This is a genomic window from Archangium sp., from assembly GCF_036277355.1.
Classification (GTDB): Bacteria; Myxococcota; Myxococcia; order Myxococcales; family Myxococcaceae; genus Archangium.
Map to the genome: position 1 here is coordinate 1 of NZ_DASUNC010000024.1, position 115343 is coordinate 115343.

A 115343-nucleotide genomic window follows, 5' to 3' on the forward strand; every position below is an offset into this window, starting at 1 on the left:
GCCAATACCCCGTCAAGAACCCCTCGCCCTCCGGGAGAGGGACGGGGTGAGGGTATCTGGCATCCCGGGTTGAACCTGTGGAGTCCCCTGGCTCACGGACTCGACTCCGTGGGCCCCGGCCGGGACGCTCAACCTGCTAAGAGCTCGTTTCAAAAATGGACCAGCGAGGGCAGGTGACATGACCTGCAGAGGGGACGTCGAACTCAAAAGTGGATTTCCCCGAGGGCGAAGAACCAGGGTCAGGTGACCTGACCCATAGAATCCATTTTTAAAACGCGCTCTAAGTTGAGGTCCTACGAGGTAGGCCCCGCGTGTCCACACATTCGCCATCCCCCAGCCCCGAGTCCCCTGTCCCCCCGCACGGCGCGGGCGCCCTGCATCCACTCGAGACGCCGCCGCTACCGCCCGGCACCCGCATTGGCGGAGACGTGGTGGAGGGGGTGCTGGGCCGCGGCGGCTTCGCCATCGTCTACCGCGTACGCAGCCCCGAGGGACGATTGTTCGCCCTCAAGGTGCTGCCGCTGGAGGTGAGCCCGGAGCGCGCCGAGCGGGCCTGGCGCGAGCTGTCGCTGGGCATGCTCCTGCGCCACCCCAACCTCGGGCGCCAGGTGGGCGCCGGCCAGTGGCCCGAGGACAAGCCGCGCTACGTGTGGCTGAGGATGGAGTTGATTGAAGGCACCACCCTGGACGCGTGGGGACTGGCCCCCGGGCGCACCGTGGGTGAGGGGGTGGACCGGGTGCTGGAGGTGGTGCGCGGCCTGGCGGTGATGCACGAGGCGCGGGTGGTGCACCGAGACGTGAAGGAGGCCAACATCCTGGTGCACCAGCGCACGGGCCGTGCGGTGCTGGTGGACTTCGGCGCGGGCTACCACGAGGGAGACCCCACGCTGACGAAGGGGATGTTTCCCCCGGGCACGCTGCCCTACCGCGCGCCGGAGGCGTGGGCCTATGGACGTGCACACGCGGGCGAGCCGGGCGCGCACTACCGGGCTGGGCCGGGAGACGACCTGTACGCGGTGGGCGTGGTGCTCTACCGGCTGCTCACGGGCCGCTTCCCCTTCCGGCCCGCCGAGCACGGGGGCGAGGACGTGGAGGCGGTGCTGCACCAGACGCCCCTGCCTCCGCACCTCGTCAACCCGAACGTGCCGCGGGCGGTGGAAGAGGTGTGCTTGCGGCTGCTGGCCAAGACGCCCGAGGCGCGCTACCCGGGCGCGGTGGCACTGCACGCGGCGCTGGAGGAGTTGAGGGCCCGCACGGACGTGGACTGGAAGCAGGTGCTGCACCCGGAGCGGCGGCGGCCGGTGAAGCCCTGGGTGCGCTGGGGCCGGCTGTTGGCGGCGGTGGGCGTGGGGTTGGCCGTGGTGCTGGGGGCGTGGTGGCTCGGCTCCAGCCAGGAAGTGGCGCCGGGGAGGCCAGCGCCGGAACCTGTGCGGGCCGTGGCCGCGCCTCTGCCCGAGGCGCCTCCTCCCCCGGCCGCCGCCCCGCCGCAGGCGCCCCGAAAGGACAGTGCTCCCGTGAAGCAGCCGCCGCAGACAACCCCCGGCTCCCAGCTCGAAGCCGCCCCCAAGCGCCGGGGCGCCGCCTTGCGCAACGCGTGTCTGGGCCTCACCGGCGCCGCCTTGCAGGCCTGCATGGGGGCCGCGCAGCAGGTGCCCTCCGAGCGCCCCGCGCCGCCTCCCCAGGCCTGCCCCGCCGGGTCCCTGGAGACCATGAAAGGCACGCTCGGCTTCCGCCTGGGAGAAACGCATGACGTGCAGTGGAGCGACGTACGCGGCAGGTCCGTGCGCGTGGACGAAGACACTCCTGTCTACTTGTTCGCCGACTGGGATGCGGGAGCCGATCGCCATGGCTACGGAGGACGCTTCGCGCTGCCGGACAACACCCGGGTCTCCGGGCGGCTCTACGTCAAGGAGGGGCGGGTGTACGGCCGCTTCACCGAGGCGCGCACGCCGCTGGGAGTAACCTACCCGGTGTGCCTGGAGTTGCTGGACACGGACGACAAGGTCGGCCTCGCGCTGTGGCCCGGCAGCCCGCCGGGCAAGATGATGGTGGACCCCGTTGCGGTGGTGCGGGTGGTGGACCGCTTCAAGTAGGGGCATCCGGGAAGCGGGACGGCCGTGGGCCGGACACGACCGGGCAGGAGGTATGGTAGAGCCCCACTCCTGCGGTCCTGTCCACGTCCTCGGGAGACCCCCGTCCATGCCCGTGCTGTCCTCCGCTGCTCTGTTACGACTCGTGTTGCTCGCTGCTCCCCTGGACGCATCCGCACTGCCGATTCCACATGGCTGTGTGACGGGGACGAGCCATCTGGAGCTGACGGAAGACACGCACGGTGAGGCGCACGCGGTGTGCATCCACCCGGGGCTCTCCACCAGCTTCCTCTTCGACGCGAAACTGGGGCGCGTGGAACTCGCCGGGCGGGAGCGTTTCCGAGTGATGGAGGGGGAAACGGGGCTGACGCTCGTGCCCACGCGGGCGCTCACGCAGGCAGAGCGCGTGCCCATGGCGGTCTTCTTCCAGGACGGCATGACTCCGGCCAGCGCCCGCTTCGTGCTGGTGGTGCACCCTTCCGAGGCTACGCGGCAGGTGGAGGTGACACGCCCGCCCGCCTCCCGCGGCGAGGGCGAGCAGCAAGCACGGGCGGAAGCGCGACAGTGCCAGGAGGACAAGGCGCGACTGGAGGCGCGGTGCAGTGGGCAAGTGGGGCTGCTGGGCCTGATTGCTCAGAAACTGCTGGGTGAGGGTGGCATCACCGATAAGAACATCACCTGGAGCGTCACCTCGCGTCCGGGCAACACGCTCACCAGCAGCAGGGCACGCAGCTACCGCTCCGCCACCACGCGCGAGGAAGGCGGGCGCGAGGTGGTGCGGCTGTCCGTGGAGCTGAACTTGAAGAACACCGGGAGCATGCCCTGGATGCTGGCGGGTGCGGTGCTGGTGGGGCCCGGGGGCGTGGAGTGGAAGGTGCTCGGCGTGTGGCAGCAAGAGCCCATTGCCCCGGGGAAGTCAGGCCGCGTCGGGATGGAGGTGGAGATGACGGAGGAGGCGGCGCGCGGCGCCTTCACCCTGAAGCTGTGGGGCCAGGAGGCGAGCGGCGGGGGCGAGTTCTTCGACGGTATGACGTTCCCGTAGCTCCGCCGGTGCGCGCTCCAACTCAGGCCCGCGGGTAGAAGGCGAACGCGCCGTAGCCGACGACCTCGCTCTTGTCGCCGGCGGTGTCCCCCGAGCTGCGCAGATCCAGCAACTCGGCGCTCAGGCCCCGGCGCTTCGCCACGAGCAGCAGTCCGTTGATGGCCGCCGCGCCGCAGGCGCGATCGTCCTCGAGCGGCCCCTCGAGCTGGAGGATGTGATCGGCCGTCTCGCGATCCACCCGCCGGGCGAGCTCGTAGGGCAGGTAGTGCGACAGGTCGGAGCTGATGATGGGCAGCACGTCCGGCGTCCAGAGCGTGTCGAGCACCTCGGCCACCTCCTCGGGAGGCGCGGAGCCCACCACGAGCGGCAGCACGTCGAAGTCTCCCAGCACGCGCTGGAGGAAGGGGAGCTGCACCTCGAGCGAGTGCTCCTTGCGATGGGCGAGGTCGGAGGCGGAGACGTGCCGCGTGGCCTCGGCCCGCGTGAGCAGGGCGTCATCGACGGGCACGTCCCCGAGCGGCGTGCGGAGGGCCTCGGCGTCCGGGTGCGCCAGCCCGTTCAGCAGGACGAAGTGGCAGGGCCCGAGCAGCAGCACGTGCTTCACCCGGCCCTTCAGCGCGCGCAGGCAGGCATAGGCGCTCGCGGCCACCGGGCCCGAGTAGATGTAGCCAGCGTGGGGGACGATGAGCGCCACGGGGGCCGGAGGCGGACAGGCGGACGCCTGCTCCAGCCACTGGTCCACCTGACTGGCGAGGAGGGTGGCGGCGGCGGGATAGAACGAGCCCGCCACCGCGGGAGCGCGAACACGAGCGGCCATGACCCCTTACGGGTAGGGCCGCCCGGCGCTCAGCGCCAGGGGCGCGAGATGACGCAGGCGTTGATGCCGCCCACGCCCATGGAGAGCTTGCCAGCGCAGCCCTGGGGCGCGGCCACCGCCTTGTCGAAGACGTAGCGGGGGTGCACGCGGCCGATCTCCTTGTTGAGCTCCTCCTCGGACAGCGGCGTGGGGAACACCTGGCCCCGCGCGTAGCCGAGGTACTGGGCCGTCAGCTCCCAGCCGCCACCGGCGCTCATGCCGTGGCCGAAGGTGCCCTTGCGCGCCGTCACCAGCACCGTCTCGGGCAGCACCGCGCGCAGCGTCTCCATCTCCAGGTAGTCACCCGGGGTGGCGGTGGCGTGCAGGTCCCAGCTCCCAATCTCGGACGGATCCACGCCCGCCTTGCGCAGCGCCTCGTGGATGGCCACGGTGGGGCCCTCCTTCGAGGGCGTGATGATGTGGTCCGCGTCCGCCGTCACGCCCACGGTGAGGGGCTCCATGCCCAGCGGCTTGAAGCCCTTGGCCGTGAAGTGCTCCAGGTCCCCGAGGATCCACACCACCGAGCCACCGGCCACGTGCGTGCCGCGCAGCTGCGTCAGCGGCTTGGACACCGCGCCGTCCGCGCTCACCACGCGCGCGTTGTAGAAGCCACCCACCGTGAGCGGGTGCGGCGGAGGATCCGTCATCCCCATCACCACGGCCTTCGCATCGCCGCAGTTGATGGCGTCCAGCGCCAGCTTCAGCCCGTAGCCGAACGACGAGCACGCCGCCACCGGCGCGAACGTCATGCCGGTGAGCTTCCCCATCATGGAAATCTGCGACGCGGGCGTGTTGTGGATGTTCCAGAGAATCTCGGACGGCACCGCGTTCCACGGCGGCTCGGGGGCGCCCCACTTCTTCTGCAGGCGCTGGTTGCGCGTCCGCTTCTCCTTGATGACGGCCAGCTTGGCGGCCTCCACGTTGCCGCCCTGCACGCCCAGGCCCTCAATCTCCTTCTGCTCGGCGAGGTACTCGCGCAGCTCGGGGGACTGGCCGGCCCAGAAGTGCCACCACTTCTCCTCGGCCTCGTCCCGGTCCGCCTCGTCCACCGTGGAGGGCTCGGGCGGCAGGCCCGGCAGGGGCTCGCGCGTCTCCAGCCAGCGGCGCAGGACGCTGTTGCGCTCGGGCGAGGCCCAGAAACGGTCCCACCGCCGCTGGGCGCGGTGCAGGTTCAGGGTGATGTCGTGGATGGTCGGCAGATCTCCCAGACCGGTGCCCACGTAGACGTGGGAGCGGGCCCCCAACGCCTGCAGCTCCTGCTCCAGGCCGGGATTCTGGCCCAGCGCCTGGATGAAGGCGCCAATGGCCATCTTCGTCGGCATGCCCATCTTCTTCTCGAGCTGGGCATAGCGCGTGGCGGGGAAGCGGGAGTCGATCCACGGCTTGTACTCCGCGAAGTCGAAGTCCGGGTTGCCGACGAGGAAGTTGTCCGGACCGAAGCCGTTGAAGGGAGACAGCCAGCTCTCCGACGACGCGAGGTTCTTCTCGAAGGCCTCGATGTTCCTGGACTTGGGGGCAACCACTCCCCAGCCGAAGATTCCGACTCTGCGCACGTTTTGACCTCTGATTCCTGGTTCGCCGCCAACCTTCGAGCCACCGCCTACAGCGGCTCGATTCTCAGGTTGTCGAAGAAGAGCTGGGCCTCCCAGCTGGAGAACCCGAAACGGTCGTGACCCTTGCCCTCGAGCGGCAGCGGGTCATCGAACTCCATGAAGGGCTTCCCGTCGATGGACCAGCGTAGCAGCGAGCCCCTGCGCTCGATACGCCAGTGATAGGTGCGGCCGATCTCCACCGGATAGGGCCGGGCCTCCACCCGCATGTGCGTGTCCTGGCGGAACACGCCCGTCTCCACCAGCCCCGAGCCCTGGCCCCCATTGCGCTCGGCCACCTGCCGGGCCTGCTGCTGGAGCGAGCTCAGGGGCGCGCCGTGCTCGTCCAGCCGCGCGATGATGGACAGCGAGTTGTTCCACCCGCCGTGAATGAGGATGTATCCGGAGGCATGGTCCGAGCCGTCGCCGAAGATCTCCACCTTGATGTCGCCCTCGGGGGACTGGGAGCGCACGTCGAACTCGACGGCCACGTCCCGGGGCAGCTTCGCCTGGAGCCAGAGCGGGTTGTTCTTCACGCCCGGTGACAGCAGCTGCCCGTTCACCACGCGCCAGTGGCCGCCGGTGGAGAAGAAGTCGCGCTGCACCACGGACGGGTCCGAGAAGTCCTGGCTGTAGGGGACGGTGGCGGTGGTGGCGGGCTCGCCGCGGAAGAGGGCGTAGTGGATGAGCGGGAACTGGATGGCGAGGATGACGGCGGCGAGCACCGCCCACCCCTTGCCGGACAGGCCCTCGGGCTTCTTCCAGGCGATGGTGGCCTCGGTGTCCGCGGCCGGAGGGCCCTCCGCCTCGGGGGCCTTGGGCTCCCGGTTCTCGAGGTTCTTCGCCTTGCGTGTGGCCTGGCCCATGGGTGTCGCTCGTCCCGGGGGGGTGGAGGGGGCGCGGACTGTATGCGCGGCCCCGGTGGAGGTAAAGGCCGGTTCCGCCCCGGTTACTTGCCGCCCCGGGGGGCGCTCCAGCGCTTCTCGGTGGCCTTGAGCTCGGCCTGCCGCATCTTCAACCGCTGACGCTCGGCGTGCTGGCGCTCCTCCTCCTCGGGCGAGGGGCGCACGGCGATCTGATAGACGCTGCCGGCGATGGCGAAGAGGCCCGCGGCGATGATGAGGCCCCAGGGCTGGCTGGCCATGGCGCTGACGAGCCCGCCGAACTGGTGCAGGGCCGCCATGGCGCCGAGCACGAGCAGCCAGCCGCCGAGCAGCGAGGCGATGATGGCGGCCACCTGGCGGTGCAGCACCGCGGCCACGAGGCCCCCGAGGATGAGGCCGGGCGCGAAGCCGATGAGGAAGTCACCGGGACCGGCGATCTGCCCGCCCAGCAGGCCAATGGGGATGCCCACGCCGAGGTAGATGATGGCGGGCGGGAAGAGGAAGCCCAGCACGGAGAGGACCGCGGCGGTGGCGGTGGGCATGCGCGGGTCCGCGGCCATGTGGAACCTGGCGAGCAGCACGCCCGTCCAGGTGAGGCCGATGAGGGCGCCCAGGGGCCCGGCGACGACGCGGAACACGCGGCCGCCGCCGAAGAGCAGCATCGCGAGGCCCACCACACAGCACACGATGCCGGCCCACATGGGCAGCAACCGGTAGATGGCCACCCAGCCGGCGGGGTTGAACGTCTGGTAGGCCTTGAGGGCTTCGAGGTACGAGTCCACGACGGTGTCCTAGTAGCGCGTGGCGGCGAGCACCACGAGCAGCACGAGGAGGACGGCGGCCAGGATGGCGAAGCCGTAGAGGGCGGGGGCCGTGGAGGAGCGGCGCAACAGCTCCTCGGCCTGCGCCTTGTCCTCCGGGGTGGGGTTGTCCGCCAGGATGCGCTCGGCTTCCCGCCGGGCGGCGACCACGTCCCCCGAGTCCTTGAGCTTCCACGCCGCCTGCATCCGGGGGGAGGCAGGATCCTTCAGCGTCTGTCCGCCTTTCGCCATGGGGAACCTCTATAGCGGGGAATGCAAGGGCGCGTCGACGGTATATAGAAACCCCTATGCCCGTGCGCCCCCTCAGCCGTCGAACCCTCCTGCTCGGGAGCGCGGCGCTCGTCCCGCTGCTGTCCGGACGTGCGCTCGCCTTCGGAGAGAAGAGCCGCTTCATCCCCGCCGTGGCCCGCCATGGTGGCCGGTGGGATACGAGATTGTCGGGGCTCCGACGAATCACCTGGGAGCTGCAGCGGCGCACCTCGGTGGAGGTGTTGCCGGACGCCCGGCCCTTCGCCCTCTCCAGCCCGGAGCTCTTCGACTACCCCTTCCTGTACCTGGGAGGGGACGGGGCGTTTCCGCCCTTCAGCGACGCGGAGGTGGAGAACCTGCGGCGCTACCTGACGTTTGGCGGCTTCCTCCTGGCGGACGCCAATGACGGCAGCGACGGGGAGGGCTTCGACGCCAGCTTCCGCCGCGAGATGGCGCGGGTGCTGCCGCAGAGCCCGCTCACCCCGGTGCCCTCCACCCACGTGGTCTTCAAGAGCTTCTTCCTGCTGGACTCGGCGCCGGGCCGGTTGCTCAACAAGCCACAGTTGCTGGCGGCCAACCTCGGCAAGCGGGCGGCGGTGATGTACTCGCAGAACGACCTGGCCGGGGCGTGGAACCGCAGCGAGGCGGGAGACTACGAATTCGACGTCTCCCCGGGCGGCGAGCCCCAACGCGAGCTGGCGGTGCGGTTGGGGGTGAACCTCTGCATGTACGCCCTCTGCCTGGACTACAAGGACGACGCCGTCCACCTGCCGCTCATCCTCAACAAGCGCCGCTGACACGAGGCCCCCGACTCATTCATGGACACCACGCCTTTCAATGCCTGGAAGCTCGTCAGCCTCTCGCCGCTGCCCGTGTGGGCACTGGTGCTGATGGGCGTGGGGCTGGCGCTCGGAGTGGGGCTGGCGGCGTGGGGCGTGCGGCGCGAGCCGGCGCGGCTGCGGCGTTGGTCCCTGTGGGCGCTGCGCGCGGGCGCGGGCCTGGCGGCGCTCTTCTTCCTGCTGGAGCCCGGCATCCGCAACCTGCAGGTGGCGCGGATGAAGAACCGGCTGGCGGTGCTGGTGGACCGCTCGGCGTCGATGAACTTCCCGGTGGAGCCGGGAGGGGTGACGCGCTCGGCGCAGGCGGCGGCCTTCCTGGAGAAGGCGGCGCCGGGGCTGGCGGGGCTGCAGGACCGGTACACGGTGGAGGTGTACGGTTTCGATCCGGAGCTGTCGCCCACGTCGGCCGAGGCGCTGGCGAAGGAGCCGGCGCGAGCGGGGACGTCGGACCTGTTGTCGGCGCTGCGCTCGGTGGGAGCGGGGGCGCAGGGGACGAAGAAGCTGGGCGGCGTGCTGCTGGTGAGCGACGGCGCGGACAACGTGGAACTGGCGGGTGGAGCGGTGGGCCGGGCGCGAGCGGCGCTGGCGGACCTGAACGTGCCGGTGTCCACCTTCCTGGTGGGGCGCGAGGCGCTGAAGGACCTGGCGGTGGAGCGGGTGAAGGTGGACGACTTCGCCTTCGTGCGCAACTCCATCACGGTGGAGGTGGAGGTGCACGGCCGGGGTTTCTCGGGGCAGGACGTGCCGGTGGTGCTGAAGCAGGAAGGCAAGGTGGTGGCGAGCAAGTCGGTGCGCTTCGAGTCCTCGGATGACGTGAAGCCGGTGGGCTTCACGTTCACGCCGGATCAGACGGGGCGCTTCGTGTACACGGTGAGCATGCCGGTGTTCCCGGACGAGGCGGTGGGGGACAACAACACGCGCTCGTTCGTGCTGAAGGTGATTCGGGACCGGGTGCGCGTGCTGCTGGTGGTGGGGAGGCCGTCGTGGGACGAGCGCTTCCTGCGCGGGCTGTTGCGGCAGGACGCGAACGTGGACCTGGTGTCCTTCTACATCTTGCGGACGATGTCGGACGACCCGGGCGTGGTGAGCCAGGAGCGCGAGCTGTCGCTGATTCCCTTCCCGATGGAGGAGATCTTCGACACGAAGCTGGACACGTTCGACGTCGTCATCTTCCAGAACTTTGGCTACACGGACACGTCGCTGTCGATCGCCCAGTACGAGCGCAACCTGGAGCGCTACGTGCACAACGGTGGTGCGCTGGTGATGATTGGCGGAGACAGCGTGCTGGGCGAGGGCCGCGCGAACATGCCCACGCTGTACGAGACGCTGCCGGTGGAGGGAGCGGGCCCGGCGAACGTGGAGCCCTTCAAGGCGAGGCTGACGCCGGAGGGAATGCGACACCCGGTGACGGCGATGGCGTCGGGAGGGGCGAGCACGGAGGCGGTGTGGGCGGAGCTGCCGGCGATTCCGGGAGCGAACCAGACGCGGGCGAAGCAAGGGGCGACGGTGCTGATGGACCATCCGTTCATGACGGTGGACGGGAAGAACGCGCCGCTGGTGTCTGTGTGGGATTACGGGCGGGGCCGGTCGATGGTGGTGGCGACGGATGCGAGCTGGTACTGGGCGTTCACGGCGCACAAGGGAGGAGCGCCGAGCCGGGCGTATGACCGGTTCTGGAGCAATGCGTTGCGGTGGCTGGTGAGGGATCCGGACCTGACGACGCTGAACGTGACGGCGGATCCGCCCTCGGTGGAGCCGGGCAAGGCGGTGGGGGTGGTGGTGTCCTCGAGGACGGCGGACTACCAGCCGGCGCAGGACGCGCAGGTACGGGTGGAACTGGTGTCGGTGGACACGCAGAAGCCGGTGGCGGTGCAGACGGGGCAGACGGGTCCGGATGGGGTGGTGCGGCTGGAGTTCGCGCCGCCGGCCCCGGGGCCGTACAAGCTGGTGGCCACGGCGAAGAAGGGCGAGACGGACCTGGGGAAGGGCGAGGACGCGGTGGCGGTGCGAGCGGTGGGCCCGGAGCTGTCGGACGCGTCGGTGCGGCCGGAGTTGATGGAGCAGATCGCGAAGTACACGGGAGGCAAGGCGTTCCGGCTGCCGATGGATGGGTTGCCGGACGACGTGCCGCTGTTGGATCCGCCGGTGGTGGAAGTGGGCCGGGCGAAGGATCGTCCGCTGTGGGATCGCTGGTACTACCTGGTGGCGCTGGTGGGGCTGCTGGGCACCGAGTGGTTCCTGCGCCGCCGCTTCGGGTACGTGTGAACCCACCATATTCATGACGACTGGCCCAATGCCTGCACGAGAGCAGGAGCCAGGGGCTCCTGTGCGCGACTTCGGGCATGGAACAGACGCCGGCCCTCCCGGGGCCGCGGGTAGCAAGCAGAAGTGGTTGGAAAGGGTGCGGCGAACGACTCGACGGATGAGCGGCAATCGCTGTCGAGGTCAGGTGATGTGGGCCGTACTCAGCGAGCCAAGCTGGTTCCTCGGCTTGCGCCAGAGACTGGCCGACTCCTGGCCCATGAGCAGCACCACAGGCGCACCTCGTTGTGGGCGAAGGCATCGATTGAAACCGAGCGCCGCACGGGCGGATGGCCCTGGTAGTTGGACTTGGGCCGTAGCGCGCCGGCTTCTCCTCGGGCGAGCCCGCGTCCATGCGCACCGCCGCCACCTCGCATACTTCCTTCTCCACCCGCTCGAGCAACCCCGAGATGAACTCTAGCGCCCCGCTGGCGCTGTGCACGTTGCCCTCGCGCAGGCTCACGTCCAGCAAGTCCCCCGTCTCCGCCCTTGCCTCCAGCTTCACGGAACCGTCAGGTTCCGCTGGCCACGTCGAACACCTCCGCGGAGCTCAGGCGCGCTCCTACCGAGTCGGTGCCGCCCGTCACCAGCACCCGACCGTCGAGCAAGCGGGTGGCGCTGGCCTCGCGATAGGCATGGGGGGCCGCGCCGGCGCCGCGCCAGATACCGGTCTCGGGGTCATGGACCTCCGCGGAGGCGTTGTACCCACCGGCAACGAGGACATGGCCGGTGTCCAGGGCCGTGGTGCCGTCCCCCTGCCGGTCCAGGCGGGCGAGGTGGTGTTGCTCCACAACCAACTCTGGCACCGCTCGGGCCCGAGCCGCGAGGGGTACCGACGGCGCGGTTTGTCGCTCTGCTACATGCGCGACGCCACGCGCTGTCTGCGCAAGAAACGCGCCCCCCGGGAGTTCTTCCGCGTCTTCGAGGGGCGCGGCGTGGCATTCGATGAGGACCGGGTCTAGTGGAGTGTCCGACTAGTTTTTCAACATAGTGAGGACAGGTGCCGGTCCACCCACGAGTGCATCTTGGCGCGAGTCCAGGACCAGGAGAAGGGGTGGGCGTAGAGGCGGTTGTACTCGGGCCAGCAGGCGTCGAGGTGCTCAATGAGCTCGTCACGGCTGGCCCAGTCCCCTCGTTGCAGGTAGCGCTCGGTGAAGGCGCGAAGCAGCAACTCCGCCTGATTGAGCCAGGAGGCATGGGCTGGAGTGAAAAGCACCCGGACGTGCGGGTAGTGGGTGCGAAGGAAGTCGTGCGTCTGCCTGGCGGTGTGACTGGAGCCGTTGTCCCAGATGAGGTGAATGCGCCTGGCGTGGCGATGGTCCCCAAGCAACTGCGGCAGTACGGCTCGCAATCAGTCCCCGTTGTTTCTCTCCAGGTCCCAGCTGCGCATACGGCAGGAGTGCACTACCAGTTTGGCCAGGAGGTTCACCGTCCCGTGCCGCTTGTACTCGAACTCCCGGAGCTCGATGCGGCCGGGCTGCATGGACCGCACGGGCTGGTCGCCGTGCAGCACCTGGATGTTGGGCTTCTCGTCCACGCACAACACCACTTCGCCCTTCTGGGCCAACTGCTGCGCCTGCTCGTAGCACCACAGCACCTGGGGCCGCCTTGTGACGAAAGGTGTCGTCCAGGGTGGGTGTCTTCCAGTAACGCGTGTGGTGCGGTCGCAAGTCAGCGTCGTGCAGGATGAGCGCCACCGTGGAGTGGGAGATGGTGGGCGCAATGCCCCGCTGACGTGCCGCCAGGGCCAGGCTCCGGGTGGACCAGTGCGTCATCTCCAAGCCGACGCCCGCCGGCTCACAACATGCCAACTGCTCCACTTCCACTCGCTGTAGGGGGGGAATGCTCCCGCGGATGGCCGGAGCGGGGTGCATCCAGCACCACATCGACACCGTACGCTTCGTAGCGACGGCACAAGTTCCAAATGGTGGTGCGCTCCAGTTCCAGTCTGTCGGCCAGCTCCGACACGACGGTGTCCGGGTCGGTCATGGCCAGCAGCACGCGCGCTCGGCGCGCGACACGCTGCTCGGTACGTCCGTCCTCCACCAGCGTCTTGAGGTAGGCCACTTCCCCAGGCGAGAGGTGGAGCAGATGCGGCGGTCGTCTCCTCATCCACCCAACTTATCCGGTCTCTTCCTCCACCCAACCTACCCTGTGGTCTCGACTATGTTGAAAAACTAGTCGGACACTCCACTAGCGCCCAGGGCTCACGGAGCGGGTTGGGTGACGGTCGCTTGCTGGAGCGCCACCTGGGTCTGCGCCAACGCCCGGCCGTTCATCGTCGCACCCGTCTGGAGCGTGATGTCCGTCTTGGACAAGACGATCCCCTCGAAGTGGGAGTTTGCTCCGAAGGTCGTCTTGCCGGCGACCTGCCAGAAGATGTTCCGGGCCTGCGCGCCGCCGCTCAGGGTGACCTTCTTCCCCGCGTCCATCGTGAGGTCTCCCGTCGTCTGGAAGATCCAGACATCGTTCGCGCCGCCCGAGATGACGACATCCACTGGGATTGTCACCGTGCTCGTCCACTTGTAGAGCCCCGGGGCGAGGGTCATCCCACCGATGTTGCCGGTGCCGAGCTCGAGGAAGTCAGGCGTGGGCCGTCCGGCGGCGTCGCTGTACGCGCTCTCCATGTTGCTGATGGCCGTGGTGAGGTTGGAAGGAGTCGGCACGGCATAGTTGGCGGCGTAGGCCTTGCCGACCAACTGAGACGAGGTGGAGAAGACATTCGTCGCATCGGCGACCAGCGAGAAGCCCGTGATGAAGGTCGCAGCCGCGGGGCTGACCGCGATATTTCCCGTCACGGCGGAGGGCGGAACGGTCGAGATGGCGGTCTTGGCGAGCACCACATAATTACCGGCCATCCCAAGGCCCACGGGCGCCGGCCCCCTCGACTCGGTCGTGCCAGTCGTGAAACTCCAGGAGAACGCACGGGCCAGAGGGTTGCCTTCCAGATCCAGGACGCCGGTGGAGAGCTCGGCGGTGAAGGCCATGTTGCCGGCCAGGTTGCTCGTGGGGGTGAAGATCGCCGTCGTGCCCGTGGTCCCGTAGGCCACGGTGCCCGGGACCAGCGTGGTGCCCTGCTTCACGGTGAAGGTAGACGTCTTGAGGGTGAGGGGGTCCATCGCCTTGCTGAACGTCGCGGTGATCTTCGCGTTGATGGCGACACCAGTTCCATTGTTGGAAGGGTTGGTCGCGCTGATCTCGGGCGGGGCCGTGTCAGCGGTGGCTCCCGTGGTGAAGCTCCAGGTGTGATCTTTCGCCAGGGCCTGGCCCGCGGGAGTCCTGGCCTTGGCCGTGATGACCCCCGTGAAGACCGTGTTGCCCGCCAGGCTGCTGGTGGGGGTGAAGATCGCCGTCGTCCCGTCTGCCCCCGCGGCCACGGTGCCAGAGACCGGCGTGGAGCCCTGCTTCACCACGAAGGTCGACGTGGTGAGCGAGAGCGGATCCATCGCCCTGCTGAAGACCACGGAGACCTTCGCATTGAGGGGCACGCCGCTGGCTCCATCCATGGGGTTCGACGAGCTCACCGTGGGCACGTCGCCGGTGTCGTCCGTCCCCCCGCAGGCGGCCAGGGGGGAGGTGACGAAAATGGCGGAGAAGGTGAGGGCCAAGGCAATACGCAAAGCGCTGTTACGCTGAGTGACCAAGAAGGTACTCCGGGGAAGATGCTGGATTGTGCGAGAGATTGATTCGAGGAACCGAAGAGCATCCACGCCCAGGAATGAGCGATATGTCTTTGGTACACGCCGCCAACGTTATCACTCGTCAGGCGGTTGCGTCTTGTAACATAGGCCTCTCTGGGACAATGTCAAACGGCCCCGGTGCGAATGGCCTTGAGCTGGCATGCCAGAAATTGGCGTCGGCCGCGGCGAGGCAGCCGCCCAGGCACAGCAGGATGGGATTGTCCAGGGCCACAGGGTGCGCTTTGTGCAGGATATGCCCATGCCCGTGGTGGACGTGACGGCAGGAGCTCGAGGAAGACGAGGCGAGGAAAGGCAACCCTCGCCCAGAATGCTCGGGTCTTCGGTACGTCGAGTGGGCAGGGCCGAGGACCAGAGGCCGTGCGCATGGGGAGGACTGGGGTTCAAGGGCGTGCGGAGCCGGGCGATGGCCATGGGACTCGAGTCCCCGCCAGAGCTCGAGGCATGAATGAGACAGGGGCACGAGCTGGGGGGCCAGAAAGCCGCGGCTGTGCATGACAGAGCGCCTGGCTCCGCTGCCCTGCTGGCCGAGGATGCCGTCCTCGTGCCGCTTGACTGTCTTCGCCAGCTTCGCGAAGGGGGCGAGCCTGGAGTGGCTGGCCCATTGACACCACTTGTCCAGGTGCTCCGAGGCCCGCTTGGGCTGCACGTAGTCCATGCCCCGTGCCAGGCTCTCGTTCTTCCCCTCCGCATGACGCTTCTAGCGCATCATCGATGTCCAGATACCTTCGAAGAACACACTGGAGTTCACCCTCTCCTGGGGCTCGGATGTCTTCACGAGCGAGTACGAGCGCATCAACGACGCGGTGGGCTTCTGGAGTGGGCGGATCTTCCAGGGTCCATGGACCCAGGACGACGGTATGTATCTCGCCGGCCACGCACGTCTGTCTCGATTCTCCGAGGTCTGTGAATCGCTGGAGGACTGACTCTCTCCTGGTCTGCTCAGCCCCGCCGCTTCGTTCCACTCCTGGCAGCGGGGGAGACCGGGTCCTTCGGCAGGTGGCGCAGCCCCATCCAGCCGAGCGCGGCCACGTGGCGCGCCACGTGGTCGATGGAGAACGAGCGGCCCTCCGCCGCCCACCACTGCCCCACCTGCGTGACCATCCCCACGAGCGCGTTGGCGTAGATGGGCGCCACCTTCGGCGTGTAGCCCGCGCGCTCGAACTCGCTCTGGAAGATGTCCCCCACGCGCTGCGCCAGGTCGTCGATGACGCGCGTCAGCCCTCGCCGGGCCTCGTCGTTCGGTGAGTCGCGCGTGAGCACGGCGAAGCCCGCCGGCTCCTCCTTCGCGTACGTCAGGAAGGCCATCACCGCCGCCTCGAAGCGCTCGCGCGGGGTGCCCTTCGCGATGCGCTCCGATACGCGCGCCACCAGGTTGTCCATCTCCCGGTCCACGATGGCCGCGTACAGGCCCTCCTTCGCTCCGAAGTGCTCGTAGACGATGGGCTTGGACACCCCCGCCTTCTGAGCAATCTCCTCGATGGACGTCGCCGCGTAGCCGTGCGAGGCGAAGACCTCCCTCCCTACCTCCATCAACTGCACCCGGCGCTCCGCGCCCGACAGGCGTTGTTTCCTGGCCATGTTGACCTCGAACCTACGCTCGGGTAGGTTACTGAATCGTAAGTTACTCGGCGGTAACCCGCCGTGAGAGAGAGAGAGTCCTCGTGTACCTCGCCGCTTGCATCGCTGTCTTCGCCATCGCGTATTTGCTGAACATCCTCACGATTACAGTGGGTTACCACCGGGGGTTGGCGCACAAGGCGGTGCGTCTGCACCCCGTCCTGCGCCAGTGGGTCATCCACGGGGGCAACTGGTTGACGGGCCTCGACCCGAAGGCGTGGGTGGTCATGCACCGCCTGCACCACGAGCACTCCGACACGCCCCTGGATCCCCACTCGCCCGTCAACGTGGGCATCCTCGGCATCGCCCTGGAGCAGCTGCGCAGCTACGAGCGCGTCATCGTGGGGTTGCTGAAGAATGATCCGGCCTACACCCGGTACACGAAGGACCTCGACTTCCCGCTCAACGTGCTCAACCGCACGAACCGCTGGTACCTCCCCTATGTGGTGCACGCCGGGGTGGGGCTCGGGCTGGCGCTCGGGGTGGGCTGGCTGCTGGGGGCGTCCTACTTCCTCGGGATGATGAGTCACCCCGTGCAGGGCGGCCTCGTGAACTCGCTCGGCCACGCGATGGGGCCGCGCAACTTCGAGACGTCCGACAACTCGCGCAACAACCACTTCGCCGCGTGGCTCATCTTCGGCGAGGGCTTCCAGAACAACCACCATGCCTACCCGGGCTCGGCATCCTTCTCATACCGCCGCCACGAGGTGGACCTGGGCTATGGTGCGTGCGTGATGCTCGAGAAGCTGGGCCTGGCCCGTATCAACCGTGCTTATCTCATCCCACGCGCGCGGAGCGAGGCGGCGGCCCAGCCCGTGCCGGTGATGGTGGATCAACTCGAGGCCGAGGCCCAGTCATGAGTGTCGCGGAGGCCGTGAGCGAGAAGCCCCGGATGCGGGGCGTGCTGCACCAGTTCGCGGCCGCCGTGGCGCTGGGGGCGGGGCTCGTGCTCATCTCCATGGCGCCTGGCGCACGGGCCGCCACGGCGGCGGCGGTGTTCGCCCTCAGCCTCGTCACCCTGTTCACGGTGAGCGCGACGTACCACCGGGTGACCTGGTCCGTGCCGGCGCGGGCGTGGATGCGGCGAATGGACCACGCGTCCATCTTCATCCTCATCGCGGGCACCTATACGCCCGTGGCCCTCATTGGCCTGCCGGAGGCCTCGGGCAACAGCCTGCTGCGTGCCATCTGGGCCGGTGCGCTGCTGGGCGTGCTGCAGTCGCTGTTCTGGGTGGATGCGCCGAAAGTCATCACGGCGGCGCTCGCCGTCGGGGTGGGCTGGACGCTGGTGCCCTACATGGGCGAGGCGTACCGCTCGCTCGGCGTGACGCAGCTCGCGCTCATCCTCGCGGGCGGAGTGGCCTACACGGCGGGAGCGCTCGCGTACGCCTCGAAGCGACCGAACCCCCGGCCCGGGGTGTTCGGCTACCACGAGGTGTTCCACGCACTGACCATCGTCGGCGCGGTGCTCCACTTCATCGCGGTGCTCCTGCTGGTCCGCTCCGCTCCCGCCTGAGGGCCCGCCTACTTCTTCTTCAGCAGGGCGTCGTCGATCTCGCGGGCGCGGATGGCGGCGGGGCGGCTGTTGATGCGCGCGGCGTAGCGCTCGAAGACCGGGCGCTTGTCGATGCTGCCGAACTGCATGCCCCAGCCAATCTGCGCGCCGACATAGAGGTCCGCGGCGGTGAAGCGGTCACCGGTGAGGTAATCGCTCTTCGACAGCGCGCCCTCGAGCGTGTTGAGGACCGAGTCGAGGCTGCCGTAGCCCACCGTTCCGGTCCGCTCGGGCGGAACCTGGAAGCCCAGGGCCTTGTTGGAGACCGCCGACTCGATGGGGCCCGCGCCGAAGAACAGCCAGCGGTAGTAGGGGCCGCGCTCGCGGCTGCCCGGCGCGGGGGCCAGGCCCGCCTGCGGGAAGATGTCCGCGAGATAAGCGCAGATGGCCGCCGCCTCGGTGACCACGGTGTCGCCGTGGCGGATCGCCGGGACCTTGCCCATCGGGTTGATGGCCAGATAGGCGGGCGCCTTCATCGTCGTGCCGAACTCGAGCAGCTTGGTCCGGTACGGCTGGCCGATCTCCTCGAGCATCCAGCGGACGATCCGGCCACGCGACATCGGGTGGGTGTAGAAAACGAGCTCGTCGGACATGAGTCTCTCCCTTGGGGTTGGGGGCGCGACCCTATCCCGATTCGTGACGTCGAGTGGATCGTCAAGGCTTGGGCTTGGGGGTCCGGCGGATGGGACTGCGACTCCAACTGGCAGTCTGTTCTAATCCTGCATCATCAACGCCTGCAGTTCCGGCGGCTCCTCGCCCAGCCACTTCGGGTTGACCGCGGTGCCGTCGTAGATGGACGAGGTCTTGAAGGGCTCGTACTGGCCCCGGGCGGCGGCCTCGCGCGTCCGGGCCAGCAGGGCTTGCAGCTCCGCGTCCGAGAAGGGCTTGAAGGTACGTGCCGCCTCGAAGGCCTGGTCGAGGATGGCCATGCTGTCCACGCCCGTGATGACCACCGAGGTGGGCAGGTGCAGCGCGTAGTGCAGGCACTCGATGGCCGACACCGTCTTCGATTGGAGGATGGAGCCATTGGCGAGCGTCTTCATCGCGAGCACGCCGATGCCGTCCTTCACGAGCTCGGGCAGGACGAGCTTCGAGAAGCTGCGGAAGTGCGCGTCCATCAGGTTCAACGGCATCTGCACCGCGTCGAACGTGAAGCCGTTCTCCCGGGCCACCTCCAGCATGTACAGGTGGATGCCGCGATCGATGGCCTCGCGCACGATGCGGATGCCCAGCTTCTCGTCCACCTTGGGCAGTCCGATGTGCCAGCCCCCGATGCCAATGGCCGACACCTTCTCCCCGGTGCGGCCCAGGGTCCGATACGGCATCTCTCCGCGCCTCTCCACGTCGGCCATACATGTCCCCCACGGGTCCAATGGGACACGCTGGGGACGCGGGGCGTGTTTGGGAAGCGGGTTCGCCCGGCAGGCTGGCCACCTGCCGGGCGTGACTCACAGTTGCGGAACCCCCGTCGCGTAGGCCTTGCGGATGTCCTGCGCGCACAGGAGCGACAGCCCGCTTTCGCCTCCGGGGCCATTGGCGCGGGCGCGGGCCAGGATCATGTACTGGCTCTTCCCGGCATCCACCCACGGGTAGAACCCGAACGCTCCCGGCGAGGAGTGGCCCGTCACACTCCAGACGCCGTTCACGGACTCGCGCTCCAGCCAGTGCCCGAGCCCGTAATACGCCTGGCCCAGCGTCCACGGCGTGTAGGCCACACCGGGGCCACCGGTGTACGCGGGCACGGCGTCGGCGTTCAGCCGCACGGACATCGCATACTGGTTGTTGAGCAGGTTCTGAAGGAAGACGCGGTACTGCGCCGCGCTGCCCCAGAATCCACCGGCCACGGCGACGGAGCCCGCGGCCCGCGGCAGGCTGGTGCCCAGCTGGGCATTGAGCCAGTCGGGGACGCTGGCGATGCCCGTGCCCAGCCTCGCCCCGATGTCATCCAGGGCGAGCTTCTGCATGTGCCCCCCGTCGTAGAAGAACTGGCCGTCCCGGAGGGCGCGGTACGAGACGTTCTTGTAGCTCGGGCCGTAGCACGCGGAGACGCTCGTCCCCGTGTCTCCACAGGCGATGTCGCCGCTCTCGAGATAGCCGCTGGTGAAGTTGAGCCGTTTCTTCTCGTCCGCGCTGAGGTTCGCGTAGCCCTTGGATTGCAGATAGGCGCTCGCGTAGAGCCACTTGCTCGCGGAGGCGAGCGGCATCACCGTCGTCTCCGTCACGGTGCTGCCCCGGGAGAGGCCGAAGAGCTTCGCCGTCCCGTTGCCCAGCTCCCAGTAGAAGTCCCCGAGCGTCGTGCAGTCCGGGGAGCCGTTGGCCGTGTCCACCGCGGCCTGCTCGTACACCGTCAGGGCCGCACGCGAGGTGCCGGTGTCCGCGCCGGCGAGGGCGTCGAGGCCGTCACTCCCAGGGCCACAGCCGATGAGACCCGGCGTCAGCCACCCGCTCGCCAGGATGAGGCCCGTCTTCCACGTCCGCTTCATGCGTGATTCCTCCTTGGTGGAGCCTCCAACCCGGGAGGAAGCGCCTGGTTGCGGGCGGCATGAAAAAAAGGTTAGGCCGGGAGCCTCGCGGCGCCTGCCGCCGCAGGAGGGAAGTCATGGAATACCGCAAGCTGGGCCACAGCGGCCTGAAGGTGTCCAACCTGTGCCTGGGAACGATGACGTTCGGCGAGCCGACGGAGGGCTCGATGATGCACGGCATCTCGGCGGACGAGAAGACGTCCTTCGCCATCATGGACCGGGCGCTCGAGGCAGGCATCAACTTCTGGGACACGGCCAACGTCTACGGCAACGAAGGGCTCTCCGAGCGCGTGCTGGGCAACTGGTTCAACCGCACCCGGCGGCGCGACGAGGTGGTGGTGGCCACCAAGTTCCGCTTCCGCATGGGCAAGGGGCCCAATGACACGGGGGCCTCGCGCTATCAGATTCGCGCGGCCGTGGAGGGCAGCCTGCGCCGGTTGCAGACCGACCGCATCGACCTGTACCAGGTGCACATGCAGGACATCGACACGCCCGAGGAGGAGACGCTCCGGGCGCTGGAGGACCTGGTGCGCCAGGGCAAGGTGCTCTACATCGGTGCCAGCAATTACGCCGCATACCGGCTGGTGGACAGCCTGTGGACCAGCAAGACGCAACACCTCTCGCGCTTCGTGGCGCTGCAGGCCCAGTACAGCCTGGTGGTGCGCGAGCTGGAGCGCGAGCACGTCTCCGTGTGTGAGCAGTTCGGCCTGGGCATCCTCCCGTGGTCGCCCCTGGCCGGCGGCTTCCTGTCGGGCAAGTACCGCAAGGGCCAGCCCCCGCCGGACTCCTCGCGTCTGTCGAAGTGGAAGGACCGGCTGGCCGGCTTCGACACGCCGCGCAACTGGCGCATCCTCGAGGCGGTGGACGCGGTGGCCGCCGAGCTGTACGCCTCGCCCTCGCAGGTGGCCCTGGCGTGGCTGCTGCGCAAGCGCGCCGTCACCTCCGTCATCTTCGGCGCGCGCACCGTGGAGCAGCTCGAGGACAACCTGAAGGCCTCCGAGCTGAAGCTGGACGATGCCCAGTTCAAGCGGCTGGAGGAGGCCAGCTCCCTGGAGCTGGGCTACCCGTACGACTTCCTGCAGCGCGTCCAGGGCCGCTGGTAATCACCTCGACGACGACATTCTCTCTCGGTGAGAATGTTCAGAACCCAACAAATGAGGCCGGGGAGGCTTTTCCCCCGGCCAAGGATGCCTGGACGGAGTCTTGCTCGTCTGACATGGATTTCGCGACTAGCGGTTCTGCCCGCTTAGTCCGTGGAAGGAGCTTCTGATGAGTGATTCGTCCAACACAGCCCGTTCATCCCATCTCCATCCCTTGCGGCCACGTGCCCACCGGCGGGTCTTCCTCGAGTGGGCGCTTCCGGCGCTGGCGCTCGGCGTATTGCCGGCCTGTGGCTCGGAGGCATCGCGGCCGTCGTCGGAGGAGATCCGGGTGGATCCGCTCCCGGCCGAGGTGAGCACGCCCGCGCCGGGAACGCTGACGAACGGTCTGCTGGATTGCGCGGTGAGCCCCTTTGGCCGGCGCCTGCTGGTGGGCGGCGAGCATGAGGTCTACGTGGGCTTCCGCGCGTCCCAGGGCCATCCCTTCACCTTCTCCCAGGAGCGTGGGGGTGCTGCCGGCGCCGAGACGTTGGACCGCCTCTGGACGTTCTCCAACGCCGAGAGCGGGCGCAACAGCACCTCCCTGCATCGCACGGTGGCGGCGGACCTGAACGGAGATGGGCGCTCGGAGCTGGTGCACTCGTTCAAGGACGCCAGCAATGGTACCCAGTTCATGACCGTCACCAACCCGGGGACGGGCTCTCCCTCGGTGTCCTACTGGTACGGGTCCAATCTCAACAACTACCGCGCGACGGCGAGCGCCGCTGGAAACCTGGATCGCTCCAGCAACGCGGATGACGAGCTCGTCTGGGGGTTCATCGACTCCGACAACATGCTCCAGGTGTTCATGTTCGATGGCAGTGCCACGGGCACCATCAACCATGCGAACGGGAGTGCCCAGGGCTACTGGCGCCGCAGCACCGCGGCGGGACGTGTGGGCGTGCGCTACCTGGACATGGCGACGGGAGACCTCGACGGCGACGGCTTCGATGATGAGATCGTTCTGGCGTTCCTGGATGGGCTGTCGATGGTGCAGCTCGTCGTGCTGAAGTTCGAGTCCGGCTACACGCTGCCCAACTCCCAGGCGGTCCACTACCGGGAGCTCGCCACGACGAGCATCGGGTTGCTGGGCACGGAGACGTCGGAGCTGAAGGTCGCCGTGGGCAACATCGATGGCGACTTCAAGGATGAGCTCGTGGTGGGCTTCGGAGTCCGTGATCCGGATGTCACCATGGCCACGCAGCTGCAGCTGCGGACCTTCAAGCTGGGCCCCAGCAAGACGACGCTCAACCCGCTGTCCTCCTGGGATCGCCAGTTCCGCTTCCGCAACCTGGGGCTGGCCATCGGGGATACCGACCGGGACGGGCTGGGAGAGATCGCCCTGGCCTTCCACGGCTTCGAGTCCAGCATCACCGGGGGGCCCACCGTCATCAACATTGGCACCGGCTTCAACGCGCTGACGCTGAACGCGGAGTACAGCACCCTCATCCCCCAGAACCACCTCTACTCCCCGGCGGACTCCCGCACCTCGCTCGACTCCCTCTCGCTGGCGGTGGGAGACCTGGACAAGGATGGGATGCAGGACCTCGTCGCCGGCTTCAGGGACAGCGGGAATGCCTTGCAGCTCGTCCGGCTCGAGGACCAGCAGACCCCCGGCGCGGGCCTGCAGTTGCTCAGCTCCCGGCGGGACACGACGTTGACGTCCGCGAGCGGTATCTCGGTGGCGCTCGGCGACTGGACGGACGACTCGCTGCGCGGACACTACGAGCCGGTGACGGGCTCGACGCTGCGGTGCCAGACGGTCGTCGAGCCGCAGATCTCCTCGGCCATCTTCGTGCCGCCCTTCTGGAAGAACATCAACTGGCAGCTCAAGAGCGGCTCCATTGGTGAGTCCAGCCGGTACGGCGAGTCGAACGAGAGCTCGGTGACCACGACCTCCTCGCACTCGGTTTCTGGCTACATCGGTGGCGGGGTGGATGCGGAGGCCTTCGAGGTGGCCGTCAAGGTCACCGGTGGCTATGAGTGGTCCGCCTCGCAGACGCGCACCACGGGCAAGGCCGAGAGCCGGAGCATCACCACGGGCTGGACCAACTCCGATGACTTCGCGGTCGTCGAGAATCACACCTACAACTGCTACTCCTACCAGGTCCGTCAGGGCACGACGCCCATCGACGCCTGGGCGCGCTTCTGCGAGCTCCAGAGCATCAGCGAGGAGTCGCCGGTGCTCAATACCTGGGACGTCCAGTACAGCCCGCTCAACAACGCCAATACCTCTCAGTGGGCGCCGGTCGTGCGCGACTGGAGCAACCTGGCGCTCTTCCGAGGGGGCAGCGCGGTGCAGTCGAGCACCGACTGGGGAGGTGTCGCCTCCAGGGCCGCCGATGGCAACCTCGATGGGGTCTTCAGCCGCGGCTCGATGACCCAGACGTACCGGGAGAACACGCCCTGGTGGCAGATCGATCTCGGCTCCTCGCAGCAGGTGGGCAAGGTCCGGGTGTGGAACCGCAGCAAGAGCGATTACTGCGACGAGGGTCCCTGCCGGGAGCGGCTGCAGAACTTCTACGTCTTCGTCTCGGACACGGACTTCCGCACCATCTCCAATGATCCCAACGTGCTCAAGAACGACTCCCGGGTGCGCGTCTTCTCCTACGCGGACGTGGTCGGTGAAGTGGGCACGGTGCTGACACTGCAGCAGGGCGCGCCCGTCACGGGCCGCTACGTGCGGGTGCAGCTGGCGGGAGTCGGTATCCTCTCGCTGGCCGAGGTGCAGATCTTCGGCGCCAACCACGTCGAGCCGGACAGCTACCCCATGGCCGTGCAGGACCTGGTGAAGAACGATGGCAAGTTCGAGGCGCTGATCTACAACAAGCTCACCGCCACCGCCCAGTGGGTGTCCGTCCGGGGCAACCTGCTGTGGAATGGAGCCAACGACAACGTGCTGGGTGGCAAGACCATCGGCCCCGGGGGTGGCATCGCCTCCTGGTCGTTGATCGACGAGCGCACCAATACCCAGACGAGCGCGGACGCGAAGTCCAACACCGCGCGCGTCGGTATCTCCATGGAGGCCAGCATCGGCGCCATCAAGAAGGTCCACCTCGGAGTCGCGTACGAGTTCGCCTCGGGCGTGACGCGGAGCGAGTCGCGGACCCTCTCCTGGACCAACAGCCTGGAGCTGGGTGGCGGTGTGGGCGGCTTCCCGTCCACCATCAATGGGCAGGTGGTGCTCTGGCCCTCCCAGTGCAACTACCAGGTGCGGCCCTACTACTACGAGGTGACGGATCGCTCGAACGATGGTTTCGAGCACCGCTTCCTCGTCGTGGACTACCTGGTGCCGGATGGCCTCAACCGCGCGGCGAACATGACGCCCTGCCTCAATGGCCAGTTCAGCCCCGCCTTCGCGCCGGCGGTGGAGGAGAGGGCCACCACGCTCGAGTCCTCGCTCCGCTGACGTGACATGCCGTGACACCTCCGGAGGCCATCTCCGGAGGTGGGTTCACGAGGCCCCGCGGTCCTCGCGGCCGATCCGGGATGACTTCGCCGGAGGCATGGGGTCCAATCCGCGCCCATGCATTCGCTCTCGCTCCGTGAAGACCGCTTCCTGGAAGTGCTCCGGCGTCTCATCGCCCTGACGCCGAGGCTGCAGAACAATCCGGGCGCGGGGCTGGTGCCCGAGGAGCGGCTCGCCGCGCAGGTGGTGTTGGAGACATTGGCGCCGCACCTCCAGAGTGGCTTCATCCAGGCCGAGTCCCTGGCGGCTCCGGGCAAGGAGGCGCGGCCCAGTCTGGTGCTCACCGTGAAGGGCACGGGCGAGGGAGCGCTCGGCTTCGTGGGTGCGCACTTCGACGTCGTCCCCGCGGACGAGAAGGGGGAGGGCTGGGAGCGCAACCCCTTCGCGCTGTGGGAGGGGCCCGGGGGCGTCCTCTACGGGCGGGGTGTCACCGACTGCCTGGGCCACGTGGCGGTGCTGACGGACCTGCTGGCGCAGCTCGCCGAGCGTGGCGTGCGCCCGCGCCGGACCCTCAAGGTGGTGCTCATCTCCAACGAGGAGTCCTCGGATCTGCCGGGCCTGGGCCTGGGCTACGTGGCCGAGCAGGGGCGGTTGAAGGACCTGGCGGGCCAGCCGGTGTACTGGCTGGACAGCGCCAACTTCGGCCCCACGCTGGGCACCGGTGGCATCTCGCAGTGGGAGCTGAAGGTGACGGGCGTGGGCGGGCACTCGGGGATGCCGCAGAACTGCGTCAACGCGCTGGAGCTGGGCATGGCCGCGTCGCTGGAGCTGGCCCGCTGGTTCCACGCGCGTTTCCCTCCCACCGAGGACGAGAAGAGGTACGGCTTCCTGTCCTCGTCCAGCCTCAAGGCCACCGTGGTGGAGGGCTCCAACACCAAGGAGACGAAGATTCCCGCGGACGTCACGCTGCGCGGTGACCTGCGCCTCACGCCCTTCTACGACCTCGAGGAGGTGCGCGAGGCGGTGATGAACTTCGTGCGCGAGCTGGATGCCCGCATCGAGCGCGACGAGGTCATCCCCGGCTTCCCGCGCACCCGCACGGCGGCGGGGAAGCGCGGCTCGCTCGAGTTCCGTTTCCAGGGCGGCGGGATGGAAGGCATCGCCTGCCGGTTGGACTCGCCGGGCCTCCAGGCCCTGAAGGAAGCGATGCAGGCGGTGCGTGGCGTGGCGCCCACTCCGTTCTCCCTCACCGGCTCACTGCCGCTGGTGAGGGACCTGCAGCGTCAGGGCTGTGACGTGCAGATCACCGGCTTCGGGGAGATGGCGTACTACCACGCGCCCAACGAGCAGGCCCGGCTGGAGGACTTCCGGCAGGGCTTCTCCATCCTTCGCGAGCTGCTCGTGAGGTTGTGAGGCGGTGCGGCTGGTAGGGTAGGGCGCATGCGGCTCGATGACTCGGAACGAGATGCGGTGACCTCTCTCCTGCCCGGCGGGAAGCGGCTGCGGCGCTGGGTGTTCCTCCTGGGTGGCCTGGCGCTGGCGGGAGGCTGTGACGGAGGCGGGGCGCCCATGGAGAAGCGCCCCACTTTCACCCAGGACGTGGTTCCCCTCTTCCAGGGCTCGTGTGGCTTCGGCTCGGGGTGTCATGGCACCGCCCAGTCGGCGGGCCACGTCCAGCTCACCACCGGTACCGGAGACGCCGCCGCGCTCCTGGCCCGGTTGAAGGAGAAGAGCGTCCGCGAGCCCTCGTTGCCGCTGGTGGACCCGGGAAACCCCTCGGGAAGCTTCCTGCTGCGCAAGGTGACGGGGGACTACACGGGCCTGCCGTGCGCCTCGAGCTCCTGTGGCGAGCGCATGCCCCAGCGCAGCACGCCGCTTCCCCAGGAGTCCCTCGACATGCTGGAGCTGTGGATTCAACAGGGCGCCGTGCTCGAATAGAGGGGATTCATGAAACTCCACGCCATGGCGTCCTGGAGACTCCTCACCTGCCTGGGCCTGCTGTCCGCGGCCTCCGTGCATGCACACGGGGGCTTGATGGAGACCCAGAGCTACACCTCGCGCCGGGGACACCCGGAAGACCGGTTGATGGGCTTCACCCGGGGCACGCTCATCTCCCGCGACGGCGGCGCCGCCTGGCGCTGGGTGTGCGAGGAGGCCATGGGTTATGGCAGATGGCCTCCGGAACGCTACGTGTGGCTCTCGGGGGGAGACATCCTCACGGCCACCGGCAAGGCGCTGCTGCGCTCGCGCGATGGCGGGTGCACCTGGGCTGCCTCCACGGCGTTCCAGGACGCCTGGGTCTCCAGCCTCGCCGAGCACCCCACGGATGACTCCCTGCTCTACGTGGCCACGGGAAGGCCCGCGGTGACCAACCTCCTGTACCGCTCGCGGGATGGCGGGGAGACGTGGTCGCCCACCTCGCTGAGCCGTGATGCCGTCTTCTCCGCGGTGCGCGTGGCCCCTTCCGACCCGAAGCGCCTCTACCTCAGCGGCTGGAAGGGCTACGCCATGTACCTCTTCCGCAGCGGCGACGCGGGCGAGACCTGGGAGGACCTGCCCCAGTCATTCCCCACGGAGCTCGAGGGCGCGTATGACTTGAAGCTGCTGGCGGTGAGCCCCGCGAATCCAGACGTGCTGTGGATGCGCGTGTCCTCGCGGACTCCGGCGGGCGGCATCCTCTACACCGTGCTGCGCAGTGACGATGGGGGCCGCACGCTCACGTCCGTGCTGGCGCAGGAGGACCCGCTCGTCGACATGGACGTCTCGGCCGATGGCCGGACCACCTGGGTGGCCACCTACACTCACCTGTACCGGGGGCGCGAGGGCGAGTCCTTCCTTCCGTTGTCCCAGCCCACGGGCAATGCGTGCGTGACGCGCGAGGGCGATGCTCTCTTCGCCTGCGGCTCCACCTGGGTGCACGAGTGGGCCCTGGCTCGCAGCACCGACGAGGGCACGTCCTGGGAGCCCCTCTTCAGCCTTCGCGGTGTGCAGGGCGTCCACCAGTGCCCGGCGGGCACGCCCGTGAGGGAGCTGTGCACGCCGTTGTGGCCTCAGCTCGCGCAGGAGCTCGGCGCAACCGTCTCGCCCGCTCCAACGGACGCTGGAGTGCCCGACGACGAAGTACCTCCGAAGCCGGACGGGTGCGGTGCCGCGGCCGGGAGCGCGGGGATGGCCCCGCTGCTCCTGGTGGCCCTGTTGCGCCGACGCGCGCGGGGAACGCCGCGCCCCAGGTGAGTCCTGGAGCGCGGGTCCTTCCTTGCTACGGGCAGGGCGAGCCCAACACGTAGCCCGCCTTGCAGATACACCGGCAGAACGCATCCTCCCCGGGCACGTTGCAGGCGGGGCGGACGGTGAGGGTCTTCTGGAGGACCTTCTTCTCCAGGCGATCCTTGAGGATGACGACGAGCTCGTACTCCTGGTCGTAGAGGTCCCTGCTGGACCACTGGTTGGGGCACAGCGGGATGTTGGAGAACGAGGCGTCGTCCGCGTCGATGTTCGAGCCCCGGCCGTCCGGATGCCGCTGCAGGTTGGCGGTCCGTGCGTCGAGCTGGACCCTGCCGGTCGGGATATCCCTCAGCGCGCCCAGGATTTTCACACCACAGGGGTCGATGTTGACCACGTCGTACACGCCGACGAACGACACCCGCCCGCCCTGGATCGGTTCGATGACGGTGAGGGTGCTCCCCGTGGTGAGCGGTGAGGACGTCCAGTCAGGCCCCAGCGCCTTGATCTTGAAGTCGAGCGCCCCATTGGGATCCCCCAGGTAGGGGACGCCGCACGTTGTATCGGGAATGGTGCCCGCGTCGGTCGTCGTCCCCGCATCCGGAGTGGACCCCGCGTCGGGAGCCGTGCCCGCGTCGGGAGTGATGGACCCCGCGTCCTCGGCCGTGCCCGCGTCGGGCGTCGTCCCCGCATCGGGGATGCCCGCGTCCTGGTTCGAGCCCGCGTCCTGGTTCGAGCCCGCGTCTTGCCCGGTGCCCGCGTCCGGGTTCGAGCCCGCGTCCTGGCTGGTTCCCCCGTCTTGCGTGGAGTCGCCGCCATCCGGGTCACAGCTCATGACCAGACAGAGCGACAGCAGGACGACGGGAACGGACTTCATGAGATGCACTCGCATTGCGGCCCCGTCAGAAGCAGTTCACGTTGTCCTGCTTCGGGTAGTAATAGATGAAGGCATTGCAGTGCTCGTTCTGATCCACCTGCGGTCCGAAGGTGTAGCAGCAGTCGAGCAGCCGGTCGGGAGTCGAGTACTTCTTCTTGTCGAACTCATCCAGGGCCGCGCAGCCCACGGGAGGAGGCGTCCACTCGTAGTTGCACGTGTACCAGATGCCACTGCCCGCGGGCAGCGTGAGGTCCAGCTCGGGCGAGCGCTTCATGGGGGGATCGTCCCACACCTCCGAAGTGTAGAAGCGCTGGTCCTCCGGAGGCCGCTCGAGGCTCATGCCATCCCAGGCGTAGATGCGGAACTCCTTGCCGCGGCTGTGGAAGTGGCCGTTGGCTCCGATGATCTGCACGGGCGTCTTGTTGTTGAGATTGCAGGTCCCATCGAAGGTGGGCGTGGGGTTCTTCGTGCAGACGCGGATGGACTGCTTGGTGGCGAAGATGGTGCCCAGCTCGTGCTTCACCTGCTCCTTGGGGATGACCCAGAAGTTCACCCACACCCGGCCGTAGTTCTGCGGCGTCTTCTGGGTGGAGGCGTTGACGAAGTGCGACTGCAACATCAACCACTCCTCCGGTTGGATGACATTGGCCACCCCCTCCGGATACGTCCAGTCGATGGTCCCATCCTGCTGGGTGTTGGCCAGCAGGGGCCAGTCCGCCCAGTTGGCGCTGTTGAAGCAGGGGCCCGAGCCGTTGGAGGCCGGCTGGAACTCACCATTGGCCGGGTCCAGCCCCACGATGGTGCGCACCCGGTAGATGTTCATGTGGTGCGAGCCATCCCGCTGGGAGATCTGGATGCGGTGCAGGTTGATGGGCTCGGTCGGCGACATGCCGTTGGCCGCCGCGATGTCTCCCGCCTTGAAGAAGTAGCAGTCCTGCTGCTCGACACCCTGGGGGACCTCGGTCTCCCGGGTGATGTACTGGAACCCCTGACCCGCGGGCACCGGGTCCAGCGCGAAGGCATCCGTCGGGACGGGGTCCGTCGGGCCGGGGTCCGGGGGGTCCACGGTGCTGGGACAGGCCGTGTTCGTCAGGGCCAACAGCGAGAGCAGGGCAAGCGGTCTTCTCATGAGTGCTCCTCGGGTAGAAGCGGTCGGGTCGACCCACGAGCATCCTGTACTTCCCCTCGAAAAGCACCCCCACACGGGGCCATGGACGGGACTCTCACGAACTGGGAAAAGCATATCCCATCTTGGGAATCGTTGGCATCCTGGAAAGCCCCGCTTCCGACCTCGCGGGCCAGGAGAGACAAGTGTGACTGAGTGTCACGAGGGGGTGCGCACATGAGCCAGAAACCGGAGCACCCGAGCGTCGGGCTCGGGGTCATCATCCAACGAGGGGAGGAGATCCTGCTGGGCCAGCGCAAGGGCTGGCAGGGCGGCCTCTACTCCATTCCTGGCGGGCTGCTGGAGCCGGGCGAGACCTTCGAGGAGGGCGCCATCCGGGAGGTCCGGGAGGAGACGGGTCTGGAGTTGCTCCACCCCAGGGTCATCGCCGTCACCAACAACCTCGAGACCTTCCGGCGCACGGGCAAGCACCACGTCTCGGTCATCCTGCACACCCGGCGGTTCCGCGGAGAGCCCGGGGTGATGGAGCCCGGCAAGTGTGAGGGGTGGGGCTGGTACGATCCTCGCCAGCTTCCCGAGCCCCACTTCGAGGCGAGCAGACGCGGGGTGGCGTGTCTGCTCCGGGGAAGCTTCTACGAGCGCGACTGAGCGCGCTGGCCCCGCAACGCACGAGTCGCCAGCGGTGGGTGTCCCGTCCGCTGGCGGCTCGTTCCGCCGAGGGTGCTCTACGTCAGGCGACGGCGTACAGGCGGCAGTTGCCGCCACCATAGAAGCCGCCAGAGATGGCCAGACCGCCGCGGATGTTCGTCTTGATCTTCATTGTGTGTGCTCCTCGTGGGTTGTTCGCTTCATCTCTATTGAGCGTGGGAGGGCGTGTTTGTGATTCGCGTGGTTTTCTCCGTATTTTCGACGGAGAGGCCCAGCTCATCCCGGAGCAGCTCCAGCAGATCCGGCAGCGGACGCATGATGCCGGTGCGCAGCTGGTGGCTGAGCGAGAGATCCACGCTGGAGAAGCTCCGCTCCGGGTGGGGGCGCTGGAGCAACGCATTGACCTGGTGCTGAACCCCCTCGATGGCGCGCAGCACCGGGCGCTCGATGGACAGGTACTCCGCCAGGGCGTCCGCGAGGGTATCGAGGACGCCGCTCCGGGCCTCCGAGGGAGCGTCCGCGCGTGAGCGGAGCAGCTCCCGGAGCCGCTGGCGGGTCTGTTCATCCACCGCGTCCCTGGCGGGGATGAAGGCGTCCTGGAGGTGCCGTGGCGTGTCCTCCCGGAATCCTCTCAGGGTGCGCAAGGTGTTCTCGTACTGCTCGACGCGGCGGGACTCGACCCGGTCCCGGTTGGAGGGCTGGCTCAGTCCCGTGGTCGTGATCAACTGCCAATCGCTCTCGACCCGGGCGCGCAGCCGGCCCAGCAAACCACCCGGCTCCTCCACCTGGAGGAGCGCCGTGCGCATCTCGTCGTAGACCTCGCACATGCGGCCCCAGAGGGTGAACTGGAACAGATAGAGCAGGAACCCGAGCATCCCGTAGTCCATGGCCTCGGGGATGGCCGCTGCCCACTTGGGCAGGGGCGTGGGTGGACCCGCCACGGGCTTGCCATCCATCAACGTCGCGAAGAACTCCTCCACCATGTGCGGAGGGCCGGCGCAGACGCCGCGGCTCGAGAGGAACTGATTCTCATGCTCGCTGATGCGGTACAGCTCGGCCGGCGAGATGGGCGTGTCGTACGGCATCGGCTCTCCCGGGTGGTAGAGCAGATAGGACGTCACCATCCGCACCCCATCCGTCACCCGGAACATGGAGGACAGGATGGGATCCAACCCGCCGTTGGAGACGGGGTCGTGGCCGCGCATCAGCAACAGGGTGGGCAGGGCCAGCACGGCGTAGGAGACGGCGTGGAGATCCCCGAGCCGCCAGCGCCCATCCGGGAGCAGGGGACGGCGGCGCAGGAACTCCTCGCGGACCGCGAGCACCCCCTGCAGCACGGCCTTCCAGTGCCGCGTCATGGCCCGGAGCGCCGTCACGTTCATCATCGCCTCGTCCCGGAAGCGGCTGCCCGGGTAGGGACACGCCTTCCACTCCGTCGGGAGCTTCATGCGCATGGCCTCCGGGAAGACGTTCATCTCCCCGACATGGCGGCCCTCCGCGTCGAACGCCGGGTGGGCCACGCGATGCAACGGGAGCACCGCCTCGAGGAAGCCCAGCTCCAACGGACGCCCCGTCAACCGCTCCATGACGCGGGCGCAGTCCGGGTTCCACCACAGGGGCTCGGTGGGCGCTTCCCGCCGGTCCTCGGTCTCCAGGAAGCGCTGATGAAGCTCGGCCCGGGGTGAGGGCTTCGGGGCCTCGCGCGAGAGGATCTCCTCGGCCAGGAGGGCCTCGAGCAGCTCCCTCACGCGCTCCCAGGGGTAGGGCGCTCCCTCGCTCCACGTGGTGGCGCTGCCGGCCATGAACTGGTCCTGCTGGAGCAGGGCCTCTCCGAAGGAGTGCAGGTCCGGCTCGTCGATCGTGATCTCCTTGATGCCGAAGAAGAGGTGCAGCTCCCGGTTGCCCTCGGGGGTGGTGACGTACTCGCGCGTGAAGCGACGCCGCATGGGCACGTACAGCGTCTCGTGGGGCTCAACGGATACGGCTTCCTGACTCATGCGGGGGGCTCCTGGGAGCGAGCCCGGGAGTCTCAGGCGCGGAAGGGCTGCTCCAGCTGGGTGTGGTTCATGCGGAGTGAGCACCGGCCCGGCGTTCGTGATGCGAGCAGGACCGCTGGACGCACGCCTGCCTGGAGGGCGGGCGATCGCTGGCACCGCGAGGACGCCAATGACTGTCATGTCGAGACGGCTGCCATCGCGAGACGTGAGATGTCTGGTTTGGCGGGGGGAACCGGCCCGGCGGCGCCTACCACATCCGCCACCCGGGAGGTCAATGCGCGACGCGTTGGTTTGGGGCCGGTTTCCACTCTGTGGAGAGGCGGTCACGAGGTGGAAAATTCCATCAAAGACAGGCCGTGGTGGGGAGGCGCGGCATGGGGGTCTGCCCGCCTTGACGCCGCGCGAAATCAAGGGTAGCCAGACAGTCGGCAAATCAACGAATGCCGCGTAACCGCCAGAGTTCGTGTTTCCAGGCGGTGGGCCGCCCTGGGGGACGGGTGAGGCGGGGCAGTCCTCTCGCCCTCGGAGGCAGCCAGCCATGAGATTCACCACGTATTGCCGCTCCATCCTGTTCACCCCGGCGCTGGCGGTCGAGCGTTTCGCCCGGGGGCAGCAGTCCGGTGCAGACATGAGTCTGGTGGACCTGGAGGACTCCGTGGCCGCGCCCTTCAAGGACGCCGCGCGGGCCAAGGCCGAGGCCTTCTTCACCGCGCCGCGCACCGCCTCCGGTTCCGGCCGCCGGGCCGTCCGCATCAACTCCATCACCAGGCCGGAGGGCCTGCGCGACCTGCTCGCCATCCGCGACTACGCCGTCAAGCCGGACGTCATCATGCTGCCCAAGACGGAGTCGCCGCGCGACCTGGAGATCGTCGAGCAGGTGCTCGGCTCCCAGGGCGCCCAGGTGGACCTGCTCGCGCTGGTGGAGACGGCCCGGGGCATCGAGAACGTGGACGCCATCTCCCGGGCCACGCCGCGGCTCAAGGGCTTCGTCTTCGGCTCGGCGGACTTCTCCTTCAACATCGGCGCGTCCCTGTCCTGGGAGCCCCTGTACTACGCGCGTGCGCGGCTCGTCACCGCCGCGCGCGCCGCCAACCTGCACGTCATCGACTCGCCCTTCTTCGACATCCCCAACGTGGAGGAGCTGCGCCGCGAGGTCTCGCTCGCCCGGAACATGGGCTTCAGCGGCAAGGTGGCCATCCACCCGGGGCAGATCGAAGTCATCCAGCCCGGTTTCTCCCCGGACGAGCGCATGCTGGCCAAGGCCCGGAAGATTCTGGCCGAGAGCCAGGCCAAGGACTTCAACATCGCCGTCGTGGATGGGACCATGATGGGGACCCCGTTCATCGAGGCCGCCCGGCGGATGCTCGAGGAGTTCGGGAATCGCGAGGGCTGAGCCCCGCGCCCCGGCAGCACCACACACGTCAGCCACCCTTTGAGAGGAGTCTCCATGGAGTCGAGCACCGCCCCGAACGTCGTGGGCCCCCGGCAGTACCGCAACAACGAGAAGATGATCGCCGTGGGCGACCGCGGCTGGTTGCGCGCCGCCGAGGACGGGCTCATCGGCATCAAGGTGGACTTCGACTCCAACAACCGGCTCATCGACACGGCGCACAACCACGAGTTCATGGTGCTGTGCTCGTGCTCGTACCTCGGGCTCAACCACCACCCGAAGATCCTCCAGGGCGCCATCGACGCGCTCAAGGAGTGCGGCACCACCAGCCTGTCGCTGTCCACCGTGCGCATCCGGCCGAACCTGCTGGTGCGCCTGGAGGAGGAGCTGAGCTCGCTCTACGGCGGCCCGGCCCTGCTCGGCGCCTCGTGCAGCGCGCTGTCCTCCGGCATCCTGCCGCTCATCGCCTCGGGCCACCTCACCGAGGATGGCAAGCCGCGCGTGATGGTGTTCGACCGCTTCTGTCACTTCTCCATGGCCTACATCAAGCCCATCTGCGGCGATGAGAGCCTGACGCTGACGAGCCCCCACAACGACCTCAACTTCCTGGAGGACGTCTGCAAGAAGTACCCGCGCGTGGCCTACGTGGCCGATGGCGCCTACTCCATGGGCGGACTGACGGCGCTCGAGGGGCTGCTCCAGCTCCAGGAGCGCTACGGGCTCTTCCTCTACTTCGACGACTCGCACTCGCTGTCCATCACCGGCAAGAACGGTGAGGGCTACGTGCGCTCGCGCATGAAGATGAACCCCTTGACGCTCATCGTCGCCTCGATGGCCAAGGCGTTCGGGACGTCCGGTGGCGTGGCCATGCTGGGCAGCGACAAGATCTTCGACTTCGTCAACCGCAACGGCGGTCCGCTGGCCTGGTCGCAGAACATGCAGATTCCCTCCATCGGCGCCTCGCTGGCGAGCATCGCGCTGCACCGCTCGCCCGAGCTGGGGCAGCTCCAGGAGAAGCTGCAGCGCAACATCGCCCTGTTCGACCGGGAGTTCCCCACGAAGCTGGCGGGCAACGGCATGCCCGTGCGCCTGCTCCCGGTGGGCGAGGAGGAGAAGGCCGTCCGGCTGTCCAAGGAGCTGTACAAGCGGGGGTACTACTGCTCGGCGGTGTTCTTCCCCATCGTCGCCAAGGGCGAGGCGGGCGTGCGCCTCATGCTGCGCGCGGACATGGACGAGGCGCAGGTCCTCGCCTTCTGCGCCACCGTCAAGGAAATCGTCGCCCACTTCTGACCCCCGCCCGCGGCGGCGCGAGGACGAGCCCTCATGGATGGCACCGGCATCACGGGATACAAGCAGGTCGGACCGCAGCGGTACCGCGAGGTCATCGGCTTCTACTTCGAGGACTTCACCGTGGGGGATGTCTTCGAGCACCGTCCTGGCCGGACGGTGACGGAGGCCGACAACCTCCTCTTCAACCTGCTGAGCATGAATCCGTCGCCGCTCCACATCGACGCGGCGTATTGCGAGGAGACGCAGTGGGGCAAGCCCCTCATCTCCTCGCTGGTGACGTTCAGCATCGTGTGCGGCATGAGCGTGCGCAGCACGAGCGGCCGGGCCGTGGCCAACCTCGGCTGGGATAAAATCCGCCTCACGCACCCCGTCTTCGCGGGGGACACGCTCTACGCGGAGAGCCGCATCCTGGCGAAGCGGCCCTCCGAGAAGCGTCCGGGCGAGGGGATCATCACCTGCGAGACGGTGGGCCTCAAGGCGACGGGTGAGAAGTTCCTCTCGTTCGAGCGCAGCTTCCTCGTGCCGACGCGCGAGAAGGGTATCGAGGAAAAGGCGGGGTACTGAGCACCATGCGAGCCGTTGTCTACGAGGGCTCTGGCGGGCCCGAGGTGGTGAAGCTGCGCGAGGTCCCCAAGCCGGTGGCCACGGGGGACCTGCTGTTGGTGAGGGTGCACGGCAGTGCGCTCAACCGCGCGGACATCCTCCAGCGCCAGGGCATCTACAAGGTGCCCGAGGGCCAGTCGGCCATCCCCGGCGTGGAGATCGCCGGCACGGTGGAGGACTGGGGCGAGAACGTGAAGGGCTTCGTCCGGGGACAGCGCGTCTACGGCGTGGTGGAGGGCGGCGCGTTCGCCGACTACTGCCTGCTCGACCAGGGCATGGCCAACCCCATCCCCGAGTCGTTTGGTTTCCGCGAGGCCGCGGCCACCGCGGAGTCCTTCCTCACGGCCAATGAGACGCTGTTCGCGCTGGGCGGGCTCCAGCCCGGGCACTCGGTGCTCGTCCACGCGGGCGCCAGCAGCATCGGCACCACCATGGTGCAGATGATCAAGCACATCGGGGCCACCGCGTACTGCACCGTGGGCTCACAGAAGAAGGTGGAGGCCCTGCGCGCCATCGGGGCGGACGAGGCCCTCAACTACAAGGAGCAGGACTTCGCCCGCGAGGTGATGCGGCTGACCCGGGACGAGGGCGTCGAGCTGGTGATGGACTTCATCGGCGGCGCGTACCTGGAGCGCAACCTGTCCCTGCTCAAGCACGAGGGCTGCCTCGTGGTGGTGGGGTTGCTGGACGGGATGTCGGCCGGGTTGGACCTGCTGAAGGTCGTGCAGCGCCGGTTGCAGATCAAGGGCTCGTCGCTGCGGCTGCGGCCGATGAACGAGAAGCGCCAGGTGAACGCGCACTTCCGCCGGCGTTGGGCCGAGGTGCTCGCCCGGGGGCAGCTGACTCCCGTGGTCCACGCCGAGTACCCGCTGGAGCGGTTCTCGGAGGCCCAGGCGGAGATGGAAGCCAACCGCAACATCGGGAAGATCGTCCTGAGCCATGGTTGATTTGAAAGACTTCCTGGCGCGCGAGGGCGTGGACGCGCAGCTCATCGAGCTCCAGGTGCCCATGAAGACGGCGGATGCCGCGGCGCAGCAGCTCGGCATTCCCGTGGGCGGCATCTTCAAGTCGCTCGTGCTCCGCGCGGACACCGGCGAGGTGCTGGTCGCCGTGCTGCCGGGCGACAAGCGCGTGGACTTCAAGGCCGTGGCCCGCGTGGCGGGGTGCGCCAAGGTGTCCTTCGCCAGCGAGGAGCTCGCTCTCCAGGAAACGGGGTATCCTCCCGGCGGCACGCCGCCACTGGGTTACCCCAAGCCCCTCCGCGTCATCCTCGATGAGGCGGTGCTCCAGTACCCCGAGGGGTATGGCGGTGGCGGCCGCCCCGAGCTGTTGCTCCGGATCCGGCCCCAGGAGTTGTTGCGCGTGACGAAAGGCACCCTCGGGTGCGTGAGCCGGTAGGGCTCCGAAGAGAACCCTGAAGACACTCCCCCCAAGCGAGGATTCGCACACCATGAAGAACGAAGCACTGACATCCAGCCTCAAGAAGATCCTGGTCACCAACCTCTTCGTGGAGATCCCCGAGGACCAGATCGGCCTGGACGATGGCCTGCAGTCCGTCATCGGCCTGGACTCGGTGGGCTTCCTCGAGCTGCGCGTCATCTGTGAGGACCAGTTCAAGATCCGCATCTCCGATGAGGACTTCAACGCGGACACCTTCCGGACCGTGAACCAGCTGGCGTCGCTCATCTCCAACCTCCAGGCCGCGCAGGGAGTGGCGCAATGAAGGTGCCCGCCGTGGGCGAGAGGCTGAGCCCCCAGGACGTGGAGCGGCTGCGCGCCGGCATGGCGCTGCAGATGGACCACTATGCCGGTGGGCGTCTGCCGTTCTCCTGTCTCCAGGCGCGCGGGCTCGTGCAGCACATGGTGCCGCTCGAGGGTCCGGACGCGGGCCTGGTGCTGGAGGTGATGGATGCGAGCGGCGGTTACGCCAGTGCCTGTCTGGGCGCCGGCCACCCCCGCATGCAGCAGGCGCTGCGCGAGGGCCTGGAGAGCAGCGGCTACGTCACGGACGAGCTGGGCTCGCTGGCGCGCGTGCAGTTGCTGGAGGAGCTGTTCGGCCCGGGTGGACTCTGGGCGGACCGCTTCCCGGGCGACCAGTACCACGCGAGCGGCCGCAACTCCGGCTCCGAGGGTCTGGAGCTCGCGCTGCGGCTGGTGTTGGAGTCCGGCTTCGACCGGCGCCGGCTGTCGCCGAAGGCGGGCCGTGAGGGCCGGCGGACCATCCTGGCCTTCGAGGGTGCCTGGCACGGGTGGACGGGCGGTCTGCTCAGCCTGCTCAACCGCCGGCACTATCGCCTCGGTCTGCCCCAGCCGAGCACCGAGGCTCCCTACGGTCTGGAGGTGTCCTTCCTGCCGTACGCCGAGCCGGAGATCCTCGAGCGCTTCTTCGCCGAGAACGGCGGCAAGCTGTCCGCCGTCTTCGTGGAGCCCATCCAGGGTGATGGCGGCATCATCGTGCCTCCTCCCGGCTACCTGCGCCGGCTGGCGGCGCTGTGCCGTGAGCACGAGGTGCTGCTCGTGGCCGACGAGGTGCTCACCTTCGCCAAGACGGGCCGGTTCTTCGGCATGACGGACGAGCAGGGGCCCATCCCCACCGACATCACCGTCATCGGCAAGAGCCTCGGCATGGGTGTCGTCTCCACGTCCATGGTCATCGCCCGGCGCGAGCTGTCCGTGCGCTCCAGCGGCGCGGTGTCCACGTCGGACCTGCGGCCCCTCACCAGCGCGGTGCTGCGCTCCGGTCTCCAGTACCTGGTGGAGGAGAAGCTCGTCGAGCGCGCCGGTCCCCTGGGCGAGGAGCTGCGCGGCCGGCTGAAGAAGGACGTGGTGGAGGCCTTCCCCGAGCTGTTCCGCGAGGTCCGCGGCCTGGGCTACATGAATGGCATCGAGCTGACCGAGAAGTCCGCGGGTGCCCTCAACAAGCTGCGCACCCGGGTCATCGAGGCGGGCGCCTTCGTGGAGTTCATGGCCGGCGCGGGCAAGCGCTCGCACGGGCTGCGCTACACGTTCCCCGCCATGCGCATCGCGCCGCCCCTCATCGCGGGCGCGGATGACCTGCGCGAGCTGGTCGCGCGCATCCAGAAGGGCGTCCGGAAGTTCGCCGAGGGGACGCCGTAATGGAAGTGCGTCATCGCGTCGAGCACGTCGACACCGATGCCGCCGGCGTCGTCCACTTCTCCCGCTACGCCTCTCTGATGGAGACGGCGGCGCTGGACGAGCTGGAGCGCCGGAGCGTCGGGCTCGGCGTGTTCGAGGCTCAAGGGCTCGAGCTGCGCGTGAGGGACTTGCGGATCACCTACCGCAACGCCGCGCGCTTCCGGGACGTGATGCTGCTCGTCCCGGCCCTGGAGAACGTGGGGCCCGCGAGCCTCAAGGTCGTGGTGAAGGTGTACCGCGAGGGCACCGGTCCCGAGCCCGTGTTGCTCGCCTCCGGCAGTCTGGATCTGGCCGTCGTCAACCATGAGAGTGGAGCACCCGTATGCATCCCGGAAAACCTGAAGGCCGCGCTGCAGCAGCAGGCCCCGTCCCCGTGAGCGCCACGCCCGCGAACGAAGTGCGTCAGCCCAAGCCCCTGGGCTTCACCGAGCTGCGCAAGTGGCTGCGGCACCGCCACCCGATGGTCCTCCTGGATCGCATCACGGACCATGAGCCCGGCAAGTTCCTCGAGGCGCTCATCTCCATCTCGGGCAACGTGGACTGCATCGCCGGCCACTTCCCCGAGCGCGCCATCTACCCGGGCAGCAACCTCATGCAGGCCAATGCCCAGGCCGGCATCATCCTCTACCAGATGAGCACCTCCATGCTGGCCGAGGACGAGCTGACGCTGATCGGCTCGGTGGACTCGCGCTTCTTCAAGGTCGTCGTGCCGGGAGACCAGATCGTGTTGCGGATTACCGCCAACCGCCTGGTGGGCAACATGTTCCAGTACTCCGGGAAGATGACGGTGGGCGGCAACCGCGTGGCGGCGTTCCGCGCCAGTCTGGTCCGCACCAAGGTTTCGGAGCTGGGCTCGCCCCTATGGTAACGCCCGTCGCCGTGACCGGCGCCGCGTGGAGCACGGCGCTCGGCAATGGACTCGACGAGGTGTGGCGCCGGCTGCTGGCGGGCGAGCACGGCTTCGTGGAGATCCCTTCTCCGCATCGTCTGCGCAACGGGCTGGCCGCGGTGGTCCGCCCCTCGGAGGACGCCCCCGCGCCCCGCCTGCGCCGTCTGGCGGTGGAGACGCTGGGCCGTGCCCTGTCCGAGGCCGGTCTGGCGACGGGTGGTTCCAACGCGCGCTTGGTGCTCGGAACGAGCCTGGGCGCGTATCTCGATGATGCGCAGGAGCGGGAAGGTCCGCTCCACGCCTGGGTGGAGGAGGTCGCGCGGACGGTTGGCTCGACTGCTCCGCCCGTTGCCATTTCCACCGCCTGCTCCTCGGGGGCGGATGCCATCCTCGTGGGCGCGGAGTTGATTCGCGCCGGGCTGGCCGAGGTGTGTGTCTGCGGCGGCGTGGATGTGCTCGCCCAGAGCAAGCGGCTGGCGCACTCGGCGCTCTCCACGATGTCGCCCACGCGGCTGCGCGCCTTCGACCAGGGCCATGACGGCATGCTGCTCGGCGAGGGGGCGGGTTTCCTCGTGCTCGAGTCCATGGCGCATGCCCAGGCGCGTTCGGCGCCGGTGTTCGCCGTCTTCCGCGGCGCTGGCTCGGCCAATGACGCGGCGAGCATGACGTCTCCCGACCCGTCCGCCGCGGGGGCCCGGTTCGCCATCTCCCGCTCCATCACGGACGCGGGGCTGTCCCCCAGCGATATCGGCCTCATCAACGCGCATGGCTCGGCCACGCCCCTCAATGACCGGGCGGAGGCGGAGGCCTTCCGGGCCGTCTTCGGCGCGAGCGCGGCTCCGCTCGTGTTCGCCACCAAGGGGGCCTTCGGGCACAGCCTCGGCGCCACCGGCGCGCTGGAGGCCATCGCGCTCATCCTCGGGCTGCGCGAGGGCGTGGTTCCTCCCGTCGTCGGCCTGGAGCAGCCGGACCCCGACTTCCCCTGTCCTCTCCCCGTGGGCAAGCCGGTCCGCCATCAGGCCCGCTTCGGCTTGAGCCTGACGCTCGGGTTCGGAGGCTTCGATACCTCCCTCGTCTTCGAGGTGCCGCGATGAGCCCGTCCGTTCCTGGAGAGAGCGCGCTCGTGCTGTCTGGCAGCGCGGTGGCGCGCGGGGAGGCGTCCAACCCGTATGCGGCCCGGGTGAAGACGATCGTTCGGTATGCGGACCCCATGGCCTGGGCCCTGGTGCTCGCCGTCGGTGAGGCCACGGCGCCCCTGGGCGAGGCCTTCCAGGCCGCCAAGGACCGGTGCTCGCTCATCCAGCTGGGCCCCGAGGGCCCGCGCGAGGCCATGGCCCAGGTGGCCAGCGAGGCGCAGCGCGGCTTCGCCTCTCCCATCCGTTTTCCCTCGTCCACCCCGAGCGCCCCCGCCGGCCTGGCGTGCATCGTCCACGCCCTGCGGGGGCCGACGCTCGCCCTGACCCTGCCCGTGCCGGACGGCGTGGGGACGGCCCTGGCGCTCTCCGCCGCGTGGCTCTCGCGCGGTGTCGTCGACTACGCGCTCATCGGAACCACGGCCTCCCTCCCCGGGGAGCCGCCCCACGCCGCCTGTGTCGTGCTCACCCGGGGTACGGGACCGGGCGTGGACCCGGCGCTCGTCGTGCGGACCCTCCTTCCTCGAGCCTCGTGACCATGAACCAATCGCCCGCTGAGCTGGCTGGTGTGTCCCTGTCTTCCATCCAGGGGTTCCTGGACCGCATCCAGGACCTGACCGACTCCGGGCCCCTGGAGCACTCGGTGGAGCAGCTCGCCGCCTCGTGGCGGGCCCACGGTCTGCGGCCGGGAGATGTCGTCCTCGTGGCCCTCCCGAATGGTGCCGGGCTGCTGGCCCATGTTTTTGGCATCCTGCTCGCCCGGGGCGTGCCCGCGCTGGTGTCTCCGTCCGCGCCGGCCTCGCGGCAGCAGTCGCTCGTGGAGGCGCTCCCGGCTCGCGCGCTGGTGGCCATGCGCCGCCCGGCTCCCCAGGCCCAGGACGTGGAGCGTTTCAACCTGGGCAGGGCCGAGGTGGCCCTGTTCTCCGACACGCTGCCTCCGGGGGCGCAACCCGGGGAGATGGTGTTGCTGACGTCCGGGACCTCGGGCTTCGCCAGTGGGTGCGTGTTCGACCTGGCGGCGTTGTTCCGCAATGCGCTCCGCCATGCCGATGCCGTCGGGCTGCGCTCGGGCGACCGGGTGCTGGTGGACCTGCCGCTGTATTACTCGTACTCGATGGTGGCGCAGGCCTTCGCCTCGCTGCTGCGTGGCGCGGACCTCATCATCCGCGGGCCTCCGTTCCAGCCCGCCTCGTACCTGCGGATACTCGCCGAGCGTGGCATCACCGTTTCCGCGCTGACGCCGCTCCTGGTGCGCTCGCTGCTCCAGCACGGTGGGCCCTTCCCCGAGGAGACGCGCTGTCTGGGGGTGGGTGGGGACGTGCTCTCCCCGCAGCACGTGGCCCAGTTGCTCCGCCTGCGGCCCAAGGGCGAGCTGTACCTCACCTATGGCCTCTCGGAGGCCGGGCCCCGTGTCGCGACGCTGGCGGCCCATGCGGAGCCGGAGCACCGCTTCGCCTCGGTGGGTTTGCCGCTGCCTGGAGTCCAGGTGTCGCTGTCTCCCCGCCCCGGTGGGCACAAGGAGCTCATCGTGTCCTCGGACACGGTGATGAAGCGCCGGATCGGCTTCGTGGAGGGCGAGAAGCTCCTGGCTCTGCGTGCTCCCGGAGTGCTGGCCACCGGAGACCGGTTCGAGATCGACGCGGAGGGCTACCTGTACTTCCAGGGGCGGTTCTCGGACTTCCTCGTGAAGGGCGGCGAGAAGATCTGCATGGCCTCGGTTCGCCGTCTGGCCACGACGCTCCCGGGTGTGATTACCGCGCGCACGCAGATCATCTCCGGCTCGGAGGGGGATGATTACGAGATGGTGCTGACGGTGGCGGGCACGCCGAGCCCCACCGAGCAACTGGCTGGAGCGCTCGCGCGTCTCCTGAAGATCGCCGAGCGCCCGCGGAGCATCCAGGTGGTGTCCGCGGACGAGGCCACGACCTCGCTGCACAAGTAGGTGACTACAGCGTGCCGGCGTAGACGAACTTCACCGCATCCGCGGAGAGCACCTGGCTGGAGGGCACCGCATCCGTCAGCGTCACCGCCCCCGCGGTGCCCGCGTTGAAGGAGAAGGTGCCCAGCAGGTTCCACTGACCGCCCTGGGCACGCTGGTCCACCGTCACCCGGGTGGTGCCCAGCGCGTGGCGCACATCGAAGGGCGCGGCGGAGGCACGGTTGCTGGAGCTCACCCACCACGCGTAGACGTTGTACTTGCCGCTCCGGGCCAGGTTGGGGCGCCACGTCGCGCTGTTGGCGCCCGTGCCGCCGACACGGTACAGCGACTCCGTGGCGTAGTAGCCGGCGTTGGCCGAGACGGTCCAGGTGCCCACCGCACTGAACTCGGCGTCGCCGTTGTCGATGACGAAGGACGGCACCACGCCCCAGGCCGAGACCACCGAGCGCTCCGTGCCATCCGAGGGCCGGTTCACCACCGCGCCGTTGACCCAGGCCGTCGTCGAGCCGCCTCCGTCGTAGTTCATGCCCCGATCACACCCCAGGTCCACGAGCAGCCGGGCCATCTCCGCCAGGGTCATGCCCACGCTCCAGCCGCTCTGGCGGCCATCCACCGTGACCAGGTAGACCTTCTTCGAGGCGCTCTTGTGGCACAGGGCCGTGCGGGGGCTACGGGTGGTGGCGCCGATGCCACTGGCCGCATCGAAGCCTTCCTCCACGTCCCGCACGTCCACGACGCCGTTGGTGACCAGGTTGGGGCCTCCGCCGATGGCATCGAGGATGGAGCCGTAGGCCGGCTCCGCGGGCACGGGGGTGTTGGTGGAGTCCACCCGCACCTGGAGCAGCGTGGCGTTGTGCTGGGCCGACAGGCCGAAGGTGGAGCGCGCCGGCCGCGAGGAGGCATTCGTCGCCAGGACGGTCCCATCCACCTCGATGTGGCTGTAGGACTGTCCCGTGCTGGCGAAGTACCCCGCGTTCACCGCGGCGATGGCGCCCGCCCTGGCCGCCATCGCGCTCGTCCGCTCCACGCCCGTCCCCGCGCGCACCAGCGGCACCAGCTCCACATTGGGGTTGGCCAGGTCCACCTCGATGATGTCGAGCTGCCAGGGCACCGACACGTCGCTGGCGTGCCGGTACGTCACCCCGGGCGCGAGCGTCTGGAGCGTGCCGTAGGTGATGGAGGGGTAGTAGAGGGCGGACCGGAGGGTGCCGGGCTCCTCCTGCTCGAGTGTCTCGGGAGCGCAGGAGGACAGCCCGAGCAGACCGGCGAGGGCGAGCAGTGAGGGGGACAGGACGTGGCGCGTACAAGAGGTCTTCATGGGACCGCGCTCGTAGCGCGAAATGGAGATGAGAAAAAGCCCCAATCCCAGGAATTCACGTGTTCGTTTCACCTGCGCCCGGACACAGGCCCGGGCACCCTCTCCCGGAGGAAGAGGGCGCCCGCGCTACCTCACACCTCCCGCATGCCCGGACCCACCGGCAGCTCCGGATTCGCCAGCACGGCGTCCAGCAACCGGATCACCTCCGAGCGAATGCTCTCGCCAGTGGCCGGCGCGAACAGGTCGGTGTTGAACTCCAGCACACCGGCGAAGCCCTCGGACGTCTCCTGCAGCGACAGCGCGAGCTCGTAGGTGACGTTGCCGCGGTCCACCCCGTACGGCTGTACCGTGAGTCCCTTCATCTCCAGCGGCGACTCCGGGGCGTTCTGCAGGACGAACATCACCTGGAACAGGGGCGAGCGGTTCGGCGGAGACTGTGGCGCGACCGTCGCCGCCACCAGGTCGATGGGCACCTCCTGGTGCGCGAAGGCACCCAGCGTCTCCTCGCGCACCCGCCGCAGCAGCTCGCGGAAGCCCGGCGTGCCCCTCAAGTCCACGCGCAGGGCCAGCCCGTTGACGAAGATGCCGATGAGCGGCTCGACATCCGACAGGAGCCGGTTGGCGATGGGCGAGCCAATCACCACCTCCTCCTGACCCGAGCGCCGGGCCAGCACGGTGCCGAGCGCCGACAGAATGGCCATGTACGGCGTCACCCGCTCCTGCTGGCAGAGCGCATGCAGCGCGGCACTGCGCTCCCGGCCGAAGACGACATCGCGGTAGGTGCCCTGGAAGGTCCGGGTCGGAGGACTCGGCTTGTCCGTGGGGAGCGCCAGCTCCGTGGGTGCGCCCGCCAGCGCCTTCTTCCAGTACCCGAGCCGCTGCTCCAGCTCCTCACCGGCCAGCCAGCTCCGCTGCCAGGCCGCGTAGTCCGGGTACTGGAAGCGCAGCGGCGGCAGCTCGGGCTCACGGCCGTCGACCAGCGCCGAGTACAGCGCGCCCAGCTCGCGGGCCATGACGCCCATGGACCAGCCGTCCGACGCGATGTGGTGCACGCAGAAGAACAGCAGGGAATCCTCGTCCGCCAGCCGCATCAGCGTGGCGTGCAGCAGCGGTCCGCGCGTCAGATCGAACGGGCGTGCGGCGCCCTCGGCCATGAGCTTGCGGGCCTCGTCCTCGCCGTTCTCCCGCCCGCGCAGATCCACTTCCCGCATCTGGAAGTCGACCGAGTCGGAGATCCGCTGCCGCAGGCGGCCCTGCTCCTCGAAGAAGGTGGCGCGCAGGGACTCGTGCCGGGCGATGAGCGCCTGGAAGGCGCCCCGCATGGCGCGGGGATCCACCCGGCCGCGCAGCCGGAACGCGCAGGGGATGTTGTAGGCGCTGGACTCGGGGGCGCGCTGGAAGAAGCGCCAGAAGCGCTCCTGGGTGAAGGACACCGCGAGCGAGCCGCCGCGAGGCGCATGGACCAGCGGCGGAATCGCGCGCTGGAGCTCCACGACGGGAACCACCTGTCCCGGCCGCTCGCCGAGGTGCTGCGCCATCTCGGCCACCGTGGGACCCGTGAACAACAAGCGCAGGGGCAGCTGCACCCCGAACTCCGTCCGGATGCGGGAGATGAGCTGGGTGGCGAGCAGCGAGTGGCCGCCGAGGTGGAAGAAGTTGTCGTGGATGCCGACACGCGCCACCTCCAGGAGAGCGGCCCAGATACGGCACAGGGCCTCCTCGGTGGGCGTGCGCGGAGGGACGTGGTTGTGATCGTCGCTCCGCGTGGGCTCGGCCGAGGGCAGGGCGCGGCGGTCCACCTTGCCGTTGGGCGTGAGCGGCAGGGCGGCGAGCTCGGTGAAGGAGGCCGGCAGCATGTGCTCCGGCAGGCGCTCGCGCAGGAAGGCACGCAGCTCGGACGCGGTGGGCGCCTGCTCGCGGGGAACGAACCAGGCGGCGAGCTTGCGGTCTCCACCGACCTCCACGGCCTGCACGGTGCAGTCCTTGACGCCAGGGTGCAGGCGCAGCTGCTCCTCGATCTCCCCCAGCTCCACGCGGAAGCCGCGAATCTTCACCTGGTGGTCGATGCGGCCCAGGTACTCGATGCGGCCATCGGGCAGGAAGCGCGCGAGGTCACCCGTCTTGTACATGCGGGCACCCGGGGTGGCGCTGAAGGGGTCGGGCACGTAGATGCGGGCGGTGAGCTCGGGGCGGTTGAAGTAGCCGCGGCCCAGGCGCTCGCCAGCGACGTAGAGCTCACCGGGCACGCCGACGGGCACGTGCTGGAGGCGCTTGTCGAGGATGTACAGGGGGCCGTTGGACAGGGGCCGGCCGATGGGCACGGGAAGGCCCACGGGCGGCGGCGAGGCGACGGGGTGGAAGCTGGAGAAGACGGTGCACTCGGTGGGGCCGTAGCCGTTGACCAGCCGCCGCGGAGGCCCGTGCTTGAAGATCTCCCGCAGCGCCAGGGGATCCGCCGCCTCGCCACCGAAGACGAGGGTGTGGACGTTCTGGAAGGTCGCCGGGTACTGGCGCGCCAGGAGGTTGAGCACCGCCGTGGTCACGAACATGACGGTGATGCCCTGGTCCCGCACCTGGGCGGTGAAGTCCTCGGGTGCACGCGCGGGGTCGGCGGTGATGCCCACCAGATGCGCACCGTGCAGCAGGGCTCCCCAGATCTCGAAGGTGCTCGGGTCGAACGAGGCGTTGGAGGCCTGCGCGACGCGGTCCGTCGGGGAGAACGGGTGGAAGTCCCTGTCGTAGGACAGGGCGCAGATGCCGCGGTGGAAGATGGCGCTGCCCTTGGGCCTGCCGGTGGAGCCGGAGGTGTAGATGACGTAGGCGAGGTTGTCCGGGCAGGCGGCGGGAGGAAGCGGCTCGGCGGACTGGCCGCGGATGGCTTCCCGGTCCGAATCCGAGTCGAGCCGGACGACGGGTCCGGAGAAGGCGGGCAGGCGCTGGAGCTTGTCCTGGTGGACGAGCAGCACGCTGACGCTGGCGTCCTCGAGCATGAAGGCCAGGCGCTCGGAGGGGTAGGAGGAGTCCAGCGGCAGGTAGGCGCCACCCGCCTTGAGGATGCCCAGGATGCTCACGACGAGATCCACGGAGCGATCGACACACAGACCGACGAGGACCTCGGGGCCCACACCCTGGGAGCGCAGGTGGCGGGCGAGCTGGTTGGAGCGCTCGTCGAGCTGGCGGTAGGTGAGGGAGTGCGGGCCGTAGGTGACGGCGGGAGCGTCCGGAGTCCGGGCGGCCTGCTGGGAGAAGAGCTCGTGGACGCACCGGTCGCGAGGGAAGTCGCGGGTGCCGGAGTTCCACTCGCGCAAAGTCCGCCGCTCGGCGTCGGTGAGGATCGGCAGCGAGGAGATGGGCTGAGCGGGCTGGGCGACCGCGGCCTCCAGCAGCATCTGGAAGTGTTCGGCCATGCGCTGGATGCGCTCACGGTCGAAGAGATCGGTGTCGTACTCGAAGGTGGCGCTCAGGCCCTCGGGATACCGGGCCATGAACAGCGTCAGGTCGCTCTTGGACGCGCCGCTGTACAGCTCCCACGGCTCCGCGGTGGCGGTCATCTGCAGCGGGGCGGACGGATCCGCCTCCAGCGTGGGCACGCTCTGCAGCACGAACGTCACCTGCACGATCGGCGAGTGGCTGAGGGTGCGTTCCGGCTGGATGTCCTCGACCAGCTTCTCGAAGGGCATCTCCTGGTTGGAGTAGGCGCCGAGGGTGGTCTCGCGCACGCGGCCGAGCAGCTCCACGAAGGTCGGGTCCCCCGACAGGTCGCTGCGCAGCACGAGCGTGTTGATGAACATGCCGATGATGCGCTCGAGTCCGGGCTGGATGCGGCCCGCCATGGGCGAGCCCACGACGATGTCATCCTGGCCCGAGTAGCGCTGCATCAGGACGTTGAAGCCGGCCAGGAGCGTCATGAACAGCGTGACACCCTTCTCGCGGCCGAGGTTCTCGATGGCCCGGGTGAGCGTCTCGCCCAGGCGGATGGTCAGGATGTCGCCCTTGTAGCGGTGGACGGGAGGCCTCGGCCGGTCCGTGGGCAGCGCGAGGATGGCGGGGGCTCCGGCGAGCTGCTTCTTCCAGTAGGCGAGCAGTTGGTCGAGGGTCTCGCCCTTCAGCCACTGCCGCTGCCAGGCGGCGAAGTCCGCGTACTGGAGGGGGAACTCGGGGAGCGACGAGGGCCGGCCCGCGGCGAAGTCCCCGTAGAGGGTGCGCAGCTCGGGCATCATCACCCGCAGGGACCAGCCATCGGAGACGATGTGGTGGACCGTGATGAGGAGCTGGTGCTCCTGCTCGCCCAGCCGCAGCAGGGTGCCGTGGATGAGCGGGCCGGTGGTGACGTCGAGCGTCCGATGGAGCTCCACGAGGGACATGCGCGCGGCCTCGGCCTCGCGTTCCGCGGGGGGCAGGTGGCTCAGGTCCGTGACGAGCAGGGAGAAGGGTCCAGGAGGAGCGATCCGCTGCACGGGGACCCCCTCGCCGGTGGCGACGAGCAGGGTGCGGAGCGCCTCATGCCGGCGCAGCAGCTCATCCAGGCTGCGCTGGAGCACGGCGACGTCCAGCGGCGAGGTGATGCGGTAGGAGACGAGGATCCGGTAGGCGAGGTTGCCGGGGTGCAGCTGCTCCATGAGCCAGATCCGCTCCTGGGTGGAGGAGATCTGGAGGTCGCCGCCGCGGGGGATGGGCCGCAGCTCCGGGCGCAGATCCGTCGCGCCGTTGCGCAGGGTGGCCTCGACGACCTCCGCCTGTTGCGCGAGGGTCGGGGCCTCGAAGATGCGGCGCAGGGGGAGCTGGAGGCGGAACGTCTCGTTGACGCGGGTGAGCAGCTGGGTGGCGAGCAGCGAGTGGCCACCGAGGTGGAAGAAGTTGTCATGGACGCTGACCTGCTCCAGCTCCAGCAGCGAGCTCCAGAGCCGGGCCAGCGTCTTCTCGGTGGGGGTGCTCGGAGGCTGATAGCTGTCCTCGTCTCCGCGCGTGGTGTCGGGAGCGGGCAGGGCGCGCCGGTCCACCTTGCCGTTGGGCGTGAGCGGCAGCTCGGAGAGGGTCGTGAAGGAGGCCGGCAGCATGTGCTCCGGCAGGCGCTCGCGCAGGAAGGAGCGCAGCTCGGACGCGGTGGGCGCGGCGTTCTCGCGGGGGACGAACCAGGCGGCGATCTTCCGGTCTCCGCCGGCCTCCACGGCCTGCACGGTGCAATCCTTGACGCTGGAGTGCAGGCGCAGCTGCTCCTCGATTTCCCCCAGCTCCACGCGGAAGCCGCGGATCTTCACCTGGTGGTCGATGCGGCCCAGGTACTCGATGCGGCCGTCGGGCAGGAAGCGCCCGAGGTCCCCCGTCTTGTAGAGGCGGGCACCCGGGGTGGAGCTGAAGGGGTCGGGCACGTAGATGCGAGCGGTGAGATCGGGGCGGTTGAAGTAGCCGCGGCCGAGCCGCTCACCGGCGACGTAGAGCTCACCGGGCACGCCGATGGGGACGTGCTGCATGTGCTTGTCGAGGATGTAGATGGCGCCGTTGCCCAGGGACCGGCCGATGGGCACGGACGAGCCGGCGGGCGGCGGCGTGGCGACATCGTAGTAGGTGGAGAAGACGGTGCACTCGGTGGGGCCGTAGCCGTTGACCAGCCGGCGCGGAGGGCCGTGCTTGAAGAGCTCGCGCAGGGCGGTGGGGTCCGCCGCCTCGCCACCGAAGAAGAGCGTGTCGACGTTCCGGAAGGTCGCCGGGTACTGGCGCGCCAGGAGGTTGAGCACCGCCGTGCTGCAGAACATGACGCTGATGGCCTGGTCCCGCACCTGGGCCGTGAAGTCCTCGGGCGCACGCGCGGGGTCGGCGGTCATTCCCATCAGGTGGGAGCCGTGGGTCAGCGCGCCCCAGATCTCGAAGACGCTGGGGTCGAAGGAGATGTTGGACGTCTGGGCGACGCGGTCCTTCGGGCCGAAGGGGTGCAGGTCCTTGTCGTCCACGAGGGCGAAGATGGTGCGGTGGTAGATGGCGCTGCCCTTGGGCCTGCCGGTGGAGCCCGAGGTGTAGATGACGTAGGCGAGGTTGTCGGGGCAGGCGGTGGGAGGAAGCGGCTCGGCGGACTCGCGGCCGATGGCTTTCAGGTCCGCGTCGGCGTCGAGCCGGACGATGGGGCCAGAGAAGGCGGGCAAGCGCCGGAGCTTGTCCTGGTGGACGAGCAGCACGCTGACGCTGGCGTCCTCGAGCATGAAGGCCAGACGCTCGGCGGGGTAGGCGGAATCCAGGGGCAGGTAGGCACCGCCCGCCTTGAGGATGCCCATGATGCCCAGGATGAGGTCCACGGAGCGATCGACGCACAGGCCGACGAGGACCTCGGGGCCGACGCCCTGGGCGCGCAGGTGGCGGGCGAGCTGGTTGGAGCGCTCGTCGAGCTCGCGATAGGTGAAGGACCTGGGGCCGTAGGTGACGGCGGGAGCGTCAGGGGTGAGGGCGGCCTGCTGGGAGAAGATCTCGTGGACGCACCGGTCGCGAGGGAAGTCGAAGGTGGCGGAGTTCCACTCGCGCAGGGTGCGCCACTCGGCCTCGGGGATGATCGGGAGCGAGGAGATGGACTGGGAGGGCCGCGCGACCGCGGACTCCAGCAGCAGCTGGAAGTGGCCGGCCATGCGCTGGATGCGCTCGGCGTCGTAGAGGTCGATGTCGTAGTCGAAGGTGGCGCTCAGGCCCTCGGCCGTCCGGGCCATGAACAGCGTCAGATCGGTCTTGGCGCTCCGGGCGATCACGGGCGCCCCAGCGCTGGCCGTGAGCGCGTCCTGCAGGTCGAACATCACCTGGAAGATGGGCGCGTGGCCGAGGTTGCGCTCTGGCTGGATCGCCTCGACGAGCGTCTCGAAGGGAAGCTCCTGGTGGGCCAGGGCGGCGCGCGTGACCTCGCGCACGCGGGCGAGCAGCTCCACGAAACGAGGGGAGCCCGACAGGTTGTTGCGCAAGGCGAGCGTGTTGGCGATGGGGCCAACGACGTTCTCCAGCTCGGGCCGGGTGCGGCCGCTGACACGGGCTCCGACGACGACGTCTTCCTGGCCGGAGTAGCGGTGGAGCAGGGTGCTGAAGCCGGTGAGGAGCGTCATGAACAGCGTGGCGTCCTCCCGCTGGGCGAGTGCCTCGAGGCCCCGGGTGAGGGACGCGGGGAGCGTCACGGAATGACTGGCGCGCTCCTGCCTCTGGACGGTCCCCCGAGGGCGATCCGTGGGCAGCTCGAGGATGTTGGGGACTCCGGCGAGCTGCTTCCGCCACCAGTCGAGCAGGCCCGCAACGGCCTCACCGTGGAGGAACTCCTGCTGCCAGCGGACGAAGTCCTCGTACCGGGTGGAGGGCTCGGGGAGGGGCGCGGGCTGGCCGGCGGCGAGCGCGTCGTAGGTGGTCCGGAGCTCGCGCAGGAGCACCCCCAGGGACCGCACGTCGGAGATGGTGTGGTGGAGCGTGAGGAGGAACTGGTGCTCCTGCTCGCCGAGCCGCAGGAGGGTGCCCCGGATGAGGGGGGCGGTGGAGAGCTCGAAGGGCTTGCCTGCCTCCTGGGTGGCCAGGCGAGACGCCTCGGCCTGGCGCTCCGCGGGAGGCAGGTGGCTCAGGTCGATGATGGACAGGGCGAAGGGCCGCGGGGGGGAGATCCGTTGGATGGGCGTCCCGTCGACGGAGGCGAAGGTGGTGCGGAGCACCTCGTGACGGCGGAGGAGCTCATCCAGGCCGCGCTCGAGCACGGCGGCGTCGAGGGTGCCCGGCAGCCGCAGGGAGGTGGACAGGTTGTAGAAGGAGCTGCCCGGCTCGAACTGATCCATGACCCAGAGCCGCCGCTGGGCGACTGCCGCGGGAACGACGCGGACGTCGTCGGGAGTCGAAGAGGGGCGGGCTGCCGTGGCCTCGGTGGTGCGGGGAACTGGCGTCATCTCGGATTCCGTCTCGCGTGGAAGGGCGGGGGGCGGAGAATAGCGGAGCGGCGAGTGGAGAGGACAGCCCACCTCCATGTCGGGCTCTGCCTACATCGAGATGTCAGCGGGGCCCCCCGCTCAGCCGTCGGCGAGCTCCAGGAGCTTCGTGACGGTGCTCCAGTTGCGAGCGGTCGGGATGACCCCCAGGCGCGTCCCTCCGAGCACGGGGGCCAGCTTCGACCTCCCGACGCCGTTCGGGAACCGGGCGTAGATCTCCCGGCCGACCAGGCGGAACTCGTCCGGCAGGTAGGCCGCCGGGTCGATCTGCGCGAACCGCTTGGGGTCCGGTGCCTCGGAGAGGAACGTCACCAGGAACTGGGAGGGAGCGTCTTCGGCGCCGGGCAGGGGGTTGGCCTTGATCACCGCTTCCAGCTCGTCCCGCGTGCGCAGGACGACGGAGACCTCGAAGCCGAACTCCTGGATGATGGCCGCCTCGAGCTGCCGGGCGACCTTCGCCGGATTCTTCTCCTTGCACGTGAACACGGCGTTGCCGCTCTGGAGCAGGGTGGCGACCTCGGTGTAGCCGAGCCCCTCCATCAGCTCGCGGAGCTGAGCCATGGGGACCTTCTTGTTCCCACCGACGTTGATTCCGCGCAGCAGGGCGATGTACCTGGCCATGGGCGCGAGTCCTAGCACACGCGGAACCCCCGTTAGGCGTTAGGATGCGGGGGCAATGCATTCCCATCCCCTGCTCTCGCGTTTCTCCCTGCTGCTCGTTCTCCTCGCCGCGAGTGGTTGCAACACCGCCTACCGTGAGGCCATGGCCCAGGCCAAGGACGCGGCGGTGCGTGGTGACTTCCTGACCGCCGCCCGCGCCTACCGCTCGGCCTGTGCCGCCGCTCCCGATGACAAGGACGCGTGTAGCCGCTTCCCTCTCTTCGCGCAGAAGGCGACGGACCAGGCCCTCGAGTCCGCGCGTCCGCCGTGCGAGGCGGGCGACCTCGACCGGTGCCTCCCTCCGCTGCTGGACGCCAAGGACCTCATCCCCGCGCACGCCGAGGTCAACGGGCTGCTCGAGAAGGCCAGTGAGCTCCACGTGCAGCGTTGCTCGCAATGGCAGCCGGAGGGCCCGCTGGGCACGGCGGTGGCCGGACTGGCCTGTCTCCAGTCGCGCGCCCAGCAGCTCCCCGTCCCGGGCTTCCAGACGCTGATCACCGAGCGCGCGGCGGGGCTGGCCTCGCGCTTCTCGGAGCTCGCCACCACGGCGCGGGGCGCGGACGCGCATGGCGCTTCCGTCGTGCTGATGTCCGCGGCGCAGTGCCTCTCGCCTTCCTCGGAGGCGGCCTCGCGGGTCGTCTCGGCCCGCCAGAGCTTCTATGCCCAGAGCGCCATTCCCGTGATGGCCCACCTCGACGGCTCGATGTCTCCCCGGATCGCCAACGGGCTCTCGGGCCTGTGCGAGCGCATGGCCTCGTCGCTGCCGGCCTGGGCGCGGTGCGCGTCCACGGGAACGGTGACGGGCCAGCCGGATGTGTTCCAGGTCTGGGTGGATGCGCTCATCCAGCGCGCCGTGCAGACGGTCACCGAGGACGTGCGCAACCTGGATTACGTCAGTGGCAGGCGGGAGGTCCGCAACCCCGAGTACCGCAGGGCCCGGGAGCGTCTCGATCTCGCCGAGAGCGCTTTCGAGCAGGCCCGGAAGGTGAAGGCGGACAAGCAGGCCGCGTGCGAGCGCGCGGACAAGGTCCACGACGCGACGTGCGTGGGCTGCCCCCCTCCTCCGGACAAGAAGACGCTCTGCGCCGAAGCCAAGAAGGCGGCCGACGGGTACGAGAGCAGCTCGCGTGAGCTCGAGGCCGCGCGCGACAGTCTGTCCAACACCTCCGAGACGGTGCTGGAGGACGTGCACGACACCTTCGCCTACTCGGTGTTCACCTACAACTGGTCGTCGAACTACCGGTTCAAGCTCCAGTCGAGCACGCCGGGGTCCACCGAGCCCGTGCAGGCCGCGGGGGCGCTGCGGTTCCAGGACCAGGAGCACGTGGGCTTCCGGCCCGGAGGGCTCCAGGCGGATCCGCTGGTGATTCCGGCCGAGCAGGCCTACGCGGACGCCTTCGTCGCGCAGCTCACGCCCTACGTGTTGGAGGCGGTGAAGCGGGATGCCCAGGCCCGTGGCACCTGGCGCCGGGGCCAGTGCGGCGAGCTCCCGGCGGACTGGAGCACCCCGTGGGTGCAGTGCTGGGCGGAGTCCGCGCTCTGGTCCAGCGGCCAGGAGCCCCAGGCGAGCGAGTTCCTCGGGCTCCTCGCGTCCAACGCGGGTGCGTCCTCGCGGCCTCTGTGCCGTTGAGCACGCTCGCGGGCCGTGGGGTCTCCCCAGGGCCGCCGTGGGGATTAGATTGGAAGGGTGGACACCTCCTCCCTTCCCGCCATGGCACTCGAGGCCGCCCAGTCGGCCGAGGCCGCTCGCCGGCAGATCTCCCGTTGCGAGGCGGCCTTCGCCGGACTGGGTGAGCGGCTGCGCCAGCGGCCTCCGCGTTTCGTCGTCACCTGTGCGCGGGGCAGCTCCGACCATGCGGCGAGCTACGGCAAGTACCTGATCGAAACCACGCTGGGGCGCGCGGTGGCCTCGGTGGGTCCGAGCGTGGCCTCGGTCTACAACACCCGGGGCTTCGATTTCCGGGAGTGCCTCTTCGTGGCCGTCTCGCAGTCCGGCCGCAGTCCGGACCTCCTGCGTCTGACGGAGGCGGCCCGAGCGGGAGGCGCGCTGGTCATCGGCTTCATCAACAACGAGGACTCGCCGCTCTTCTCGCTCTGCGACATCGGGCTGCCGCTGTGCGCCGGCCCCGAGCAGAGCGTGGCCGCCACGAAGTCCTATATCCTCTCGGGCCTCGCCTTCCTGCAGCTGGTGGCGCACTGGTCCGGAGAGGCGGTGCTGCGGGATGCGGTGGCGCGGCTGCCGGAGGCGCTGGAGGCGGCGCGGGCGCTGGACTGGTGGCCGGCGCTGGAGCGGCTCACGGGAGCGCACAACCTGTTCGTACTGGGGCGGGGCATGGGGCTCGGCGCGGCGCTCGAGCTGGCGCTGAAGTTCAAGGAGACGTGCCGGCTGCACGCCGAGGCCTTCAGCACCGCCGAGGTCATCCACGGTCCGCTCGCGCTGGTGGGACGCGGTTTCCCCGTGCTGGCGCTGGGGCAGGAGGACAGCTCGGCCGAGGGGACGCGGAGCGTGGTGCGCCGCATGGTGGAGCTGGGAGCGGATGTCCGCTCGGTGCTCGCGGTACCGGGAGCCGAGCTTCTGCCCGTGGTCCCGGGAGTGCCGAGCGCCATCGCGCCCCTGTGCCAGGTGCAGAGCTTCTACATGTCGGTCCACCGGCTGGCGGTGGCGCGCGGGATGGACCCGGATGTCCCCGCGCACCTGCGCAAGGTGACGGAGACGGTGTGATGACACGCATCCTCACGGGAGCACGCCTCTTCACCGGCGAGCGCATGCTCGAGGACCACGGGCTGGTGCTCGAGGGTGAGCGCATCCGCGCGGTGGTGCCGTTGGACGCCGTGCCGGCCGGAGCCCAGGTGCAGCGGTTGCCGGGGGGCACGCTGCTGGTGCCGGGTTTCCTGGATGCCCAGGTCAACGGAGCCGGAGGCGTGCTCTTCAACGACACGCCCACCCCCGAGGCGGCGCTCGCCATCGCGGCGGCGGCCCGGCGCTCGGGCACCACGGGGCTGTTGCCCACCTTCATCACCGATGCGCCGGACAGGATGCGCGAGGCCTGCGAGGCCGCGCTCGAAGCGATGCGCCGGCCGGCCAGCGGTGTGCTCGGCATCCACCTGGAAGGTCCCTTCATCAGTGGCGAGCGGCCCGGGGTGCACGAGTCACGCTTCATCCGTGTGCCCGGCGCCGGGGATGTCGATTACCTGAGCGCGCTGCCGGAGCGCCTGGCCGGGCAGGGGGGCCGGCTGGTGGTGACGCTGGCGCCGGAGTGCGTGGAGGATGCCGTCATCGGGCGGCTCGCCGCGGCGGGGGTGGTGCTCTCGGCGGGCCACACGGCGGCGACGTATGAGCGGACGCGCGAGGCCCTGGCGGCGGGCGTACGGGGGTTCACGCACCTGTTCAACGCCATGCCGCCCGCGCAGAGCCGTCAGCCGGGCCCGGTGGTGGCGGCGCTCGAAGCGGACGAGGCGTGGTGCGGGGTCATCGCGGATGGCATCCACGTCCATCCGGCGATGCTGCGCCTGCTCCTGAAGGTCAAGCGGCCCGGCCGGGTCTTCCTCGTCACCGATGCCATGCCTCCGGTGGGCACCGGGGCGGCCTCGTTCACGCTGTATGGCCGCACCATCCTGCGCCGGGAGGGCCGCCTCGTGACGGAGAACGGAACACTGGCCGGCGCGGACATCGACATGGTGACGGCGGTGCGCAACTGCGTCCGGTTGCTCGGGCTGCCGCTCGAGGAGTGCCTGCGCATGGCGTCGCTCCATCCCGCGAGCTACCTCGGGTTGGACGGACACCTGGGCCGGTTGGCGCCGGGCTACCGCGCCGATCTCACGCTGCTCCGGGAGGACCTCACGGTGCTCGCCACGTGGGTGGCGGGCCAGGAGCAGGGGTCTTGAGCTTCCACGGGGAACCCGGGGCGTGGCGGCGTTGTCGGAGGTCACGCCCCCATGGACGACTCCTCTTCGAAGTGCGGATACGATTCTCCCCGGGCCCTCTGGGCCTGCCTCGCCGTGGCCCTGGTGCTGGGTCTGTCCACGCTGGGCATGGGGTTCGCCCTGGATGACAACCTGCACCTGCTCATCTTCGAGGGCAGGTGGCCCCTGGGCTCGCCGATGGACCTCTTCCGCTTCGCCGGAGGAGACGCCGAGGGCATGCGCCGCATCGTGCAGGAGGGGCCCTATCCCTGGTGGACGCTGCCCGAGCTGAAGATCGCCTTCTGGCGCCCGCTGTCGAGCGCGCTCGAGACGCTGGACTACCGCCTCTTCGGCCGTAACGCGGTGGGCTATCACGTGCACTCGGTGCTCTGGTACCTCGGGGTGGTGGCCCTGTTCGGGGGGCTGCTGCGGCGCGTGATGCCCGGTTCCCTCGCGGTGCTCGCGCTGCTGCTGTTCGCCGTGGACGACGCGCACCTGCTGCCCGTGGGGTGGATCTCCAACCGCAACGCCCTGGTGTCCACCGCTCTGGCCCTGGTGGGCCTGTGGATGCACCTCGAGTGGCGCGAGGCGGGAAAGCGGTGGGCCCTGCCGGTCTCGCTCGTCGCGCTCGCGGCGAGCCTGACGGCGGGGGAGTCGGCGCTGGGCGTCTTCGCCTACGTGCTGGCGTATGAGCTGTCGGGTGCCCGGGGGACGGTGGCGGAGCGGCTGCGGGCCGTGGCTCCCGCGGCGGTGCTCGCGGTCGCCTACCTCGGTGTGTACAAGGCGCTCGGGTATGGCGCGTACGGGTCCGCCATGTACCTGGATCCGGTGGGAGAGCCGGGACGCTACCTGGTGGCCGCGCTCGGCCGGGTGCCCGCGCTCATCGGCGGACTGGTGGGGGTTCCCGTGGACCTCTGGGGCATCATTCTGGCCAGCCGTCCGGCGCTGGTGGCCCTGGGAGTGGCCGGGCTCGCGGTACTCGTCGTGCTGGTGCGCTCGGCCTGGCCCGGGCTCTCCGAGGAGGAGCAACGGCACAGCCGCTGGCTCGCCGTGGGCGCGTTGTTGTCGCTGCTGCCCGTGACCTCGAGCATGCCCATGGGCCGGCTGCTGTTCGTGCCGAGCCTGGGCGCCTCGGTGCTGCTGGCCGTGGTGCTCCGGCATGCGTGGCGCTCGCGGGCGAGGGGTTGGCGTCCTCGGGGCATGGCCGTGGCGGGGGCCGTGCTCGCGCTGTTCCACCTCGTGCTCGCGCCGCTGAGTTGGCCCGCGATGTCGATGATGATCCGTCAGCTCGGGACGGGCTCCGTGGAGCTGGCGCGGAAGGTGAGGGGCGAGCTGGATCCGGCGCGCATCGCGTCCCAGCGCGTGGTGGTGCTCGAGGCCCGGGACATCGGCGTGCTGCTGTACATCCCCGTCCACTGGGCCTTGGAAGGACAAGTGCTGCCCCGCTCGTGGTGGCCACTGGCGATGGTGCAGGAGTCGCCCATCGTCACGCGCACCGGGCCGAACTCGCTCGCGCTGGAGCTCCCCAACGGAGGCCACTTCCTCGCCACCGAGGCCGAGCAGACGCTCCGTTCTCCGGAGCACATGCTGGCGCGGGGCGCGGAGGTGAAGCTGGAGGGAATGCGGGTGACGGTGCTGGCCGCGGACGCCCAGGGGCCGACACGGTTGGGCTTCGAGTTCGATGTGCCGCTCGAGGACCCCTCGCTGGTGTTCCTGCGCTGGCAAGAGGGGACGCTGCGCCGGTTCACGCCGCCGCCGGAGGGGAAGCAGGTGGATCTCTCCGCCGTGGCGGGAGGGCCCGAGGCGCGGCCGTTGTAGGCCGGGGCTGGGACACCCGATTCCGGCTCCCAGCCCCTCACGTCGAGTCGAGGCTACTTCTGCACCTGCACGACGCCGCAGGCGATGCGGTCGCCCGCGTTGCCGGCGGGGTCGCTCTTGTAGTCATCCACGCCCGCGTGGACGACGACGGCCGCTCCGTCCGCGTCCTGCACGTCCTTCAGCTTGAGGTCATGGGCGAAGGCGTCGAACTGCGCCTTGCCATCGGCGCCCACGTAGAGGTTGGGCAGGTCGCCCTCGTGCTTGCCCTCGGCGGCGAGGACGCCGTGCTTCTTCTTGTTGGGGTTGAGGTGGCCACCGGCGGTCTGGAAGGGGGCCTCGCACTTGCCGGTCTCGTGGATGTGGATGGCGTGCTCGCCCGGGGGGAGGTTGGAGAGCGTGCCCTTGATGAGGACGCCGTGGGGCGTCTCGGAGAGCGTCACCTCGCCCACGGACTGGCCCTTCTGGTCCTTCAGCTCGGCCTTGGCGGTGGCACCCGCGGCGGCGGCCATCTTCTCGTCCTTCTTGGCGGCGGCCTTCTCCTTGGCGGCGGGGGCCTTCCCCTGGGCGAGGGCGGGGCCGGCGAGGCAGAGAACGGCGGCGGTGAGCAGCGCACGAGTCTTCATGGACGATGTCTCCTTCACTGCGAGGGTTCCCGATTCCGGACTTCCGGAACGAGAGTGAAGGTGGACACTAATGCGCCGGGCGCGTTCCTCAAGGCTGGAGAGCAGCCAGGGGAACGGGCACGACACGCGAGGCGCCGTACACGGGAGCCCAGCGCCGCTGCACATCGGGTCCGTTGAGGAAGCGCACGAGGGCCTTGAAGACGGCGAGCGGGCCGCCGAGCTGCTCCGCCCATGCCAGCCCACGGGGCGAGAGGTTGGGCACGAGCGGGCCCAGGGAGTCCTCGGAGCGGGTGACGCGGGTGATGTCGAGCCCCTCGTCGCGCACGCGCTGGGGCACCAGCAGGGGCGCGAAGCGGGCGTGCCGGTGATCATGCACGCAGCCCTCTTCCTCCAGGAGCGCGGCGGAGAGGGGAAGTTCACGCACGTTGAAGAGGAGCTTCACGGCGCCGCGATGGGGATCCCACGGACCGCGGAGGCGGTGGTCTCCGCGAGGGATGAGGCGCCGGTCGAGGTAGCAGAAGGCGCGGGATTCGGGGGGGAGGGTGCCTCGGTGGCGCGCGCCGGCATAGCGGAAGAAGGGGCGCACGCAGGAGGGGTCCACGGTGAAGGGAGGCCCGTCCTTCAAGGCGCGCAGCTTGGGCAGCAGTGCGGAAGGGATGGCATGGCTCCGGGCGAAGTCCTCGAGCGCCTCCGGGGGTGAGCGTGCGAAGTCCTCGAGACGGGCGAGGAGCCGTTGAGGGTCGTCATCGACGAGCAGCTCATCGAAGCGGGTCTTCACACCGGGGAGACTCACGGGGACGAGGGTATCGAGGGGCTCGCCCTCGGAGCGCCAGCGGGCATCGAGCTCGGAGGCATCGGGAGGAGTGGGCGCCAGGCGCCATTCAGGAGCCTCGGGGACAAAACGAGTCCCCAATATCGAACCCCCCTGCGTCAACATCCCCTCGCCCTCCGGGAGAGGGACGGGGTGAGGGTGCCGGGAGTACTCGGGCCGCGAATCCGAGGCCCGTGAGTAGACGGGCCGAACCCGCGGATCCGGAGGAGAGGTCCACACGGTGATGCAGGTGCGCACCTGGGTCCCAGCGAAGGCACCGGGGCCGAGGTCGACCACTTCACGCAGGGACAGCATGCGCAGGAGCGTTTCGCGCAGGGGAGCGTAGAGGAAGGCGTCGAGGAGACTGGTGGGGGTGATGAAGGCCAGCACGCCGGGGCGAGAGGAGAGCCGGTGCGCGGCGAGCAGCAGGAAGAAGGCGAAGTCATCGCGCAGGCTGGTGCCCTGGGGGAGCGCGAGGGGCAGGAGGGCACGGAGACGCGCGTAGGCATCGCGGTCCTTCAGGAGCGAGGAAGTGCCGTTGTAGGGCGGGTTGCCGATCCACACCTCCTGGCGAGCCGGAGGGAGGCTCGCGAGCAGGGGCTCCAACCCACCGCGCAGCGCATCGCCCACGCGGACATCGGCAGCGGGGACGCGGTCCTGACACAGACGAGCGACCTCGGGAGAGAGCTCGAGGCCCGAGAGGTGCGCTTCGGGGCGGGCGCGGGCAGCGGCGGCGAGAAAGGCACCGGCACCACAAGCGGGGTCCACCACGGCGAGCGGCCCCTCTCCCGCATGCGAGAGGGCGAGCGCGAGGGTGCGCTCCACGAGGGGCGCGGGGGTGTAGAAGGCGCCGAGCGCGCGCCGGTCGAGTCCGGGGAACTGGTGGACGAGCGCCTCCTCGTCGAGGACGGGAGGAGCATGGGGGGCGCGCGGCATCCGCCGTCATCCTACTCCGGGTGGCTTTGCTTGCCGTGCCACGCCGTAGCAACATGGCCCCCAGGAACCTCATGCCGCCACCTCCGTCGAAACCAAAGGGTCCTCCCCGGGGTGTGCCACTGGGGCAGGACGACGACGAGCCGACGACGATCGAGCCGCGCAGGCTCGGGCTGCCGCGAGTGCCCGCGCGCTCGAGGGGGGACGGCTTCGACACGTCGGACGTGCCCACCAATCCGGGGCGTCCGATCTTCGACAAGCCGCGAGGCCACGCGGGCATGCCGTCGCTCAACGGGGAGACGACGAGCCCGGGCAGCCCGGCCTTCACCGGGGTGGCGCCGGAAGTCCGGCAGAGCCGCTGGCATGATCGCTCGGCCGCGCCCCGCGGTGTGCTCCCGGCCGGGGCCGTCCTGAAGGGCCTGGACGAGGCGCTCCAGAAGGCCGGGCAGGCCAGGGCGCCGTTGCCGTCCGTGCGCGAGCAGCTCAAGGCGGACTGGCTGCCCCTGCTGCGCCAGGTGGTGGAGCAGGCCGGGGGGGACGGGATGGATGCCTACGTGACGCAGCTGCTGTCTCCGCCGGGCCGCCAGGCGATGACGCCGCTGGTGGATGCACTGGCCGCGGGGATGGAGCGGCTGGAGGCCGCCCCGGACGAGGAGACCCTGCGAGCGAGGGCCCAGGAGCTGCGGGCCCTGGTGGCCAGGACGCTGGAGGACCCGGTGCCGCGCCCCATCTCGCTGGAGCTTCAGGAGCGCGAGCTGGATGGCCGTGTGGACGTGGACACGATGCTGTCCATCCGCTTCGCCTCGAACGCGGAGCTGGCCACGCGGCGGGGGAGGGCGGAGAAGACGCTGGAGGATCTCCGCCAGCAGATGCGCGCGATGCAGGGAGTGCAGCCGGACGGGTTGTTCTCCAACTTCGCCCGGGTCAAGGTAGAGAAGCGCGTGATGGATGCCGAGGCCCGCCGCCGGGGCGGGCGCTGAATCGGCTCGGGACACCCGACACACAGGAGGCGCAGCGCATGGAAGGGGTGCAGCGGCTGGTCGCACGTCGCGTGGAGAAGATGCTGGACGCTCTCGCCGCGCAGGTGGCGCGTGGTCGGGCGGGGGAGGACGTCCCCACCTTCACGCTCACGCTGCACCTGGCGCAGGGCGTGAGGCTGTCGGGAGTGCTGTTGGACTACCTCCCTCGTGAGGCCATCCTCCTGGCGTCCGCGAAGGAGGGGCTGCTGTCGCGCAGCGAGTCGGTGACGTACGTGGAGTTCACCTCGGTGATCGCGGTGACGGTCGAGTCCCCGGCGGTGCTCAACCAGGTGCCCTTCCTGCTGCGGCCCGCGCTGAACCGGGAGGATCTGCTGCGGCACGCGGACCGGCTGGCGCACGGCATCACCGAGCAGTTCTGGCCGGGAGAGCAGAAGCTGGGCGGCAAGCCGCTGAGCTTCGAGGTGGACTGGGTGGAGCTGGACACGGAGCCGGGGCGGCGCGCGCTGGAGGACGCGATGAACGCGGTGGCGCACGCGCTGCGGCTCATCGGCAAGGAGCCCAACGGTCGGGACACCCTGCGGCGCATCGCCCGGGTGGCGTTCGCCAGGGGCCGCAACACGGTGGCGTCCTTCGAGGGCGACACGGGGAAGGTCTCGGTGGATCCCTCCGCTCCCGTGCCGCCCGCGCAGGCGTTGCGCAAGGGGCTCGCCGCGGGCCTGTGAGCCGGCGGCGTCGCCTCAGGGGATGTTCTTGGCCGTGCCCGTCGCCTTCGGATCTTCCTTCGGAGGCGCGGGCACGACGGTGGGCACATCGGGCAGGGCCTTGGCACCGGCCTGGAGCTGCAACTCCACCATGCGCGTCCACAGCGAGGGCGCGCTGCCCACCAGCACGTTCTCCTCCACCTTGAGCTTCCGCTCGTTCTGGGCGCGGCGGTAGAGGCGCTCGGGGATGGAGGGCTGCTTCGGGTCCGAGTCGCTCACCGACACCTGCTCCTGGACGGTGATGTCGTCGGAGTTGAAGACGAGGGTGGACGTCAGCTCGAACTTGCGGCGCAGGCCGTTGGGCATCTCGAAGGTCTGCACGCGGCTGAGGGGGAACCAGCCGGCGCCCAGGCAGGCGCGCTCGGAGTCGGACACGGACTCCGAGAAGAAGCGCCCGTTGCGCAGCGGCAGGATGCGAGCGGCCCGCCGGCACACCTGCGGCTCCTCCTTGGTGCACGCATCACCCTCGGCGACCAGCACCTCCGTGGAGCCCACGCGCTCCATGCGCAGCCGCACGTTCTCCGTCATGCCGCGCAGCGAGCCGAGGCCCCGGACGATGAAGCCCACCTTGGTGCGATCCACCAGGGCCACGGGGCCCAGGCCCTCGCCGTTGTCGAAGCGCCGGGTGATGACCCACACCAGCCGCTCGTTGGCCTGGGGCGTCTCGAGGATGAGGTCCGTCTCGTCCAGCCGCTCCTTGGGCGGGAGCGGCTTGGGCTGGGGGCCCGCCTCGCGGCACTCGTCGGCCGAGGGCTCCTCCCAGGCCACGGGAGCGCCGGAGCAGTCCACGGAGGGACGGGGGGCCGCGCCGTGCTCCGGATCGAAGCCGTGCAGCAGCAGGCCGAACCACGTGTCGGGCGTGGGGTAGGAGCGCTCTTGGGCGCCGACCGTGGCCTCACACAGCTGGGGTCTCGGAACGGTGGCGCAGCCCACCAGTGGGGTGGTGAGAGCGAGGGCTGCGGCCAGGAGTCGTTGTGTCATGGGGTTCCTCATGCCTCGGCGAACCGGATGTCCCAACCCCCCTGGGGGTCGAGCGAGATGTTCAGCCGCTTGGGGACCGAGCCGCCGGCCATGCGCTCGAGCAGCTCGCGCGAGATGGCGGGCATCAGCGAGCCCTGGAGGATGTGCTCGGCGTTGCGGGCACCCGTCTCGGCCTCGGTGCAGCGGCGGGCCAGCTCGTCGAGCAGCTCGGGGGAGAGCGTCGTCTCCACGCCATGGGCCGCCAGCAGCCGCTTGGAGAGCTTGTCGAGCTTCATCGCGACGATCTCCCGCATGATGTCCGTGCCCACGGGGGCGTAGGGGACGATGGTCATGCGGGCCAGCAGGGCGGGCTTGAAGTGCTTGCTGAGGGCGGGGCGCACCTTGGCGATCATCTCCTCGGCGGTGGGCGTGGCGCCCGTCTCGTGCATCTTCATGAGGATGTCCGAGCCCAGGTTGCTGGTGAGGATGACGACGGTGTTGCGGAAGTCGACGGCGCGGCCCTCGCTGTCGTTGAGCACGCCCTTGTCGAACACCTGGTAGAAGAGGTTCATCACCTCCAGGTCGGCCTTCTCGCACTCGTCGAGCAGCACGACGGAGTAGGGCCGCTGGCGCACGGCCTCGGTGAGCAGGCCGCCCTCGCCGTAGCCCACGTAGCCGGGGGGCGAGCCGATGAGCCGGGAGACGGTGTGCTTCTCCTGGAACTCGCTCATGTTGAAGGTGGTCATGAAGCGCTCGCCGCCGTAGAGGACGTCGGCGAGTGCCAGGGCCGTCTCCGTCTTGCCCACGCCGCTGGGGCCCACGAAGAGCAGCACGCCAATGGGGGTGTCCGGGTTGTTGATGCGCGCCTGGGAGATGCGGATGATCTCCGCCACCTTGCGCAGGGCGGGCTCCTGGCCGCGCACGCGCTCGGTGAGCCGCGCCTCGAGGCCCAGCACCGCCGTGAGCAGATCATTGCGCATCTTGCCCACGGGGATGCCCGTCCAGCTGGCCACCACGCGCGCCACGATGTCCGCGTCCACCTCCGCGTGCACCAGCGGCTCCTCGCCGCGCACCTCGGCGAGCTTCGCCGCGGCCTCGTCCACCGCGGCCTTCAGGGGCGCCTTGTCCGCCTCGGCCGGAGCGGAGAGCAGGGCCTTGCGCGCCTCCATCAGCGCGCTCACCGCGGTGCGCTCCGTCTCCCAGCGGGCCTGCAGCGAGACGCGCTGGTCGCGCAGGGCGGCCAGCTTGTGCTCCAGCGTCTCCACCACCTCGGCGTCTCCCGGGTGGCCCTCGGCGAGGTCTCTCTGGCGCGCATCGCGCTCGCGTTCCAGGCCGGAGATCTCCTGCTCGAGCGACACCAGCTCATCCGGCTTGGTGGACAGCTCGATCTTCACGCGCGCGGCGGCCGTGTCGAGCAGGTCCACGGCCTTGTCGGGGAGCTGGCGGCCGGAGATGTAGCGGCTGGACAGGCGCACCGCGGCGGAGACGGCCTCGTCGCGGATGGTGACGCCGTGGGAGGCCTCGTAGGTGGGCCGCAGGCCGCGCAGCATCAGCTCGGCGTCCTCGACGCCCGGCTCGTCCACCTTGACGGGCTGGAAGCGCCGCTCGAGCGCGGCGTCCTTCTCGAAGTACTTCTTGTACTCGCCCCAGGTGGTGGCGGCGATGGTGCGCAGCTCTCCGCGCGCGAGCGCCGGCTTGAGCAGGTTGGCGCCGTCGCTGCCGCCCGCGGTGCCTCCGGAGCCGATGAGCGTGTGCGCCTCGTCGATGAAGAGGATGATGGGCGTGGGCGAGGCCTTCACCTCGTTGATGACGGACTTGAGGCGGTTCTCGAACTCACCGCGCACGCCCGCGCCGGCCTGCAGCGCGCCGAGGTCCAGCCCCATCAGCTCCACGTTCTTCAGCGCGTCGGGCACCTCGCCCTTCACGATGGCCCAGGCGAGGCCCTCCACCAGGGCCGTCTTGCCCACGCCGGGCTCGCCCACGAGGATGGGGTTGTTCTTCCGGCGCCGCGAGAGGATGTCCACCATCTGGCGGATCTCCCGGTGGCGGCCGAAGATGGGATCGATCTTCCCCTCGCGCACGCGGCCGGTGAAGGACGTGGCGAAGCGGCCGAGCGCCTCGCCGCCCACGGCGCCACCCTGGGCGGACGCCGCGGGGGTGGCCCCTCCAGCGGCGGACTCGGGGCCCACCTCCAGCGTCTCCGGCGAGGGCCGCAGCACCGCGTCCAGCGCGGCCATCAGCTCGTCGCGGGAGATGGAGTCCAGCTCGGGGAAGAGCTCGGCGGTGTAGCGGTTGCGGCGGGTGACGAACTGGGCGAAGAGCGCTCCGGAGCGCAGCCGGGTGGCGCCCTGCTCCACGGAGGCGATCAGCCAGGCGTCCTCGAACCACTGGAAGAGCGTCTCGGAGAAGACGGGCCGGCCCGCGTTGCCGGAGCGCAGGCCCTGGAGGGCGCGCTCCATGCTGGCGGCGAGCCGGCGGCGGTCCACCTGGAAGTGCTGCAGCAGCCGGGCGACGTCCGAGTCCTCGGGCTCGAGCATCTGCGCGAGCATGTGCTCGGGGACGATTTCATAGAAGCGCCCACTGCTGGCACGCGCGACGGCGGCCTCCAGCGTGCGGGTGGCCGTCGGCGTGAGGCGGCGGACGAGGGCTTTCGGTTCGACTCGGATGGCGGCACCCTCCAACAGGGGACGGCGGAAAATCTATCAGGAGTGCCAGCGCCGTCGGTTGCCGGCACCCCCCAGGGCCGTGCTTCACACGACTGGAATCGAGAGGCGGATCTGCCTGCCCTTGCCCAGCCATGTGTCCAGCCCCAACTGGGCCGACTGTTTGCTGGAGAGGTTGAACGTCTGGGTGACGCCTTCCGTCAGGCCCAGCTCGAACTCGTACTCCAGCGGATCCTTCAGGAAGAGCCGCACCACCTCGCGGGCCTGCGGCAGCAGATCTCCACCCGGCATCATCCTCCGGTACAGGTGGGTGGGCAGGGGCTCGATGTGGATCTTGATCTTCCCCATGCGATCGAACGCCTTGCCACCCAGCACCGTGTTCTTGCCGAGGATGTGGTTGTTGCGGCCCAGCTGGAGCCGGGCGTCGATGTCCACCCAGCGGCCCACGAACTGCTCCACCCGGACCCGCGCTCCCTCCAACTGGTCACCGAGCACGTCCTCCAGGGCCGCCTCCATCTTCTCGGCGGTGCGCGCGCGGGAGGCCAGCAGGGGGACGATGCGCAGCAGCTTGCGCGTGGGCAGCTTGCTGGTGCGCTCCGTCTCGTACGTGTCGAAACCGGCGAGCGCCAGCAGCCGGCGGGACCACTGGTCGGTGTTGGTGGAGTTGGACTCGCTGGTGACGCGGTACTTGGACTCGATGCGGTAGAGCAGCGACAGCAGCCGGTGATGGAAGAGGTCCAGGAACTCCCGGCGCACGGCCTGGTCCGGGTCCTCCTGGGCGATCTCCTCGGCGATGTACATCGGCAGCGGGCTCACCGAGCCGGTGAGGCCGAGGAAGTGGGTGACCACTTCAAAGAGCTGGCGCCGGGCGTACGGCTCCTCCGCGCGCACGGGCACCTTGCGCAGCGTCACCTCGCTCACGTCTCCCGAGGAGAAGCCGAGCGAGGGATCATGCCGGAAGCGGATCATCTCCTCCATGACCGGGCCCACGCTGCCCACGCGGGCGGCCCCGGCGGTGAGCCGCTCGATGTACGCCACGAGCTGGAAGAAGCCGACTTCCTTGGCCATTCCCCCCAGCAGCCTGGCCGCCTCTACAAGAGGGTCAGGAAGCCGTTCCTCGGAAGCCATGCGAACTCTGTTTGCGAGGGCTGGAGCCGGATGGCCAGCTCGTTGAAGGAGTTGAGGGTGACATGGGAGGCCAGCAACTCATCGAGGATGCACCCGAAGAGGAAGGCGTCTCCCACCCCCATGAAATTCGTCTCGTCGAGCTCCACCAGCGCCCGGTTGCCGCGCACGGGCGAGCCTTCCAGGAAGCGGGTGAGGGCCTTGTTCTCCACGGTGCGGATGGCGTTGATGCGCAGGCGGCTGGCGCGGGCGGCGAGGTTGTCCGCCAGTGCCTGGAAGTTGTACAGGTCCAGCAGGCGGCGCAGCGCGGCGCCATCCGCGATGGAGTGCTGGTTGATGGCCAGGTGCGAGAGCAGCCGCCAGTGCAGCTCCGTGCCCAGGGGCGCGCGGGCCGGGCGGCTCACCGGGGTGATGTTCTTGAATTTGGCGTTGGTGGGCGAGGCCGGGGTGGACTGGGTGATGTCCCCCACCTGCAGCCGCGCGGGCAGCGAGCGGTTGGTGCAGGTGAGATCGATGGACAGCACCTCCTCCGTCCCGAGCGAGGGCGCCACGTCGCGCGGCGTCTCCAGGGTGAGGTAGGTGTCGATGCCGTCGTCCACGGGGGAGTGGATGCGCCGCAGGCGGTAGAAGGAGGGCTCGGAGCCCTCGCCCTGGGTGTGCTCGAACTCGTGGAAGGGCCGGTAGGTGCGGCGCTCGCTGCGGCCCGCCGTCAGGCCCGTCACCGAGTCCACGGAGTACACCTCCGCGTGCGGGGGCTGCAACTCCGCGGCCCGCACCAGGTGCTCGCGGCCCAGCGCGTGGTGGAAGAGGGGATTGGCCGGCGCCCGGAAGAGGTTGATGACGGGGGCGCAGTGCAGGCGGAACATCTCCCGGGTGATGCGCGCGTCCAGGGGCGGCGGGCGCTCCAGGTGGAAGGAGATCTCGAAGCGCTCCTCCAGCGCGGACGCGGCCGCCTCCAGGCCATGCACCTCGAAGAAGAGGAACTTCTCCGGCAGGGTGAAGTACTCCTGGAGCAGGCGGTACCCGTCGAAGGCCCGGGGCCAGGGCAGCAGGCGGAAGTGCCGGTCGAAGCCCACCGGGCGGATGCTCCGCTTGGGGTCCAGCACCACCTCGTTCCCGCTGGTGGCGCCGCGCACGCGCACCTGGCGGCAGTAGCGCAGCAGCCACAGCATGATGAGGGCGCTGGCGGACATGTCGCCGTGGATGAAGAGGCGCAGCCCGAGGGGCTTCTGCAGCTCCTCGCGCCCCTGCTCCGTCGTCTGGAAGGACAGGCGCAGCACGGGCGAGGACACGGACGAGCGGTCCAGCAGGGCGTCCTGCACGCTGAGCGGCAGCAGGTCCACGTCGTGCGTGGTGCGGAAGATACAGCTGGTGCCATCCAGGGGCGTGGAGGCCACCTCGGCGCCCGCGGTGATGCGCGAGCGGCCACGCAGGGCTCGCATCTGGGGCGTGAACTCCACGATGGAGCACGCCGGCACCGGGCGCAGGTAGTGGGGGAGCAGCAGCTCGGTGAGCCCCTGCACCATCTCCGGGACGTCGTCCTCCACGCGCTCGCGGATGCGCGCGGTGAGGAAGGCGAAGCCCTCCAGCAGCCGCTCCACGTCCGGATCCGCGCCGCGCTCCACCAGCAGGCCGGCGACGCTCGGGTTGGCGAGCCCGAAGGCCCGGCCCATCTCCCGGAGGTAGTTGAGCTCGCTCAGGTAGTACTTGCTGAACATCCTCGCCCTTTCACCAGAGGTTCATCCGGCCGCCGGGTTTCAGCTCGGTGTGGAAGCGGACCATGCCGCGCGCGTCCTTGGCGTTGAGCTGCGCGATGATGTCGAACCGCAGGGCGGTGGGGTCCTGCTCATCGGGAACGTGCGTGACGACGACGTTCTTCAACCGCGGCTCGAACTCCTGGATGGCCGTGCGGATGGACTGCTGCATCCTCGGGATGGCCGCCGGGAGGATGTGGATGATGTCGTTGAAGTCCATGATCCCGTAGGCAGGGGCCGCGGCGGCCTCTCCCTTCCGGGTGTTGAGCAGGGCCCGCAGGTGCTCGGAGATGGCGGCCACCACGTTGCCGCGGGGCGCCAGCGAGCCGTGGCTGCTGGAGGCCAGACGTGTCAGGAGTCCTCGTTCGGCCATGGCGTGCGGGCCCGGCCCTGGTGCGCCCGGGATGTTTCACCCGGGCGCACCATGGGCACAGCGGACTAGCGCTGGGTGTCCCAGGTGTCGGTGTGCGTCACGCCGCCGTTGGTGATGGTCCAGTCGATCGTGTGGAACACGAACGTGATCTCCTCCATGGCGGGCAGGTTGGTGCTGGCCGGCACGAAGCTGTCAGGGACGTGCTGCTTGATGCTGTTGATGCGGCCCTTCTTGATGGCGATGGTGTAGAACTGCTCGGTGGTGCCGTCGCCGGTCGGGTTGGGGCGGAAGAACTTGAAGGTCGCCTCGATGACCTGGTTCTCGCACAGCGCCTTCATCAGCAGCGGCGAGGCCTTGTCGATGCGCTTGACGATCTTCATCGGCGGGTACTGACGGCGGCCCGTGGCCAGACCGGAGCCGGACTCACGCGCGGTGATGACCTCGTGCTCGAAGTAGATGCACTCGATGGAGCCCTCGCGGCCCAGGCTCGTCTGGGTGCTGTCTCCCTTGATGTCCGTGCCGTTCGCCTTCAGGTACAGGTGTACAGTCTCAGCCATTCGCCACCTCGTTGTATGCGCCGCGTACGGCGCGGAAGTCCGGGCCCCTGGTGGGGGGCCCGGCGTTGATGGAGCCCGGTATCAGCGAAACCACGTATCACGGGTGCGACGGGCTCACTCCTTGTCCAGCTTGCCCACCAGGGAGAGGGTGAAGGACGCGCCCATGTACTTGAAGTGCGGGCGCACCTGCAGGCTGCAACGATACCAGCCGGGCTGACCCTCCACGTCCTCCACCGTCACGCGGGCGGCGCGCAGCGGGCGGCGCGAGCGCACGGCGGGCGCCGGGTCATCCATGTCGGCGATGTACTGGCTCATCCACTGGTTGAGCTCGCGCTCCAGGTCCGAGCGCTCCTTCCAGCTGCCGATCTGCTCGCGCTGGAGCACCTTCACGTAGTGCGCCAGCCGCGTCATGATGAACATGTAGGGCAGCTGCGTGCCGAGCCGGTAGTTCGTCTCCGCCGCCTTGCCCTCCGGCGTGCTGCCGAAGAACTTGGCCTTCTGCGCCGAGTTGGCCGAGAAGAACGCCGCGTTGTCCGCGTCCTTGCGGAACACCAGGCCGATGAAGCCCTCCTCGCTCAGCTCGTACTCGCGCCGCTCGGTGAGCATCACCTCGGTGGGAATCTTGGTCTGGATCTCCCCCATGGCCTCGTACTGGTGCAGCGGCAGCATCTCCACCGCGCCACCGGACTGGGGACCGATGATGTTCGGGCTCCAGCGGAACTTGGCGAAGGAGTCCGCCACGCGGGTGGCGAACGCCGTGGAGGCGTGGCCCCACAGGTACTTGTCGTGCTGCCCGACCACGTCCTCGGTGAAGTTGAAGGCCTTCACGGGGATGGTCTTCTCACCGTAGGGCAGGCGCAGCAGGAAGCGCGGCATGCACAGGCCCACGTAGCGCGCGTCCTCGCTCTCGCGGAACGAGTGCCACCGGGCGTACTGCGGGCCCTCGAACAGGGACTTCAGGTCCTTGAGGTTGGGCAGGTTGAGGAAGTTCTGCTCGCCGAACATCTCAGGGCTGGCGTTGGCGATGAAGGGCGCGTGGGCCATGGCCGCCACGGACGCGCACTTGCGCAGCAGATCGATGTCCTGCGGGCCCGGGCCGAAGTCGTAGTTGCCCAGCAGCAGGCCGTAGGGCTTGCCACCGAACACGCCGTACTCGTTGGAGTACACCAGCCGGTACAGGCCGCTCTTCACCACCTCGGGCGAGTCCTCGAAGTCCTTGAGCAGGTCCTCCTTGGAGACGTTGAGCATCTCCACGCGGATGTTCTCGCGGAAGTCCACCCGGTCCACGAGGAACTTCAGCGAGCGCCACGAGGACTCCAGCTTCTGGACCTCCTCGTGGTGCATGATCTCGTTGACCTGGGAGGTGAGGCGCTTGTCGATCTCCGCGATCATCGCGTCGACGAGGGCCTTGTCGATGCGCTCCTCGGAGCGGTTGGGGGCCAGCATCTCCGCGATGAAGGCCTCCACGCCCTTGCGAGCGATGTCATAGCCCTCGTCCTTGGGCTTGATCTTCGCCTCGGAGAGGATTTCGTCGAGCAGGGAGGGCGAAACGGCGGCCGCGGCGCCCGCGGCATTCTGGGTCTGGGTCTGAGTGCTCATGATTCTCGCTCCCGCTCTGGACTACTTGGTCTCACCGTTGTTGAGGCCCAGCTCGTTGATGAGGCGCTTGCGGCCCTCGTCGTCGGCGAGCATCGCCTGGAGCTTCTTGCGGAAGGCCGGCACGTTGCCCAGGGGCCCCTTGAGGGCGTTGAGCGCGCTGCGCAGCTCCAGCAGCTTGCGCAGCTCGGGCACTTGGTTGACGATGCTCTCGGGAGCGAAGTCCGCCAGGCTCTTGAACTGCAGGGACACGGGCAGGTTGGCGCCCTCCTCGGCGGACAGCTTGTCCGTGACGGAGATGTCCACCTTGAGGTTCTGCTGCGCCATCACCTCGGTGAAGTTCATCTTGTCCACGTTGATGGGGGCGCGATCCTCCAGGGCGCGGTCATCCTGCCGGCCGGTGAAGTCACCCATCATCAACATCTTCAGGGGCAGCTCGACCTGCTCCTGCATGTTGCCCGTAGCGGGCTTGTAGACGATGTTGACGCGTTCGGTAGGGGCGACGGAACTCTCTTTGCTCATCTGCTGCTTCTCCTCTCACGTGAAGTGGGTGATGCGGTGGGTTCGTCGCCAGGTGGCGCTTGTCCGTGAGTTGCTGCCCGTTGTCAGGGTTGAACGCGCAGGGCGGCAGCGGGGTCGAGCTGGACGAGACGACGATAACGGATCCAGTAATCTCCTACCAGGATGTCCTGTGATTCTTTCGTGGCCAGGCAACAGGTGAGGAATCCCTCGAGACAGGCCGCGGCGAGTGCCGGTTCCCAGGAATCGAGAGAGTGAGCGGTGCACTCGGCATCCAGCACCTCGTAGAGCGCGCGGGCGGTGGTGAGTTGTCCTGCCTGGGCATACGTGCGCGCCAATTGCAGCCGCGCGACGAAGAGCGCGCGGGCCGTGGTGGCGGAGGCGAGCAGCGCCTGGGCCTCTCCCTCGGGAGCGGCACCCGGAGCGGAAGTTTCGAGCCCGCGAGGAAGGGGCATGGAGATGGCGGCGCGTGGCGCGGTGCCGGGCTTCGCGAGCACCTCGCGCTTGAGCCACTCCTTCGTGGCCGCGTCCGCCATGGGCGTGCCGTCGGACGCCACCAGCTCCACCACCGCGGGCATGCGTTTGAGCAGACTGCTCAGCTCCAACAGCAATGCCTCACGCGCGGCGGCATGCGTGTCGCCCAGGGATGCCAGGGCATGGACACTGAAACGTTGCAGGTCCAGCGCAAAGCGATACTGGGCCAGGGCGGACTCGGACTCGTCGAGCAGCTCCGCCCAGCGGGAGTGGGTTGAGAGGGTTTCCAGCTTCGTGCGCAGGTTGGCGGGCAGGGGCGGGAGGGATGTCCTGCCATTTGCGCCGGTGGGAGGTGGCTGTGTGATGTGCAGCCACAGCCCGGTGCGCAGCAAGCGATAGGAGAGCGGGTCGGCCGGGTTGGCGCGGCGGATGACGCTGGAGGCACTCGTCAGCGTCGAGCCGATGTTGCGCAGGAAGTCCGTGGTGGCATCCACGCTGGTGAGCTCGCCACCGGGCACCGCGGGCAGCTGGGAGGCGTGGAGGGCCGTGGTCGGAGCAGGCGGAGGCGCGGCGGGTGGAGCGGGGCTGGCGGCCACCGGTGCGGGCGGTGCCACGGGGGCCGGTGTGGCGGCGGGTGGCGCGGCGGTGACCGGAGCGGGCGGGGTGGCGGCGGGCGCGGACGGCGTGGGCGTGGCCACCGCGGGAGCCGCGGCTTCGGCGGGCATGCTCGCGCGCAGCCGCTCGAGGGGGGTGAGGAGCGGTCCCATCGCCGGGCCCTGGGAGGCGAGACGCGTGCGCGTCACCTCGGCGAGCTTCGACACGGCGGTGGACAGGGCGTCCACCACGGCGGGCGAGGTGCTGTCGGCCTGGAGGGTGGGGAGCACGTGCTTCATGCGCTCCACGTACCAGGACAGCGCGAGCCCCCGGCTGCGCAGGCGCGAGGCCTCGGGGAAGAGGCCCTGCCAGTAGCGCTCGGTCAGCTCCGCGAGCAGCGTCGTCCCGGTGATGGCGCCGGGCAGGCCCTCCGTCATGTACAGCCCGTAGGCGAGGTAGGAGGCCAGCCACAGGTCCTTGGTGGTGGTCCGCAGCAGCTCCCCGGCATCGCGGACGACCTCGTCCCACCGCACGGCATCGCCCGTGGGAGACTCGAGCCGGGCCACCTCCGCGAAGACGCTCTCGTAGGTGGGGTGGTGCTTGGAGGCGGCTCCGGTGGGCGCCTCGGCGGAGATGGGCTCGAGCCACTGGCTGGCACGCTCGCGGAGGCTGTCGGGAGAGGGCGTCATGGGGGGCGCTCCTTTCAGCGGGCGAGGGCACGCAGGAGCTGCTCGAGCGTGCTGTGGGAGGAATCGATGACCTGGCGCTGCGAAGCGGACAGGGCCTGCTTCGCCTGCTCCATGGCGGCGGGCTTGTCGGTGCGCAGGGGCCAGACGTTGGTGGCCGGGCGCGAGGGTTGTGCCAGGTGCAACAGGAGGGTAGGGGGCGCGGCGCCCAGGCAGAGCACGAGCCGGGGTTGCTGCCCGTCGGACCAGAAGAAGGAAGGGGGTTGGGCGGCCCAACGCAGCAGCCGCGTGGACAGCTCCAGCCAGGTGACGGGCCCCATGTGCGAGGGGTAGGGGCAGTCCAGCATGACGCCGGCCATGCCCTGCTCGCGGTGGCGCTCGCCCGTGCAGGCGGTGAGGAAGGTGTGCAGCGCGTAGTAGCGCCCCTCGGCGGGGCGGTCTCCGACGACGTGCTGGAGCAGCTCCGTGCAGCGCTTCTCGGACAGCAGGGCCTCCCGGAGCCGCTCGGCCACGCGGAGGTCACCGGGCCGCGCGGTGGGCAGCTTCGCCGTGCGCTCCTGCAGTTGGGCAACCTCGAGGGAGGCGGCCTCGCGCAGCAGCGCCTCGCTGGCCCGGAGGAACGGCTGGTGGGTCTCCGGCAGCAGCGAATAACGCCCGGCCACGTCCGCGGCGGGTAGCTCCTGGAAGATGGCCAGCGGAAAGGCACGCCCCACACTGTCCGAGCTCGGCGCCAGCACGCCCACCAGTACCGAGCTCTCGCCGGGTGCGGTGAAGACGAAGCTGACGGGAGTGGTGGGCAACGCGCTCCGGGCCCCGTGCAGCCGGCCGGTGCTCTCCTCCATCCAGCGGAAGAGGTACCGGGCCAGGGGGCTGGCCGCGTTGTGCCGGACGAACTCCGCGTGGCGCGGAGCCTTGCCCAGCATCCCGATGTGAGGCGCCTGCGTCATCCTCAGGGGGCTCCGTTCGTGCTCACCATCTCGATGCAGCCCTTGCCCCCGCGGGCAATCCCCAGCGGCGGCGACAGGCCCGGATCCCGGAAGATCTGCAGCAGCCGGGAGGTGTTGTTGCCCGACAGGCCGAAGAACGGGTTGGCGGTGCGCTCGGGCCGGAAGTCGATGGCGACGAGCGCTCCGTTCATGTCCTCGATCTCCCACACGGCGGTGAAGAAGCGGCCGTCACCGCTGGGCTCGATGCGCTTCACGCGCTCGAGCAGGCGGAACAGGCCCCACTCCCCGGGCTCGTCGATGTCGGCGGTGGCCCCGGAGGCGTTCTCCACGTGGATGTGGGCGCCCAGCTTGCCGGCCTGGCCGGGCCAGCTCATCGGCTTCCAGACGTTGTCCGGGCCGTTGCGGTAGAGCTCGTCCGTGCCGTCGATCGTCAGGGTGATGGCGGAGATCTCCGACGGCGCCGTGTCGGGCGAGGTGCCCGCGCGCACGCGCACCTGGAAGCGGACGAGCGGATCCACCGTGTCCCCCGGGAAGAGGGTGGTGGACAGGTTGTTCGCCTTCTCCAGGAAGGTGAGCAGGTCGTCGCGGTACATCTCGCGCGTGTTGAGGTTGGAGAACGTCCACTTGCGGCCGGAGGTGATGACCTCGTCGGCCAGGTGCTGCTGGAGGAACTTGCGCAGCGTGCCGCCCGAGGGCCGCAGGAACTCGGAGAGCTCGGCCAGGGGCGCGTCCTGCATCGACTCGCGGACGAACGGGTAGCGGTTGGCCATGAGCGCGTTGAGGGGCCTGGCCACGGCCTCGCAGAAGTCGTTGCTCTTGTTCTGCGCCACGCCGGCGAAGACGATGGAGCGCATGTCCTGGAAGGGCGGCAGCAGCAGCTTCTCCAGGATGGGGACGTTGCTCTCGTACTTCTTGACGAGCATGGCCACGCTCTCGCGCGTGGTCTTGATCTTCTCGAGCAGCGCGCCGGACTCCGAGGGCTTCTCCTTCACGCCCAGCAGGGCGTTGAGCACCAGCGCGAGCTGGTCCTGGTAGAAGTCCTGCGCCGTCAGCTGCTCCTCACCGTCACCCGAGGGGGACTTCTCGTTGCTGAAGCGGATGAGCGTGGCGAACTCCTTCTCCACGTCCTTGGGACCGAGCGTGTACTCGCCCGTGGCCGCGTCCGGATCCACCAGCTTCTTCTCGTCCTGCTTGTCGGGCGGCAGGACCTTCTCGAGCATCTTGCGCGCCGTGCTCTTCTCCTCCTCCTTCGGCGTGCGCACCAGCTGCACGTTGTAGGCGAGCGCCCGGAACAGCTTGCCGAAGGCGGGCGGCTTGCCGCGCGTGAGGCTCTCGAGCAGGGCCTGCATCTGGTCCACGTCATCCGGAGGCCGGACGGTGATGGAGTTGAGGAAGTCGCGCCACTCCTGGATGTACTGCTGGTAGTAGCGCGTGCGCAGCTCGGCGCGGGACTGCTCCTCGTCCTCCTTGGCGTCCCGGTCCAGCACCCAGGCCTCCTTGTTCTTGAAGGCGGACTCCAGGCGCGAGCGCACCACCTGGTCCCAGGCGGTCTTGGTGAAGGCGCCGCGGACGCGCTTGGTGGCATGCATGGCGGGCACGGCACCGACGATGTCGTCCAGCGTCTGATCCGGGTACTCACGGCCCACGTCGGCGACGATGCGGTCCATCTCCAGCGTGGTCACGGGGACGCGGTTGAGGGCCCGGCGCGCGGCGCGCACGGTCTTCGTGTCACGGGCGAAGCCCAGCTGCTCCGGGTCCGCCGCCAGCATCTGGATGTACGTGCGGGCGTGACGGCTGATGGCCTGCTGCAGGTGGGCCTCTCCTCCCGCGCCCTTCACGTGCGTCCAGTGCCGCACCATCTGGTCCACCAGCCAGTCCTGATGGGCCTCGTCGAGCGACGGCTCCCGCTGGGCGTGCGGCCAGGTGATGAGCAGGTACATCTTCAACGCGTCGAAGTGTTGCGCGTAATCCTCGGCGCCGGGCTTCCAATCCGGCGAGTCCTGGTTGTCCGAGAAGATCTTCAGGTTCTGCTCGATGCGCTCGTACTGGTTGCCGAGCAGCACCCGGCGCAGGGCGGTGTTGTAGAAGGACTGCGCCTGCGGGAAGAGCTTGTCCCCCTGGTACATGCCGAAGCGCAGCCAGAAGGGGACACCCTCCGCCTTGTGCTTCGTCAGCTCCTGGAGCCGTGCCTGCAGCGGGGACAGGTCCTTCATGCGCGCGATGTCGTCGCGGGCATCGAGCTGCACGGCGGTGATGGCATCGCGCACGTCGCGCGCCAGCGACTTGTTCTGGAAGTAGGAGACGATGGGCAGCACCAGCATCAGGGCCGCGGCCGTGAAGTAGGTGGCCGTGAGCACCAGCTGCCGTCTGCGGTAGCGCTGCTCCTCGATGGAGCTGCGGACGGCCATCTCCTGGTCCTGGAACATCACCTTGGTGAAGATGTCCCACAGGAAGTAGCTGCGGCCTTCCGCGCTCGTCTCCTGGGGGCGCGAGTCCCCGAAGAACTCGCCCGAGGAGTTCGCCAGCCGCTCCATCGGCTTCACGTCCTGGGTGCCGCTGGTGAAGTACAACCCGCGCATCACCGGCGTGTCCTGGTACACGTTGTCCAGGAAGAGCGGCTGGATGAACTCGGCCAGGTTCTTGCGCAGCGAGTCGAACTTCTGGGGGAACTGGTAGATGTTCTCGCGCGACTCCAGCCGGCGCTCCTGGCCCAGCCGCTTGAGCGTGCGCTGCTCCAGCACCGTCACCAGCTCGTCGAAGCGCTCCAGCAGCAGGTCCGTGGAGGCCTCCGCCTGCGCGTTCATGGGCGAGGTGAAGCCCCAGATCTGCCCGCGCTCGGAGCGCGTCAGGTCCGCGTACATCTCCGTGAAGCCGGGGATGAGATCACACTTGGTGATCATCAGGTACACGGGCACCAGCGTGCGCAGGCGCGAGGTGATCTCATCCAGGCGCTCGCGGATGCTCTGTCCCAGCTCACCGGCGACCTGGGGATCCACCCCCATCAGCTCGCTGACGCTCACCGCCACGATGAGGCCGTTGATGGGCCGCTTGGGGCGGTACTTCGTCAGCGTGTCGAGGAAGGCGAACCACTCGGGCTTGTCGTCCTCGCTGCTCACGTAGCGGCCGGCGGTGTCGAGGATGACGGCCTCGTTGGTGAGCCACCAGTCGCAGTTGCGCGTGCCGCCCACGCCCCGTACGCCGCCGCCCTTGGCGGACAGGTAGGGGAACTTCAGCCCCGAGTTGCGCAGCGCGGTGCTCTTGCCCGCGCCCGGCGGTCCCACGATGAGGTACCAGGGCAGCACCGCGAGCGCGTCCTTGCGGCCCCGCGACAGCTTGGAGGTCTTGAGCGCCTCCACCGCCTTGGAGAACTCGGCCTGCATGGCCTTGATCTCCGGCTGCAGGTCCGGCCGGACCGTCTTGATCTGCTCCTCGGCCTGCTGCTCCAGCGCGCCCTCGAGCTTCTTGGCGGCCTTGCGCGCCTTCACCTTGCCGACGATCCACTTGCCGAGCGCGAACAGCAGCAGCAGTCCCGTGGTGGCGAGCCCGGTGAGGAGCGGAGGCATCCCCAGCATGGAGATCGCTCCCCACGCCAGGCCCGCCAGCGCCGTGATGACGATGGCCCAGATCATTGCGTGCCTCCGCCGTTGGTGGCCACGTGGAGCTTGATCTCGTTCAGGAAGGTCTCGACGCTGCCATCCAGACCCAGCATCAGCCCGCCATAGACGAGCAGGGCGAGCATCATCGCCCCCAGCGAGATGACCATCGGCGAGAGCCTGCGCTTGCCGGTGAGCATGGACTCGGTGGGCCGCTCACCGTGCGGCGACAGCACGTCGTAGTCGAAGGGTTTGGCGCGCTCCAGGTCCTTCTGGACCGAGTCGATGAGCGTCATCAGCTCCAGCTCGCCGCCGCGGATGCGGTAGCGGCCCTGGAAGCCGAAGAGCATGCACAGGTAGTAGACCTGCAACACCTCGGCGCGGTGTGGATCCTTCCGGATGCCCTGCAGGCGGTGGAAGAAGCCGTCACCGGCGACGTTCTCGTTGAAGTACTGGAGCTGCAGCAGGTTGGTCATCCAGAACGAGCGGTAGGGCTCGGGCCGGGTGAGGGCGGCCTCGTCGAGCAGGGCGACGATGGCGTAGGCCATGTCCTGGGCGTCCTGGTGGCTGAAGCCCAGCACGGCGGCGCGCCGCAGCATCTCGTCCACGACTCCGCGCAGACGGTGGTGCAGCACCTCGGGAGGGGGGACCGAGGCGGCATCCGAGTTGCGGATCCGGATCGCCGCGTCGAAGCAGTCCTTGGTGGCTTCGGTGACTCGTTGCATGGCGTGGGGTCGTCGTCAGCGGCTGGCGGTGGGGACGGCGAGCAGCTCCACCGTCGTCTGTGCGGCGTCGAAGGGGTGCGGCAGGTAGAGGGCCAGCGTGCGATCCCGCATCGCGCTCCTCCAGTAGCCGTCCGAGGTGAAGAGGGAGAAGTAGAGCGTCCCCGGCTGGATGGGCACCTCGGGCGGGGGACGGTAGTTGACCTGGATGGGCACGCCGGGCGAGGCGGCCTGCACGATGCTCTGGATGTCCACCCAGCTGGCCAGCTTGGCGAGCTTGGGCAGCTGCTCGGCCACCACCTTCTCCGGCAGCTCGCTGCGCACGGAGAGGAAGAACTGGCCGCAGCGATCCAGCCGCTCGTCCTCGAGCTTGCCGCGGTAGAGCCGGTCCTCGCCGGACTGCATCGCCACCGAGAGGCACTGCTCGAGGGCCACGGAGCGCAGCAGCGACTGGAGGCGGCGGAAGAGCTCCTCGAAGGTGGCGCGCAGCTGGATGAACTGGAAGGGAGGCAGCGTGGTGGGATCCGCGTCCGCCACGAAGGTGCTCAGCTGCCCGGCGCACTGGCTGAGCGCCAGGTAGAGGGCGTGGGGCCGCATGTTGCCCGCGTCGATGGCGTGTTGCAGCAGCGGGATGATGCCGTTGAGGGAGCTGAGCTCCAGGAAGAGCGTCACGTCCGAGGCGGTGAACTCGAGAGCCGAGGCGTCCCGGTGCTTGCGCCGCGAGGCGAGCTGGCGCTGCTTGGCCACGATGAGCCGCAGCAGGTTGCGCAGCTCGCTCATGATGTAGGGCGAGGCGTCGATGCGCAGCGTGGGCGGGATGTAGTTCTCGACGAGCGTCAGGCTGCCGGAGCGGTCGCGGGACAGCTCGGCGATCTTGATGGCGTCGTAGTCCTCGCGCGGCTCGGTGCCGAAGAGCAGCTTCACGTTGCGCTGCGCGAAGGCCACCGGGACGATGGAGGTGGACGAGGTCAGGTCGTTCACCGGCCGGTTGGTCGGGGTGAAGCGGGGGTTGCCACTGGTGCGCTCGCTGCCGCCGTAGCTCTCCACGCCGCTGCGCTCACGCGGGACGCCCAGGTAGACGTCCAGCACCTGCTGGGCCGGCGGGAAGGCGCCCTCGGTGGGGCGGGACGGCGGGGCCTCGGGGTCTCCGTTCTGGAGGGCGAGCGGCATGCCATCGGGGAGCACGCCGTTGAAGTGGCGCAGCTGCACGCGGCCGGCGCGCAGCGCCTCCATGTCGAACTCCAGGGAGAACACGCCCCAGGGGTACGGCTCCAGCGCGCCCAGCCGGAGATCCAGCAGGTTCTCGTGGTAGAGGTCGAGCTGCTGCATGTGGTGGGGACTCATGAACATCCCCTCCGACCAGACGACGCGTTGCGCGTTCTTCATGCACTCCCCTTGGGGTGGGATGGCACCTCGGCCGCGGACGGGACGGCGGGAGCCGGCTGCGTCAGCGAGAACTGGGTGCGAAGGATGTCGATCTGATAGCCCTGGAGCCGGTAGCGCAGCTGCACGTCACCGGGCCTGGGCTCGCCCTGATCTCCCGCGGGCCGCTCCACGCAGAAGGGCTCGGGCACGGGGTCCAGGGCGGACACGGTGCGCCACGAGTATCCGAGCGGCTGGCGGAAGTGGCCCATGGTCAGGATGAAGCGGGCCTTGGGATCACGCTGGATCCACCGCTGGAACTTCTGACCGGGGGCGACGGTGAACTCGGCCACCGCCAGCAGGTCCTCCCCGAGGAACTCCTTGGGGCGGCCCCACAGGTCGCGGAAGCCCGCGCGCTCCAGCTTCGCGCTGTCCTTGAGCTGGATGACCTGGACCACGGTGGGCAGCGAGCGCCCGCGCGGATCAGGATTCACCTGGTCCGAGACGTCCAGGACGACCTGCATGGGGGGAGGGGTCTCGCACGGCTTGGGCGCGATGCGCTTGGCGCACGAGGTAGCGGCGGTGGCCGCGAGCAGGAGCGAGAGCAGAGCTCCCCTGCCGCGACGACTGGAGCGGACAAATGCCTCGGGGCATGCGTGTGGCTGCGCCTTCACGAGTCCTCTTCGCACGTGCGGTAAGCCCCCCACAACAGGTCGGATTGGCGGGGTGAAACCTGCCAGAGTGTCCGACAGGCTGCAAGTCCACGATCAGTGCGTAAGGGATTCCCGAGCGGCGGGACAGACCTGTAGCGCTACATACGGATGTGTTGGCGCAGTCGAGGCGTTGGTCCCACGAGATGACCGTGGTTGAGGATCATTTCCTGCTAGAGTGCCGCCGCTTGTTGACCGGCGGATCTACGCTGTGGCGCAGCCGTACTGCGCCACGACACACCCGAAGCGGGGGAGCCATGGGACGAAGGATTCTCGCGCTTGGCGCACTGGTGCTGTTCCTGTTGTTGCCGGGAATCGCGGCCTTCGCGCAGACGACTGCATTCAAGCCCTTCGAATTGGAGCGTCTGGACCTGAATCCCGGAGCGGAGGGCTCGCTGGTCGTGGGAACGGGGGAGTTGCTCGAGCCCGGGCATTTCCGCCTCTCCGCGGTGGGTCATTACGCGCACCGGCCACTGATGCTGTTCCGGCAGGGGAAGCCAGAGGAGGCCGTGAGCGGCCGGGGGACGATGCATGTGTCCGCAGCCTATGCGTTGATGAATTGGTTGCAGGTAGGTGTCCAGCTACCAGTGGTGTTGTTGCAGAATCTCGGACCGGGCGCTCCGGACCCGGATGCTCCGAAATCCTTCTTGCTGGGCACACCCACGGTGGGGGTGCGTCTGGGGCTGCTCACCCAGGACGCACAGGGCGGGTTCGATGTGGCGGTAGGGGGGGATGTTGGGCTGAATGTGGGCAACGAGGCTGCGTATGCACGGGATGATGGGCTGCGTTACCTGCCGAGGGTGATGGTGGGGCGGCGCTTCGGTGCATTCCGGACGGCGCTGGACGCGGGAGTGATGATTCGCCCGGGAGGGCGTATCACCGACGCGGGTTCCGAAATCCAGGATCAGCTGGGCAACGAACTGCGCATCGGTGCGGCACTGGTGTCGACGGGGCGCCGGATGCGGTGGGAGGTCAACGTCCGGGGCATGGTGGCGCTGTCGAAGCAGCCAAGCTCGGTGGAGCTGATGCCGGGGGTGCGCTACCTGGTGAACCCGTCGCTCGAGGTGTTCGCTCTTGCCGGCGTGGGGGTAGGCAAGACGCCGGGGACGCCGCTGTTCCGGGTACTGGCGGGAGGCTCTTTTGGAAATGTGATGCCACGCCGCGGGCCTGGCGAATCTTCCGTCAGGTGCGAGCTGGGACTCTCCGTTTCCGCGGAGGAGTGCCCGGACATGGATAGCGACAAAGACGGCGTGCTCAACATCTCCGATATGTGTCCCACCGAGCAGGGGACGCCGGATCGCAAGGGCTGTCCCCCTCGGGACAGTGATAGCGACGGCATCGAGGACACGCTGGACGGGTGCCCCGCGGAGCCAGGTCCCGCGGCCAACCAGGGTTGTCCGGTGCCCGATGATGATGGCGATGGGTTCAAGAACGACGACGACAGCTGTCCGTCGGAACCGGGCCCCGATCGGGGCTGCCCCGTGAGGGACCGGGACAAGGACAACATCCCCAACGATGATGACGCGTGCCCGGACGAGCCCGGTCCAATCGAGCGCAAGGGCTGCCCGGAGGACGACTCGGACAAGGACAGCGTGCCCAACCGGGTGGATAGCTGCGTCAACCAACCTGGCCCTGAGAGCAATCTGGGCTGCCCGGAGCACGAGACTCCGCTGGTGTCCATCACCGCCAGGCAACTCGAACTCCGCGGCAAGGTGTACTTCGAGGCCTCGCAGGCCCGTATCCAGCAGCGCTCCTTCTCGGTGCTGGATTGGGTGGCCAGGGTGATGAGCGAGCACCCGGAGCTTCCTCGGGTCGTGGTGGGGGCGCATACGGACGACCGTGGCCTGGGGGATGAGAACCAGCGGCTGTCCCAGCGGCGCGCTGAAGAGGTGCGGCGTTACCTCATCGGGAAGGGCGTGGCCGCTGAGCGGTTGGATGCCAGGGGATACGGTTCTGACCGGCCCATCGACAGCAACGCCACGTCCGTTGGCCGCGAGAACAACCGCCGGGTGGACTTCTTCATCATCCGAGACAGCGAGGCTGGCTCGGTGGCACCTCAGCGGTAGGCGAGTAGCCGGTCTTCCGCCTCGTGCCTCCTGGGGAGTGTTTTTCCCGGGTGGCACGGGTGGGGACCACTGGCGGGCGTAGGGCCTGCTGGCCTGGTGGTGCTCGATGCCCGAGCCAGCGGGCTCTTTTGAAGAGTTGCAGCCGTGGCTTGCGGCGCGTCTGGTTTGGGCCACCAGTCATGAGCGCGAAGGGCAGCCGGCTCTTGCGGAATGATGCACCCCCGCGTGACCCGCGCGTCCGCTTGAGGCCCGAACTCCAGGGTCGCCAGGAGGCTGGCTCGCCACCACTGGTGCGGGAGGCTCACGCAACCGCGAGGCCTCACCGCTCATCCATCGGGGTGGAGCACGGAGCGGCAGGTGGGCGGAGACAGGCGCCTGGCCCATCTCCGACACCCGCCGCCACGTTACTGCCTGTCCGCCGTCTTTCCCCGGCGCCGGGAGGCCTTGTCGAGCAGGAGCCCGAACAGCCCGAGCAGCCACAGCGCTGGAGACTGTGCCGAAGTGGTGGAACAACCCAGTCCTCCGCCCTCGGCGCGGATGTCACGGCCCAGATAGACGCTCCAGCTGTAGCCTACCTCCCGCCTGTTTCCAGCCTCGTCCACCGCATAGACGTTGAGTGTATGCGGTCCTTCTTCGAGGTCGGCGTACGACACGTTCGTGCCGCACTCCACTGGGTCCTGGAGGTCCAGCTTGCACTGGAAGGTGACGCCCTCCTCGTTCGTGATGAATTGGAACGCAGCGGTTCGGCTCGCGGTGTTCTTGTCTGGCCCGCTGATCTGCACGGAGGGGGGTTGATTGTCCATGAAGAAGCTGACAGGCACGGACAGCGTCCCCGGATTGCCAGCCCTGTCCGTTGCCTTGAGGGTGACGGAATGGAGCCCATCTTCCGGTTTGCGTTCCGCCGCGACGGTGAGCTGCCATGTTCCCGACGCGGTGACTGTCGCTGTTCCGATGGGCGTCCCTGTTCCTTCAGGATCATCGACGTAGGCCGACACGACGCTGAAGGGCTCCCCAGCCGCCGTTCCCGTCAGGAGGAGATCCTTGTACCGCCTCCCCGCCGAGGGGACATTGAGAACGGGCGCGGCGGGTCCCTGGGTGTCCACCGTCCAGGAGACCACCGCGGGGTCTGTCTCCTCATTGCCGGCTGCATCGATGGCCTTGATCCGGAGCGTGTAACTCCCGTCCGCGAGACCCGACATCAAGTGGGAACTGGACCCGGAGCATTTGGACACCACGATGGTGCTGTCCGGCTTGGTCAGTTCACATTGGAAGTCGGGAGTCTGGGATTCGGTCGGCGTGGCGAACTTCACCGTCGCGTAATTGACTGCCACCCAGTCGCCCGGCTTTTCCGTGATGAAGGTGTCGGGATTCGTCTTATCCACCACCCATTCGTTCCGCTGCCGCTCGGCCTCGGAGGTCTCGGCATTCGTCGTCGGCGAAACGGCTTTCACGACGAACACGTGGGGGGCTTCGGAGAGATCCGTATAGGTCTTGATGCAAACCTGCGGCAGCTTTCCATCTGAAGCGGGTTCCCATCTGGTGCACTCGCAGGGTTTGGCCCACTCCGCGGAATCGAGATCCTTCTGGCAGTAGATATCCAGGCCCTCTTTGTTCGCGCGCAACTGGAAGGTGATGTCCGTCTGTTGCGTGGAGCTACCCCCGGTGGGAATGGAGGAGCGGTTCAGGATGAAGACGACGGGTTGGTCCGTATCCACGGTCCAATTCCGCGTGGCCGGGTCGAGGGACTTGTTGCCGGCCATATCCGTCACCCACACCTTGAGCTGATAGGTGCCCGAAATCGCCACCGAGGAGAGGAATGGGTTGGTGCAAGGCACGAGGCTGTTGTTGATCGTGCACTCATAGGCCTGCACACGCTCCGAAGTGTCGAAACCGAAGGCGAACTCCTTGGAGGCGGTGATGGTGCCCTCGGTTGGGCGTCCGGTGACCGTGGCGGTCGGGCGGATCAGATCCAGCTCGAAGAAGATCGTCTGCGGATCACCGATGTTGTTGGCCGCATCCACTGCTCGGGCTTCCAACGCGTAGGAGCCGCTCGCCAGGCCGGGCCAGTCCTTGGTCCAGGTTCCGGACGTGACGGTCACCAGGGATTCCATCACCGCCAACGCCGGGTTGAGGGGGATCAGCTTCAACTGCACCTTGGCAACAGGACCCGTGGTGTCATTGGCACTACCGGTGATGCTGAGCTTGCCATTCGGCACGGGTTCACCGGATACAGGTACGTCCCTGACCTCCGTCAGGAGGGCCCGGCCAATGCGCATGCCACTGACCGCCGGGGTTGTCACTGTACCGGATGCTGACGTCGTCACGACCGCGATGGCCGTCGGCTTGTCTGGCCTGGTCGCATCCACGTTGAAGCAGTAGGTGGCCGGTTCACTTGGGTTGCCGGCCTCATCCGTCAACGTCGCGGTCAAGGTATAGGCGCCGTCAGTCAAGGGCGTGCCGGTCGGCGAAACGCTCCATGCTCCCGAACCGTTCACCACGGTCGACGGAACGGTAGAGGAGGACACCAAGGTCACGTTCACGGTTCCTCTGGCTTCACCCGTTCCCTGGATCAACGGCTGTCTGGTCGTGACGAAGACGCCAGACGCGGCACAGCTGGCGTCAGGTGCCACTCCGCCAACGAAGGTGACAAAGGGTGCCGTCGGTATCCTGGTGTCCAACCTGAAATCCAGCGTGGCCGTGGTCGTGTTGTTCGCCGTGTCCTTGGCCTTCACCTCCAGCGAGTAGTAGGTGGTGTCCGTGTTGGCCGGTTGTGCGAGGTTCACACTCCAATTGCCCGACCCATCAGCGGACGTCACTTGGTCCGCGGGCGAACCCGGGCCGATCTGCCGCACCGTAATGCTGCTCAGCGCCTCCGCCGTCCCGCTGAGGGAGAGGCTCGAAGAGGACAGGTCGGGCGTGCCGATGAGCATGCCCGACGCCGGCGACCTGCTGCTGGCTCCCACTCTGGAGATCACCAACGCAGGAGGCGACACATCCACGCTGAAGCTCTTGCGCATTCCGGCCTGCTCGTTTCCAGCCAAGTCGAAGGCCGTCACGTCCACATTATAGGAGGCGCCGTCCGTCAGTGGGACGGACGGAACGACCTTCCAACCTCCCGAACTCGAGGTGGTCTCGAGGGTTTGGCTCTCCGCGCCGGTTCCCGTCCTGCTCAGCGTCACGACCACCTTGTTTCCGTTATCCGCCGTTCCCTCCAAGACCGGCCGCAGTGAATTGGCGGGCACGGTGCCTCCTGCCGTCACTCCTCCCACTGTCTGAAACACGGGAGTTGCCGGTAGCTTGGTGTCCAGACGGAATGTCAGGGTGATCGACGGTGGGCTCGTGTTGTGCGCTCTATCCTCAGCCGACACCGTGAGCGTGTAGGTGGCGGTCTCCACGTTGGAGGGTTGGACGATACCCACCCGCCACTTGCCCAGGGCATCAGTGGTGGCCGACGCTGGGGGGAAGGTACCACTCGGACCGTTTTGCTGGACGGTGACGGTGCTTCCCGGCTCCGACCTTCCGCTGATGTAGAGCTTGCTGGTGACAGCCTCCAGGTCAGGCAGGCCGATGAGCATGTTTGGGACTGCCTCTCTCGATGCAAGCAGATCCACCAGGGGATTCGCCGGAGGCGTCCCGTCCACGGTGAAGGTCTGGACCGTGCTCTTCGGGCTCTGGACCCCCTGATAGGCGAAGGCCGCCGAGACTTGATACACACCATCAAAGAGGTCCTGCGGCATCTTGAAGGAGAAACGGCCGCTGGCGTCGGCGACCGTGCGTCCCACTTCCACACTGCCCTGATAGATGACCACCTGACGCCCCGCATAAGCGGTGTCACGTCCTCCCGTGAGCGTGGGCCTTCGCAGATTGGTGTACCCGCCATCCGCTGGGGCCACCGGGTCCAACGTGGGTGCCAATAGTGTTGGAAACGGACCCGGAAGCGAAGAAACGGAGCCTGTTCCGCCACTTGTGGCACCCACCGTTGTGCCTGAGCCAGGAAGACCGCCAGACACTGTCGCGATCGGACTGGAGCACATCTCTGTCGTGCCCATCTGGTAGAGCACCCGGCCGCCACCGCCGCCTCCTCCTGCACTCGGCGTGGGCGAAGCTCCAGAGTCTACGTCCCCTCCGGCTCCTCCTCTGGCTGTAATGATGGTTTGGTTATTACAGTTGAGGGTACCCGTCAGTCTCACGAGGATGGTGCCTCCCGCCCCACCACCACCACCACCGTCCGCTGGGTCGGTTAGCACTAACCTGTTGCCGCCAGCAGTACCTGCTTTGCCGGATACACGGATGGAATTGGCACTCTCGAGGGTCAGACTTGCTGCCCGAATGAAAATGATGCCGCCCCCACGTCCGCCATTAGACTGACCAAAGGAGAGCCGTGTTCCGTGGCCACTTCCGCCGCCGCCTCCAAAGGTGAGGCGATCGAGCAGGGAGTAGAGCAGAGGCACTCCTCCCATTCCTCCGGTGGTGCTCGGTCCACCGTTACCACCCAGCGCGGCGTTTCCTCCGCCTCCTCCGCCCGAGACGGGACAGTTGCCTCCACCGCCTCCGTTCGCAAAGTTGCCGCGACCTGCTCCTTCATTGGCACCAAGGTCGCCGGATGCGGCGTAGCGCGTGCTGTCCACCCCTTCACCCTTCTGGGCATAGTCTGGGGACGAGCCAGAATTGGTCGTGCAACTGGTGGAGGCTGCCGAACCATTTTTATACACTCCCCCGCGAAATCCCAATTCACTGGCATTGATGATGCCGGCGTTGGTGCCGGTGCCGGTGACGGTGACAGCTCCATCGGCCAGGAAGGCGATGACGCCACCCGATCTGCCATCCCATGTCTCTGCTGTGATTTCCTTCGAGTTGCCCACAGTGACGGTGCTGTATTCGGGCACGCGGATGACTTGGGTGGCGGTGACCGGGTACCCGTGCATGAGCGGCGCCGTGAGGGTCAGCTTGCTGGTGCTGGCTGACGCCAGCCGAGCGAACTCCCACCTTCCGACATTGTAGGCCTCGAGGTCGACAGCCGTGGTCAATCCAGTCGGGATGGGAGGCACGGCGCCGGTCGTTTGCAGGACCATCACCAGATCGCCCGTCTGGAAGGCAGTGTCTGCTGTATTTCTCCCAGTCTCATTGCCTTCCCGCACGCCGCTGATGAGGATCTCCATGTCCCCAGGAGCCAGCGGATTCGTGACAACATGGGCGTAGGCGTTGACGATCGAGGGATTGCGCGCGTTCAGAGCGCCATCCCTATGGGTTCCCAGACCGAACGTGTCCGGTTCCGCCACGGCGACGCCAGATGCGAGGAGCACCAGGAACAACAGTGCCCGCGTATACACGTATCTCATCAGTTCGTGTCTCCGGCGCCCCGCGCCTGGATTGAGGTGGTGGTCATCCACTGATCGCTCCTCGCTCAGCCGTATGAGCGCTGCTCGGTCTTCGTTGGCCCCCCCAGGGGCAGATCCAGGACGCGAAGTTACCCCAGGCGAGCCCCCGGTTCACGCGGGATGCTCGCCCGGCCACCCGTCACGGAGTCCGTGGCGGTAGTGGGGAAGGCGTCAGGGGGGATGAGTGGGGAGACCTGCCGATAGGACGGGCTCGTCCCCCAGGAGGCCCGAGTGTGGGGGGCCTCCTGGCATGGTGGGGCTGGAGCCCGTGAACGCGTGTTACGGACAGTTGGTGATCGGAGCCCCGGAGTTTCCGGTGTTTCGCGCGTCGTGCTGGTACTTGGGCCAGGGGGCATTCTTGTCCAGGCCCGGGCTGTCCACGACGAGCGCGTACAGCCGGCCGTCGAGGGCGGGCACGTACAGCACCCCCTTGGCCTGAGCCGCTGGGGTTCCATCTGCCTGGCGTGCGCAGTCCAGCGATGGCGTCGCCTGTGCGCGTCCAACGCTGTCGCTGAGCTTCCAACGCAGCGTCAGGTTGTTCGAACTCCAAGCCGACACCTCGCCAATGCCGGCGGCCGGTCCTGTCGCGGAGGCGGCATAGAGCGCACCGCCAGCGCCCAGGACCGGGCCTCCCGAGAAGCTTCCCGCGTTCGGAACGCTGATGCGGGGGGCCGTGGCGAACAGGTCGATCGCCGTCAGTGGCGCTGAACCCGTCGCGGCCTCATGGCCGAAGAACAGGACATTGCCCGCTCCGAGGGCCAGGTTGCGCACCGGCGCTACTCCCGAGAAGGAGGACGGATAATTCCACGCTGGATTGTTGCCCCGCTCGGCGTCGAAGGCCTGGATTCCTCCCGAGTTCGACGAGTTCTCTCCCTGGGCGGTCAACAGGTAGGTTTCCGTGCCGGTCTGCGCGAAGGCCATGCCCGTCACCGGAGCCCGCGGCTCCGGCACGGAGTAGCCTTCCTTAGCACGACTGCTTCCGAGTTCGAAGTTCAGGGCGGTGATCATGAACTGTTCGAACGGCGGATCCTGAGGGTAGGCAACGCTGTAGTAGACATCGAGGCCCCTCGAGAGCACGCTCGATCCAGGCATGGTGCCGAAAGAGCCAAGGCTGCCACACCGGTTGACGTCGGGCCCGAGAATGATCACCGCGCTCCCATGGGAGAAAGCCATTGCGGTTTCGGTGGCGGGAAGACCCGGACCGAGCCTCGAGTCGAAGAGCGTGGTGCCTGAGCGGATGGGCCCCCAGCCGAGGTTCCGGCCCGCCTCTGGACACTGCGAAGTCGTATTGCCGGTGATGCCATTCAGGCTGAACAGGACCCCCCCAGAAGTGGCGGGAGCGGCTCCCACGTAGATGCGCTCGGTCCCATCGGGGGCGCGACCCACGGTTGGGCTGCCGCTCACCGGACCGAGTGGCGCCTCCCATTTCGGAGTGCCCTCGGGGTTGAGCGCGAACACCTTCCCGTTGGTGCCGCTGGTGCCGAAGTAGACGGTCCCCTTTTCACCGATGGCGGGGGTGCTCACGATGGGCCCGGACGCCCCATCGAACGCCCACTTCCAGCGCGTGACCGGGATGCTCCCGCTGGCCGAGCGCTCGTTGCCCACCCGGTCCTTCACCGCCAGTTCGATCTGGAAGGTGCCGCGGAAGGCCTCGAGCCCCGGACGCCACAGCGGCACGTCCACCGCGCCGCAGTAGGCCTTGGTGCACGGGGTCACCTGCCTCACCGCGAGGTCCGTCACGTCCGTACCGCCGTTGTGCCCCCGGACCACCACTCGCGGGCTCGCCGGATCGATATCCGCTGAATCCGATTCCACCAGCACCGTCACGGTCTGGTCTCTCACCCATGCGGAGCCCGCCATCGGGTCCGCATAGCTGAAGCCGTCCTTGGGCGTCGCGGGCTGCGCCTCGGGCACTTGAACCGCCAACGCCGGCGCCGTGCGATCCACCGTCACCTGCACCGAGCGGGTCGGCCCCCACGACGCGGGATGGGCCACCTGGAGGGTGTACGTTCCTTCTCCCGGAGGAGGGGTCCACTCGGCGCTGTATGTTCCCTCCCCCGTGCGTGAGAGCGTCACGGTGGTGGGGGTTCCTCCGCTGGCCGGAGTCACCGTGAGGTTCAGTTGCGGCGGGTACACGGGGTTGGCACCCGACTCCAATTCTAGCCGGGCCTGGATCTGTACAGGCGCACCGCCCACCACGGCGTTCTCCCCCAGCGTCAGGATCTTCAGCTCCGAGTAGCGGGAAGAAAAGCACTGCTTCACTTCGGTATGGCAGAAATGCTGCTCGGGGCACTCTGCGTCCTGCTCGCAGCTGCCCTTGATGTCGCAACCCTCGAGCGCCCCCAGCGCTAATAGCGCTCCAAAGACCTTGCGCAGCTTCACGGTAACCTCCAAACCCTTTGACGAATCAGACGCGGGGATAGCATGGTAGAGGCGGTCTACGCAGCCTCCATCCGTCCACCCGGTCCGCACTCCGGTGACAGTCTCGCCTCAAGCATCCATGAGGGCCACTCCGTGAGCCGCTCCATTCCTGTTCGCTCTTCCCCTTTGCTCGTCATCACGCTCCTGCTCTCCCCGCTGGCCTGGGGCCAGCCGAAGCCGGAGTCCGTTGTGCTCCATCCCTGTATCGTCACAGGGGAGGCGGGCGTCAAACCTACTCCCAGTGACATCAAGAGCCTCCAAGGGGCGTGCGCCAGTGCGGTGCAGGCCAGTGTTGCGGAGGTGGTGTCCCCCGACGAGGTGCGTATGTTGCCGCCTCGGGGGAAGGCGGGCTGTGTGAGCGAGCAGAACCGCGAGAGCTGTCTCGGCGAGCTGGCTACAAGCAGCGGCGCCAACCGGGCCGTGCTCGTCACCCTCACTGTCGGCAAGAAGGAGATCACCAGCATCGAGGGCGTTGTCGTCAGTGCTGGGGGGGAGGTGCTGTACCGCCAGAAACTGACGGGCGACAAGGAACTCTCCACACCGAAGGATCCCAAGAAACGCGCCCCGAAGGTCTTCACCCCCATCGCAGTTGGAGAGCTGAGCAAGCAGATGCGTCCCCATCTGCTTGGCGCGAAGCGCTACTCGGAGTTGCGCATCGAGAAGCCCGCGCAGGACAGCGTGGTGTCCGGCGGGGAGGTGTTGGTGGAGGCCCTGTTGGTGCTGCGCAAGGGGGTACAGAACCACCCTTCGGAGCCTCAGCAACTGGTCTTCACGGTGGCGCGCGGCGGTGATGAGGCGTCGACGACGCTGGCCCAGAAGGAGGCGGCTGAGAAGGGCAAGTTCAGCACGGTGTGGACGCCAACCAAGGCGGGGGACTACCTCATCCAGGTGGCCTACCCGGTGGGGGGGTTGAGCGCGACGGTGCGGGTGAAGGTGGTTCCGGAGTGCTCCCCGGGATGCAAGGAGCAGCAGCTGTGCACGATGAAGGGGTGCGTGGACTGCTACTCGCTGAGTCTCCAGAAACCGGCGCAGGGCGCTGAGTTCAAGGTTTCGGAGAAGGTGGCGGTGGAGGCCCGGTTGGAAATGCGTGAGGCTTGTACACAGCCCGCTCCAGGGCAGCTGGACTTCACGGTGGCGCGCAGCGACGGCGGGGCTTCGACAGCACTGACCCTGAAGGAGAAGGAGACGGAGAAGGGCACGTACATCGCTGAGTGGACGCCAGCTGAGGCGGGCGAGTACACCCTCCAACCGGCTGCGGGTGGGGTGCGTACGACGGTGCGGGTAAAGGCGGTCCGGACATGGAAGACGCCGGTAGGCATTGCCTCGGCGGGAGTGGGCTTGGTTGGCGGGGGGGTGTTGGCCGCCATCTTCGCCAGCCAGGGCGGCACTGCCCATGATGAGCTCGCGAAGTTTTACGAGAATGGTGCTGCTCCGGACCCCAGTCTCAGGGACGAGGTTGCGCGCTTGCGCAGTGACATCGAGCGCAATCGCACGCAGGCTCTGGTGAGCGGCGCGGTGGGAGTCGGCCTCATCGGAGTCGGTGCCGCTCTGTGGTTCATCGATAAGCCGTCGGAGACCAAGGCGCCGGGCTCTGCTTCGCTCAGCATTGGCCCCGGTGGCGTGGGCCTCCAAGTGCTGCTCCCGTAGCAAGTGGGCGCAATCCCTTGATTAAAAAGGGGCGAGGCTTGTTCGCCTCGCCCCTTTGCTTTGCTACACCGTCCCGTTGCTCAGTTGGGCCGGACGGGCGTCTCGGGACCCGCGGCCACCGCGGCCCCCTCCGTGGGCTTCGCCTCCGACGTCGGCGTCTCGGGGCCGGCGGCCACCGCGCCCGCGGGCGTGTGCGTGCCCTTCACCGGCGAGTGCGCCGCCAGCTGCGTCATCAGCGCCGTCATCCGCCGCGCGAAGCGGTTCGGATCCTCCACGCTGCTGCCCTCGGTGAGCAGCGCCTGGTCGTAGAGCAGCTCCACCCACTCCGTCACCTGCGGCGAGGCCGGCTCCTTCTCCTGCAGCGCCTTCAGGTGCTCGACGATGGGGTGCGAGGGATTCACCTCCAGAATCCGCTTCACGCGCGGTACGCTCCGGCCCCGCTCACGCAGCAGCCGCTCCACGTAGGCGTGCGAGCCGCCCTCGGGCACCACCAGGCAGCACGGCGAGTCCGTGAGCCGGTCCGATACCCGCACCTCGCGCACGTGCTCCTTGAGCACCTCCTTCATCCGGTCCGCCAGCGGCCCCAGCCCCTTCGCGCGCTGCTCCTTCTCGCGCTTCTCCTCCTCCGTCTCCTCCAGCTTCAGGTCCGCGTGCATCGCCGACACCAGCGGCTTGTCCTGGAACTCCCTCAGCCCCTGCGTCGCCCACTCGTCCACCGGGTCCGTCATGTACAGCACTTCGTACCCGCGCTTCTTCAGCGCCTCCAGGTGCGGCGAGTCCACCACCGCCTTCCTCGTCTCGCCGAAGATGTAATAGATGGCCTTCTGGCCCTCCTTCATCCTCGACACGTAGTCCGCCAGCGAGGTGAGTCCCTCCTCCCGCGAGCTCTCGTAGCGCACCAGCGCCCCCAGCTTCTCGCGGTGCTCGGTCTCGATCGCCAGCCCCTCCTTCAGCACCGTGCCGAAGCTCTTCCAGAACGTCCGGTAGTCCTCCGGCTTGTCCTTGGCCAGCTTCTCCAGCATGTCCAACGTCTTCTTCGTCACGTGCTTGCGGATGGCCTGCACCACCGCCGAGTCCTGCAGCAGCTCGCGCGACACGTTCAGCGGCAGGTCGTCCGAGTCCACCACGCCCCGCACGAAGCGCAGCCACTGCGGCAGCATCTCCTCGCACCGGTCCATGATGAGCACCCGCTTCACGAACAGCCGCACCCCTCGCTGCTGCGGCGTGTTCAAGTCGAATGGCGGGTTCTTCGGCAGGAAGAGCAGTCCCGTGAAGACCTGGTTGCCCTCGGTCCGGAAGTGCGTCCACGCCAGCGGCGCCTCCCAGTCGTGCGTCAGGTGCTTGTAGAACTCCTGGTACTGCTCGTCGGTGATCTCACTCTTCGAGCGCTGCCACAGCGCGCTCGCCTTGTTCACCACCTCGAGCTTCGTCTCCGTCTTCTTCTCGTCCCCCTCGCCCGTGGTCTTCTTCACCTGGAGCTTGATGGGGTGGCTCACGTAGTCCGAGTACTGCGTCACCAGCGAGCGCATACGCCACTCGTCCAGGAACTCCTTCTGGTCCTCCTTCAGGTGCAGCGTGATGGAGGTGCCGCGCGTGGCGCGCTCGGCCGGCTCCACCGTGAAGGAGCCCTTCGCGTCCGAGGCCCACTTCCAGGCCGCCGGGTTCTTGCCCGCCGCCCGGCTCACCACCTCGACGTGGTCCGCCACCAGATAGGCGCTGTAGAAGCCCACGCCGAACTGGCCAATCAGGTTCACGTCCTTCTGGCCCCGCTGCGCCACCAGCTCCAGGAACTCGCGCGAGCCCGAGTGCGCGATGGTGCCCAGGTTCTTCACCAGCTCGTCCCGCGTCATGCCGATGCCGGTGTCCTCGATGGTCAGCGTGCCCTTCTCCGCGTCCGGAATCAGGCGGATCTCCAGCTCGGAGGCCCCCTCGAGCAGCTCGGGCTCCGTGACGGAGCGGAAGCGCAGCTTGTCCAACGCGTCCGACGCGTTCGAGACGAGCTCGCGCAGGAAGATCTCCTTGTGGCTGTAGAGGGAGTTGATGACCAGGTTCAGGAGCTGGTTGATCTCCGCCTGGAACTTGTGGGTTTCCCGCTGGGTGTCGACGGACATGTCTCCTCCGGGCGCCCATCGCGGGGCGCGATCGCCCTCCCTGTAACCATGGAAGACGGGTTGTCCAGCGGCGAAGACGGTTTCCCGGGGAGGATCGCTCGGGGGGCGGCGGCGGAGGAGGCCCTGGCGCGCCTGCCCGCCCACCTCCTAGGCTGCGCCGCCTCGGACTCCGGGAGGACAGCGTGGACACGACGGCGCCGGACTTTGGCCCGCCCCAGGGCGAGCGGGAGCACACCCAGGCGGAGGACATCCGCGCCCAGTCCTTCGCCCTCACCCCCGAGGACGCCCGGGGCTGGCAGCAGAAGGTCGAGGCCGGAGAGGCCTGGCTGCGCGTGCTGCGCGAGGGGGGCTCGGTGGCCGCCACCATCGTCCTCATCCCCATGGGGCAGTGGTTCAACGGGCGCCGGGTGCCCATGGTGGGCATCGGCGGCGTGGGCGTGGCCCCCGAGCGCCGCGGCCAGGGCACGGCCACCCGGCTCATGCGCACGGCCCTCCGGGAGCTGCGAAGCCAGGGCGCTCCCCTCGCCAGCCTCTACCCCGCCACCCAGCCGCTCTACCGGCGCGTGGGCTTCGAGCAGGCCGGCTCACGCCATGAAATCCGCGTGCAGCTCCATGGGCTCGACTTCCAGGAGCGCACCCTGGCCCTGCGGCCGGTGACGGAGGCCGACATGCCGGCCCTCCGCGATGTCTACCGCCGCCATGCGCAGCGGCAGCAGGGGTGGATCGACCGCTCGGCCTATACCTGGAGCCGCGTCACCCATCCCAAGGGGGAGACCGCCTATGGCTACCTCGTGGAGGGCAGCGCCGGTATCGAGGGCTATGTCTATCTCACGCGGCGGGTCGTCTCCCAGGGCATGTGGCAGGAGTTGAACCTCCCCGACATCGTCGCGCTCACCCCCGCCGCGGGCCGGCGGCTGCTGAGCTTCCTCGGCGACCACCGCTCCATGGCCCAGGAGGTGGTGTGGCGCGGCGGACCGGCGGACCCTCTGCTCTTCCTGCTGCGCGAGCAGACGTACGAGGTGAAGCACCTCCTCCATTGGATGCTGCGGCTGCTGGACGTGCCCGCCGCGCTCCAGGCCCGTGGCTACCCGGCCGGGCTCTCGGGGGCCCTGCACCTGGAGGTGGACGATGACCTCTTCCCGGAGAACCGCGGCCGCTTCGTGCTCGAGGTGGAGAACGGCGAGGCCGAGGTGCGCCCGGGCGGGGATGGGGATGTGAAGCTGCACGTCCGGGCGCTCGCTCCGCTCTACAGCGGCTTCCTCTCGCCCCTGGCCCTCCTGAGCACCGGGGCGCTCGAGGCCGATGAGTCCGCCCTGCGCACGGCCACGGCCATCTTCTCCAGCCCGCCGCCCGCCATGCCCGACATGTACTGAGTCAGGGCACCCACGGGCCGAGCCCCGCCGGGGCTCCACCGCACGCCTCGCGCAGCCGGGCGAGCGCATCCTCATAGCCGAGGGACTCGGCGGCCTCCTTCACCGTGGGCGAGACCCAGTCCCTCCAGGAGCGCAGGACGGTCACGTGGCGGCCCTCCTCCGTCTCCGCCTCGGAGACGTGCACGAGCAGCCGCTCCTCCAGGGCCTCGCGTCCCTTCGTCCACTCGCTGTTCTTCTCCAGGCGCACCTCCTTGTCCCGCTCCACCGCCGTCAGCAGGGCGCGGGCCTGGGCGGACAGCCCCTCCAGCGAGCGGCGGCGGCGCGAGGGCTCCATGGCCACGCGGTACACCACCGCCCACAGCACCGGGTCCACGAAGGCCACCTTGCCCTCCACCAGCCGCACCGCGAGCACCTCGTCCGAGGCCCTCAGCATCCGGCCGAGCCGGTACATGAGCCGGCCCTTGGCGTGGTGGCGCCAGCTGCCGTGCACCTCTCCTCCGGCCACGGCCTCGACGAGCGAGCTCATCCCCAGGGCCGGCACCTCGGTGATGATGCGCTTCGTGCGGATGAGCTCCAGTGCGTCGTGCTCGGTGCGGACCACGTGGGGGCGTGCCTCGCTCTCAGCCCTGGTGGCCTTCGTGGTGGGCGCGGCCCTGCTCCTCGTGCTCGTGCGCGCAGCCACAGGTGGCCGCCTCGCCCTCCGTGCCCTGGGCCTCCCCGCTCCTGGCGTGTCCGCAGTGCGGGCAGCTACACCCGGCGGCATGGCCCTCCGTGGTCTGCGCGCCCTCCTGCGCCTTGTGGTCGCAGCTGCACATCTTCGCTTCCGTCTCGCCGCTCCGGGCCTCCGTCCGCGTGCCCGCGGCCGGGGTGCTGGCACAGCCGAGCAGCGCCGTGGTGGAGAGGGCCAGGAACATCGTGCGTACGCTCATGACAGGACTCCTTGCTGGGTGCAGGGGGGTGGAACGCCGAGCATGCTCCCGGGCTCCTGTCCTCCCACGGGCGGATACGCGTGGGCGTCTTGTATTGAACGCGGTCCACCCTCCGAGGCCGCGTGGTAGACAGGCCCTCCTGGAGGTCTCCATGGCTCGCAAGACGCTGCACTCCGACAAGGCCCCGAAGGCCATTGGTCCCTACTCGCAGGCCGTCGAGGTGGGCCTCGGGAGGATGGTCTTCCTCTCCGGTCAGACGCCCATCGACCCCACCACCGGCGAGCTCGTCCAGGGCAGCGTCAAGGTCCAGACGGCTCGGGCCATGGACAACCTGCGGGAGGTGCTCGCGGCCGGTGGCCTGGACTTCTCCCACGTCGTCCGGTGTGGCGTGTTCCTCGTCGACATGGCTGATTTCGCCGAGATGAACGAGGTGTATGGCCGCTACTTCCAGGGGACTCCCCCCGCGCGCACCACCGTGCAGGTGGCGGGCCTGCCCAAGGGCGCGCGGGTGGAGATCGATTGCATCGCGGTGGTTCCGCCCACTTGAGGGAAGACCCTCACCCCGACCCTCTCCCAGAGGGAGAGGGAGGGCAGGGGAGGGCAGGGCAGGGCGCTCAGGTGGTCTGCGTGCTCGGCGTCGTCACGGGCGTGGCCGCCGCGGTCGTGCCGGGGGCCGGATGCTCGGGTGCATCCGCCTCGGCGCCCACGTGCATGCGGTGCTTCACCTCGGCGTAGCGGCTGGAGGCCTCGTGCTCGGGGGAGAGCAGCGACACCAACCAGCCCACCAGGAAGGACAGCGGCATGGTGATGATGCCCGGGTTCTTCAGCGGGAAGATCGCCTCCTTGTTGCCCAGCAGGTCCACCTGCACCGTGGGCGACAGGAAGATGAGCAGCACCGCGCTCAACGTGCCCGTCACCATGCTGGCCACCGCCCCTCGCGTGGTGAAGCCCTTCCACGACATGGACAGCAGCAGCGCCGGGAAGTTGGCGCTCGCCGCGATCGCGAACGCCAGGCCCACCATGAAGGCCACGTTCTGCCCCTTGAAGAGGATGCCCAGCAGGATGGCGAGAATCCCCAGGCCCAGGCTCGCCAGCCGCGCCACCCGGAGCTGCTCGTGCTCGGGCGACTTGCCCTTGCGCACCACATGCGTCCACAGGTCGTGCGACAGCGCCGCCGCGCCCGACAGCGTCAGTCCCGCCACCACCGCCAGAATCGTGGCGAAGGCCACCGCCGAGATGAAGCCCAGGAAGGGCGTTCCACCCACCGCCTCGGCCAGCATGGGCGCCGCCATGTTGCCGCCCTTGTCCACACCCGTAATCGCCCCGCGGCCCAGCAGCACCGACGCGCCGAAGCCGAGGATGAACGTCACCAGGTAGAAGTAGCCGATGAGGCCCGTGGCGTAGAACACCGAGCTGCGCGCCGCCTTCGCGTTGGGCACCGTGTAGAAGCGCATGAGGATGTGCGGCAGGCCCGCCGTGCCGAACATCAGCGCCAGGCCCAGCGACACCGCCTCCAGCGGGTTCGTCACCAGCTTGCCCGGCGCCAGCACCTCCGGGCCGTACTGGTTGACCGCCTCCTGGAAGAGCGCCAGCGGGCTGTAGCCGAACTTCGCCAGCACCATCACCGCCAGCGCCGTCGCGCCGCCCAGCAGCAGCACCGCCTTGACGATCTGCACCCACGTGGTGGCGATCATCCCGCCGAAGAGCACGTAGAGGATCATCACCACGCCCACGATCATCACGGCCGCCTCGTAGGACAGGCCGAACATCATGCGGATGAGGTTGCCGGCGCCCACCATCTGCGCGATGAGGTAGAAGGCCACCACCGTCAGGGTGCCCAGCGCGGCGGAGATGCGCACCGGCGTCTGCTTCAGCCGGTAGGCCACCACGTCCGCGAAGGTGTACTTGCCCAGGTTGCGCAGGGGCTCGGCGATGAGGAACGTCACCACCGGCCAGCCCACCAGCCAGCCCACCGAGTAGATGAGGCCGTCGAAGCCGGAGAGCGCCACCAGGCCGGCGATGCCCAGGAAGCTCGCGGCGCTCATGAAGTCACCGGCGAGCGCGAAGCCGTTCTGCAGACCGGTGACGCCTCCACCGGCGGCGAAGAACTCGGAGGTCGTCTTCGTCTTGCGCGCCGCCCAGTACGTGATGGCGAGCGTGAGGCCCACGAAGGCCAGGAAGAAGAGGATGGCCGTGGTGTTCGGCTGGCCAATCGTGGTTTGTGCCTGTTGGGGATTCATTCGCGTGGCTCCTGATTCAGCGGCGGAACTGGTGGAGGGCCTTGTCGTAGCGGTTGTTCGCCCACATCACGTAGATGCCGGTGAACACCCAGGCCGAGGCGATGACCAGTGCGCCGAGCAGGATGCCGAGCGACAACCCCGGGACGAGCTGCTTGCCCATCAGGGGCTTGTCGAACGCGACGAGCAGGATGAAACCGAAATAGGAAATCAGCATGGCCGCGGTGAGCACGGCGGCCACGCGCCAGCGCGTCGCCGCCAGGGCTTCGAGCTCTTCGGCCTTGGTTTTCTGGGACATGGGTCGGGGTTCTCCTCGGGAGATGGTCAGCAGCGCTGGGACTGCAGTTGGGACTGTTGTTGGAGCAGCTCGTCGAGCACGGTGGGCTCGGCGAGGGTGGAGGTGTCGCCCAGGTCCTGCGTCTCACCGCAGGCGATCTTCCGCAGCATGCGGCGGAGGATCTTCCCGGAGCGCGTCTTGGGCAGGCCGGAGACGTTGAGCACGTCATCCACGCGGCCCGTAATCCAGTAGTACCCGTCCCACGGACCGCACCTGCGAGAGGCGCTCCACCGCCTCGTCGCTGATGGCCTTGGTCTGCACCGCGCCGATGCGCGCGCACGCCAGCATGGTGTAGGCCAGCTCCGGCACCATGGGCAGGTAGATGCAGACCCGGTCTCCCTTCTTCACCCCGTGCGCCTTGAGCACGTTGGCCACGCGCCCCACGTTGTGCTTCAGGACCCTCCAGGTGATGAGCTCGTACTGCCCCGGCTCGTTCTTCGCCCAGATGATGGCGGGCCTGCCGGGCCGCGTGCGCACGTGCCGGTCCACCGCGTTGTAGCAGGCGTTGAGCCGGCCTCCGCCGAACCAGGAGAAGTCCACCTGGTCCGGGTCCGCGTCCAACACCATCTCCGGCGGGTGGAACCAGGTGAGCGCCTGGGCCATCTCGCCCCAGAACTCCTCGGGCCGCTCGATGCTCTTGCGGTAGAGGCGCTGGTAGTCCTCCATGCTCTGGATGCGAGCGGTCCTGCCGAAGCCTTCCTTGGGTGCGTAGATCATCGCGGGCCTCCATGAGCAACGCTCATTCCAGCCCACAGCATGAATGTTCTCGGGCGCTTGGCGCCTGCCACGCCGCGTCGAACGTTTCGAAAGGTAACGTCTCCGTCCCCGAGGTAACGCGGGTAACACCCGCCCCCCGCTCCGTTGGCGCCCCGCCGAGCACCCGGTAACGGCCGTGGCCCCGGGGCGCATTGCCCATCGAGGCCGATGGGCGCACCCTCTACTTCTGGGTGGTGCCGGAGAAGCCGGGCCGCCGCTCGCGCTGACGGCCTCAGGCCTGGGGCTCCCCTCCCTGGAAGGGGAGCTCGATGGTGAAGGTGGCCCCCTGGCCGGGGCCCGCGCTCGCGCACGTGAGCGAGCCGCCCATCTCCTCGGCCGCCAGCGCGCTGATGTGCAGGCCGAAGCCATGCCCGTCCTCCTTCGTGGTGAAGCCCTGCGTGAAGATGCGCGGCATGTTCTCCGCGAGGATTCCCACGCCGTTGTCGTCCACCTGGATGCGCAGCCGCCCCTCGGGACTCCGCTCCACCCGGAGGCAGATGCGTTTGTCGGGCTTGCGGCTGTCGAGCACCGCGTGCCGGGCGTTGCTCACCAGGTTGACGAGGATCTGCAGCAGCTTGTGCCGATCCACCCTCACCGGAGGCAGCCGCGAGGCGTAGTCGGTCCGCACCTGGATGCCCGCCTGCTCGAAGGACGCGCTGTGCAGGCGCACCGCGTCGTCGATCAACTGAGGCACCGACACCACCTCCTCCACGCCCGTCACGCGCGCGTGGGCCTGCTGCATGCTGACCACGGCCTTGATGTGCTCCACGCTCTGCTCGAGCGTCCGCGCCTCGGCCAGCAGTGCCTCCTGCTCGGTGGTGAGGTGCTGGGAGAGCACCTCCAGGTACTGGGGGAACTGCTGGCCCCGTGGGTCCCGGGTGAAGAAGGAGGCCAGGTCCTGTGCCTGCTCGCGCAGCAGCGCCGAGGCCCGGGCCACGCCGGACATCTTCAGCTTCCGCAGCCGATGGACGAGCAGCCCCGAGGACACACTCACGCTGTTGAGCGTGTTGCCCACGTTGTGGAGGATGCCGTTGGCCATCTCCGCCATGCCCGCATGGCGTGACACGTCCAGCAGGCCGCGGTGCAGCTCGCCCAGCCGGGCCTCGGCCTCCTTGAGCGCGGTGATGTCCCGCCCGAAGATCGTCATCCCCACCGGGCGCCGCTCGGCCCCGAGCAGGGGGCTGAGGTTGATGTCCATCACCCGGGGCCGGCCCTCCAGCGTGAGCTTCAGCTGGACGCGGATGTGCTCCCCGCCGAGCGTCCGCCGGGTCCGCTCCTTCCAGACGGACCGCTGCTCGGGAGGGAGCGCATCGAAGAGGGAGCTGCCCGGGAGGGGGGCCGCTCCGAAGAGCTGGCGGCACAGGTCCGTCCCCGCCTGGTTGAGGGTGAGGACCCGGCCCCACACGTCGAGCGAGCACACCGGATCATCCGTGCTCTCCACGAGGCTGAGGAGCTTCTCCTCGCTCTCGCGCAGCGTCCGCAGCGCCTGCTCGAGCGCCGCGACCGCCTCGTCACGCGAGGCGAGGAACATCCAGCTCACCAGCCAGCCACACAGGAGGAAGAGCGCGGAATAGAGGTTCAGCGCCGTGCTCCTGGGCGGCGGGAAGAAGTACGGGTGGACGAGGCCGATGTTCACGGCGGTGAGCAGGGTGAAGAACAAGCCCCAGCGCACCCCCACCAGGTACACGGTCAACATGGGCACCAGCATGGCCATGACGTTCACGGCCACGGCCTGCGAGCCGGTCCGCAGGGACTCGGCGCCGATGGCGGCCGTCACGAGGGAGCACAGGAGCAGGGCCGGCCCCTGGAGCGAGTGGGCCCGGCGCAGCCTCCAGAGCGTCGCGGAGAAGAGCACCAGGCACGTGAGCTCGACGAGGCTGGAGGGCAACGGGTCCGGCTTCACCCGGAAGAAGAAGACGAGGACGTGCAGGTCGAACAGCAGCAGCATGCCAAGGACGCCCACCAGCAACCGGCCCCGGCTGAGCTCCACGGGAGAGCCCTGGCGCAGCGGCTCCGAGAGGCACGCATCGAGCCGTGTCATGACCCAGGCCCACAGACCCCGGCGTGACACCGAGGGCAGGGAGGGCTGCGACGGCCTGTCCGCATGCAGCCGGGCTTCCATGGTCGACGTGATGGGCATGGGTAGGGACCCCCCGTGAATTCCCCGGCGTCCGGAGACATCGGGAATCAGGAGAGCACGCCTGCCTTCCGCGGGGTGCCAGGGGCGGGTCTTTCACCCGGGCGGACGTTGATGGCCCACCAACACGGAGCGTCCCGGCTCCGGAACGTGTTGGACAGAGCACACTTCGGGTGGGGCTGTGTGCCCGATGGTATGCCCGACAGTTGATGCGAGGGGTGTGTTGAGCCCCGCTGGGAAATCCCGGAGGGTGGCCCCATGCCCGAGCAAGAAACACCCCGTGTGTCCCAGGTGGCCATTCTCGTGCTCTCCGTGGAATGGCTGTTCTTCGGCTCCACCCACTTCGCCTTCCGAGAGCTGGCGGAAGCGCAGATTCCCGACTTCATTCCCTTCAAGACCTTCGTTGCCATCTCGACGGGCATGGCCGAGGTGGTCATTGGAATCTTGATCCTGCTTCCCAGTACTCGCAGGTGGGCGGCCCTGGCGTCGCTCGTGCTGCTGGGGCTCTTTGTTCCCGCGGTCTACAACATCCTGGCCAATGACTCGGCCATTCCGGGCAGCGTGGCCTGGCGCAATCTCTGGCGCGTCACGGTCGTGCCAAACAATGTCATGCTGGTCTTGTTCGCCCTGCATCTGTGGCGGTCGCGGGAGTCGGCGGCGATGGGACCGGCTCAAGCCCTGGAGGCGGTGTTGACGCGCCGGCGGGAACCCCGACGTCCGGGACCACCGCTCATGGTCGCGGGGGTGATGCTCGCGGCGAATACCGCCGGGTTCGTGGGCATCTGGGCCTCGCGTTGGGCTTCCGAGACGGCTGGATTCTGGGGCCTGATGTGTCTTGCCACCGGCGCACTCGTCGGATTCCTCTTTGGTGTACCGAGGGTGACCCTGGATGCGGTCCGGTGGGGCACGCACCGCCCGAATTCCAATATCGAGGTCGTGTCGGACTGGCTGACGAAGACCCTCGTGGGTGTTGGATTGATCGAGTTCCACGCCATTGGCGGGTTCGTGAGGAACATCTCCGCCGAGCTCGGCAGGGCGCTCTCACTGCAAGCGGGTGATCAAGTCGAAGGTCTGGCGACGTCCTTCGCACAGGCCATCATTGTCTACTTCTTCGTGGCGGGCATCATCCAGGGATACCTCCTGACGAGGATGTACCTGAGTACGCAGTTCGAGGAGTATGAGTCGCCGGCAGTGGGTGCGAAGGAGCCATGACTGGCTCACGCGCGGGTGCGTGGAATGCCGAGCCGCTGACGCCGCTCCCACAATGCCTTGCGGCTGATGCCCAGCCGGCGTGCCAGCTCCGTCTCGCCCAGCTTGTCCTGGTGCTCCAGCACGAAGCGGCGGAAGTACTCCTCCAGCGAGTCCGGGGAGGCGCTGCCCTCGAGGGCCAGCCCCGCCTCCGGCAACTCGTGCGTCTCGAAGGCGCTACTTCCGCCGGGCTCCAGCGAGAGCAGTCCGGGCGTGATGACCGGGCCATCCGCGAGGATGACGGCGCGCTCGATGGCGTTCTCCAGCTCGCGCACGTTGCCGGGCCAGGGGTGCGAGGTGATGGCCACCAGCGCATCGGGCGAGAACGTCGCGGGCGGCCGGTTCAATCGCTGGCACGCCTTCTCCAGCAGGTGCTTCGCGAGCGCCGGCACGTCCTCTCCGCGCTCGCGCAGGGGCGGCAGTTTGATCTCCACCACGCGCAGGCGGAAGTAGAGGTCCTGCCGGAAGGAGCCCTCCTGCACGCGCTTGGGCAAGTCCCGGTGCGTGGCCGCGATGATGCGCGCGTCCACCTTGCGCGAGCGCGTGGCGCCCACCCGCCGCACCTCTCCGTCCTGCAGCATCCGCAACAGGCGCGCCTGCGCGGGTGGGGGCAACTCGCCAATCTCGTCGAGGAAGAGCGTGCCTCCATCCGCGCTCTCCACCAGGCCCGCGTGCGCCGCCTGCGCTCCCGTGAAGGCGCCCTTCTCGTGGCCGAACAGCTCGGACTCCAACAGGCTCTCGGGAATGGCGGCGCAGTTGACGGCCACCAACGGCCCGTCGTGCCGCGGGCTCTGCGCGTGGATGGCCCGCGCCGCCAGCTCCTTGCCCGTGCCCGACTCGCCCAGCACCAGCACCGTGGCCGGCGAGGCCGCCACCTTCCGGATGCGATCGAACACGTCCCGCATCGCCGCGCAGTGGCCCACGATTCCGCCCACCGCGTACACGCGCTCCACCTCGCGCTTGAGCGCCGCGTTCTGCCGCGTCAGCCGCCCCTCGCGCAGCACGCGCTCCACCTGCAACAGCAGCTCGTCGTGATCGAAGGGCTTGGCGATGTAGTCCACCGCCCCCAGCTTCATGGCCTCCACCGCCGAGCGCACCGTGGCGTAGCTGGTCATGATGAGCACCGGCACTCCCGGCGCCTTGGCGATGACGTCCGTTCCCGGAGCTCCCGGCAGCCGCAGGTCGCTCAGGATGAGCTCGAACGTGTCCAGCGCGGAGTCCGTCTCCGCCTCGTGCACCGCGCCGGCCTCGGACACTTCATGCCCCGCGCGAGTCAGCAGCCGCCGCAACTCCGTGCGGATGATGGGCTCGTCCTCGATGACCAGGATGCGGCTCATGCGGTGCTCGAAACCCCCGGAAGACCTGCCCCTCAGGCTAGTCCCGTGCCCCCGTCCCTTGTCCACTTCCCAGGTGGGATGACGAGATGCGTCATGGCGGGTCCGCCTGCCTGTCCTGGTACGTTGCCGTCAGCTGTTGCAGCCGCAATCGGAGTGGCAGGGGGGCATGTCATGGGATTGCTCGAAGGCGTGTTCGTGGTGGCGGTGCACCTGGTGGTGCTGCTGTCGGCGCTCGTGGGCGGATGGCAGTTGCTGACGATGAGAATCGCCTGGCGGCAGGTGCGTAGCGCCCGGCTGGCCGTGGATGACTTCATGCGTCCCGTGCCGGGGGACTCGCCGCCACCGGAGGCCCGGCCCTACCTCGGTGCGACCCACGAGGCCTTCGCCGCGCTGGGCTGGCGCTTCGAGGGCTTCTGCCAGAAGGTGCCCCCGGGAGAGGCTCCCCAGGCCGATTTCTCCCTGTGGCTCTCTCCGGACGGCACCACGCTCGGGGCGGTGGTGGCCACGCGAGCCGCCACGGACTCCGTCGAGCGCACGGTGCTGGTGAGCCAGGACGCCAGCGGCAAGGTGGTGACGACGAACGATCTTCCCGGCACGGGGGACCAGTTCGGCGGGGCCTCGTCCATGGCGAGCCTGCTGCACGCGGCCCCGGCGGAGCTCCAGGCCTTCCACCAGCAACGGCTCCAGGCCGAGGCCCAGGCTCCCCTGCGCACGTGGCAATCCGGTCAGGTCCTCGAGGCCCTGCGCGAGCTGAGCGAGCGCTCGGTGAATCTCTGGGTGCGCAGTGGCGATGCCCGGTGGAAGCCCGAGGCGCCCGGGGAGTACGGCTATACGCGCAGGGGCGCGTGGCGCTATGCGCGGCAGGCCGTGCGCTCGGTGCATGACGTGGGGGCGACCCAGCGCGAGCGCTTGAAGCTGCCGAGGCTGGGCTCGCCCGGGGCCAGCGCGACGCGCCCGGGTCCTCCGCCCAGGCTCTTTCCGAGGTCCTCCCGTGCCGGGGGGCTCCTCAACCTGGTGGCCTTCGTCGTGTGTCTGTGGTTCGTGGTGCGCTTCTGGCGCGAGCCGCCTCCGGCGCCGCGGCGCGCGGTGCCCACTATGCCATCGCCCGCTGGCTCATCGCCTTCGGAAGGGTCACGGTGAAGGTGGTGCCGGCTCCGGGCTGACTGTCCACCTCCAGCGTGCCGCCGTGCTCCCGGACGATGCTGGACACCAGCGCGAGCCCCAGCCCCGTGCCCTCTCCCGGCTGCTTGGTGGTGAAGAAGGGCTCGAAGATGCGCTGCGCCAGCTCGGGGGGAATCCCGTGGCCCTGGTCCACCACGCGCACCCGCACCCGCTCGCCATCCTCTCCGGCGAACAGCTCCACCTGTCCGCCTCGCGGCGAGGCGTCGATGGCGTTGGTGATGAGGTTCACGAAGACCTGCTCCAGCCGCTGCGTGTTGCCCACCACCTCCAGGCCCTCGGGGCAGTGGCTCACGCACCGCACGTCCGCGTCCTTGCGGCCCAGGCGTGAGAGCTGCGCGGCTTCCGTCAGCAGCGGCGCCAGGGGCACGCGGGTGACGGGCACGCCGTGGCCCCCCGTCACCCCCGCGTGGCTGAAGGTGACGAGCGCCCGCACGATGGCGTCGATGCGCCGCGCCTGCTGGAGGATGAGCTGCACCCGCTCGCGGATCTCCGCCGGGTCCTCCTCGTAGCGCAGGTTCTGCGCCACGCTGGTGATGGCCGTCAGCGGGTTGCCGATCTCATGCGCCACGCCCGCGGCCACTCGTCCCACCGAGGCCAGCCGGTCCTGGTGCGCCAGCCGCGCGTCCATCGCCTTGCGCTCCGTCAGGTCCTCCACCAGCAGCACCGCGCCCTTCAGTTGCTCGGGCTCCTCCCGGGGCGTCTCCGAGGGCGTGGCCAGCGAGCGGTGCAGCCGGAGGATGCGCTCCCGCCCGTCCAGCCTCACCTGTGTCTCGGCGCCCGCGTCCGGCCCCGAGGCGAAGCCGGCGAGCAGCCCGCCCCACGGCTCCGGCAGGTGCGCCAGCGTCTGGCCCCGCACCTCCTCCGAGCGCAGGCCGGACAGCCGCTCCAGTGCCTCGTTCCAGATGACCACGTCCTGGTCCGGCCCCAGCGCGCAGGCGCCCACCGGCAGCTCCTCGAGGATGCGCTGCAGGTAGCGCCGCACCGCCTCCAGCTCGCGCACCGGGCCCGTCATGCCCCGTGCGTCGCGCAGCCGCTCCTCCACGAAGCGCAACTGTTCGGCCAGCGCCGTGCGGGCCCGCGGGTCCACCTGCAGCGCCTCGCTCACCGCCAGCCGCGCCAGCACCGGGCCGAGCAGGCCGGACAGGTTGCGCTCAATCTGATCCCTCAACCGGCGCAGCTCTGCGGGGCGGCGCTCGCCCTCGGACAGGCCGAGCTCGCGCAGGGCCCGGTCCAACTCGGCGGTGGCGGCCTGCGGCCCCAGCACGGGGGCGAGCTGGCGGCGGAACTCGTCCGGAGAGCCGGCCGTCACGCTGCCCGCGGCCAACGAGGGCGCCTCGCGCGCGCACAGCCTCGCCGCCTCGGCCTCCTCGGGCGAGGGGCGCGTGGCCAGCGAGAGCCCCACGAAGGCCAGCGCGTTGAGGGTGAGGGAGGTGAAGGTGACGAAGCTCCACGGCTCGCCGGGGGTGAAGCCCAGGAGCGTCTCCAGCTCCCGCGCCCAGGGCGGCAGGCCGAAGCCACTCCACAGCGGCACGAGCAGCAGCAGGGCCCAGAGCGTGGTGCCGGCGGCGAGGCCCGAGAGGAAGCCCACGCGCGTGGCCCGGGGCCAGAAGAGCAGGCCCAGCAGGCCGGGGATGAACTGCGCCACGCCGACGAAGGCGACGAGCCCCAGGTCCACCAGCCCCGAGGCGCGCCGGTCCAGGTGCACGTAGAAGGCGTAGCCCGCGAGGATGATGGCGGCGATGAGGACGCGCCGGGCCCAGAGGAGCCGGCGGTACAGGTTGCCCGGCGAGCGCGCGTAGCCCAGCGGCAGCACCAGGTGCGTGAGGCACATGGGCGCCATGGCCAGGGTGGTGACGATGACCATGGCGCTGGAGGCGGAGATGCCCCCGAGGAAGGCCAGCATCGCGAGTGCGGGCGCCCCCCGGGCCGCGGGCACGGCGAGCACGTGGAAGTCCGCGGGCCCCGGCAGGCCCAGCTCGCGGCCCGCCCAGAGGACGAGCGGCACGGCCATGTTCATCAACAGCAGCAGCAGCGGGAAGGCCCACGCAGCGGTGGAGAGGGTGTCGCGCTCGGGGCTCTCCGTGAAGGCCACGTGGTACTGGCGGGGCATGAGGAAGGCGGCGGCGCAGGAGATGACGAGCATCGGCGCCCAGGACTGCTCGCGCGCGGGCTGCTGCATGGCGCGCAGGGCCTCGGGGTGTGCGTCCAGCCAGGCCTGGAGGCCTCCCGGGCCGCCGAAGACGGAGACCACCGCCCAGGCGCCCACGAGCACCAGCGCCACCCCCTTCACCAGGGACTCGAAGGCGATGGCCAGCGCGAGGCCCTCGTGGCGCTCGCGCGGGGTGACGTAGCGGGCGCCGAAGAGGACGGAGAAGACGAGGGAGATGGCGCAGAAGCCCAGGCCCACCGTGGTGGCCGAGGCCGGGGGACTGAGGACGCGCGCGGACTCGACGACGGCGCGCACCTGGAGGGCCAGGTAGGGCAGGGTGCCGGCCAGCAGCGCCAACGTCACCGCGGTGCCGGTGGCCTGGCCCGGGTAGCGGAAGGCGAAGAGGTCCGCCAGCGAGGTGAGCCGCAACTGCCGGGTGAGCTCGAGCAGCGGACGCCACAGCACCGGGACGAGCAGGCAGGAGAGGGTGGCGCCCAGGTAGATGGCCAGGTAGCGGAAGCCGTGCTGCGAGGCGTAGCCCACGCTGCCGAAGTAGGACCAGGAGGTGGCGTACACGCCGAGCGCCAGCGCGTAGGCGAGCGGGTGCTGGGTGATGCGCGAGGGGATGCGCCCGCGCTCGGCGGCGTAGGCGATGAGGAAGAGCACCAGCAGGTACGTCAGCGAGGCGATGACGAGGGTGCCCAGCTCGAACGTCATGGCGCGCTCCGGCGCGCGGCCCAGGCGCCGAGCACGATGACGCCGAGCCACACGGCGAAGGGCTGGTACCAGGAGGCGCCCTCGCGCAGCCACAGGTGGCGCAGTGGCGAGCCGAAGAGCAGCGCCGCCACGGCGAAGACGAACAGCGAGAGCATGACGGGCTGTCCGCCCGGCCCGGACGAGGGCTTCATCGTCACTCCTGGATGCCGAGCTGCATCATCAGCAGGGGCCGGGCCTCCACGTAGGCCTGCTCCATCTGGGCGAGCAGCGCCTCGGCGCCATCCAGGCTGGGGCCGCGCGCGAGGTTCTCCAGCGCCTTGCAGTGCTGGCGCACGCGCATCATCCCGAACATGCCGCTGCTCGTCGCCAGGCCGTGGGCCTCGCTCGCGAGCTGGTGGGCGTTCCTCGCGGCCAGCAGCTCCTTCATGCGGACGAGCCGCTGGGGCGTGCGCTCGAGGTACCCACGGGCCATGTCCGCCACCAGGTTGGGCGAGTCCTCGTCCTGAAGCACGCTCAACTTCTCCAGTTGCCGCACATCCATCGCGAGGACCTGCTGCTCCATAGGGCGCGCATTCTGCCCTACCTGCGTCGGGCGGAAAAAGCCCATGTGCGCCCCCGCCCTCCTTTCACTGCTCGTCCTCGCCCGCCCATGCGGGCCTTCACTGTGCGCGCTGTTTCAGGAGGGCCAGGCTCAGCTCGGCCTGCTTCAAGCGCATGAGCTCCCCGTAGGCCCACTGGTACTCGCCCACCTTCGGGTTGCTCGTCTCGACGATGGCCCGGTACCACGTCACCGCGTCCTCGTAGCGCCCCTCGGCCTGGGCCTCGAGGCCGAGGAAGTAGGGCAGCTCCTGGCGGTTCCTGGCCGTGGCCGCCGCCGCGATGACGGCCTGCTCGGGGATGAGGCCGAGCAGGTGGCGGCCCACCTGGTGGTAGAAGCCGGGGCGGTCCACCTCGAAGCGCTTGCGCAGCGCGGCCTGGTGCGCCGCGTCCGTGTCCCTCGCGCGGGTGCTCGCGGCCGCTCGCGTGAGCCAGACGTAGTCCGTCGTCTCCGCCGTGCCCTCCGCGAGGGGGATGACGTCCCAGAGCACCCCGTCCTCCTTCTCCCGGAAGGCGAACATGCTCAGCGGCTCGAGCAGGTTCTTCGGCACCCGGGTGCGCAGCCACGCCACCGCGTCCTTCTCCGACTTCCACTTCTTCAGGTAGCGGTACGCGTCCATGATCATCTCCAGCTTCTGGAGACCCGGGGCGTCGATCCGCGATTGCAGCTCGAAGGCGAGCTCGGGGTTGCCCGCGCGATTCACCTCGAGCGCGAGCTGGCTCAGCTCCATGGCCCCGATGCCCTTCTTCTGGAGCGCCTTGAACGCCTCCAGCCCCTCCTTCACCGGACGTTTGCCGAAGACGGCGGCGAAGCGAGCGCCAATGCTCCAGCGCCAGTCGATGCCCCGCAGGGAGCGCTGGGGGGACGCCAGGAGTCCGGCCGCTGCCTCGAGCTCACCGGTGCGCCACAGCACCTCGGCCATCAGGGTCAGGCTCTTCGGCCCCGGGTAGCGGCCGGCCGCGGCCTCCGCCAGCGAGAGGGCCCGCTTCTCCTCTCCGAGGTCCAGGGACAGCAGCGCCGCCTGCCGCATGGCACCGAACTGGTAGCTCTCCAGGGCCGGCTCCATCGCCGTCCACCCGGCCTGGGCGTTGCCCTCGAGCTGGTACATCCGGGCGAGCGTCGTGCGGGCGTTGATGCCCTGGAACCCTCCCGGATTCGGGTGCTGCGCCAGCCACTGCTCCACCACCCCGCGGGCCTCGCCGTAGCGTCCGTGCTTCTCGAGCAGCTCCACGCAGCCCGAGGTGAAGGTCCACTCGTCCCCGTGCGTGGCCAGCAAGGGAGCGAGCTTCGTCATCAGGGCCTCGGGCGGCACCGGCTGGGACTCCAGCAGATGCGCGAGCACCTGCTGCCGGATGCTTCCGTAGGTGTGGGGCGAGTCCAGCAGCGCTTGCAGCTTCGCGGAGTCCCGGTCGAGCCAGGCCACCCAGGCCCCGCTCTTGACCCCCTCCGTGGCCTCGAAGGTGGCGCGGTAGAGCTTCTCCGAGAGCACGATGTCGTACAGGGTGCCCCGGGCGATCTGCGCCAGGAAGAAGCGGTGCTCTGGCCGCGAGTCCATCCGGGCGGCGATGCGCCGGGCCATCGACGAGAGCGCCGGGTCCATCCAATCGGCGGCGTCCAGGAGCTCCTCGTACACGCGGAGGAGGGGGGCGGTGCCGAAGCTCTTCAGCTCCGTGAGGGACTGCATGAGCGAGGCCTCCACGCGCTGGCCGGACCCGGCGGCGACGAGCCGCGACATCCACTCCTGGAACTCCTTGCCCGCGGGCGTACCGCCGCTCCCGAGACTCTTCGAGAACGCGCCGGCGGCCTCGGCCGAGGCGAACGAGTCGAGGAGGTGCAGCCCCAGGCGGTACTGCGCGGAGAAGAAGAGCCCCTGGAAGTAGGCGCGCTCCGTTCCGGCATCGAGGAAGAAGCCCTCGGTGTTGCCCACCAGGGCGAGCTGCTCCTCGAAGGCGGGGAGGATGCCCCGCTGCAGGAGGTTGAAGCGCTCGTGAAGCTGCTTCAACAGGCGCTCCATCTCCTGGCCCTTCGTCTTGCGGGCCCCCTTCCTGGCGGGCGCGCGCTCCTCCGCGTCGGTCCGCCCGGTGGCCGCGGCCATCTCGCGCAGCACGAGCGGCGGGAGGCTCATGCCCAGGGTGCGATCCAGATCGAACTCTCTGCCGTGTAGCAGGGCGGTGAGCTCGTGGATGGCGGTGTGCGGGTCGAGCTCGATCTTGCTCAACCGGCGCGAGCGCTCCGTGAGGCCCACTTCCGACGCCCGGCGCAGCCACAGGTACCAGGCCAGCCCCTGCTGCTCCCTGGCGAGGGACTCGAGCCGGGCATCCTCCCGCAGGAAGTAGAGGCGCACGGGCGAGCCGGCGGAGAGCGTCTCCGCGAGCTGGCGCGCCGCCCGGTCATGGCCGAGGGCACTGGCGAGCAACGCCTGCTCCTGAGTGAGGGGCTCGCCCGTGACGACGCGCGCCAGGGCCAGGTGCGCCAGGGCGCGGGCGGGGACCTCATCGGCCGTCCCGGTCAGGTCCACCAGTTGGAAGGCGAGCGACACCAGGGCCCGGGTTCCCTCCCGCACCGAGGACACACTCCGCTTGCCAGCCGCCCAGTCCCGGTCGTGCTGGTGCAGCACGTCGATCGCCGCCCGTCCGAGCGGGAGCGTGTCGCCGGAGACGTTTCCCGCCACCTGCTGGGCGAGCTTCTTCATCCGCCGGGAGCCGCGCTTGCCGGACTTGGGGGCGGGCTTCTTCTTCGGGGGAGGGGAGGGCGGCGTGGGCGTGGCGGTGTCCGCGCCCTTCTGGAGGTCGAGCTTCTCCGTGCCGAGCTGACGGGCCCGGGCCTCGAGCAGCGCGAGGGCCTGGGGGAAGTCGGGGAACTCGGGCAGCGAGCCCACCTCGGTGCCGTTGCTCAGGAGGTGCCACTGGCCTTCCTGGAAGCGTGCCTCCACCTTGGGCGCGGGCTGTCCGGTGAGGAGCTGCTCGAGGAGGGCGAGCGCGCGGGTGAAGCGTGCATCCGGCGTGAGCCGGTAGGCCTGTTCATACGCGGTCCGGAAACCCGTGAGGCTGTCTGCCTTGGCGATGTCCGCGTCCCGGGCGACCTGGAGTGGGCGTCCCGCGGGACGGGGCGGAGGCGTCTCGGCGTCTTTCGAGCAGGCATTGGACGCGACTCCCAGACACATCAGGAGCGCGAGGGAGCGGGAAGGGCGTGGGCGAGTGTTCATGGGGATTCGTGGCGTGGCGTGCGGGTGGCGTGACGCGGAGCGCGCGGGGGCTCACTTCGCCCGGGCGGCCTCGATGAGCTCGGCGAGGAGGGTGCGGTGGCACGCCTTGTCGATGATGCAGTCCTTGGAGCACATCAGCGTGAGCGTCTCTCCCCGGTCCACGCGGGCCGCGAGCTCCGCGATGGTGTCCCGCTGGGACTCCATCTCGCGCACGTAGCGCTCGCGGTACTCGTCGAGCGAGATGGGCGTCTGGCCCTTGCCCTGGAAGGCGGCGAGCAGCGGCGGACTGGGACCCAGGTCCTTCATCCACACGTCCCACGTCTCCTTGGCCTTGGGGAGCGCGCGAGGACGGAAGCGGCAGATCAGGATGCGCAGTCCGTCATCGGGCTCCCCGGGCACGCACCAGCGGCGGGTCTTGATCGGCATTCTCCGAAAACACTAGCACGGCCCCCGGTCATCCCAGCCACGGGCGCCCGCTCGCTCCGCTGCACACGGGCCAGGCGCCTCGCCTTCCATGTAGCCACCGTTGATGCGGCGGGGGGGCGCTTTCCTGCTGAGGTATGGTGGGTCTCCCCCCGCCCGTGCGCGAACCTCCATGACCTCCACCGTGGCCACCGCCCCCGCTGAATCGAGCGCGCTCCGCGCCCCGGGCTTCCGGACCTTCCTCATCACGTTCCTGTTGGCGATGATGGCCGACAACATCGAGCACGTGATCAGCTACTGGGTGGCGTTCCAGAAGTTCCACTCACCGGCGCTGGGTGGGTTCGCGGTGGTGTCCCACTGGCTGCCCTTCTTGATGTTCTCGGTGCCGGTGGGCGCGCTCAATGACCGGTTCGATTCCAGGCGCCTCATCCAGGCCGGCATGGTGCTCTTCATCACCGCCTCCGTGGGGTGGGGATACTTCTTCGTCACGGACACCTTGCGGGTGCGGCACGCGATGCTCCTCCTCACCCTCCACGGCTGCGCGGGCGTGCTCTGGGGCACCTCCAGCCAGATGTTGCTCTACGACATCGTGGGCCCGAGCCACCTGGCCAGCGCGGTGCGCCTGAACGCGACGGCCCGGTACCTCGGTTTCCTGGTGGGCCCTGGCGTGGGCAGCCTCGTCATGCGGTTGTTCGGGCCGACCTGGGGCATCTTCATCAACACGGTGTTCTATCTGCCCCTCCTGCTCTGGCTGGTGCGCGCACCGTATGGCCGGCACTTCCGCGGGGCGGCGCCAGGCGCGAGGCGGGCCGTCCGGGGCTTCGCCGACATCGTCCAGACCCTTCGCGACGTGCGCGGGATACCCGTGGTCGCGGCCATGGTGTTGCTGGCGGGGGCGGCCTCCTTCTTCATCGGCAACAGCTACCATGCGCAGATGCCGGGCTTCGCCCATGACCTGGGCCATGGGGACCCCGGCCTGACCTATACGCTCCTGCTGGGAGCGGATGCGGCCGGAGCGCTGCTCGCGGGCATCCTGCTCGAGACGCGCGGCAACTGGCTGCGGATGGCGCCCGCTTCCGCGATGAAGCTCGCCTTCCTGTGGGGCTGCTCGCTCTTCACGTTCTCGTTCATGCGCTGGTATCCGGCGGCCATCTGCGTGCTGTTCCTGGCCGGATTCCTCGAGCTCTCCTTCAGCAGCATGACCCAGGCGCTCGTGCAGCTGAACGCGCCGGACGCCATCCGAGGCCGCGTGCTGGGGCTCTTCAGCATGTCGGCCTCCGGCCTGCGGGCGTTCAGCGGCGTGACCGTGGGTCTCCTGGGGAGCCTGACCAACCCCCACGTGTCGCTCGCGCTGTCCGCCCTGGCCTTCGTGACGGTGGCTGGATTGCTGCTGCTGCGCCGGACCCAGCAGGGCGGTGTGGCGTGAATACCCTGCGCGCGACGCTTGCCCATCCCGAGACATGCCCGAGCCAGTCCTGCCGGGCATGCGATAGTCGTCCCATGAAAGCACTTCGGCTCGTCGTGGGATGTCTTGTCTTGGGGATGATGGGGTGTGGGGGGGATGCGGATTCCGTTGCGCCGGTGAATGTCCGGGTGGTGGAGGGCGTGACGGCGGGAGAGGGCGTCTCGGGCTCGCGGGTCCTCCGGGCCACCGCCGAGGACAACTCGGGCACGGTGGCCCGGGTGGAGTTCCTCGTCTCTGGCGCGTCGGCGTGCGTGGACGCCACCGCGCGGAGCTCCGGTTCGACGTTCTCGTGCACCTGGGACGCGTCCAGCACACCCCCGGGGAGCCACCAGCTCACCGTGAAGGCCCAGGACGCCGCGGGCAACAGCACCGT

At 69.0% G+C, this 115343-nt stretch carries 90 protein-coding genes and 1 pseudogene (1 of these 91 running past the window's edge); 38 read left to right on the forward strand and 53 right to left on the reverse strand.

The features are described 5' to 3' along the window. Positions 1-311 precede the first annotated feature (311 nt). Positions 312-2093 carry a serine/threonine-protein kinase gene (locus tag VFZ09_RS06390; RefSeq protein WP_329726584.1) on the forward strand — a complete coding sequence of 594 codons (1782 nt, stop codon included), beginning with the start codon at positions 312-314 and terminating at the stop codon, positions 2091-2093. Positions 2094-2199: 106 nt separating this feature from the next. Then, entirely contained in the window at positions 2200-3132 is a 933-nt protein-coding gene (locus VFZ09_RS06395) for a DUF2381 family protein (protein ID WP_329726585.1), read from the forward strand. 22 nt (positions 3133-3154) lie between these two features. Here VFZ09_RS06395 and amrB read toward each other — a convergent pair whose 3' ends face one another. The 5 genes and pseudogenes from amrB to VFZ09_RS06420 all read right to left on the reverse strand — a co-directional run bounded on the left by amrB (position 3155) and on the right by VFZ09_RS06420 (position 7513). Then, positions 3155-3949 carry an AmmeMemoRadiSam system protein B gene (amrB, locus tag VFZ09_RS06400; protein ID WP_329726586.1) on the reverse strand — a complete coding sequence of 265 codons (795 nt, stop codon included), beginning with the start codon at positions 3947-3949 and terminating at the stop codon, positions 3155-3157. A 29-nt stretch (positions 3950-3978) separates the two neighbouring features. Next, positions 3979-5541: a beta-ketoacyl synthase N-terminal-like domain-containing protein gene (locus VFZ09_RS06405; protein WP_329726587.1), complete on the reverse strand. Its 1563-nt coding sequence runs from the start codon at positions 5539-5541 to the stop codon at positions 3979-3981. Positions 5542-5597: 56 nt separating this feature from the next. Next, positions 5598-6443, reverse strand: a pseudogene (locus VFZ09_RS06410) (hypothetical protein); the annotation flags it as partial. Positions 6444-6526: 83 nt separating this feature from the next. Next, positions 6527-7243 (reverse strand): hypothetical protein, encoded by a 717-nt coding sequence (locus VFZ09_RS06415; RefSeq protein WP_329726589.1) that lies wholly within the window; start codon positions 7241-7243, stop codon positions 6527-6529. Between the two features lie 9 nt (positions 7244-7252). Beyond that, positions 7253-7513, reverse strand: coding sequence for a molecular chaperone DnaJ (locus VFZ09_RS06420; protein WP_329726590.1), 261 nt, complete (start codon positions 7511-7513; stop codon positions 7253-7255). Between the two features lie 56 nt (positions 7514-7569). On the opposite strand from VFZ09_RS06420, the gene VFZ09_RS06425 reads away from it, so the two are divergent. After that, on the forward strand, positions 7570-8328 hold the full coding sequence (locus tag VFZ09_RS06425; protein ID WP_329726591.1) for a DUF4159 domain-containing protein: 759 nt from the start codon (positions 7570-7572) through the stop codon (positions 8326-8328). 21 nt (positions 8329-8349) lie between these two features. Next, positions 8350-10635, forward strand: coding sequence for a glutamine amidotransferase (locus VFZ09_RS06430; protein ID WP_329726592.1), 2286 nt, complete (start codon positions 8350-8352; stop codon positions 10633-10635). A 548-nt stretch (positions 10636-11183) separates the two neighbouring features. Here VFZ09_RS06430 and VFZ09_RS06435 read toward each other — a convergent pair. The 7 genes from VFZ09_RS06435 to VFZ09_RS06460 form a co-directional block, all read right to left on the reverse strand. Beyond that, the gene (locus VFZ09_RS06435; RefSeq protein WP_329726593.1) at positions 11184-11477 is read right to left on the reverse strand and encodes a hypothetical protein; all 294 of its coding nucleotides are present in this window, start codon (positions 11475-11477) and stop codon (positions 11184-11186) included. Between the two features lie 176 nt (positions 11478-11653). Next, positions 11654-12022 (reverse strand): transposase, encoded by a 369-nt coding sequence (locus tag VFZ09_RS06440; RefSeq protein WP_329726594.1) that lies wholly within the window; start codon positions 12020-12022, stop codon positions 11654-11656. Then, complete coding sequence (locus tag VFZ09_RS06445) at positions 12023-12268, reverse strand: hypothetical protein (protein WP_329726595.1); 246 nt, start codon at positions 12266-12268, stop codon at positions 12023-12025. Positions 12269-12468: 200 nt separating this feature from the next. Next, entirely contained in the window at positions 12469-12738 is a 270-nt protein-coding gene (locus VFZ09_RS06450) for a helix-turn-helix domain-containing protein (protein ID WP_329726596.1), read from the reverse strand. Positions 12739-12878: 140 nt separating this feature from the next. Next, on the reverse strand, positions 12879-14279 hold the full coding sequence (locus tag VFZ09_RS06455; RefSeq protein WP_329726597.1) for an ice-binding family protein: 1401 nt from the start codon (positions 14277-14279) through the stop codon (positions 12879-12881). A gap of 154 nt (positions 14280-14433) precedes the next feature. Next, on the reverse strand, positions 14434-15027 hold the full coding sequence (locus VFZ09_RS51585) for a transposase (RefSeq protein ID WP_414640677.1): 594 nt from the start codon (positions 15025-15027) through the stop codon (positions 14434-14436). A 284-nt stretch (positions 15028-15311) separates the two neighbouring features. Beyond that, positions 15312-15950, reverse strand: coding sequence for a TetR/AcrR family transcriptional regulator (locus tag VFZ09_RS06460; RefSeq protein ID WP_329726598.1), 639 nt, complete (start codon positions 15948-15950; stop codon positions 15312-15314). Positions 15951-16033: 83 nt separating this feature from the next. Between VFZ09_RS06460 and VFZ09_RS06465 the strand changes: the two genes are divergently transcribed. Then, positions 16034-16849: a fatty acid desaturase gene (locus VFZ09_RS06465; protein WP_329726599.1), complete on the forward strand. Its 816-nt coding sequence runs from the start codon at positions 16034-16036 to the stop codon at positions 16847-16849. Beyond that, entirely contained in the window at positions 16846-17505 is a 660-nt protein-coding gene (gene trhA, locus VFZ09_RS06470; RefSeq protein WP_329726600.1) for a PAQR family membrane homeostasis protein TrhA, read from the forward strand. The genes VFZ09_RS06465 and trhA overlap by 4 nt, the downstream gene beginning before the upstream one ends. Before the next feature lie 8 nt (positions 17506-17513). Here trhA and VFZ09_RS06475 read toward each other — a convergent pair whose 3' ends face one another. From VFZ09_RS06475 to VFZ09_RS06485, 3 genes are all read right to left on the reverse strand, one after another. Beyond that, positions 17514-18137, reverse strand: a complete 624-nt coding sequence (locus tag VFZ09_RS06475; RefSeq protein WP_329726601.1) for a glutathione S-transferase family protein — start codon at positions 18135-18137, stop codon at positions 17514-17516. A 120-nt stretch (positions 18138-18257) separates the two neighbouring features. Further along, positions 18258-18869, reverse strand: a complete 612-nt coding sequence (locus tag VFZ09_RS06480; RefSeq protein WP_329726602.1) for a hypothetical protein — start codon at positions 18867-18869, stop codon at positions 18258-18260. Positions 18870-18992: 123 nt separating this feature from the next. Next, positions 18993-20027 (reverse strand): hypothetical protein, encoded by a 1035-nt coding sequence (locus tag VFZ09_RS06485; RefSeq protein WP_329726603.1) that lies wholly within the window; start codon positions 20025-20027, stop codon positions 18993-18995. A 116-nt stretch (positions 20028-20143) separates the two neighbouring features. Here VFZ09_RS06485 and VFZ09_RS06490 point away from each other — a divergent pair, with 116 nt between their 5' ends. The 5 genes from VFZ09_RS06490 (at position 20144) to VFZ09_RS06510 (ending at position 27848) form a co-directional block, all read left to right on the forward strand. Continuing rightward, entirely contained in the window at positions 20144-21169 is a 1026-nt protein-coding gene (locus VFZ09_RS06490) for an aldo/keto reductase (RefSeq protein WP_329726604.1), read from the forward strand. A 166-nt stretch (positions 21170-21335) separates the two neighbouring features. Next, entirely contained in the window at positions 21336-24614 is a 3279-nt protein-coding gene (locus VFZ09_RS06495) for a discoidin domain-containing protein (RefSeq protein WP_329726605.1), read from the forward strand. A gap of 117 nt (positions 24615-24731) precedes the next feature. Continuing rightward, entirely contained in the window at positions 24732-26027 is a 1296-nt protein-coding gene (locus VFZ09_RS06500) for a M20/M25/M40 family metallo-hydrolase (RefSeq protein WP_329726606.1), read from the forward strand. Positions 26028-26084: 57 nt separating this feature from the next. Continuing rightward, positions 26085-26552: a hypothetical protein gene (locus tag VFZ09_RS06505; protein ID WP_329726607.1), complete on the forward strand. Its 468-nt coding sequence runs from the start codon at positions 26085-26087 to the stop codon at positions 26550-26552. 9 nt (positions 26553-26561) lie between these two features. Further along, positions 26562-27848, forward strand: a complete 1287-nt coding sequence (locus VFZ09_RS06510) for a hypothetical protein (protein WP_329726608.1) — start codon at positions 26562-26564, stop codon at positions 27846-27848. A 25-nt stretch (positions 27849-27873) separates the two neighbouring features. Here VFZ09_RS06510 and VFZ09_RS06515 read toward each other — a convergent pair whose 3' ends face one another. Continuing rightward, on the reverse strand, positions 27874-28713 hold the full coding sequence (locus VFZ09_RS06515) for a hypothetical protein (RefSeq protein ID WP_329726609.1): 840 nt from the start codon (positions 28711-28713) through the stop codon (positions 27874-27876). Between the two features lie 25 nt (positions 28714-28738). Further along, positions 28739-29842 (reverse strand): hypothetical protein, encoded by a 1104-nt coding sequence (locus VFZ09_RS06520; RefSeq protein WP_329726610.1) that lies wholly within the window; start codon positions 29840-29842, stop codon positions 28739-28741. Positions 29843-30055: 213 nt separating this feature from the next. On the opposite strand from VFZ09_RS06520, the gene VFZ09_RS06525 reads away from it, so the two are divergent. Then, positions 30056-30487 (forward strand): nucleotide triphosphate diphosphatase NUDT15, encoded by a 432-nt coding sequence (locus tag VFZ09_RS06525; RefSeq protein WP_329726611.1) that lies wholly within the window; start codon positions 30056-30058, stop codon positions 30485-30487. A 206-nt stretch (positions 30488-30693) separates the two neighbouring features. On the opposite strand, the gene VFZ09_RS06530 is transcribed toward VFZ09_RS06525, so the two are convergent. After that, positions 30694-32484, reverse strand: a complete 1791-nt coding sequence (locus VFZ09_RS06530; RefSeq protein ID WP_329726612.1) for a hypothetical protein — start codon at positions 32482-32484, stop codon at positions 30694-30696. A gap of 538 nt (positions 32485-33022) precedes the next feature. On the opposite strand from VFZ09_RS06530, the gene VFZ09_RS06535 reads away from it, so the two are divergent. From VFZ09_RS06535 to VFZ09_RS06590, 12 genes are read left to right on the forward strand one after another with little or no spacing between them, the layout of a single operon-like run. Next, on the forward strand, positions 33023-33877 hold the full coding sequence (locus tag VFZ09_RS06535; RefSeq protein ID WP_329726613.1) for an HpcH/HpaI aldolase/citrate lyase family protein: 855 nt from the start codon (positions 33023-33025) through the stop codon (positions 33875-33877). A gap of 54 nt (positions 33878-33931) precedes the next feature. Beyond that, the gene (locus VFZ09_RS06540) at positions 33932-35164 is read left to right on the forward strand and encodes an aminotransferase class I/II-fold pyridoxal phosphate-dependent enzyme (RefSeq protein WP_329726614.1); all 1233 of its coding nucleotides are present in this window, start codon (positions 33932-33934) and stop codon (positions 35162-35164) included. A gap of 33 nt (positions 35165-35197) precedes the next feature. Next, a complete protein-coding gene (locus tag VFZ09_RS06545) occupies positions 35198-35728 on the forward strand; it encodes a MaoC family dehydratase (protein WP_329726615.1) in 531 nt (176 codons plus the stop codon). 5 nt (positions 35729-35733) lie between these two features. After that, on the forward strand, positions 35734-36714 hold the full coding sequence (locus VFZ09_RS06550; RefSeq protein ID WP_329726616.1) for an NAD(P)H-quinone oxidoreductase: 981 nt from the start codon (positions 35734-35736) through the stop codon (positions 36712-36714). Further along, positions 36707-37165, forward strand: coding sequence for an aminoacyl-tRNA deacylase (locus VFZ09_RS06555; protein ID WP_073559293.1), 459 nt, complete (start codon positions 36707-36709; stop codon positions 37163-37165). Before VFZ09_RS06550 ends, VFZ09_RS06555 begins: the two co-directional genes overlap by 8 nt. Positions 37166-37217: 52 nt before the next feature. After that, entirely contained in the window at positions 37218-37490 is a 273-nt protein-coding gene (locus tag VFZ09_RS06560) for an acyl carrier protein (RefSeq protein WP_329726617.1), read from the forward strand. Continuing rightward, positions 37487-38884, forward strand: a complete 1398-nt coding sequence (locus VFZ09_RS06565) for an aminotransferase class III-fold pyridoxal phosphate-dependent enzyme (protein ID WP_329726618.1) — start codon at positions 37487-37489, stop codon at positions 38882-38884. Before VFZ09_RS06560 ends, VFZ09_RS06565 begins: the two co-directional genes overlap by 4 nt. Beyond that, positions 38884-39300, forward strand: a complete 417-nt coding sequence (locus tag VFZ09_RS06570; RefSeq protein WP_329726619.1) for an acyl-CoA thioesterase — start codon at positions 38884-38886, stop codon at positions 39298-39300. The genes VFZ09_RS06565 and VFZ09_RS06570 overlap by 1 nt, the downstream gene beginning before the upstream one ends. Next, positions 39297-39791 carry a beta-hydroxyacyl-ACP dehydratase gene (locus VFZ09_RS06575; protein WP_329726620.1) on the forward strand — a complete coding sequence of 165 codons (495 nt, stop codon included), beginning with the start codon at positions 39297-39299 and terminating at the stop codon, positions 39789-39791. The genes VFZ09_RS06570 and VFZ09_RS06575 overlap by 4 nt, the downstream gene beginning before the upstream one ends. Continuing rightward, positions 39785-40906, forward strand: a complete 1122-nt coding sequence (locus tag VFZ09_RS06580) for a beta-ketoacyl-[acyl-carrier-protein] synthase family protein (protein ID WP_329726621.1) — start codon at positions 39785-39787, stop codon at positions 40904-40906. Before VFZ09_RS06575 ends, VFZ09_RS06580 begins: the two co-directional genes overlap by 7 nt. Further along, positions 40903-41481 (forward strand): coronafacic acid synthetase, encoded by a 579-nt coding sequence (locus VFZ09_RS06585; protein WP_329726622.1) that lies wholly within the window; start codon positions 40903-40905, stop codon positions 41479-41481. The genes VFZ09_RS06580 and VFZ09_RS06585 overlap by 4 nt, the downstream gene beginning before the upstream one ends. Positions 41482-41483: 2 nt before the next feature. Beyond that, the gene (locus VFZ09_RS06590; protein ID WP_329726623.1) at positions 41484-42887 is read left to right on the forward strand and encodes a class I adenylate-forming enzyme family protein; all 1404 of its coding nucleotides are present in this window, start codon (positions 41484-41486) and stop codon (positions 42885-42887) included. Positions 42888-42891: 4 nt separating this feature from the next. Here the strand turns inward: VFZ09_RS06590 and VFZ09_RS06595 are convergent, their stop codons facing one another. From VFZ09_RS06595 to VFZ09_RS06605, 3 genes are all read right to left on the reverse strand, one after another. Then, complete coding sequence (locus tag VFZ09_RS06595) at positions 42892-44202, reverse strand: phosphodiester glycosidase family protein (protein ID WP_329726624.1); 1311 nt, start codon at positions 44200-44202, stop codon at positions 42892-42894. Between the two features lie 131 nt (positions 44203-44333). After that, positions 44334-52091, reverse strand: a complete 7758-nt coding sequence (locus VFZ09_RS06600; protein ID WP_329726625.1) for a non-ribosomal peptide synthetase — start codon at positions 52089-52091, stop codon at positions 44334-44336. A 120-nt stretch (positions 52092-52211) separates the two neighbouring features. Further along, on the reverse strand, positions 52212-52751 hold the full coding sequence (locus VFZ09_RS06605) for a DUF1697 domain-containing protein (RefSeq protein ID WP_329726626.1): 540 nt from the start codon (positions 52749-52751) through the stop codon (positions 52212-52214). A gap of 55 nt (positions 52752-52806) precedes the next feature. Between VFZ09_RS06605 and VFZ09_RS06610 the strand changes: the two genes are divergently transcribed. Genes VFZ09_RS06610 through VFZ09_RS06625 form a run of 4 tightly spaced genes read left to right on the forward strand, consistent with a single transcriptional unit; the run spans position 52807 to position 58511 of the window. Continuing rightward, the gene (locus tag VFZ09_RS06610; protein WP_329726627.1) at positions 52807-54420 is read left to right on the forward strand and encodes a hypothetical protein; all 1614 of its coding nucleotides are present in this window, start codon (positions 52807-52809) and stop codon (positions 54418-54420) included. Between the two features lie 57 nt (positions 54421-54477). Then, positions 54478-55512 carry an SIS domain-containing protein gene (locus tag VFZ09_RS06615; RefSeq protein ID WP_329726628.1) on the forward strand — a complete coding sequence of 345 codons (1035 nt, stop codon included), beginning with the start codon at positions 54478-54480 and terminating at the stop codon, positions 55510-55512. Continuing rightward, entirely contained in the window at positions 55512-56675 is a 1164-nt protein-coding gene (gene nagA, locus VFZ09_RS06620; RefSeq protein WP_329726629.1) for an N-acetylglucosamine-6-phosphate deacetylase, read from the forward strand. Before VFZ09_RS06615 ends, nagA begins: the two co-directional genes overlap by 1 nt. A 51-nt stretch (positions 56676-56726) precedes the next feature. Next, positions 56727-58511, forward strand: coding sequence for a hypothetical protein (locus tag VFZ09_RS06625; protein ID WP_329726630.1), 1785 nt, complete (start codon positions 56727-56729; stop codon positions 58509-58511). 53 nt (positions 58512-58564) lie between these two features. Here the strand turns inward: VFZ09_RS06625 and VFZ09_RS06630 are convergent, their stop codons facing one another. Continuing rightward, positions 58565-59134: a superoxide dismutase family protein gene (locus tag VFZ09_RS06630; RefSeq protein ID WP_329726631.1), complete on the reverse strand. Its 570-nt coding sequence runs from the start codon at positions 59132-59134 to the stop codon at positions 58565-58567. An 88-nt stretch (positions 59135-59222) separates the two neighbouring features. Continuing rightward, positions 59223-60881 carry an N-6 DNA methylase gene (locus VFZ09_RS06635; RefSeq protein ID WP_329726632.1) on the reverse strand — a complete coding sequence of 553 codons (1659 nt, stop codon included), beginning with the start codon at positions 60879-60881 and terminating at the stop codon, positions 59223-59225. A 113-nt stretch (positions 60882-60994) separates the two neighbouring features. On the opposite strand from VFZ09_RS06635, the gene VFZ09_RS06640 reads away from it, so the two are divergent. Further along, positions 60995-61858: a hypothetical protein gene (locus VFZ09_RS06640; RefSeq protein ID WP_329726633.1), complete on the forward strand. Its 864-nt coding sequence runs from the start codon at positions 60995-60997 to the stop codon at positions 61856-61858. 38 nt (positions 61859-61896) lie between these two features. Further along, on the forward strand, positions 61897-62580 hold the full coding sequence (locus VFZ09_RS06645; RefSeq protein WP_329726634.1) for a hypothetical protein: 684 nt from the start codon (positions 61897-61899) through the stop codon (positions 62578-62580). Between the two features lie 15 nt (positions 62581-62595). Here VFZ09_RS06645 and VFZ09_RS06650 read toward each other — a convergent pair whose 3' ends face one another. The 14 genes from VFZ09_RS06650 to tssJ form a co-directional block, all read right to left on the reverse strand. Beyond that, the gene (locus tag VFZ09_RS06650) at positions 62596-63600 is read right to left on the reverse strand and encodes a hypothetical protein (protein ID WP_329726635.1); all 1005 of its coding nucleotides are present in this window, start codon (positions 63598-63600) and stop codon (positions 62596-62598) included. Positions 63601-63608: 8 nt separating this feature from the next. Next, on the reverse strand, positions 63609-66260 hold the full coding sequence (gene tssH / locus VFZ09_RS06655) for a type VI secretion system ATPase TssH (RefSeq protein WP_329726636.1): 2652 nt from the start codon (positions 66258-66260) through the stop codon (positions 63609-63611). A 69-nt stretch (positions 66261-66329) separates the two neighbouring features. Then, on the reverse strand, positions 66330-67310 hold the full coding sequence (gene tssG / locus VFZ09_RS06660) for a type VI secretion system baseplate subunit TssG (RefSeq protein ID WP_329726637.1): 981 nt from the start codon (positions 67308-67310) through the stop codon (positions 66330-66332). A 23-nt stretch (positions 67311-67333) separates the two neighbouring features. Beyond that, on the reverse strand, positions 67334-69085 hold the full coding sequence (gene tssF / locus VFZ09_RS06665) for a type VI secretion system baseplate subunit TssF (protein WP_329726638.1): 1752 nt from the start codon (positions 69083-69085) through the stop codon (positions 67334-67336). A gap of 10 nt (positions 69086-69095) precedes the next feature. Continuing rightward, the gene (gene tssE, locus VFZ09_RS06670) at positions 69096-69494 is read right to left on the reverse strand and encodes a type VI secretion system baseplate subunit TssE (RefSeq protein WP_329726639.1); all 399 of its coding nucleotides are present in this window, start codon (positions 69492-69494) and stop codon (positions 69096-69098) included. Positions 69495-69559: 65 nt separating this feature from the next. Further along, positions 69560-70051 (reverse strand): type VI secretion system tube protein TssD, encoded by a 492-nt coding sequence (gene tssD, locus VFZ09_RS06675; RefSeq protein WP_329726640.1) that lies wholly within the window; start codon positions 70049-70051, stop codon positions 69560-69562. A gap of 114 nt (positions 70052-70165) precedes the next feature. Then, a complete protein-coding gene (tssC, locus tag VFZ09_RS06680; RefSeq protein ID WP_329726641.1) occupies positions 70166-71650 on the reverse strand; it encodes a type VI secretion system contractile sheath large subunit in 1485 nt (494 codons plus the stop codon). 21 nt (positions 71651-71671) lie between these two features. After that, the gene (gene tssB, locus VFZ09_RS06685) at positions 71672-72169 is read right to left on the reverse strand and encodes a type VI secretion system contractile sheath small subunit (protein WP_329726642.1); all 498 of its coding nucleotides are present in this window, start codon (positions 72167-72169) and stop codon (positions 71672-71674) included. Between the two features lie 83 nt (positions 72170-72252). Then, positions 72253-73923 (reverse strand): type VI secretion system protein TssA, encoded by a 1671-nt coding sequence (tssA, locus tag VFZ09_RS06690; protein WP_329726643.1) that lies wholly within the window; start codon positions 73921-73923, stop codon positions 72253-72255. 14 nt (positions 73924-73937) lie between these two features. After that, entirely contained in the window at positions 73938-74867 is a 930-nt protein-coding gene (gene tagF, locus VFZ09_RS06695) for a type VI secretion system-associated protein TagF (protein ID WP_329726644.1), read from the reverse strand. Positions 74868-74869: 2 nt separating this feature from the next. After that, a complete protein-coding gene (gene tssM / locus VFZ09_RS06700) occupies positions 74870-78496 on the reverse strand; it encodes a type VI secretion system membrane subunit TssM (RefSeq protein ID WP_329726645.1) in 3627 nt (1208 codons plus the stop codon). Continuing rightward, positions 78493-79185: a DotU family type IV/VI secretion system protein gene (locus tag VFZ09_RS06705; RefSeq protein ID WP_329726646.1), complete on the reverse strand. Its 693-nt coding sequence runs from the start codon at positions 79183-79185 to the stop codon at positions 78493-78495. The genes tssM and VFZ09_RS06705 overlap by 4 nt, the downstream gene beginning before the upstream one ends. Positions 79186-79200: 15 nt before the next feature. Next, positions 79201-80568, reverse strand: coding sequence for a type VI secretion system baseplate subunit TssK (gene tssK, locus VFZ09_RS06710; protein ID WP_329726647.1), 1368 nt, complete (start codon positions 80566-80568; stop codon positions 79201-79203). Next, positions 80565-81152 (reverse strand): type VI secretion system lipoprotein TssJ, encoded by a 588-nt coding sequence (tssJ, locus tag VFZ09_RS06715; protein ID WP_414640678.1) that lies wholly within the window; start codon positions 81150-81152, stop codon positions 80565-80567. The genes tssK and tssJ overlap by 4 nt, the downstream gene beginning before the upstream one ends. Positions 81153-81511: 359 nt before the next feature. Here tssJ and VFZ09_RS06720 point away from each other — a divergent pair, with 359 nt between their 5' ends. After that, on the forward strand, positions 81512-83320 hold the full coding sequence (locus VFZ09_RS06720; protein WP_329726649.1) for an OmpA family protein: 1809 nt from the start codon (positions 81512-81514) through the stop codon (positions 83318-83320). Positions 83321-83724: 404 nt separating this feature from the next. Here the strand turns inward: VFZ09_RS06720 and agmC are convergent, their stop codons facing one another. Together agmC and VFZ09_RS06730 are read right to left on the reverse strand one after the other, a co-directional pair. Then, on the reverse strand, positions 83725-88659 hold the full coding sequence (gene agmC, locus VFZ09_RS06725) for an adventurous gliding motility protein AgmC (protein WP_329726650.1): 4935 nt from the start codon (positions 88657-88659) through the stop codon (positions 83725-83727). A 318-nt stretch (positions 88660-88977) separates the two neighbouring features. Continuing rightward, entirely contained in the window at positions 88978-91080 is a 2103-nt protein-coding gene (locus tag VFZ09_RS06730) for a PQQ-binding-like beta-propeller repeat protein (protein WP_329726651.1), read from the reverse strand. A gap of 393 nt (positions 91081-91473) precedes the next feature. Between VFZ09_RS06730 and VFZ09_RS06735 the strand changes: the two genes are divergently transcribed. Next, positions 91474-92766, forward strand: a complete 1293-nt coding sequence (locus VFZ09_RS06735; RefSeq protein WP_329726652.1) for a hypothetical protein — start codon at positions 91474-91476, stop codon at positions 92764-92766. A gap of 80 nt (positions 92767-92846) precedes the next feature. On the opposite strand, the gene htpG is transcribed toward VFZ09_RS06735, so the two are convergent. Further along, positions 92847-94877: a molecular chaperone HtpG gene (gene htpG, locus VFZ09_RS06740; RefSeq protein WP_329726653.1), complete on the reverse strand. Its 2031-nt coding sequence runs from the start codon at positions 94875-94877 to the stop codon at positions 92847-92849. Positions 94878-95059: 182 nt separating this feature from the next. Here htpG and VFZ09_RS06745 point away from each other — a divergent pair, with 182 nt between their 5' ends. Then, positions 95060-96250, forward strand: a complete 1191-nt coding sequence (locus tag VFZ09_RS06745) for a GNAT family N-acetyltransferase (protein ID WP_329726654.1) — start codon at positions 95060-95062, stop codon at positions 96248-96250. Position 96251: 1 nt separating this feature from the next. Here the strand turns inward: VFZ09_RS06745 and VFZ09_RS06750 are convergent, their stop codons facing one another. Both VFZ09_RS06750 and VFZ09_RS06755 read right to left on the reverse strand, forming a co-directional pair. Further along, positions 96252-96851 (reverse strand): RNA methyltransferase, encoded by a 600-nt coding sequence (locus tag VFZ09_RS06750; protein ID WP_329726655.1) that lies wholly within the window; start codon positions 96849-96851, stop codon positions 96252-96254. A gap of 19 nt (positions 96852-96870) precedes the next feature. Beyond that, the gene (locus VFZ09_RS06755) at positions 96871-97179 is read right to left on the reverse strand and encodes a hypothetical protein (protein WP_329726656.1); all 309 of its coding nucleotides are present in this window, start codon (positions 97177-97179) and stop codon (positions 96871-96873) included. A 151-nt stretch (positions 97180-97330) separates the two neighbouring features. Here VFZ09_RS06755 and VFZ09_RS06760 point away from each other — a divergent pair, with 151 nt between their 5' ends. Continuing rightward, the gene (locus VFZ09_RS06760; RefSeq protein WP_329726657.1) at positions 97331-97726 is read left to right on the forward strand and encodes a RidA family protein; all 396 of its coding nucleotides are present in this window, start codon (positions 97331-97333) and stop codon (positions 97724-97726) included. A 67-nt stretch (positions 97727-97793) separates the two neighbouring features. Here VFZ09_RS06760 and VFZ09_RS06765 read toward each other — a convergent pair whose 3' ends face one another. From VFZ09_RS06765 to VFZ09_RS06785, 5 genes are all read right to left on the reverse strand, one after another. Then, positions 97794-99419 (reverse strand): sodium:solute symporter family transporter, encoded by a 1626-nt coding sequence (locus VFZ09_RS06765; RefSeq protein ID WP_329726658.1) that lies wholly within the window; start codon positions 99417-99419, stop codon positions 97794-97796. Positions 99420-99435: 16 nt separating this feature from the next. Next, a complete protein-coding gene (locus tag VFZ09_RS06770) occupies positions 99436-99714 on the reverse strand; it encodes a DUF485 domain-containing protein (protein ID WP_329726659.1) in 279 nt (92 codons plus the stop codon). A gap of 26 nt (positions 99715-99740) precedes the next feature. Continuing rightward, a complete protein-coding gene (locus VFZ09_RS06775; protein WP_329726660.1) occupies positions 99741-99926 on the reverse strand; it encodes a hypothetical protein in 186 nt (61 codons plus the stop codon). Continuing rightward, positions 99919-100470, reverse strand: coding sequence for an acetyl-coenzyme A synthetase N-terminal domain-containing protein (locus VFZ09_RS06780; protein ID WP_329726661.1), 552 nt, complete (start codon positions 100468-100470; stop codon positions 99919-99921). The genes VFZ09_RS06775 and VFZ09_RS06780 overlap by 8 nt, the downstream gene beginning before the upstream one ends. Positions 100471-100741: 271 nt before the next feature. Next, positions 100742-102649 carry a two-component system sensor histidine kinase NtrB gene (locus VFZ09_RS06785; RefSeq protein WP_329726662.1) on the reverse strand — a complete coding sequence of 636 codons (1908 nt, stop codon included), beginning with the start codon at positions 102647-102649 and terminating at the stop codon, positions 100742-100744. Positions 102650-102904: 255 nt separating this feature from the next. Between VFZ09_RS06785 and VFZ09_RS06790 the strand changes: the two genes are divergently transcribed. Continuing rightward, a complete protein-coding gene (locus tag VFZ09_RS06790; protein WP_329726663.1) occupies positions 102905-103858 on the forward strand; it encodes a MauE/DoxX family redox-associated membrane protein in 954 nt (317 codons plus the stop codon). A 5-nt stretch (positions 103859-103863) separates the two neighbouring features. Here the strand turns inward: VFZ09_RS06790 and VFZ09_RS06795 are convergent, their stop codons facing one another. Continuing rightward, the gene (locus tag VFZ09_RS06795) at positions 103864-105231 is read right to left on the reverse strand and encodes a sigma-54 dependent transcriptional regulator (protein ID WP_329726664.1); all 1368 of its coding nucleotides are present in this window, start codon (positions 105229-105231) and stop codon (positions 103864-103866) included. 171 nt (positions 105232-105402) lie between these two features. Here VFZ09_RS06795 and VFZ09_RS06800 point away from each other — a divergent pair, with 171 nt between their 5' ends. After that, a complete protein-coding gene (locus VFZ09_RS06800; RefSeq protein ID WP_329726665.1) occupies positions 105403-106371 on the forward strand; it encodes a hypothetical protein in 969 nt (322 codons plus the stop codon). Here the strand turns inward: VFZ09_RS06800 and VFZ09_RS06805 are convergent. The 5 genes from VFZ09_RS06805 to VFZ09_RS06825 all read right to left on the reverse strand — a co-directional run bounded on the left by VFZ09_RS06805 (position 106325) and on the right by VFZ09_RS06825 (position 113508). Continuing rightward, complete coding sequence (locus VFZ09_RS06805; RefSeq protein WP_329726666.1) at positions 106325-109279, reverse strand: ATP-binding protein; 2955 nt, start codon at positions 109277-109279, stop codon at positions 106325-106327. The genes VFZ09_RS06800 and VFZ09_RS06805 overlap by 47 nt on opposite strands. Further along, positions 109276-109470 (reverse strand): hypothetical protein, encoded by a 195-nt coding sequence (locus VFZ09_RS06810; protein ID WP_043392229.1) that lies wholly within the window; start codon positions 109468-109470, stop codon positions 109276-109278. The genes VFZ09_RS06805 and VFZ09_RS06810 overlap by 4 nt, the downstream gene beginning before the upstream one ends. A 2-nt stretch (positions 109471-109472) precedes the next feature. Further along, on the reverse strand, positions 109473-109841 hold the full coding sequence (locus tag VFZ09_RS06815; RefSeq protein ID WP_329726667.1) for an Hpt domain-containing protein: 369 nt from the start codon (positions 109839-109841) through the stop codon (positions 109473-109475). Positions 109842-109938: 97 nt separating this feature from the next. Continuing rightward, the gene (locus VFZ09_RS06820) at positions 109939-113082 is read right to left on the reverse strand and encodes a hypothetical protein (RefSeq protein ID WP_329726668.1); all 3144 of its coding nucleotides are present in this window, start codon (positions 113080-113082) and stop codon (positions 109939-109941) included. Between the two features lie 51 nt (positions 113083-113133). Beyond that, positions 113134-113508: a DUF488 domain-containing protein gene (locus VFZ09_RS06825; protein WP_329726669.1), complete on the reverse strand. Its 375-nt coding sequence runs from the start codon at positions 113506-113508 to the stop codon at positions 113134-113136. Positions 113509-113677: 169 nt separating this feature from the next. Between VFZ09_RS06825 and VFZ09_RS06830 the strand changes: the two genes are divergently transcribed. Both VFZ09_RS06830 and VFZ09_RS06835 read left to right on the forward strand, forming a co-directional pair. After that, on the forward strand, positions 113678-114931 hold the full coding sequence (locus VFZ09_RS06830) for an MFS transporter (protein WP_329726670.1): 1254 nt from the start codon (positions 113678-113680) through the stop codon (positions 114929-114931). Between the two features lie 74 nt (positions 114932-115005). Further along, positions 115006-115343: the 5' end (the start) of an Ig-like domain-containing protein gene (locus VFZ09_RS06835; protein ID WP_329726671.1), read on the forward strand. 934 nt of this gene lie beyond the right edge of the window; the window shows 338 of its 1272 coding nt (coding positions 1-338); the start codon lies at positions 115006-115008; its stop codon lies beyond the right edge, outside the window.

Bases quoted from the DNA above. Each gene is read 5' to 3' on its own strand.
- VFZ09_RS06510 (WP_329726608.1), top strand. From the start codon at position 26,562: ATGAAACTCCACGCCATGGCGTCCTGGAGACTCCTCACCTGCCTGGGC.
- tssB (WP_329726642.1), bottom strand. From the start codon at position 72,169: ATGAGCAAAGAGAGTTCCGTCGCCCCTACCGAACGCGTCAACATCGTC.
- VFZ09_RS06705 (WP_329726646.1), bottom strand. From the start codon at position 79,185: ATGCAACGAGTCACCGAAGCCACCAAGGACTGCTTCGACGCGGCGATC.
- VFZ09_RS06425 (WP_329726591.1), top strand. From the start codon at position 7,570: ATGCCCGTGCGCCCCCTCAGCCGTCGAACCCTCCTGCTCGGGAGCGCG.
- VFZ09_RS06625 (WP_329726630.1), top strand. From the start codon at position 56,727: ATGGACGACTCCTCTTCGAAGTGCGGATACGATTCTCCCCGGGCCCTC.
- VFZ09_RS06600 (WP_329726625.1), bottom strand. From the start codon at position 52,091: ATGACGCCAGTTCCCCGCACCACCGAGGCCACGGCAGCCCGCCCCTCT.
- VFZ09_RS06760 (WP_329726657.1), top strand. From the start codon at position 97,331: ATGGCTCGCAAGACGCTGCACTCCGACAAGGCCCCGAAGGCCATTGGT.
- htpG (WP_329726653.1), bottom strand. From the start codon at position 94,877: ATGTCCGTCGACACCCAGCGGGAAACCCACAAGTTCCAGGCGGAGATC.
- VFZ09_RS06535 (WP_329726613.1), top strand. From the start codon at position 33,023: ATGAGATTCACCACGTATTGCCGCTCCATCCTGTTCACCCCGGCGCTG.
- VFZ09_RS06595 (WP_329726624.1), bottom strand. From the start codon at position 44,202: ATGAAGACCTCTTGTACGCGCCACGTCCTGTCCCCCTCACTGCTCGCC.
- VFZ09_RS06830 (WP_329726670.1), top strand. From the start codon at position 113,678: ATGACCTCCACCGTGGCCACCGCCCCCGCTGAATCGAGCGCGCTCCGC.
- tssA (WP_329726643.1), bottom strand. From the start codon at position 73,923: ATGACGCCCTCTCCCGACAGCCTCCGCGAGCGTGCCAGCCAGTGGCTC.
- VFZ09_RS06545 (WP_329726615.1), top strand. From the start codon at position 35,198: ATGGATGGCACCGGCATCACGGGATACAAGCAGGTCGGACCGCAGCGG.
- amrB (WP_329726586.1), bottom strand. From the start codon at position 3,949: ATGGCCGCTCGTGTTCGCGCTCCCGCGGTGGCGGGCTCGTTCTATCCC.
- VFZ09_RS06520 (WP_329726610.1), bottom strand. From the start codon at position 29,842: ATGAGAAGACCGCTTGCCCTGCTCTCGCTGTTGGCCCTGACGAACACG.
- VFZ09_RS06560 (WP_329726617.1), top strand. From the start codon at position 37,218: ATGAAGAACGAAGCACTGACATCCAGCCTCAAGAAGATCCTGGTCACC.
- VFZ09_RS06790 (WP_329726663.1), top strand. From the start codon at position 102,905: ATGCCCGAGCAAGAAACACCCCGTGTGTCCCAGGTGGCCATTCTCGTG.
- VFZ09_RS06585 (WP_329726622.1), top strand. From the start codon at position 40,903: ATGAGCCCGTCCGTTCCTGGAGAGAGCGCGCTCGTGCTGTCTGGCAGC.
- VFZ09_RS06635 (WP_329726632.1), bottom strand. From the start codon at position 60,881: ATGCCGCGCGCCCCCCATGCTCCTCCCGTCCTCGACGAGGAGGCGCTC.
- tssD (WP_329726640.1), bottom strand. From the start codon at position 70,051: ATGGCTGAGACTGTACACCTGTACCTGAAGGCGAACGGCACGGACATC.
- VFZ09_RS06590 (WP_329726623.1), top strand. From the start codon at position 41,484: ATGAACCAATCGCCCGCTGAGCTGGCTGGTGTGTCCCTGTCTTCCATC.
- VFZ09_RS06540 (WP_329726614.1), top strand. From the start codon at position 33,932: ATGGAGTCGAGCACCGCCCCGAACGTCGTGGGCCCCCGGCAGTACCGC.
- VFZ09_RS06485 (WP_329726603.1), bottom strand. From the start codon at position 20,027: ATGAAGCGGACGTGGAAGACGGGCCTCATCCTGGCGAGCGGGTGGCTG.
- VFZ09_RS06500 (WP_329726606.1), top strand. From the start codon at position 24,732: ATGCATTCGCTCTCGCTCCGTGAAGACCGCTTCCTGGAAGTGCTCCGG.
- tssK (WP_329726647.1), bottom strand. From the start codon at position 80,568: ATGAAGAACGCGCAACGCGTCGTCTGGTCGGAGGGGATGTTCATGAGT.
- nagA (WP_329726629.1), top strand. From the start codon at position 55,512: ATGACACGCATCCTCACGGGAGCACGCCTCTTCACCGGCGAGCGCATG.
- VFZ09_RS06815 (WP_329726667.1), bottom strand. From the start codon at position 109,841: ATGGAGCAGCAGGTCCTCGCGATGGATGTGCGGCAACTGGAGAAGTTG.
- VFZ09_RS06805 (WP_329726666.1), bottom strand. From the start codon at position 109,279: ATGACGTTCGAGCTGGGCACCCTCGTCATCGCCTCGCTGACGTACCTG.
- VFZ09_RS06515 (WP_329726609.1), bottom strand. From the start codon at position 28,713: ATGAAGTCCGTTCCCGTCGTCCTGCTGTCGCTCTGTCTGGTCATGAGC.
- VFZ09_RS06630 (WP_329726631.1), bottom strand. From the start codon at position 59,134: ATGAAGACTCGTGCGCTGCTCACCGCCGCCGTTCTCTGCCTCGCCGGC.
- VFZ09_RS06460 (WP_329726598.1), bottom strand. From the start codon at position 15,950: ATGGCCAGGAAACAACGCCTGTCGGGCGCGGAGCGCCGGGTGCAGTTG.
- VFZ09_RS06580 (WP_329726621.1), top strand. From the start codon at position 39,785: ATGGTAACGCCCGTCGCCGTGACCGGCGCCGCGTGGAGCACGGCGCTC.
- VFZ09_RS06495 (WP_329726605.1), top strand. From the start codon at position 21,336: ATGAGTGATTCGTCCAACACAGCCCGTTCATCCCATCTCCATCCCTTG.
- VFZ09_RS06565 (WP_329726618.1), top strand. From the start codon at position 37,487: ATGAAGGTGCCCGCCGTGGGCGAGAGGCTGAGCCCCCAGGACGTGGAG.
- VFZ09_RS51585 (WP_414640677.1), bottom strand. From the start codon at position 15,027: ATGGACTACGTGCAGCCCAAGCGGGCCTCGGAGCACCTGGACAAGTGG.
- tssE (WP_329726639.1), bottom strand. From the start codon at position 69,494: ATGGCCGAACGAGGACTCCTGACACGTCTGGCCTCCAGCAGCCACGGC.
- VFZ09_RS06825 (WP_329726669.1), bottom strand. From the start codon at position 113,508: ATGCCGATCAAGACCCGCCGCTGGTGCGTGCCCGGGGAGCCCGATGAC.
- VFZ09_RS06555 (WP_073559293.1), top strand. From the start codon at position 36,707: ATGGTTGATTTGAAAGACTTCCTGGCGCGCGAGGGCGTGGACGCGCAG.
- VFZ09_RS06765 (WP_329726658.1), bottom strand. From the start codon at position 99,419: ATGAATCCCCAACAGGCACAAACCACGATTGGCCAGCCGAACACCACG.
- tssG (WP_329726637.1), bottom strand. From the start codon at position 67,310: ATGGCCAAGGAAGTCGGCTTCTTCCAGCTCGTGGCGTACATCGAGCGG.
- tssM (WP_329726645.1), bottom strand. From the start codon at position 78,496: ATGATCTGGGCCATCGTCATCACGGCGCTGGCGGGCCTGGCGTGGGGA.
- VFZ09_RS06770 (WP_329726659.1), bottom strand. From the start codon at position 99,714: ATGTCCCAGAAAACCAAGGCCGAAGAGCTCGAAGCCCTGGCGGCGACG.
- VFZ09_RS06755 (WP_329726656.1), bottom strand. From the start codon at position 97,179: ATGAGCGTACGCACGATGTTCCTGGCCCTCTCCACCACGGCGCTGCTC.
- VFZ09_RS06430 (WP_329726592.1), top strand. From the start codon at position 8,350: ATGGACACCACGCCTTTCAATGCCTGGAAGCTCGTCAGCCTCTCGCCG.
- VFZ09_RS06490 (WP_329726604.1), top strand. From the start codon at position 20,144: ATGGAATACCGCAAGCTGGGCCACAGCGGCCTGAAGGTGTCCAACCTG.
- tssC (WP_329726641.1), bottom strand. From the start codon at position 71,650: ATGAGCACTCAGACCCAGACCCAGAATGCCGCGGGCGCCGCGGCCGCC.
- tagF (WP_329726644.1), bottom strand. From the start codon at position 74,867: ATGACGCAGGCGCCTCACATCGGGATGCTGGGCAAGGCTCCGCGCCAC.
- VFZ09_RS06645 (WP_329726634.1), top strand. From the start codon at position 61,897: ATGGAAGGGGTGCAGCGGCTGGTCGCACGTCGCGTGGAGAAGATGCTG.
- VFZ09_RS06605 (WP_329726626.1), bottom strand. From the start codon at position 52,751: ATGGCCAGGTACATCGCCCTGCTGCGCGGAATCAACGTCGGTGGGAAC.
- VFZ09_RS06795 (WP_329726664.1), bottom strand. From the start codon at position 105,231: ATGAGCCGCATCCTGGTCATCGAGGACGAGCCCATCATCCGCACGGAG.
- VFZ09_RS06650 (WP_329726635.1), bottom strand. From the start codon at position 63,600: ATGACACAACGACTCCTGGCCGCAGCCCTCGCTCTCACCACCCCACTG.
- VFZ09_RS06525 (WP_329726611.1), top strand. From the start codon at position 30,056: ATGAGCCAGAAACCGGAGCACCCGAGCGTCGGGCTCGGGGTCATCATC.
- VFZ09_RS06610 (WP_329726627.1), top strand. From the start codon at position 52,807: ATGCATTCCCATCCCCTGCTCTCGCGTTTCTCCCTGCTGCTCGTTCTC.
- VFZ09_RS06550 (WP_329726616.1), top strand. From the start codon at position 35,734: ATGCGAGCCGTTGTCTACGAGGGCTCTGGCGGGCCCGAGGTGGTGAAG.
- VFZ09_RS06800 (WP_329726665.1), top strand. From the start codon at position 105,403: ATGGGATTGCTCGAAGGCGTGTTCGTGGTGGCGGTGCACCTGGTGGTG.
- VFZ09_RS06530 (WP_329726612.1), bottom strand. From the start codon at position 32,484: ATGAGTCAGGAAGCCGTATCCGTTGAGCCCCACGAGACGCTGTACGTG.
- VFZ09_RS06420 (WP_329726590.1), bottom strand. From the start codon at position 7,513: ATGGCGAAAGGCGGACAGACGCTGAAGGATCCTGCCTCCCCCCGGATG.
- VFZ09_RS06720 (WP_329726649.1), top strand. From the start codon at position 81,512: ATGGGACGAAGGATTCTCGCGCTTGGCGCACTGGTGCTGTTCCTGTTG.
- VFZ09_RS06785 (WP_329726662.1), bottom strand. From the start codon at position 102,649: ATGCCCATCACGTCGACCATGGAAGCCCGGCTGCATGCGGACAGGCCG.
- VFZ09_RS06480 (WP_329726602.1), bottom strand. From the start codon at position 18,869: ATGCCGTATCGGACCCTGGGCCGCACCGGGGAGAAGGTGTCGGCCATT.
- VFZ09_RS06395 (WP_329726585.1), top strand. From the start codon at position 2,200: ATGCCCGTGCTGTCCTCCGCTGCTCTGTTACGACTCGTGTTGCTCGCT.
- VFZ09_RS06475 (WP_329726601.1), bottom strand. From the start codon at position 18,137: ATGTCCGACGAGCTCGTTTTCTACACCCACCCGATGTCGCGTGGCCGG.
- agmC (WP_329726650.1), bottom strand. From the start codon at position 88,659: ATGAGATACGTGTATACGCGGGCACTGTTGTTCCTGGTGCTCCTCGCA.
- VFZ09_RS06780 (WP_329726661.1), bottom strand. From the start codon at position 100,470: ATGATCTACGCACCCAAGGAAGGCTTCGGCAGGACCGCTCGCATCCAG.
- VFZ09_RS06570 (WP_329726619.1), top strand. From the start codon at position 38,884: ATGGAAGTGCGTCATCGCGTCGAGCACGTCGACACCGATGCCGCCGGC.
- VFZ09_RS06810 (WP_043392229.1), bottom strand. From the start codon at position 109,470: ATGAAGCCCTCGTCCGGGCCGGGCGGACAGCCCGTCATGCTCTCGCTG.
- tssF (WP_329726638.1), bottom strand. From the start codon at position 69,085: ATGTTCAGCAAGTACTACCTGAGCGAGCTCAACTACCTCCGGGAGATG.
- VFZ09_RS06820 (WP_329726668.1), bottom strand. From the start codon at position 113,082: ATGAACACTCGCCCACGCCCTTCCCGCTCCCTCGCGCTCCTGATGTGT.
- trhA (WP_329726600.1), top strand. From the start codon at position 16,846: ATGAGTGTCGCGGAGGCCGTGAGCGAGAAGCCCCGGATGCGGGGCGTG.